This is a genomic window from Citrobacter sp. RHB20-C16 (genome assembly GCF_013890155.1).
GTDB lineage: Bacteria > Pseudomonadota > Gammaproteobacteria > Enterobacterales > Enterobacteriaceae > Citrobacter_A > Citrobacter_A amalonaticus.
In genome coordinates this window covers 2,010,464-2,125,806 of record NZ_CP057630.1, presented here as the reverse complement: position 1 = coordinate 2,125,806, position 115,343 = coordinate 2,010,464, and the positions used below count along the sequence as shown (strand labels likewise).

Here is a 115,343-nt window from a genome sequence, read left to right as displayed (position 1 = left end):
GCATAGCTGCCCATGATCGCGGCCCCTTCCATCGACAGATCATCAGAGAAAATGACGCCGTCAAAACCTAACTCCTGACGCAGAACTGTTTTCAGCCAGTGCGGAGAGCCGCTCGCCGGACGCGGATCAACGTCGCTGTAAATGACGTGCGCCGGCATGATAGCGTCCAGCTTGTTTTCGGTAATCAGCGTGCGGAACACGGACATATCTTTCGCCCGAATTTCCGCTTCCGGACGCGGATCGGTCGGCGTCTCTTTATGCGAATCGGCGGTTACCGCGCCATGACCGGGGAAATGTTTGCCGGTGGTTTTCATTCCTGCCGCGTGCATACCGTCAATAAAACGGGTCGCCATCGCCAGCGCTTTGATCGGGTCAGCATGATAGGAACGTTCGCCAATCGCGGCGCTGATATGCCCGACATCCAGTACCGGCGCAAAGCTGATATCAATATCCATCGCGATCATTTCACTGGCCATCAGCCATCCGGCCTCTTCCGCCAGTTTACCGCCTGTTTCCAGCCCGTGCAGCGCCGCAAAAGACTGTGCGGCGGGCAGTCGGGTGAATCCTTCCCGGAAACGCTGTACGCGCCCGCCTTCTTGATCGACGGCCACTACCAGATGGTTGCGCGACGCCGCACGGATCTGGCGCACCAGTTCACGTAACTGTTCCGGGTCGTGGTAATTGCGCGTAAACAGAATCAAACCGCCCACCAGCGGATGGGCCAGAATCTCACGCTCTTCCGCATCCAGCTCAAACCCTTCGACATTCAACATTACTGGACCCACACTGCTCTCCTTAATCCTTCGTTGCCAGCTGCCGCCAGGTTGCATCGGCCAGACTGATAAATTGTCGTTCGCCGGTCTGTTGCCAGCGGTATTCAAACCAACCGGCCTTCAGCATCAGTATCCACGGATACCAGCGTCTGACCTGTTGCCATAATTTGTGCCCGTCTATGCGTGCGCTAACGGCATACGCATCGACCAGTTGCCGGTGTTGCTCAACATCGTCCACCCACACCGCCGCCAGTTCAAGAGCGATATCACCGTCTCCGGCATATTCCCAGTCGATCAGCCGTAGCCCTGCCGGGCCATGAACGATGTTGGCGGCGTGGACATCCATATGCAGCGGCGCGAGGCGTAGCGGACGAGGCTCCCCTCGCTTGCGCAGGCGTTTTAACCCTCTGAGCCAGCGCGGTGTTCGCCGTGCCGGATCGCTTCCCCGCCAGTATTGTTCCAGCAGCGGTAGCAGACAGATACGCCAGCCAAAGCAGGGCTGCTGATGAAGATAATACAGTAGGCTCGCCAGTTCGTCGGCTCCCGGCAGTCCGGATTTTATCTCACCCGGAACATAGTCCACCGCCATCCAGCCGTTCAGGTAAAAACGCGGCTTCGGCGCAAGGCTTTCAGGAAGCCGCGATAAAGCATGATACTGGCGTAAAAAATGCGCTTGCGGCGCATCGGGATCGTGATGGCGGCGAAGAACCAGCCGCTGGGTTGGACTTTCAATAATCACACTCCCACCGCTAAGACCGCTCTGGCCTTCAGCGACGGGACGATAGTGCGGAAAGTAGCGCGACAACACCGCGTCGCGCTCTGGGATATTATTGCTGCTGAACGGCACCTTTACCTGACCAGATTATCTCGCCAGTTTGTACCAGCATTAGTTGCATTTGCAGTGATGGCGCGTTGACGTTACCCGAGGCGCTGGAATAAAGCACATAGTGCGCGCCAACGTTACGGGCAATACCAATCGCTTTGCTACGCGTTCCCAGACTGTCCTGCGGCGACAGCCCTAACTGCTGTTTTGCCATCGACAACTGTTGCGCAGAGACCAGGGTAAATTTGCCATTGTTCGCCAACGCATTGCGCAGCGTTTCAGTGGCTTCACCCGCGTTCAGCGAACCGTTAGTACGGTTATTCACGCTATCGACCAGCAGTACGCTCCCCGCCGTCACGCCGTCGGCCTGCAACATTTTGCCCACCATCGGCTGCATCGCGCTATTCCAGTCGTAATGACGTATGCGCGGCGCCGGTGCCGCAGTCTGATCTTCATGTTCAATAGGCCCCGGCTGCCCCGGGATCGTGGGCACCGAAGGGACCCCAGGAGCAGGTTCTTGCGGCTGTGCGGGCTGTTCCGGCGTGGGTTTCACCTCTTCAACCGGAGCAGGTTCACGTTGCACCACACAACCGGACAGGAACATCGCCAGCGCGGCTATCAATGCGTAGCGACTCATTTTTGTCTTCAAGATTCACCCCTTACAAATAAAGATAAAGTCTGACTTTGTGCGCCCCCAGATAATTGGCGCTGCCATACAGCGTGACCGACGAATGCGCCGGAATCGTCACACTGCGCGGCGCTTCCAGAGGATGCATTTCTAACCCCCTGGCGTCATACCAGTAAAAGCGATAATGAACGGTAACGGGTTTTTGCCTTTCGTTATACAGCGTTGAGGATGCAGAGGGCTGAATATCAGACGTGGTCAATGTCGGCGCTTGCGCGGTGATCCCCGCCGCCAGCAGCGTCGACTCCATCACCAGCGACTGTTCATCGCTTACCGGGATCTCAGGATGAGAACGGCACCCGGCAAGTAAGAGCAGACCCAGTGACAGCGCAATGCATCCTCTGGTCATCATGACAGGCCTTTGTGCGCGAGCATAGGACCGAGCGCGCGACCGCCCAGCAGATGCATATGGATGTGATACACCTCCTGACCCCCATGACGATTGGTATTCATGATCAGGCGGTAGCCATCTTCGGCAATGCCTTCCTGCTCGGCAATTTTTGCCGCCACGGTAATCATCCGTCCCAGCGCCTGCTCATGCTCTGCGCTGACGTCATTGACCGTCGGGATCAGAACGTTGGGAATGATCAGGATGTGTGTAGGCGCCTGGGGTGAAATATCCCGGAATGCCGTCACCAGGTCATCCTGGTAAACGATATCGGAAGGGATTTCACGACGAATAATCTTGCTGAATATAGTCTCTTCTGCCACGACGTTTTCCTTTTCTAAAAATTGCCATGCGTGATGTCATGCTACGCTGAGCCACATTGCGAGTATAGAGTATGATCGACTTAAACCTGCTCTTTCAACCTTAACCCACGATTTCTTAAGCAAAAAACCATCACAATGGCGCTCTTATAACCATTTATCCCCTCTCCTGTGCCAAAAAGTAATGAAACAAGATTTCAGAAAGCAAGTTACATCTGTTTACAGTGTAAATATGAATGCGTATATTTCGCATTTGCATTTTCATGCGCATTAAATGGTTAGAAAAATAAAAAGGGGCTCATCGCCACCTTATATGGCCTGAGCCAGAGTTCGTTCACTATTAAGGGCTTTCTGATGTCTTTCACAACACACAACAAGGATGAACAATGCCAGGCTGGCGCAACACCCTCGTTGCTGGCAGCCTGCATCGCGATGGCATTGATGCCATCCATGAGTTTCGCGGCGACCACACCGGAAGAGACCGTCATTGTTGACGGTTCTGCGCCAGCAACCTTTGCGGACAACGACGAACAGGATTACAGCGTCAAATCCACCACCGCCGGAACCAAAATGATGATGACCCAACGCGATATTCCGCAGTCGGTCAGCATCGTCAGCGAACAACGTATGGAAGACCAGCAGTTGCAAACGCTGGGCGACGTGATGGACAGCACGCTGGGGATCAGCAAAAGCCAGGCGGATTCTGACCGCGTCAGTTACTTCTCCCGTGGTTTCCAGATTGATAACTATATGGTTGATGGTATTCCGACCTGGTTCGAATCCCGCTGGAACCTGGGTGACGCCCTCACCGATATGGCGCTCTATGAGCGCGTGGAAGTGGTACGCGGTGCAAACGGTCTGATGACCGGCACCGGCAACCCGTCAGCCTCCATCAATATGATCCGCAAACACGCCACCAGCCGCGAGTTCAAAGGTAACGTCTCGGCGGAATATGGCAGCTGGAATAAACAGCGCTACGTGATGGATCTGCAAAGCCCGCTCACCGATGACGGTAATGTACGCGGCCGCATAGTGGCGGGTTATCAGGACAACGACTCCTGGCTCGATCGCTATCACAACGAGAAAAACTTCTTCTCTGGCATCATTGATGCTGACCTGGGTGAAACCACCAGCCTGGCCGCCGGGTATGAGTACCAAAAGATCAGAGTGGATAGTCCAACCTGGGGTGGCCTGCCGCGCTGGAACACCGATGGCAGCAAAAACAGCTATGACCGCGCCCGTAGCACCGCGCCAGACTGGGCGTATAACGATAAAGAGATCAATAAAGTCTTTGTCACGTTCAAACAGCGTTTTACCGACACCTGGCAGGCGACGATGAATGCCACTCACTCGGAAATCAAGTTCGACAGTAAAACGATGTATGTCGATGCGTATGTGAATAAGGCAGATGGCATGCTGGTCGGTCCTTACAGCAACTATGGACCGGGGTTCGATTACGTGGGCGGTACGGGCTGGAACAGCGGCAAACGTAAAGTCGATGCGCTGGATCTTTTTGCTGACGGCAGCTATGACCTGTTTGGTCGTCAGCATAACCTGATGTTCGGCGGCAGCTACAGCAAACAGAACAACCGCTATTACAGCTCCTGGGCTAACGTCTTCCCGGATGAGATCGGCAGTTTCAATAACTTCAATGGCAATTTCCCGGAAACCGACTGGGCACCGCAATCACTGGCCCAGGACGACACCACGCACATGAAGTCGTTGTACGCCGCAACGCGCGTTTCACTGGCTGATCCGCTGCACTTGATCCTCGGCGCACGCTATACCAACTGGCGTATTGATACCCTGAGCTACAGCATGGAAAAAAACCACACTACGCCCTATGCCGGTCTGGTTTATGACATCAATGATAACTGGTCTACTTACGCCAGTTATACCTCCATCTTCCAGCCTCAGAATAAACGCGATAGCGGCGGGAAATACCTTACGCCCATCACCGGTAACAACTATGAGGTTGGCCTCAAGTCTGACTGGATGAACAGCCGACTGACCACCACCCTCGCCGTGTTCCGCATTGAGCAGGATAACGTTGCCCAGTCGACCGGTTCACCGATTCCGGGTAGCAATGGCGAAATCGCCTATAAAACCGCGAACGGGACCGTCAGTAAAGGGGTTGAGTTCGAAGTTAACGGCGCGATTACCGATAACTGGCAGATGACCTTTGGCGCGACGCGTTACGTCGCAGAAGACAATGAAGGCAACGCCGTTAATCCGAATCTGCCACGTACCAGCGTCAAGCTTTTCACCCGCTACCGTCTGCCGGTGATACCTGATTTGACCGTCGGCGGTGGCGTGAACTGGCAGAACCGCGTCTACACCGATACCGCGACGCCGTACGGTACCTTCCGTGCTGAGCAAGGCAGTTACGCGCTGGTGGATTTGTTCACCCGCTATCAGGTAACCAAAAACTTCTCCGTGCAGGGTAACGTCAATAACCTGTTCGATAAAACCTACGATACCAACGTTGAAGGGTCGATTGTTTATGGTGAGCCACGCAATGTGAGCATCACCGCAAACTATCAGTTCTGATTGTAGCCCGTAAAAAAGGCAGCCATTCGGCTGCCTTAGTTCTCCCCAACTTCTTAGGTCTTAGCTGTTACGGATGTATTCATCCATCTCAGTTTTCAGGTTATCGGATTTCGTACCGAAAATTGCCTGAACACCGGAACCTGCGACCACCACACCAGCGGCACCCAGTTTCTTCAGGCCAGCCTGATCCACTTTCGCCACGTCAGCCACGCTGACACGCAGACGGGTAATGCACGCATCCAGGTTAGTGATGTTTTCTTTACCACCGAATGCCGCAATCAGCGCAGGAGCCATTTCACTGGTCGCGCCCGCTTTCGCGTCATCGGTATTATCTTCACGACCCGGAGTCTTCAGATCCAGCGCTTTGATCAGCACGCGGAAGATGGTGTAGTAAACAATCGCGTAGCCCGCACCGACAATCGGGAACAGCCACAGCTTGCTGCTGTTACCGGACAGCACGATAAAGTCGATCAGACCGTGTGAGAACGACGTACCGTCACGCATACCCAGCAGGATACAGATTGGGAACGCCAGACCCGCCAGAATCGCGTGGATAACGTACAGGATCGGCGCAACGAACATGAAGGAGAATTCGATCGGTTCGGTGATACCGGTCAGGAACGAAGTCAGCGCCGCGGAGATCATGATGCCGCCCACTTTGGCGCGGTTTTCTGGTTTCGCAGAGTGCCAGATAGCGATCGCAGCCGCCGGCAGACCATACATTTTGAACAGGAAGCCGCCAGACAACATGCCCGCCGTCGGATCACCCGCCATGTAGCGAGGGATATCGCCGTGGAAAACCTGACCTGCCGCGTTGGTGTATTCGCCGATCTGCATCTGGAAAGGAACGTTCCAGATATGGTGCAGACCAAACGGTACCAGGCAGCGTTCAATGAAGCCGTAGATACCGAACGCCACAACCGGGTTCTGATACGCAGCCCACTGAGAGAATGTCTGGATTGCCGTACCGATTGGCGGCCAAATGAAGGACAGAACCACACCGGTAAAGATCGCCGCCAGACCAGAGATGATCGGCACGAAACGCTTACCAGCAAAGAAGCCCAGATACTCAGGCAGCTTGATACGGTAGAAGCGGTTAAACATGTATGCTGCAATCGCACCGGAGATAATCCCCCCGAGTACACCCGTATCCGCAAGGTGTTTTGCTGCGATTTCTTCAGCAGGTAAATGCAGAACCAGCGGCGCGACCACGGCCATGGTTTTCACCATGATGCCATAGGCGACAACCGAAGCCAGAGCCGAAACGCCATCGTTGTTGGTAAAGCCAAGCGCGACACCGATAGCGAAAATCAGCGGCATGTTTGCAAAAACAGAACCGCCGGCTTCTGCCATCACGTGCGATACAACGGCTGGCAGCCAGCTGAAGTTTGCGGACCCGACGCCCAGCAGGATACCTGCGATAGGCAATACGGATACCGGCAGCATCAGCGATTTACCGACCTTTTGCAGGTTAGCAAATGCATTCTTAAACATAATTGAGAGTGCTCCTGAGTATTTGTGCTTTCTACGTTCACACGCATTGGCGAGGGGGGAGAACCCCGCCGTGGACAGGGCATCTAAGTGCCCTTTATTTATTACACAGAGTAAAATAAATCGGCGAAATATAGTTTGACGGCTATCACGTTTCAACTCTGGACAGCGCGTTAAGTTGCACATTTTGACAAAAAAGGTATCAGAATGTGTCAGTTCGCTCATTCACCGCCCACTTTGTGGCGGTGAACTTTACTCGCTTTAGTTATTAATTACGAGCTTTAAAAAAACTCAACGACGAGGCTGAATGCAGGCGGGAAGCGTTGATATGGAACAGGCGGGCAAAGTTATCGGTGGTGATCTGCGCCAATTCTTCAACCGCCACACCTTTCAATACGGCCATGTATTCCGCCACATCGCGGACCATCGCAGGCTGATTCTCCTTACCCCGATGCGGTACCGGCGCGAGATACGGAGAGTCCGTCTCCACCAGCAGTCGATCCAACGGCACATATCGCGCAGCGTCACGTAATTGTTCAGCATTACGGAAGGTCACAATGCCGGAAAAGGAGATATAAAAACCCAAATCCAGGAGTTTACCCGCCGTTTCTCTGTCTTCTGTAAAACAGTGTAGTACGCCGCCACAATCCGTCACGTTTTCATGACGAAGAATCGCCAGCGTATCGGCGCGGGCATCGCGCGTGTGGACGATCACCGGTTTGTTCAGTTCACGGCCGATCTGGATATGATGAATGAACGACGCCTGCTGGCGCACTTTTGTTTCGGGAGTATAAAAGTAGTCCAGTCCCGTCTCACCCATCGCCACCACGTCGTCATCAGCCGCCAGATGACGCAGTTCTTCCACATCATACGGTTCGTCCTGATTGAGTGGATGTACGCCGCACGAGAAAACGACGTTATCGCGCTGGCCGACCAGTTCCCGCATGCCGCGGTACCCTGGCAGCGTTGTCGCCACCGCCAGACAGAATTTCACATCGCGCGCAGCGGCTTTCGCCAGCACGTCATCCACATCCTTATGCAGAGATTGATAATCCAGGCCATCGAGATGGCAGTGCGAGTCGACTAAAAACATAATGTCTCTCTTACAGATGGGGAACAGGCAACACAGTGCCTGGTTGCAGGTAATGCTCGATTTGCAGAAGAAGATCGGTTAACACCAGTTCACGGTTTATTCCGGTCACGTTAAGCAGTTGTTCGCGGCAGTGGCAGATGGCATTGAGGATTGCCTGAATACGCGTCTGAGAAAGCTGACCGGCAATCGTGGCGATCAGTTGCCCGGCATCCGCGTTGGTCATCACACTGGCCCCGTGCTGACGTTTAAGCGCATCCATCATTAACGTCGCCAGCCAGTGCAGTCTGACAGGCGCCTGTTCATGGTTAAGCACCGTCAATAATGAGTACCAGTCACCAGCAGGAATGCTGCTCGCCAGCGCCTGACACAACGCGTCACGTTGGGACCAGCTTTCGGACCCCAGGAGCGTCAGCGCCGCCCCCGGAGAACCGGCACTCAGGCGCAGCGCAGTCAATAACGCATCTTGTGACGCTGTCACTTCTCGTGCAAGCCACGATACCGCGTATGATTCACTCGGCGGCGCGAGATGATGTAAACGACACCGGCTGCGCAGCGTTGCCAGTAACCTCGCGGGTTCACGGCTGGCGAGAAAGAACCAGGTTTGCTCGGGCGGTTCTTCCAGCGTTTTGAGCAGCGCATTGGCGGCGGCATCAGTCATCAGCGCCGCATCCGGGATCCAGACCACTTTGGCTCCGCCCAGTCGCGCACGCTCATACAGTTTTTCACTCACTTCACGCACAGCATCAATGCCCAGCGTGCTTTTCCCTTTTTCCGGGAACAGTGAATAGTAGTCCGGATGCGTTCCTGCCTGCATCAACTGGCAACCACGGCAGTGGCCACAGCTTTTATGTCCATCCGGTTGTTGACAAAGCAAGTAGCGGCTCAACGCATAGATCAAAGCATCGTCGCCCATCCCCGGTAGGGCCTGAATCAGTAACGCATGGTGACCCCTTCCCGCCTGATAGCTCGCTACCAGCTTCTCGAAGTCAGGTCGTAACCATGGATACCATTTCATTCTCCCTGCTCCTTCACCCACTCGGTGATGGTGGTACGGATATCGCTCATCACCGTATCCAGCGGCTGCGTCGCATCAATCGTGCGGATACTGGCATCCTGAGCGGCAAGCTCGAGGTAACGAGCGCGAGTACGATTAAAGAAATCAAACGATTCCTGTTCGATGCGGTCCAGTTCGCCACGGGCGCGAGCGCGCTTCAGACCCACCTCTGGCGTGACGTCGAGGTACAGGGTTAAATCCGGGCGGAAATCCCCCAGTACCGCATCACGAAGCGTCGCCAGCATCTGCTGATCGACCCCGCGACCACCACCCTGATACGCCTGCGTGGACAGATCATGACGGTCGCCAATTACCCATTTACCTTCTGCGAGCGCAGGTTTAATGACCGTCTCAACCAACTGCACTCGCGCGGCATAGAACATCAGCACTTCGGCTTTTACGGTAATGGTTTCGTCACCGACCGAACGAATGTCCAGTACCAGGCTACGCAGTTTTTCTGCCAGCTGCGTACCGCCCGGCTCGCGGGTAAAAACCATCTCGCGAATACCGAGTTGTTCAAGCGTCTCAACCACAACATTCTTTGCAGTCGTTTTTCCGGCGCCTTCCAGCCCCTCGATGACGATATACTTACTGCGCATTTTTTTCCTTAAGCACTTTCAGATAGTCCTGCACTGACCGGTTATGGCTGGCAAGATTAGTATTAAAAGTATGACCGCCTTTACCATCGGCCACAAAATAGAGATACGGCGTTTTGGCCGGATGTGCCGCCGCTTTTAGCGAGGCTTCACCCGGCATCGCAATCGGTCCTGGCGGGAGTCCTGTTATCGTGTAGGTATTATAGGCCGTTGGCGTTTCCAGGTCCGCGCGCGAGATCTTGCCATTATAACGCTCCCCCATTCCGTAAATCACCGTTGGATCGGTCTGGAGACGCATCCCGATCCGCAGGCGGTTAATAAAGACAGAGGCGACCTGATCGCGCTCGCTGGCAATGGCCGTCTCTTTTTCAATAATCGAGGCCATCGTCACCAGTTGGTTTTGATCTTTATACGGCAGTCCTTCCGCACGCCCTTCCCAGACGCGCTCAACCGCCTTCACCATTTTCTGATGTGCGCGCTTAAGCAAGGCAACATCCGTGGTATTGGCGGTATACATCCAGGTATCGGGCCAGAACCAACCCTCCAGCCCATCCGTACTTTCAAGGCCCAGCGCTTTTGCAACGGTTTCGTAGCGATCGTCGCTCAGGGTATGCTTGATATACGGCGCATCACGCAGCTGTTTGAGATAGTCGCTTAAGCGCATACCTTCTACCAGCCGCAGTGGGAATTGCGCCTCTTTGCCACTTTCCAGCAGTTGCAGCATCTCGCGGACGCTCATACCCGGCGTTAAACGGTAGGTTCCGGCCTTAAAGTGGGAGAGTTCTGGTTCGACTCGCAGCAACCATTGAAACACGCGCGGGCGGTTAATCACCCGATCCGCATACAGCTGATCGCCCAGGGCCAGACGCCCGGTACCCGGCTTAAGGGTAAAAATGGTCTCTTCTTTGATCAGGATTTTACTGTCCGCCAGATGGCGAACCTTCCACATTCCCGCCCCTGCGGCAATGCCCAATACAACAACCAGTAAAAGGACAACACGAAACATTTTTTTCATGACTAATTCGGATGCTCACACAGTGGGGCCAGAAACTGAAATAATACACGTGAAGACAACGTGTTAGCGCCATAAGCCCGCACAGGTACAATCGGCATCAGCGCATTGCAGACCACCATTTCATCGGCATGTTGCAGCGCTGCTTCGCGGGCATGGGTTTCGACAACCTGAAAAGACGATTGTGCCAGTTTCCGGATACAGAATTGTCGCATAATACCGTTCACTCCCGCCTGATCGAGGCGCGGCGTATAGACCACATTGTCTTTTCGCCAGAATAAATTAGCCGCACAGCATTCCGTAACCCAACCCTCACTGTCAAGAACCAACGCCTCTTCGGCGTCCGTCTGCTCAAGATGAGAACGGATCAGCACTTGTTCGAGCCGGTTCAGGTGCTTGATGCCCGCGAGCAAAGGGTTACACCCCAGACGAACCGGGCTTAAGGCAAGCGTGATCCCCTGTTCGCGCCAGCGGTCATAATGCTGCGGATAGGCAGACACAGAGAGAATGCGGGTGCTGTCACGACACTGCGCGCCGCTGTATCCTCGTCCCCCACTTCCACGGCTGATAATCACCTTCAGTACCGCACGTGGATGGCCCGCGGCCAGCACGGTCATTTCGCGCTCAAGCACATCCCAGTCATCAAAGGCAATCAGCAACGTTGCGCAGGCCGCCTGCAAGCGCCGCAAATGCGCCGCCAGCAGCGATACGGTGCCGTCGAGAATGCACGCAGTGGTAAAGCAGCCATCGCCAAACTGGATGGCGCGATCGCTTGCGGGAAGAGATTCCTGTTCACAGCCATTGATCAAGAACATGGTGGCTCCTTATGCATGGCCCGTTAGTGTCGCAGGATGGTTAGCGCAGGACAAGGGAAGAAAACGCAATAAAAAAGGCCCGACAAGCGGACCTTTTAACCAGGAAGGCAGAACGGCGGTCAGACCTTTTTAAAGATCAATGAACCGTTAGTCCCACCGAAACCGAAGGAGTTACACAGCGTGTACTCCATTCCGCTGACCTGACGCGCTTCGTGAGGAACGAAGTCCAGATCGCAACCTTCATCCGGGTTATCCAGGTTGATGGTTGGCGGAACAGCCTGATCGCGCAGCGCCAGGATAGAGTAAATCGACTCTACCGCGCCCGCTGCACCCAACAGGTGGCCGGTCATGGACTTGGTGGAACTCACCATCACACGGCTTGCCGCATCGCCAAAGACAGATTTAACAGCCTGCGCTTCAGCTTTATCGCCTGCCGGCGTGGACGTCCCATGGGCGTTAACGTAGCCAATCTGGCCAGGTTCAATCGCCGCATCACGCAATGCATTGACCATCGCCAGGGCAGCACCAGCGCCGTTTTCCGGCGGCGACGTCATGTGGTAAGCGTCACTGCTCATCCCGAAGCCAACGACTTCAGCATAAATTTTTGCGCCGCGCGCTTTAGCATGCTCGTACTCTTCCAGTACCACCATGCCTGCACCGTCGCCCAGAACAAAGCCATCTCGCTCTTTGTCCCACGGGCGGCTTGCCGCTTGCGGGTTATCGTTACGGGTAGACAACGCACGTGCTGCGCCAAAGCCGCCTACGCCCAGTGGCGTACTGGCTTTTTCAGCACCGCCCGCGACCATCGCGTCCGCATCGCCGTATGCAATGATACGCGCGGCATGACCGATGTTATGTACGCCTGAGGTGCAGGCGGTCGCGATAGAGATGCTTGGCCCACGCAGGCCATACATGATGGTCAGGTGACCCGCCACCATGTTAACAATCGTCGACGGAACGAAGAATGGGCTGATTTTACGCGGTCCACCGTTCACCAGAGAACTGTGGTTTTCTTCAATCAGTCCGAGACCGCCGATACCGGAGCCAATAGCGGCACCAATACGGGATGCGTTCTCTTCCGTTACTTCAAGGCCAGAATCCTGCATGGCCTGAACGCCAGCGACAATTCCATATTGAATGAAGGCATCCATCTTGCGCTGTTCTTTGCGCGAGATAATGTCATCACAGTTAAAATCCTTTACTAAGCCAGCAAATTTCGTTGCATAGGCGCTAGTATCGAAATGGTCGATCAGGCTGATGCCACTCTGACCGGCAAGGAGAGCTTTCCAAGTAGACTCTACGGTATTGCCGACAGGAGACAACATGCCCAGTCCGGTCACAACTACACGACGCTTAGACACGGTTGTCCTCCAGGGAGGGATAATTGATTCAAGTGGGACAAAAAGATAAAACTCAGGCGGTCGAATGACCGCCTGGAGATGTTCACTTACGCCTGGTGGCCGTTGATGTAATCAATGGCAGCCTGAACGGTGGTGATTTTCTCAGCTTCTTCGTCCGGAATCTCAGTATCAAACTCTTCTTCCAGAGCCATTACCAGCTCAACGGTGTCAAGAGAATCTGCGCCCAGGTCTTCAACGAAAGAAGCATTGTTGGTAACTTCTTCCTGCTTAACGCCCAGCTGTTCGCCGATAATTTTCTTAACGCGTTCTTCGATAGTGCTCATACTCTTAAATTTCCTATCAAAACTCGCTTTCGCGATGGTTTTCGTAGTGTATAAAATGTTGAAAAATTTGCAACTAAATCCCGGCAGGTCTTACCACGATTTTACGTTATTTTGAGGCCAAGACCTATAATAACGCAAATATTTTTCTACGCTTTATCCTTCAAATTGTCTCTGTGTTGGCTGCATCCTCAAACTCTGGTCACATAGTCATCTATGCTCGCCGGCTTTTCGGTCTTGCCGCCTTGATACAATTTGGATGATTTTGCGTATCTCGTGGTTAAACCATATACATCCCGCCGTTGACGTGCAAAGTCTCACCCGTGATGTAACCTGCTTCGTCAGAGGCTAAAAATGCAACCGCACTGGCGATCTCTTTCGGATCGCCAAGACGACCTGCAGGAACTGCCGCCAACGTACCCGCACGCTGCTCATCAGTCAGCGCACGCGTCATGTCCGTTTCAATAAAGCCCGGAGCAACAACGTTCACTGTAATACCGCGGGACGCAACTTCGCGTGCCAGCGATTTACTGAAGCCGATCAGACCCGCTTTCGCCGCAGCGTAGTTTGTCTGACCCGCATTTCCCATGGTACCAACCACAGAACCGACAGTGATAATACGTCCATGACGCTTTTTCATCATAGCGCGCATTACCGCTTTTGACAGGCGGAAAACAGATGAAAGATTGGTTTCGAGAATATCGTTCCACTCATCATCTTTCATTCGCATCAGCAGGTTATCACGTGTGATACCGGCATTATTGACCAGGATATCCACTTCACCAAATTCTGCGCGAATTTTTTCCAGAACAGATTCGATAGATGCTGGATCAGTCACATTCAACATCAGACCTTTACCTTTAGCACCTAAGTAATCGCTGATGGCCTGAGCGCCACTTTCGCTGGTCGCGGTACCGATAACGGTCGCGCCACGGGCAACAAGCGTCTCTGCAATTGCGCGGCCAATGCCACGACTTGCACCGGTAACCAGCGCGATTTTTCCTTCAAAACTCATGGTGTTCCTCTTTTATTGCGCAAGTGCCGCCGACATTGCCGCCGGTTCGTTCAGAGCCGAGGCAGTCAGGGTATCAACAATACGTTTCGTCAGGCCCGTAAGCACTTTACCTGGTCCCACTTCATACAGGTGCTCGACACCCTGAGACGCCATTAATTCAACGCTCTTCGTCCACTGTACCGGACTGTACAACTGGCGCACCAACGCATCGCGAATGGCGTCTGCGTCAGTTTCACATTTCACGTCCACGTTGTTGATAACCGGTACAGATGGCGCGTTAAAGGTAATTTTCGCTAATTCCGCTGCCAGTTTTTCCGCTGCTGGCTTCATCAGCGCACAGTGAGACGGTACGCTCACCGGTAACGGCAGCGCACGTTTTGCACCGGCGGCTTTACAGGCGGCACCAGCACGCTCAACGGCTTCTTTATGCCCGGCGATAACGACCTGTCCCGGTGAGTTATAGTTCACCGGCGAGACCACCTGGCCTTCTGCGGCTTCTTCGCACGCTTTTGCAATGGACGCATCATCGAGACCGATGATAGCAGACATACCGCCTGTGCCTTCCGGAACGGCTTCCTGCATGAATTTACCACGCAGCTCAACCAGACGCACTGCGTCAGCAAAATTAATGACACCGGCGCAAACCAGCGCAGAGTATTCACCAAGGCTATGACCCGCCATCAGCACAGGCGCTTTACCGCCCTGCTGTTGCCAGACGCGATACAGCGCAACGGACGCGGCTAACAGCGCAGGCTGCGTCTGCCAGGTCTTGTTCAGTTCTTCAGCCGGCCCCTGTTGAGTCAGCGCCCACAGGTCATAGCCCAGCGCCGCAGAAGCGTCGGCAAACGTCTCTTCGACGATGGGATAGCTTGCCGCCATATCGGCTAACATCCCAACGGTCTGGGAACCCTGTCCAGGGAACACAAATGCGAATTGCGTCATGTTTAAATCCTTATACTAGAAACGAACCAGCGCGGAGCCCCAGGTGAATCCACCGCCAAAGGCTTCAAGCAACACAAGCTGACCTTCTTTGATACGTCCGTCACGCACGGCTTCATCCAGCGCGCAAGGAACGGAGGCCGCAGACGTGTTGCCGTGTCTGTCCAGAGTCACCACCACATTGTCCATCGACATGCCCAGTTTTTTGGCCGTCGCGCTGATGATACGTAGGTTAGCCTGATGCGGAACCAGCCAGTCAAGTTCTGAACGATCCAGGTTATTGGCCGCCAGTGTCTCGTCGACAATGTGTGCAAGTTCGGTAACAGCCACTTTGAACACTTCGTTGCCTGCCATCGTCAAATGAATCGAATTTTCCGGATTCACGCGATCGGCATTCGGCAGCGTCAGCAGTTCGCCATAGCGACCATCAGCATGCAGATGGGTAGAGATGATGCCCGGCTTGTCAGAGGCGCTCAGTACCACGGCACCGGCACCATCGCCAAAAATAATGATTGTGCCACGATCGGTTGGATCGCAGGTGCGGGCCAGAACATCGGAACCAACCACCAGCGCGTATTTGACCGCACCCGTTTTAACGTACATGTCGGCGACGCTTAATGCGTAAGTAAAGCCGGCACAGGCTGCGGCGACGTCAAACGCCGGGCAGCCTTTGATGCCCAGCATGTTCTGAATCTGGCATGCTGCGCTGGGGAATGCATGTGTCGCTGAGGTGGTCGCTACCACAATCAAGCCAATCTGTTCTTTATCAATGCCCGCCATTTCCAGCGCGCGTTGAGCCGCCGTAAAACCCATCGTTGAGACGGTTTCATTCGGCGCAGCAATATGGCGTTCACGAATACCTGTACGGGTGACAATCCACTCGTCAGACGTATCGACCATTTTTTCCAGATCGGCGTTAGTCCGCACCTGTTCAGGCAGATAGCTGCCAGTACCAATAATCTTTGTATACATGTACGCTCAGTCACTTTTTGGTTATATACCGCGCATCACAACGGCTAAGATGCTGGGGCTCTCACGCCACACCGTAATCAGTGTGGCTGCGATGTGTCGCCATTACCAGCATCCAGCATTGTAAATCCAGCTGGGTATACAGATTCCAGGCGAGCGGCAATTCGCTGAGGAACTTGTCGCTGCACCGCCTGCACTGCCTGTTCAATCGCGACGGTAAACGCTCGCTGATTGGCCGCACCATGACTTTTTATCACCGTGCCGCGCAATCCTAACAGACAGGCGCCATTATACTGGTCGGGGTTGAGGTGACTGAATCGCCTCGCCAGGCTTTTTTGTAACCAACGTTTTAATATCAGCAGCCACCACGACCGTTTTTTACCCTCACCCTGAGATTTCAGCAGTGAAAGGAACATTCTGACAACACCTTCCATCGTCTTTAATGTGACATTGCCTGTAAAACCGTCACATACCAGCACATCCGTTTTCCCCGTCAATAACTCATTGGCTTCAAGATAGCCGATGTAATTGATGGAAGGGATCGTTTTTAGCACCACAGAGGCATCCCGAATGCTGTCGAGCCCCTTGGTTTCTTCTTCACCAATGTTGAGCAAGGCCACACGAGGGTTGTTAATACCGACCACTTCTTCCGCAAGCACCGAGCCCATAATGGCAAATTGCACCAGCATCTTGCTGTCGCAATCGACGTTCGCCCCCAGATCGAGGACCACCGTCTTCCCTTTCTGCTGATGCGGCAAAACCGTCACCAGCGCAGGACGCTCAATACCGTCGAGCGGTTTGAGCAATAATTTTGCAAGTCCCATCAGCGCACCGGTATTTCCGGCGCTGATGCAGGCTTGTGCTCGCCCTTCCTTCACGAGTTCCAGCGCCACACGCATTGAGCTCCCGCGACTGGCGCGGATTGCCTGCGAAGGCCGGGCATCACTGGCGATAACTGACTGTGCAGGGATAATCTGCAGACGCGAACGTTGTTCAAAGTCAGCTTTAGCAAGTAATGGCGTGATAGTATCGGGATCCCCGACTAAAAGAAGTGTGAGTTGTGAATTAGAATTCAGTGCCTGCAATGCTGCAGGCACTGTCACGGAAGGGCCAAAATCACCCCCCATGACATCTAACGCCAGGGTTAGACGTGTCAAAGTCGTTTCGCCGCCTGGTTTGGTATTTCCCCGCAGCAACGGGGAATTTCCTCACTAAGCTTCATCACACGGTTTCTCTTCGTCTCTTACGCGAAAGAGGCATTAACAGCCTGCCTGCTACGTAAAATTCGTTGAGTAACGCGTGATTACTTAGCGATTACCTTGCGGCCACGGTAGTAACCGTCGGCGGTGATGTGGTGACGCAGGTGTTTTTCACCAGAAGTTTTGTCTACAGACAGGCTGGTGACTGCGGTCAGAGCGTCATGAGAACGACGCATGCCACGTTTGGAACGGGTTGGTTTATTCTGTTGTACGGCCATGGACCTTACTCCTCAATTACTTACGCTTTAAGCTGGCTAATACGGCAAATGGGTTTGGTTTTTGCGCTTCATCAGGCAGTTCACCAAAGACCATGTCCGCCTCGGACACTTCACAGTGTTCAGAATCATGCACCGGAACTACCGGCAAGGAGAGGATAATTTCATCTTCCACCATTGCAAGCAGATCGATTTCACCGAATTCGTTAACCTCAATCGGCTCATACGCTTCCGGGAGTGCTTCAGCCTGTTCGTCGGAACGAACCGGACTGAAACAATACATTGTGTGAACATGATGAGGAAACGGCTTCCCGCAACGCTGACATGCGAGCGTTACCGAAACCTTCGCATCACCGGTAATCACGGCAAGACGTTGGTTATCGATAGCAAACGACATGGCGCATTCCACATCACTGTCCACACTGACTACAGAATCGGCGACGCGCTCTACCAGATCAGAAGTATAGATACCTTCATAATCGAGGCGTTTTTGAGCCGTACGAACCGGATCAAGAGTCAGGGGTAATTTTACCTTTTGCATAGGGCGCGCATATTAACTTTGTAACGTCATATAGTCAAAGAAAAAGGCAGCCTGCGGTTGCCTTTTGCCAATAATTCGCACACATTGCGGTTTACAGACTTATTTTCGCTCAGGTGACGCCACAACGGCACGCCTGAAGGACGAAGAGCATAGTTTAAAATGGCTCTCATCAATACGCTATATCTGGTGGAAAAAATATGCCTAATCTCATTCTTGCCTCCACATCTCCCTGGCGCCGCGCCCTGCTGGAAAAACTGGCGATGCCCTTTGAATGCGCGGCCCCTGAGGTTGACGAAACGCCGATGCCCGGAGAGAGTCCTCGCCACTTAGTCAACCGACTGGCGCAAGAGAAAGCGCAATCGCTGGCTCACCGCTTTCCGTCTCATCTTATTATTGGTTCCGATCAGGTATGCGTACTGGATGGCGAAATCGCCGGTAAGCCCTTAACAGAAGAGAAAGCCTGCCAACAGTTAGCCAAAGCCAGCGGCAATATCATTACGTTCTATACCGGTCTGGCGCTGTATAACTCCGCGACGGGACATTTACAGACCGAGGTGGAACCCTTTGACGTTCACTTCCGCCATCTCAGTGAAGCGGAAATTGAAGACTACGTGCGTAAAGAACGCCCGCTGCACTGCGCAGGGAGTTTTAAAAGCGAAGGTCTGGGGATTGCGCTCTTTGAGCGCTTAGAGGGGCGAGACCCAAACACGCTGATTGGTTTACCGCTGATCGCACTGTGCCAGATGTTACGTCGGGAAGAGATGAACCCGCTGAAAACCTGATGAATAGCACTATCCAGTAGGCGGGAGAATACAACGCCTTCAGGCGTAAACCTGCCGGATGGCGACGTAAACGTCTTATCTGGCAGGTTTAGCGCGATAATAGAGCAATGCGCATCAGGCCGGCTTACGTAACACCTGTAAACAGCGCTTCAGTTGGTCGTCCATCGGCGCTTCAATGCGCAGCACCTCACCCGTACCCGGGTGGGTAAATTTCAGTGCTGCTGCATGCAGGAACAGACGCGACAATCCGGTCCCTGCCAGTTGCTTATCGAAGTCGCGGTCACCGTAGCGATCGTCAAAAGCAATCGGATGACCCGCGTACTGAGTGTGCACGCGAATCTGGTGTGTGCGGCCCGTCACCGGGCTACAGCGAACCAGCGTGGCGAACGCGTAACGTTCTTCCACCTTAAAACGCGTTTCCGACGGTTTGCCTTCCTGATTCACCCGCACAATACGCTCGCCGCTTTGCAGAATGTTCTTCAATAACGGTGCCTGTACCGTTTTGACATGCGACTGCCATTGCCCGCGCACCAGGGCGAGATAATCTTTTTGCATCCCCTTCTCGCGCAGTTGCTCATGTAGCGAACGCAGTGCTGAACGTTTCTTCGCGACCAACAGCACGCCCGACGTATCGCGGTCAAGACGGTGTACCAGCTCAAGAAAACGCGCCTCAGGACGCAGCGCACGTAACCCTTCAATCACGCCAAAGCTTAACCCGCTGCCGCCATGCACCGCGGTTCCCGACGGCTTGTTCAGCACCAGAATATGGTCGTCTTCATAAAGGATAACGTCCGCCAGCGCCGCCACTTTTTGCAGATGCGGCGAAACGGCCTCTTCTTCACGCTCCGCCACGCGAACCGGCGGAATGCGCACTTCATCACCCGCTTCCAGTTTGTATTCGGGTTTGATGCGTTTTTTATTCACCCGCACTTCGCCTTTACGCAAAATGCGATAAATCATACTTTTCGGCACACCTTTGAGCTGTGTGCGCAAAAAATTATCAATGCGTTGCCCCGCTTCGTCAGCAGTAATAGCAACAATTCTTACGGATGGAGTCTCTGTTTTCATGGGGGCCGATTCTAAATAGCCACAAGGATTAGCGCCACTCATTTTTCTATGCTTATATTTATCTTTATCCTTCGTCACTCACGTGTTTCATGACTGATTTGGTGGTTATTAAACCAATCACCGCGCATAAGTGAAAAAACTGTGAGTAAGCGGGTGATAAATGGTAAAAGTCATCTTGCTATAACAAGGTTAGCAGTGGAATAATGTCACCGCTTCCGTGCTGAATCTTGTTAAAACAAGGAATTTTACGGAAAGACCCAATTTTGTCCGGACGATCATCCACGCAGCAATGGCGTAAGACGTATTGATCTTTCAGACAGTTAGCGGGCTGCGGGTTGCAGTCCTTACCGGTAGATCGGATCTTCTCTGGAGAGTAATACCCAGGCGGTTCCCCTGATAATTGCGCTGCGTTTCCGTATGAAATGCAGGCAACCGACACTCTGCGCCTCTTTGAGCTGACGATAACCGTGAGGTTGGCGACGCGAATAGACACGAGGCCATCGGTTCACACCCGGAAAGGCAATACTCTGCCCGCAGCTTAGTCGTCAATGTAAGAATAATGAGTAAGTTACGATGAAAAGAATGTTAATCAACGCAACTCAGCAGGAAGAGTTGCGTGTTGCCCTTGTAGATGGGCAGCGTCTGTACGACCTGGATATTGAAAGTCCTGGACATGAACAGAAAAAAGCGAACATCTATAAAGGCAAAATTACCCGTATTGAACCGAGTCTGGAAGCGGCTTTTGTTGATTACGGCGCTGAACGTCACGGTTTCCTCCCGTTAAAAGAAATTGCCCGCGAATATTTCCCCGCTAATTACAACGCTCATGGTCGTCCAAACATCAAAGATGTGCTGCGCGAAGGCCAGGAAGTTATTGTTCAGATTGATAAAGAAGAACGTGGCAACAAAGGCGCTGCCCTGACCACTTTTATCAGCCTGGCGGGCAGCTATCTGGTTCTGATGCCAAACAACCCGCGTGCGGGGGGTATCTCTCGTCGCATCGAAGGCGACGACCGTACCGAGCTGAAAGAAGCGCTGGCAAGCCTTGAACTGCCTGATGGCATGGGCCTTATTGTACGTACTGCGGGCGTAGGCAAATCTGCCGAAGCGCTACAGTGGGACTTAAGCTTCCGTCTGAAACACTGGGAAGCCATTCAGAAAGCCGCGGAAAGCCGCCCTGCTCCGTTCCTGATCCATCAGGAGAGCAACGTGATTGTTCGCGCCTTCCGCGACTATCTGCGTCAGGATATCGGTGAAATCCTTATCGATAACCCGAAAGTGCTCGAACTGGCGCGCCAGCATATTGCGGCGTTAGGTCGTCCGGATTTCAGCAGCAAAATCAAACTTTACACCGGTGAAATCCCGCTGTTCAGCCACTATCAGATCGAGTCGCAGATTGAATCCGCGTTCCAGCGTGAAGTGCGTCTGCCTTCCGGCGGCTCTATCGTTATCGACAGCACCGAAGCGTTAACCGCCATCGACATTAACTCCGCTCGCGCAACCCGCGGCGGCGATATTGAAGAAACGGCGTTCAACACTAACCTGGAAGCGGCCGATGAGATCGCCCGTCAGTTGCGCCTGCGTGACCTCGGCGGCCTGATCGTTATCGACTTCATTGATATGACCCCGGTACGCCATCAGCGTGCGGTGGAAAACCGTCTGCGTGAAGCGGTCCGCCAGGATCGTGCGCGTATCCAGATCAGCCATATTTCACGCTTCGGTCTGCTGGAAATGTCCCGTCAGCGCCTGAGCCCGTCGCTGGGCGAGTCCAGCCATCACGTCTGCCCACGCTGTAGCGGTACCGGCACCGTGCGTGATAACGAGTCGCTGTCCCTGTCTATTCTGCGTCTGATTGAAGAAGAAGCGCTGAAAGAGAATACTCAGGAAGTCCACGCGATTGTCCCAGTGCCAATTGCCTCCTATCTGCTCAACGAAAAACGTACTGCCGTTAATGCGATTGAAACCCGACAGGATGGCGTGCGTTGCGTGATCGTACCTAACGATCAAATGGAAACGCCGCACTACTCCGTACTGCGCGTGCGTAAAGGTGAAGAGACGCCGACTCTAAGCTACATGCTGCCGAAGCTGCATGAAGAAGCGATGGCGTTACCGTCTGAAGAAGAGTTCGCCGAGCGTAAACGTCCTGAGCAGCCCGCTCTTGCCACCTTCGCGATGCCAGAAGTTCCGCCTGCGCCAACGCCTGCCGAACCGCCAGTGAAAGCCGCTGCGCCGAAGGCCGCCGTTGCGCCAGCCGCTCCGGCAGAGCCGGGGCTGCTGAGCCGTTTCTTTGGCGCACTGAAATCGCTGTTCAGCGGTAGTGAAGAAGTGAAACCTGCCGAGCAGCCTGCGCCGAAAGCCGCGGAGAAGCCGGAGCGTCAGCAGGATCGCCGTAAACGCCAGAACAACCGTCGTGACCGTAACGATCGCAACGAACGTCGTGACAACCGCGATAACCGTGGCGAACGTTCAGAAAATGGCGAGAACCGCGACGAGAATCGCCGTAACCGCCGTAATGCGCAGCAGAATGCCGAAAACCGTGATAACCGTCAGCAAGCGACCGACGTAGCGGATAAAGCAAAGTCTGGTGATGAGCAGCAGCAGCCACGTCGCGAACGTAACCGCCGTCGCAGTGATGATAAACGTCAGGCTCAGCAGGAAGTAAAAGCGCTGAATCTTGATGAGCAGCAGACTCCAGAGACCGAACAAGAAGAGCGCGTTCGTCAGGCTCAGCCGCGCCGTAAACAGCGTCAGCTGAACCAGAAAGTTCGTTACCACGACCAGGCGTCGGAAGTGGCAGAGGTAGAAACCGCCACCACGGAAGAGAACGTTGTCGCACCAGTTGCAGCACAGACTGCGCCAGCGCAAAGCACTGAACTGGTGAAAGTGCCGCTGCCTGTCGTGACAGAAGCAACCCCAGAGCAGGATGACAATGGTGAAGCACGTGATAACGCCGGTATGCCGCGTCGTTCGCGTCGTTCCCCACGTCATCTGCGTGTGAGCGGCCAGCGTCGTCGTCGTTATCGTGACGAACGTTACCCACTGCAGTCGCCGATGCCGCTGACTGTCGCCTGCGCCTCGCCAGAAATGGCGTCCGGCAAAGTGTGGATCCGCTACCCGGTAGCCCGTCCTCAGGATGCGCAGCCAGAAGCACAGGAAATCGAACAGGTACAGGCCCAGCCTGTTGTGACCGAACCGCAAGCCGTGGCAGCCGCTGTTGAAGCTGTTGCCGCAGTCGAACCCGCCGTTGAAACTGTCGTTGAAACGGTAGCAGAAGCACAGGTTCAGGCTGAAGCCGTGGTTGAAACGACGCATCCGGAAGTCATTGCCGCCCCGGTGGTTGAACAGCCGCAGGTGATTGCCGACGCCGATGTGCCGGTCGCCGAAGAGGTTGCCGCTCAGGCAGAACCTGTCGCTGAAACGCAGGAAACTGCTCCGGTCGTTGAAGAGACACCAGACGTGGTTACGGTCGAGCCTGAAACAGTGACTGCCGTGCCTGAAGTGGTTGCGGCTGAACCTGTCGCCGTTGAGCCTGAAGTGGTTGCGGAGCCTGAAGTCATTGCAGAACCGGTTGCAGCGCCAGTGATCGTTGAAGCACCAACAGCGCCTGCGCCAGTATCCGAACCCGTTGTCGTTGCACCGGTCGCAGAAGCCGCAACGCCAGTCGTGGCAGAACCTGTTGCTGAGCACAGCCACGCAACCGCACCGATGACCCGTGCGCCAGCGCCGGAATATGTGCCTGAAGCGCCACGCCACAGTGACTGGCAGCGCCCTGCTTTCGCCTTTGATGGTAAAGGCGCCGCAGGTGGTCACACTGCCTCGCACAGTGCCTCTGCTGGACCGACTCGTCCTCAGCCTGTCGAGTAAAATCGATAGCGTAAAAAGCCGACCTCAGGGTCGGCTTTTTTATTCCCCTTCAGGTCGGCGCATTCCCGCCAGTTCCGGCATCACCTTTTTCATCAACTCCAGAAACTTACGCAGGCGAGTGGGATAATAACGCGCCCAGGGATAGACCAGGTGTACTGGCAAAGGTGCGGCCTGCCAGTCAGGAACCAGCTCGACGAGTCGTCCCTGCGCGATATCCTCGGTCACCGTCCAGCTTGACACCACCACCACGCCTAACCCCGCCAGCGCTGCATTGCGCGCTACGTAGATACTGTCGGTACTCAGTCGCGGCGTGATCGGAAAGGTCACCGGTTCCCGACTGTGCTGATGGCTAAGTGAGACGTTGTGTTGATAGAAGGTGTTGACGGCAATCCAGGGCAGCGACGATAGCTGTTCTGGCACCGCGATCGTTGCAAATTGCGCCAGCAGCGCCGGTGAAGCGACCACGCTACGCGGCACTTCCGCTAGCAGCACCGAAACCGTTGCCGGATCGACCTCCGCGCCCACGCGGATCGCGCAGTCGATATTGTCGCTGAGAAAATCGACCGTTTTATCGTTGAGCATCCACTCCACCGACAGATTGGGGTAGCGCGCTAAAAAGTGCAGTAACGGCGTGAGGAGCTGCTGCTGACCAAAAGCATGCGGAGCCCGCACCCGCAATGTCCCGACGGGCTCATCTTCCGTGACGTTGAGTCCGTCCTCCAGTGCCAGCCAGGCGTCAATGATATGTTTGGCGTGCTGGTATCCGCGCTCGCCGTCGTCCGTTAGCTTCATGGCGTGCGTGGTACGTAAGACCAGTTTTACCCCCAGCATCGCCTCCAGCGACTGCAACCGCCGACTGATTGTCGCCTGGGTCGTGTTCAACTGACGAGCGGCAGCTGACAACGATCCGGCCTCCACGATGCGCACAAACGTTCGCATCAGTTCCACCCTGTCTATACGCTCATTCTTTTTCATTCATTCGATGCTCATACGCTTTACGTATAATCGTTTTACCACTTCGCTGACTACCAGACTACCGCCATTCAGAGAAAAATAGCCTCACACCTGTGATTGAGGATTTTGAAATGCACACACCGTCTCGTTGGCTGATCTTTGTTCTGGCGCTGGGCGCAGGCTTCAGCGTTGCCGCCATCTACTATGCACAACCGTTGTTACCGCTAATGGGGGCCGATTTGGCGCTCAGCATCACCGGCATGGGACTGGTGCCCACGTTAACGCAGGCCGGTTATGCGTTGGGGATCCTGTTCTTATTGCCGCTCGGCGACCGTTACGATCGGCGCTGGCTCATTCTGATGAAAAGCGCCGCGCTCGCCCTGTTGCTGCTGGCCTGTAGCGTCACAGGCCAGGTGCATTCTCTGCTGACCGTAAGCCTGTTGCTGGGGATGGCAGCGACGATGGCGCAGGATATCGTCCCGGCGGCGGCGATTCTCGCCCCAGAGGGCAAACAGGGAAAAACGGTCGGGACAGTGATGACCGGCCTGCTGCTGGGCATTTTATTGTCACGCACCGTGAGTGGTCTGGTCGGAGAAGCCTTTGGCTGGCGGGCAATGTATCAACTCGCCGCGCTCAGTATTGCCCTTGTCGGCGTATTGCTGTGGAAAGTCCTGCCCGCATTTACAGCCCATTCCACGCTGAGTTATCCCGCACTGATGGTGAGCCTGGCGCAGTTATGGCGTCGCTACCCGGCACTACGTCGTGCCGCCCTGGCGCAAGGTTTTCTGTCCGTCGCGTTCAGTGCGTTCTGGTCAACGCTGGCCGTGATGCTGGCAGAAAACTATCAGATGGGCAGCGCCGCCGCGGGGGCATTTGGTATCGCCGGGGCTGCCGGAGCGCTGGCTGCGCCGTTGGCCGGTCATCTGGCAGATAAGATAGGTGCAGAAAAAGTGACGCAACTGGGGGCATTGCTGGTGACCGTTTCTTTTGCGCTGATGTTCCTGTTACCCGCGTTGCCCGTGCACGCACAGTGGTTGCTGATTGCGCTCTCCGCCATCGGCTTTGACCTGGGACTGCAATCGAGCCTGGTGGCGCACCAGAATCTGGTCTATAGCCTCGAACCGCAGGCCAGGGGGCGTCTGAATGCACTGCTGTTCAGCGTCATCTTCATTGGCATGGCGCTGGGCTCGGTGCTCGGCAGTCAGGTGTATGCGCTGGCAAACTGGCAAGGCGTCGTCACGCTGGCCACCCTCAGTGGCACCATTGCGCTGATCATCAGACTGGCGGGAAAGCGTTCCTCTGCCCCTCTGAGGGTTAGCGTGTAACCGACAAAAAAATGCCCGCTCCGGGGTGAGAGGGAGCGGGCAGATAAAACATACCCAGTTTCATGATATGTTTCAAATCGGTATTAGCGGTTGAGCTGGAATAGCGACATCCCCTGCATATCGGTAAAGGCTTTATAAGAGGCCTGGAGCGCCGCCTGCTGCATGACGTACGATGAAATGGCCGCGTTCCAGTCCACATCCACCAGATTACTCATCTGCTGCGTTTGTCCTAGTGCGCGATCGGTGCCCAGCGAGTCCAGACTCTCCAGTTCCTTCAGTTGCGTCCCCAGTTCCGCACGCACGCTCAGTACATTATTAAGCGAGTTTTTCAGGCCACGGTTGGTTTTATCAATCACCGCTTTTGCCTGTTCTTTCAACGTCGCATCGTCACCCACAGGGGAATTCAATGAGGCAATCGCCGAATCCAGCATTTTGAACAGGTTGGTTTCGGACGTCCCGTTGTTCGGTTCCGGAACCGCATTACTGGTGATCTTGTCGAAAATTTTGTTGCCGGTGTGGCCGATGGTCATCGAACGGGAGGCATCCACCTGCTGAGTGATATTCTCCGTACCGCCGTTGTAGGTACCGTCAGCCTGAGCAAACGGAGCCGTTTCCGTTTTATAACCGGCAAAAATATAGCGACCGTTACCGTCGGTACTGTTTGCCAGGTTCATCAACTGATCGCGGATACCCTGTAAGTCCGTCGCCAGCGAGGCGCGGTCATCATCACTCAGCGTTCCGTTACCGGCGCTGACGATTTTTTCTTGTGCGCTTTGTATCGCCGTCGTCACCTGGTTTAACACGTTCTCTTCCAGCGAAACCTTCTGCGTGGCGAAAGTCCTCGCCAGGGCGAACTGGCTGTTCTCCGACTGCGCCTGTGACAACACCACGGCCTGGGATGCGGCGATAGGATCGTCAGACGGATTAATTACCCGCTTCCCCGTCGACATCTGCTCACCGTATTTCATCCACTCCGCCTGGGAATTGGTGATACCGCGCATGTTCTGCTGGTACATCATTTGGGTACTGATACGCATCGTTTCCTGCTCCCTTAGCGAATACTCAGCAGTGCATCAAACAGAGAGTTGGCGGTTTGCAACACCTGGGCATTGGCCAGGTAATACTGCTGGAAGCGTTGCAGGTTGCCGTACTCTTCGTCAAGGTTAACGCCGGAAATGGACTGTTGCTGATTGCTCAACTGCGTCACCACGTTGCCCTGGGTGGTGCTGCTGGTTTTCAGCGTTGCGGTTTTGCTGCCCACGTTGCTGACCAGCGTAGCGTAGGCGTCGTTAAACGATTTTGAACCACCTACCGTTGTGCTGTCCTTTTGCAAATCCAGCAACGCCTGACCGTTACGGTTGTCGCTTTCACCGGCCGTTGCGTCCTTCGCCATCGCAATTTGCGATTCGTTGGTCACCAGAACGCCCATATTGATGATGGCGTCGCTGACCGGCTTGACGATGAAGCTGTCATTTTTAGCAGGGCCAACATCGATGTTAATCTCCAGGCCATCAAAGGTCAGTTTGCCCGCGTTTTCGGTCGCTTCAAAAGAGGTGTTATCCGCAAGACGCGTCACCTGCCATTTCGCTCCGTCATAAACCACTTTATAGTCAGTCGCCTGAACCTCTGAGGCGGTCTTAACGGTCGCGCTGATGCTGCCGGTATTCTTGCTATTTCCATACACAGCCGGGTCGCCGATGCTGAAGAAATCGACATTATTTTTGCCGTTCGCATCATACCCTTCACGGTGCTGCTGGTTAAACGCATCGGCGAACGCCAGCGCCAGTTGTCCCAGCGTGTTGCGCGTCTGATCCAGATCCTGGGAACGGAAGGTCAGCAGACCACCGAGCGAACCGGTCGTGATCAGTTTTTCCGGAATTTCGATGTTGCCCGCGATGGAATCGACATAGGCAACGGTGATTCGTGAAGGGTCGGACTGCGACTGTACCGCCGCTAGCTGACGGGCATTACTTCCCTGCACCAGTGAATAGCCGTTCGCCATCGTGATGTTATAGGTGCCGCCGTCCTGAACGCTGACTTCCACGCCGACAATTTTGTTCAGCTCACTGACCAACTGGTCGCGCTGATCAAGCAGGTTATTCGGCGATGCCCCGGCACCCACACCGGTCAGACGCGAGATCTGGTCGTTCAGGCTGGCAATCTGCTTACTGTAGTTGTTGATCTGATCGACGCTGGAACCAATCGCGATATTGACCTGCTTGTCCTGATCGCGCAGATACTGGTCGGTCGTTTTAAACTGGTTAACCAGCCCATTGGCTTTGCCAATCAGCGTCTGGCGCGCCGCCGGGTCTTCGGCGTTACTCACCAGCGTTTGCAGGCTGGTGAAAAAATCCTGCATGGACGAGGAGACAGAGCTGGTTTTGCTGGCCAGCAGGTTGTCGATTTTGGACATCTGCTCATAACGGGTCGTCAACCCGCTACTCTGGTTCTGCGCCGCGCGCAGTTGATTGGTGATGAACGAATCATATTCACGCTGTACACCGGAAACATAAACACCATTGCCCACCCAACCGCCGGCACCCAGCGTGCTATTGGCTTGCGCCATAATGGTCGTCTGACGGGTATAGCCCGCAACGTTATAGCTGGAAATGTTGTTACTGGCAGTATTCAGCGCCGCCTGAGCCGCGCTCAGCCCGCTCATGGCGTTATTAATCAAGCTGGACATGGAAGTTCCTTTTAATCCTTCAGTTACAGATTATTATCGGCAGCAGGTCACAGGACTTGAGCCATTTAGAAGAGATTGTCGAGATTCGTGTTGTAGGCGTTGCTCACCTTCTCGCTCATCGACTTCAGCTGTTGGATCATACTGGTCAATTTACGTGCATAGTTCGGGTCGGTGGCATAACCGGCGCTTTGCAGTGCCTGCGCGCCCTGTTCCGCGGTAACCGCCGTGGTCACCGCCGCATAGCGTGGATTGCGGGTCAGCAGACCGACGTAATCTGACAACGCTTCAAGGTACGAGCTGTACACGCGGAATTTGGCCTTCACCTTTTTCGCTTCGCCGTTTTCATATTCGGTCGTGGTGATTTCCGTCACCGGCCCCTTCCAGTTACCCGAGGCCTTCACGCCAAACAGGTTGAAACTCGGCTCGCCGTTTTCCCGGCGAATTTGCCGCTGCCCCCAGCCTGACTCCAGCGCCGCCTGCGCCAGAATCAGGTGATGCGGTACGCCGCTCTGCTCACTGGCCAGACGGGCCGGCAGCGACAGTTGCGCCAGGAAGTCTTTGCTGTCGCCGGAGAGCGGTTCGTCATTGCTCTGCGGTGTTTTCGGCATCGCTTTACGCACCAGTTGCGTCAGCGCCTGGTTCTGGTAACTGGTCACCGTTTCCAGCGGGAACTTCATCGGCACCTGCGGCGTTTCTTCCGTAGGCTGCGCCTGCCCCTGCGTCATCTGTTTGACCATCATTTCCGCCAGCCCCAGACCTTTTCCGGCGGTCATCTGCTGCGCAATCTGCTGGTCATACATGCTGGTATACAGACGCGTTTGATCGCTGCTGAAGACGCCATCTTTTGGCAGGGCTTCACGCATGCTTTTCAGCATCATCTGGACGAACATGCCTTCCACCTGGCGGGCCACCGGGCGGATATTCGCCGCCGGATCCTGACCGGCTTTCGCCTTCAATTCATTCAGCGATTGCGCATCCCAGGCGGCGCTGGCCATCAGTTTGCTGTCGCTAATCATCAGATGATTTCCAGTTTCGCGCGTAAGCAACCGGCGCTCTGCATCGACTGCAGAATTGACATCAGATCCATCGGCGTCGCCCCCAGCGCATTCAGCGCACGGACCACGTTGTTCAGATTGGCGCTGGAACGAACGCTTTGCAGCGAACCGCCGCTCTGACGCAGATCGATTTGCGTTTGCGGTGTCACTACCGTCTGCCCCCCGCCAAACGGCGTATCCGGTTGACTGACATTAGCCTGACGGTTAACGGTCACGGAGAGATTCCCCTGCGCTACAGCACAGCTATCCAGCGTCACTTCGCGGTTCATCACCACCGAACCGGTACGTGAGTTGATCACCACTTTTGCATCCTGTGGCGTCACGTTCACTTCCATGTTCTGAATATCCGCCAGGAAGCGCACCTGAGAGCTGTTGCCGCTCGGTACGCGGACCTGAATCGTGCGCGCATCCAGTGCGGTGGCGCTGCCAAAGCCGCGTGACCGGTTGATGGTGTCAGCAATCTGCTGCGCCATGGTGAAGTCTTCATTATTCAGTTGCAGGTTTAGCGTATTACCCGCGCCGAACTGGCTGGGCAACTCGCGCTCGATTGTCGCCCCGTTGGTGATCCGTCCGCCGTTAAGCTGGTTCACCTGCACGCTGCTGCCGCCCGCAGACGCCCCGGCGCCGCCAACTAAAATGTTGCCCTGCGCCAGCGCATACACCTGGCTGTCGACCCCTTTCAACGGCGTCATCAGCAGCGTCCCCCCGCGCAGACTTTTCGCGTTCCCCAGCGAAGACACCACCACGTCGATGGTTTGTCCCTGACGACCAAAGGCCGGGAAGGAGGCGGTTACCATGACCGCCGCGACGTTTTTCAACTGCATGTTCGTCCCGGTCGGCACGGTAATACCCAACTGCGAGAGCATGTTGTTCAGGGTCTGGGTGGTAAATGGCGTCTGGGTGGTCTGGTCACCGGTCCCGTCCAACCCCACCACCAGGCCGTAGCCAATGAGCGAGTTTTCGCGCACGCCCTGCACGCTGGTCAGATCGCGGATACGATCGGCATGCGCCAGCGTGGCGACGAGGACCAGAACCAGTCCAACTACAGATTTCAACATGGGAGACCTCGCTTACATCGGCGACAGGTTAAGGAAGAAACGCTGGAGCCAGCCCATATTTTGCGCTTCGTTGATGTAGCCGTTTCCGACATATTCAATACGTGCATCCGCCACCTGAGTTGACGGAACGGAGTTGCTGCCGCTGATGGTGCGCGGATTCACAACCCCGGAGAAGCGGATGAACTCAGTGCCCTGGTTGATGGCGATCTGTTTCTCACCCACGACATGTAAATTGCCGTTAACCAGCACCTGATCGACGGTCACGGTCAGCGTGCCGCTAAAGGTATTGCTGGCGTTGGCCCCGCCCTTACCGTTAAAGGTATTACCGCCGGACGCCTCGACATCCGCTCGCGCATTGCCGAATAATCCTTGCAGATAGCGTGGTACGGTATCAAAGCCAAAGTTGGTTTTGCCGTCACGGCTGGCGTTGGCAGAAGAGCTTTTACTGGCGCTGACGTTTTCCTGCAGCACAATGGTCAGCGTATCGCCGATGTTGCGCGGACGACGGTCTTCAAACAGTGGCTGATAGCCATAGTTGATTGGCTGCGCGGACTGAAAAATCGAACCATTTGCCACCGGCGTCGGGCCAGGAACAGGCTGCGCCGTGGTCGCGCCCTGGACGAGCGGAGTGGAAGGAATCCAGGCACATCCTGACAGTGAAACCACCAGCAGGGCCATGATCGGGTAAGCGTGCGCAGCGTTTTTTTGCATTGCCTTTATCTTCTGAATCAGGGTGCCGGTGAGACAGAAGCCTCACCGGACAACACCTTAGAGTTGCGTCAGTTTTTGCAGCATCTGATCGGTCGTTGAGACCGCTTTGCTGTTGATTTCGTAAGCGCGTTGAACCTGAATCATATTGACCAGCTCTTCCGCGACGTTGACGTTTGAGGTCTCGACATAGCCCTGGTACAACAGGCCCGCCCCGTTCAGACCCGGCGTGCTTTCATTCGGCGCGCCGGAAGATTGGGTCTCGGTATACAGGTTTTCACCAATGCTCTCCAGACCGGTATCGTTCATGAACGTGGTCAGATTAAGCTGCCCCACCTGCACGGGCGCCGCCTGTCCCTGTTGGGTCACGCTCACCACGCCGTCACGCCCGATGGTGATGCTCAGGGCGTTAGCCGGAATGGTAATCGCTGGCTGAACCTGGAAGCCGCCAGCCGTCACCAGTTGACCATTTTGATCGACCTGGAATGATCCATCGCGGGTATATGCAGAAGTACCATCCGGCAGCAGAACCTGAAAGAACCCCTGACCTTTGATGGCGACATCTTTACTGTTGTTGGTTTGCGACAGGTTGCCCTGGCTGTGCAGACGCTCGGTCGCCACCGGACGCACACCGGTACCGATTTGCAGACCGGACGGCAGCGTGGTCTGCTCAGAAGACTGAGCGCCAGGCTGACGAATGGTCTGATAAAGCAGATCTTCAAACACCGCGCGCTGACGCTTAAAACCATTGGTGCTGACGTTTGCCAGGTTGTTGGCAATCACATCCATGTTGGTTTGCTGCGCGTCCAGGCCGGTTTTGGCGATCCATAATGAACTGATCATAAAGTGTCCTGTATTAAGTCATCGACAGCAGTTGGTTAGCGCGACCAGCGTTGTCATCCACGCTGCTGATAACCTTCATCTGCATTTCAAAACGGCGGGCGCTGGCAATCATGTCGCTCATCGCTGACACCGCATTGACGTTGCTCCCCTCCAGTACTCCCGACATCACGCGAATGGTCGGATCGGCCTGCAGCACCGGGCCACGGGTTGCCTGTGCGGCGGCGGTCAGACGGAACATCCCGTCGTCACCACGCTGTACTTCATTCCCCTCAGCCTTCACCAGTTTCAGACGTCCCACCGGCGCGATGGTGTTTGCCGGATCGCCGGGATTCAGCGCTGAGATGGTGCCGTCCGCCGCGATGGTGATTTCCGACCCTTCCGGCACCGCAATCGGCCCGGCTTCACCAATCACCGGGTGACCCTGAATGGTCAACTGTCCGGTCGGATCCACCTGAATGCTGCCGTTACGGGTATAGCCTTCGCTGCCGTTCGCGGTCTGTACCGCCAGCCAGCCATCCTGCTGTAACGCCACGTCCAGCGGACGCGAGGTGTAATCCATCTGGCCAGGCGTCATATCAGCCCCCGGCGTGGACGCCGTGACCAGCGTACGCGTCGGCAATGACAGCCCTTCGACGGGGACGGCGCGCAGCGCATTGAGCTGTGCACGGAATCCCGGTGTCGAGGCGTTGGCCAGGTTGCTGGCCGTCACCGCCTGTTGGTTCAGCGTCTGACTGGCCGCCCCCATCGCGGTATAGATTGCGTGATCCATTACGTTATCCCGTCAGGCGCTTAGCGCAGGTTAACCAGCGTGTTGAGGATCTGGTCCTGGGTCTTGATGGTCTGCGCGTTCGACTGATAGTTACGCTGGGCGACGATCATGTTCACCAGTTCTTTACTCAGATCCACGTTCGAAGACTCCAGCGCGCCGTTGGTCAGCTTACCGAAGTTACCCGTTCCCGCCGTTCCCAGCAGTTCCACACCTGACGCCTGCGTGGCGGCCCAGACGTTATCGCCCTGAGAGGACAGACCTTCGTTGTTAGCGAAGTTCGCCAGCACGATCTGCCCCAGCACCTGCTTCTGTTCGTTGGAATAGTTTCCGACGACGGTGCCATCGTCGTTAATCTGATAGCTGACCAAATCGCCCGGCTTGTAGCCGTTCTGCGTGGTGGCGATAACGGCGTTAGTCCCGGTGTTCTGCTGCATGGAGTTTTGCAGGCTGAGGGTGAAGGTCGCAGGAACCGCGCCATTGACTGTACCGGTAGTAATGGAGAATGACGGTGTGGCATTTGCCGCGCCAAGCGTCCAGGTTGGTTCAGTGGCAGGTGGAACAGGCGCAACTTCAGTATATTCTTTTACGTTATCCAGACCGCCGTTCTTGTCGAATGTCATCTGCGCGGACTTCACCAACGGCGAGTTGGCGACGCTGGAATCCTGCGTCCAGATATCCCATGTGTTATCACCCGTTTTAACGTAAAACAGGTTGATGTCATGTTGATTACCCTGGCTGTCGAACACCGTCACGGGTGCACGTTTGTTGTAGCTGTCAGCATCGGTTGGTTTGAAAGGTGTGTTCGCCGGAATCTTGTCCGTCGAGTTCAGGTTGATCTGCATTGCCGCCGTGTCGGTGCTTTTCGCCCCCATCAGGGTATTCGGGATGGTGATCGGACCCGGGTTTGCCCCTTGCTGAATGGTCGGCGGCGTACCCGTTGCCGGATAGCCGGTCAGTTGCATGCCCTGCATGTTGACCAGGTTACGGTTTTCATCCAGTTTGAACTGGCCGTTACGGCTGTAGAAAACTGAGCCATTGCTGTCGACCAGACGGAAAAAACCGTTCTGGCTGATAGCGACATCCAGACCGCGACCGGTGTTGGTGGTCGTACCATCAGTAAAGTCCTGAGTAATGCCAGCGACTTTTACGCCCAGACCGACTTTAGAACCGGCAAACATATCCGCAAAAGACGCCGCACCGGATTTAAAACCATAGGTCGCGGAGTTGGCGATGTTGTTACCAATGACATCGAGGTTGGTGGCTGCGGCATTCAGGCCGCTAACCGCTTGTGAAAAAGCCATGATGACTCCTGATTAGTGTAAAGGCTTAGATTATCTGCCGTACTTCGTCGAGGGTGGTGGTTCCGTAAGTGCCCAGATCCAGGGTGTTACCGCCATTGCTGCGAATCACCCCTTGTACCAGCGCAAACTGCAAGGGCTGCGCCACCAGTTGCGTCGAGCCGTTGCTGGCGTGAATCGCCACGTTATACGAGCCGTTCACCGCCGTGGTGCCATCCGTCAGAGTGCCGTCCCAGGTAAAGGTATGAACACCCGCCTTCAGCGCGCCAATCTCAATTGTGCGCACCACTTTGCCGTCTTTGTCGGTAATGGTGGCGGTGACTTTGTCAGCCGGCTGTTGCAGCTCAACGCCAAACGGCGTGGTGGTGGTGGTGGCTCCCTCTTCGGTGCCTTTGCCCGCCAGAACGGTGGTACCCGGGATCATCACACCATGACCAATCAGCGTACTGGCCTGTAGTGACTGGTTGTTGTCGATCTGTCCGGAGATCGACCCCAGGGTCGTATTCAGTTTCTCAATACCGCTGACGGTACTGATCTGCGCGAGCTGTGTGGTCAGCTCGTTGTTCTGCATCGGGTTGGTCGGGTCCTGGTTTTTCAGTTGCGCCACCAGCAGCGTCAGAAAGCTGCTTTGCAGATCGGCGGCATTGCTGCCCGACAGGGAACTCCCGTTGCTGCTGCTTTTCACACCGGTGTTTGTCGGATCGTTAACGTTTACCGCAATTGACATGGCTGCCTCCTTTTACTGGCCCAGTGTCAGCGTTTTAAGCATCATGCTTTTAACGGTGTTGAGGACTTCGACGTTCGCCTGATAGCTGCGGGAAGCTGACATGGTATTAACCATCTCACCGACCACATCGACGTTAGGCATCTTCACGTAGCCATTGGCATCGGCCAGCGGGTTACCGGGTTCATAGACCAGTTTGTCCGGCGCCTGGCTCTCAATGACGTCCGACACTTTCACGCCCCCCGTTACTGCACCGGGAGCGGCATCCACCTGGAAGACCACCTGCTTTGCGCGATACGGTTGACCATCCGGTCCCGTGACGCTGTCGGCGTTGGCCAGATTACTGGCGGCCACGTTAAGGCGCTTGGACTGCGCCGTTAATGCCGAACCGGCAATATCAAAAATATTCAGCAGCGCCACGGATTAGTTCCCCCCCTGTAGCACGTTCATCATGCCTTTAATCTGCCCACTCAAGGCAGTCAGGCTCATCTGGTACTTCAGGCTGTTATCCGCAAACTGCGTGCGCTCCCGGTCCATATCGACGGTATTGCCGTCGAGTGAAGGCTGGTCGGGAATGCGGTAGAGCAAATCCGTAGACGGTGCGGTGATGGCCTGGGCGGGAATATGCTGTGCGGAGGTTAATGCCAGCGACACACCGCTGGTTTCTTGCCGTCCGCGCACCATGACTTTTTTTAACTCACTGGCAAAATCCATGTCGCGCGCCTGATACCCCGGCGTATCGGCGTTCGCAATGTTAGCGGCCAACACCTCTTGCCGTTGGGCGCGCAGATTCAGCGCTTCCTGTTGAAAACGTAAGGCGGCGTCGAGCTTATCGAGCATATCTCCTCCGCAGATGACAAAATTCAGCCGACAGCTTAAATCCCATTACGCGCGCGTTATCGCTGGAATAAACGCAAAATGGGTCGCTATTTATTGCGTTGATGGTTGCGTCACACGGGTAGAATCCTGTCATTGCGAAAACGGCGGGAGGTGACGATGCAAACGTTAAAACGTGGATTAGCCATGCTGGCGCTGCTGTTCAGTCCCCTGACGCTGGCCCAGGATTTGAATGCGCAGTTGAACGACTGGTTCGGACAGCGTCTGGCCGGATTCAGCGATGATGTGGTCGTGACCGTGCGAACGCCCCCCAACCTGTTGCCGCATTGCGACACACCGGCGTTCAGCATGACCGGGGCAAAACTGTGGGGAAACGTGAATGTGCTGGCACGTTGCGCCAATGAAAAACGTTATCTGCAGGTCAACGTGCAGGCGACGGGAAACTACGTAGTCGCAGCCGCGTCCGTTGCGCGTGGCGGCACGCTTGGCCCGGCCAGCGTCACACTAAAACGCGGTCGCCTTGATCAGCTCCCCCCCCGTACCGTGCTGGATATCAGCCAGGTTCAGGATGCGGTGAGCTTGCGCGATCTCGCGCCGGGACAGGCCATCCAGCTCAATATGTTGCGCCAGGCGTGGCGCATTAAAGCCGGACAGCGCGTGCAGGTCGTTGCCAATGGCGATGGATTTAGCGTCAATGCGGAAGGAAAAGCGCTGAACAATGCGGCGGTCGCGCAGAACGCACGAGTGAGAATGTTATCGGGTCAGATTGTCAGTGGCATAGTCGATCCTGATGGGAATATTCTTATTAACCTATAATGAGTTAAAGATTTTGTTGCGGCTGCCGATAGTGATTACACATTCGATGATAGCTGGCCGCTACAGCATAACCCCTCGATGAGGATGATAAAAATGAGCATTGACCGTACCTCACCTTTGAAACCCGTTAGCACCGTTCAGGCGCGTGAAAATACGGATACACCGGTCCTCAAAGCGCGTCAGGAAAAAACCTCGACGGCAACCAGCACCAGCGTGACGTTAAGCGATGCTCAGGCAAAACTGATGCAGCCCGGCGTGAACGATATCAATATGGAACGTGTTGAAGCACTGAAAACCGCTATTCGTAACGGTGAGCTGAAGATGGACACGGGGAAAATCGCCGACTCGCTGATCCGCGAGACGCAGAGCTATCTCCAGAGTGAGTAACTGACCGTATGACGCGCTTGTCAGAAATACTCGATCAGATGACGGCTGTCCTGAATGACCTGAAAACGGTAATGGATGCCGAACAGCAACAACTTTCCGTTGGCCACATTAACGGTAGCCAGCTGCAGCGTATTACAGAAGAAAAGAGTTCTCTGCTGGCGACCCTGGATTATCTGGAACAGCATCGACGGCTGGAACAAGACCCGCAGCATAGCGCGAATGATGACGTCGCCGAGCGCTGGAAAGCGATTACCGATAAAACGCAGCACTTACGCGATCTGAACCAGCACAACGGCTGGCTGCTGGAAGATCAGATTCAGCGCAATCAACAGGCGCTTGAGGTTTTAAAGCCCTATCAGGAACCGTCGCTGTACGGCGCGAACGGTCAACCCTCTTCTGCCTCTCGCGGCGGGAAAAAATTCTCTATTTGATGATTACCGGATGGCGGCGTTTCGCCTTATTCAGCCTACAGCGTTTTGTAGGCCGAATAAGCAAAGCGCCATCAGGCATCGTGATTACACCGTCCGGCGCGCAAACTCTTTCACTTTAAAGCCCATCACCGCCAGTGCGGCAAAGTAGGCGGCAATGCCGGCCACAACCACCGCCATCAGGCGAAGCAGACGCCACGGCATAGTCCCCAGCGACCACTCCGGCATAATATGCAACATGCCAACCAGCACGGCTGACATCACCAGTACGGCGATAACGAGGCGAATCAGAAACCCCATCCACCCCGGTTGCGGGGTGAAAATGTTCTGCTTACGCAGTTGCCAGTACAGCAGTCCCGCGTTCAGACAGGCGGCAAGCCCAATCGACAGCGACAGCCCGGCGTGCTTCAACGGTCCAATAAACGCAAGGTTCATCAACTGGGTCATGATAAGCGTCACAATGGCGATCTTAACCGGCGTTTTGATGTTCTGCCGCGAATAAAAGCCCGGTGCCAGCACTTTCACCACAATCAGCCCCATCAGCCCTACGGAATAAGCAATCAACGCACGCTGCGTCATCAGCGCATCGAAGGCCGTGAATTTACCGTACTGGAATAATGACGTAATCAAGGGGCCAGACAGGATCCCAATCGCCACCGCACTCGGCAGCGCCAGCAAAAAGCACAGACGCAATCCCCAGTCCATCAGGCGGCAATATTCGTCATGGTCGCCTTTTGCAAAGCTCTTCGACAGTGAAGGCAGCAGAATGGTCCCCAGCGCCACGCCCAGTACCCCCGACGGAAACTCCATCAGGCGGTCCGCATAGTACATCCACGAAACGGAACCAGACGCGAGAAAAGAGGCGAAAATGGTGTTAATGATCAGTGAGATCTGGCTGACGGAGACGCCGAGTATCGCCGGGCCCATTTGCTTCACAACCCGCATCGCCCCCGCATCGCGGAAGTTAATCCGCGGCAGCACCAGCATGCCGATTTTCTTCAGATGCGGAAGCTGATACACCAGTTGCAGCACGCCGCCAACGGTTACCGCCCATGCCAGCGCCAGCACCGGTGGATTAAAATACGGCGCGGCGAACAGCGCGAAACCGATCATGCTGATGTTCAAAAACGTGGGGGCAAACGCCGGAATGGAGAAGCGGTTCCAGGTATTGAGGATTGCTCCGACCAGCGACGCCAGCGAGATCAGTAAGATGTACGGAAAGGTGATTTGCAGCAGTTTGGTGGTTAACGCGAATTTATCGGCGGTGTCGGCAAACCCCGGCGCCGTCACCATAATCACCCACGGGGCGGCCAGCATCCCGGCAACGGTGACCACAGCAAGCGCCAGCGTCAGCAGTCCCGACACGTAAGAGACAAACACGCGAGTGGCGTCTTCGCCCTGCTTGCTTTTATATTCCGCCAGAATAGGGACAAAGGCCTGAGAAAAAGCGCCCTCCGCAAATATGCGGCGTAGCAGGTTAGGTAATTTGAATGCCACAAAAAAGGCATCGGTTGCCATCCCGGCACCAAAGATTCTGGCGACAATCGCATCACGTGCAAAACCCAGCACACGTGAAAACATCGTCATTGAGCTGACGGCGGCCAGCGATTTTAATAGGTTCATAGCTTTTTTATTCCAGACCCTACGGCAAAACGCCTGCAGTGCAGGCGTTGGAAGAGGCGCTTAGTCTACCTGGATTATGGTGAATTACTACCGCCAGATGTTACAGGTGATTATTCGCTCATCGCCTCGCGCCAGAGCTTTTCCACCACGCGCTGGGCAAGGATCGCCTGCTCGCCCGCGGTTTCCGGAACCGTCTGATTTTGTACACATTCCACAAAATGGCGTGCGCACCCCACGAATCCACGCTGTTCAAGCGTGGTTTGCCAGCCAGGAACCGGTTTGTGCAAGACACCCTGCCCGCGCTCTTCACGCCACTCGCGCATATCCGTCACGTCAATCAGCCCGCCATCGGTCACCGCCTGTACGCTCTCTCGCTGACTGCCCGCCCGGCGATGCATACTGGTGGTGATTTGCAACTGACTGGTCGCGAAATGGTGCTCTGCATACAGCATCTCGCCCGTGTCGTTGGTTTGTAGCGTCCCGCTGCTGAGCTGGGCGTTGCCGCCCGCCAGCCACAGTGCGGTGTCAACGACATGCAAATAATCATCCAGCAGCGTGAACCGCAGATCGTGAGGCCCCACGCTGTCGCTACGGTGTTTATCCATCCGCAGAGACGCCGCCGTCCCCAGTTCCGTCTTCAGCTCTCGGTACCGTGGCGCAAAGCGACGATTGAAACCGACCATCAGCGTCAGATTTTTCTTCGCCGCTAACGCCACCAGCCGCTCAGCATCACGTAAATTTTCCGCCAGCGGCTTATCAACGCAGACATGAACGCCGGCATTGAGTAATTCACTGACGACGGCGTAATGGGTTGCCGTGCTGGAGTGGACAAACACCGCGTCGCAGCCCGCGGCAAGATCGGTCAGCGAACCGGCATACGGAATGCGCCAGGCTGCGCAGATTTTCTCCGCTTTTTCACGCGACGGCGACCAGGCGGCCTGTAGCGTCCAGTCGCTGGCGGCGCCAAGCACGGGTAACCAGGCCTTCTGGGCGATGCCCCCAAGCCCCACCACCCCGATACGTAATGTTGTCACGTTATTCTCCCAGATGTTCCAGTAGCGACTCGAGGCGCTGTTTCAGCGCGGCGACTTCGCTTTCCAGCACCTCGACGCGGGCCTGTAGATCTCCCGTCACCGCCTGTGGCTCATCGGCCAGGGCAACCGGCTCCTGCACGGCGCCACAGAACAGATGCATATAACGGCTTTCACGCTTACCCGGTTCGCGCGCCAGACGGACGACATAAGGGCCGTCTTCCCGCGTTGCCAGGCGTTCCAGCGTTGCCTCGACTTCCGCCATATCGCTGAACTCATACATTCGCGAGGCGCGACTGCGCAATTCGCCCGGCGTCTGCGCACCGCGTAGCAGCAGTGTCGTAACCAGCGCCACCTCCGCGGAGCTCAATTTCAGGTTGCCAAACTCCGAGTTACAGAAACGCTGCTCATACTTGGTGACGCGGCTACCAAAGCCGCTGACCGTGCGCAGAAAATGGCGCTTCACCAGATTGTCGAGGTGCTCCTGCACCTCGTGCTCCGCCATATTCATCACCGGTTCACGGTTGGTTTTCTGATTGCAGGCGGTGACCACGCCATTTACGGAGAGCGGATATTGCTCAGGCGTCGTGACCTGTTTTTCGAGCAGACAGCCAATCACACGGGCTTCAGCGGCAGTTAATGCATATTTCATAGGGTGTCCTCACCGACCTGCGGTCCATTCTGATGTCGTTAACGCCGTCAGCACGTGGTCGCGCCATTGCCCGTCAATCAACAGATAATCTTTTGCGTAGCCTTCTTTTTCAAAGCCAAGTCGCGCCAGTAAATCACCGCTGCGTTTATTGTGCGGCATGTAATTCGCCATAATGCGATGAATATGTTGCGTGCGTTGCATATAACGAATCGCGGCGGTCAGCGCTTCAAACATCAGCCCCTGCCCCTGCCATTTCTGCGCAATGGAATACCCCAGATAGCAGGCATGGAAAGACCCCCGCACCACGTTAGAAAAATTCGCTACCCCAATGACCTCTTTTTCATCCGGGTCCAGCAGCGCAAAGTAATAGGCGGAACCTTGCTTATGAAATTCGGCAATCATGCTCAGCCGCGCCTGCCAGCCGGAGGGATAGCAGTGGCTTTCATCACGAATCGGTTCCCAGGGTTTTAAGAAATGACGATTTTCCGCGTAATAATCTGCCAGACGCCAGGCATCACGCTCATGCACTAAACGCACGACCAGGCGGTCGGTGGTTAAGCGCACTTTTGGCACGTTACTGCGATAGCCAAACATATTTATTCCTACTCCTTCCTGAATCGCCGTTACACCCTGATTGACTTACTATACCTGTGCAAAACCACCCTGTGAAAAGTGCAATTTGCCATTTTTTGAATTATTCCGCCATTTTGATGAAAGCTCTCTATCAAGATGGACTTTTGATAAAAAAATATTGTCCCGGCGAGGGTGGGCAAAAAGGCAGCAAAGCCGCAGAATAGGAGATACTTCGCTTTATCTACTCTCAATCATTCGAATGCCGCAAATTCCGCGCAACTCGAAGAATGACGAGTGTTTCCCGGGAGGGGAAATGTCGCGTGTCTCGCAGGCCAGGAACCTGGGTAAAACTTTCCTGCTCATCGATAATATGCTGGTCGTGTTGGGCTTTTTCGTCGTGTTCCCGCTGATCTCAATTCGCTTCGTCGACCAAATGGGCTGGGCCGCCGTGATGGTCGGCATTGCGCTGGGTCTGCGTCAGTTTATTCAACAGGGACTGGGCATTTTTGGCGGCGCGATTGCCGACCGTTTTGGCGCGAAACCGATGATCGTCACCGGCATGCTGATGCGCGCCGCCGGGTTTGCCACCATGGGGATCGCCCATGAACCCTGGCTTTTGTGGTTCTCCTGTTTCCTGTCCGGTCTCGGCGGCACGCTGTTCGATCCGCCGCGCTCGGCATTGGTGGTGAAGCTGATTCGCCCGCATCAGCGGGGTCGCTTCTTCTCAATATTGATGATGCAGGACAGCGCAGGGGCGGTTATCGGCGCGCTGTTAGGCAGTTGGTTGTTGCAGTATGACTTCCGTCTGGTTTGCGCGACCGGGGCAATATTGTTCGTGCTCTGCGCCGCCTTTAACGCCTGGCTGCTGCCCGCGTGGAAACTCTCTACTGTGCGTATTCCGGTACGGGAAGGAATGAGTCGGGTGCTCAGTGATAAACGCTTCGTCACCTATGTGCTGACGCTGGCGGGCTATTACATGCTGGCGGTGCAGGTCATGCTGATGCTACCCATTATGGTCAATGACATCGCCGGTTCACCTTCCGCGGTGAAATGGATGTATGCCATTGAAGCCTGCCTTTCGCTGACGCTGCTCTACCCCATTGCGCGCTGGAGTGAGAAACGGTTTCGTCTTGAGCATCGCCTGATGGCGGGCCTGCTGCTGATGTCACTGAGCATGTTACCCGTGGGGTTGGTGAGTGACTTGCAGCAGTTGTTCACGCTGATTTGCACTTTCTATATCGGTTCGATTATTGCTGAACCCGCCCGTGAAACGCTCAGCGCCTCGCTGTCGGATGCCCGTGCGCGCGGTAGCTATATGGGCTTTAGCCGTCTGGGGTTAGCCATAGGTGGTGCCATCGGGTATATCGGCGGCGGCTGGCTGTTTGATATGGGGAAACTGCTCCAGCAACCCGAGTTACCCTGGATGATGCTGGGGATCATTGGCTTCATCACTTTCCTGGCGCTGGGCTGGCAGTTTAGCCATAAACGCACGCCGCGCGGCATGCTGGAACCCGGCGCCTGATTTGATACCTGTGCGTGTCTCCTCCATACTGAAAGGGAACTGACAGTCAAATGGAGGAGAAACGTGAAGCTTTATATTTACGATCACTGCCCTTTCTGCATCAAAGCCCGCATGATTTTTGGCCTCAAAAACATCCCCGTCGAACTGATTGTCCTGGCCAACGACGATGACGAAACCCCAACCCGAATGATTGGCCAGAAAATGGTGCCCATTCTGCAAAAAGACGACAGCCGCTATCTACCGGAAAGCATGGACATCGTCCATTACGTCGATCAACTGGATGGCAAACCGCTGCTCACCGGCAAGAAAAATCCTGCTATTGACGAGTGGCTGCGCAAAGTGAACAGCTACGCCAATCACCTGCTGCTGCCGCGTTTTGCAAAATCTGCGTTTGATGAGTTTTCCACCCCTTCGGCACGCAAATACTTTACTGAGAAAAAAGAGGCGATGATTGGCAGTTTTGCCGACCATCTTGCCCATTCCGCTGGCCTGACCAAAAAAATCAGTGAGGATTTACGCACACTGGATAAGCGCATTGTGCAACCCAATGGAGTAAACGGTGAGCTTTCCGAAGACGACATCCAGTTATTTCCCCTGTTGCGTAATCTGACGCTGGTGGCCGGTATCAACTGGCCGACACGGGTTGCTGACTATCGCGACAATATGGCGAAACAGACGCAGATCAATCTGTTATCATCAATGGCGATTTAACGTTTACCGGCGGTGGCTGAGTCATACAGGCTGCCGCTTTTTTCAGTTTTTTCTACTGGCGAAGTTCGCGCTGGTGACACATGCTGCGTTATGTCAGGATTAAGACGATCGCATCGTGTAGAGGAACCCCATGAAGAAGATTTTTTTTGCTGCCGCGTTGATAGTTGGCGGCCTGTTGACCGGCTGTAATCAGCTCACACAGTACACCGTAAGCGAACAAGAAATTAATCAGGCGCTCGAAAAACGCAACAACTTTGCCAAAGATATCGGGCTTCCGGGCGTTGCCGATGCGCATATCGTCCTCAATAACCTCTCCAGCCAGATCGGTCGTGAAGAGCCGAACAAAGTGACGCTGACCGGCGATGCAAAGCTGGATATGAATTCGCTGTTTGGCAGTCAGAAAGCAACCATTAAGCTAAAACTGAAAGCGCTGCCAGTCTTTAATAAAGAAAAAGGGGCCATCTTCCTGCAGGAAATGGAAGTGGTGGATGCCACCGTGACGCCGGAAAAAATGCAGTCAGTGCTGCAAACTCTGATGCCTTATCTCAATCAGTCACTGCGTAATTACTTTAACCAGCAGCCAGCGTATGTCCTGCGCGAAGACAGCAGCAAAGGCGAAGCGCTGGCGAAAAAGTACGCCAAAGGCATTGAGGTGAAGCCGGGCGAAATCATCATCCCGTTCACCGATTAAATGACAAAGGCGCTGCGGCGCCTTTTTTTACGTGCAAACGAAAACGTTTCCCCTTATCCTTTGTTTCCGGCAAAAATGACATCCCCCAGCCGGAGCATATTGATGACAGCACCCTCCCAGGTTTTAAAGATCCGCCGCCCAGATGACTGGCACCTTCACCTTCGCGACGGCGAAATGTTAAAAACGGTCGTGCCGTATACCAGCGATGTTTATGCACGTGCGATTGTGATGCCTAACCTGGCGCCGCCGATCACCACGGTAGATGCGGCAATTGCCTACCGCCAGCGCATCCTTGATGCGGTCCCTGCCGGACATTCCTTCACGCCGCTGATGACCTGCTATTTAACGGACACGTTGGATCCCGCTGAACTGGAACGCGGCTTTCGCGAAGGCGTGTTCACCGCTGCCAAACTCTATCCGGCAAACGCCACTACCAACTCCAGTCACGGGGTCACCTCCATTGATGCGATCATGCCAGTACTTGAACGCATGGAAAAACTCGGGATGCCGCTGCTGGTGCATGGCGAAGTCACCCACGCCGATATCGATATTTTTGACCGTGAAGCGCGCTTTATTGAGACGGTGATGGAGCCTCTGCGCCAGCGCCTGCCTGGGCTGAAAGTGGTCTTTGAGCACATCACTACCAAAGATGCGGCGGAGTATGTCCGTGACGGTAACGAATTATTGGCTGCGACGATTACACCGCAGCACCTGATGTTTAACCGTAACCACATGCTGGTTGGCGGTATTCGCCCACACCTCTACTGCCTGCCAATTCTGAAACGCAATGTCCACCAGCACGCTCTGCGCGAGCTGGTAGCCAGTGGCTTTGAGCGTGCCTTCCTCGGCACCGATTCGGCCCCACATGCCCGTCATCGTAAGGAATCGAGCTGTGGCTGCGCGGGATGTTTTAACGCGCCAACGGCACTGGCGAGTTACGCGAGCGTGTTTGAAGAGATGAATGCCCTGGCGCACTTTGAAGCGTTTTGTTCACTGAACGGTCCGCGATTCTACGGCCTGCCGGTCAATGACACTTTCGTTGAACTGGTACGTGAAGAGCAGCAGGTACCGGAGAGCATCGCGCTGACCGACGATACGCTGGTGCCGTTCCTCGGGGGCGAAACGGTACGCTGGACGATTAAAAAGTAAAAAAAATCGATGCCGCCTGTTGTAACCTGTCCAGGATAACTGTATAAATAACCAGTATATTCAACAGGGGGCCATTATGCGTATTGAAGTCACCATTGCTAAAACTTCACCTTTACCTGCCGGTGCTATTGACGCCCTGGCAGGTGAACTCTCCCGCCGTATTACTCACCACTTTCCCGATAACGACGGTAACGTGACCGTTCGTTATGCCGCTGCGAATAATTTGTCCGTGATTGGCGCGACGAAAGAAGATAAAGAACGGATCAGCGAAATTCTTCAGGAAACCTGGGAAAGCGCTGACGACTGGTTCATTAAAGAATAAAAATGCTATGCCGTAGTCTCTTTGCCGGGTCGCCCCGGCTTTTTTCTCTCATCTTTAAGGCAATCTTTTTTGCGGCATCATTTAGTATTCTCCGTTGCCTTCGGAATTGATTATATTTTCACCAGTCACTCAAAATTATTGCACAACATACTTAAAAAGAATGAACAAGATGGTGATTAATTACTCACAAATTCTTAATTTGCAGAAATTTATGCTCCCCCCTCTTTAAAATCTCAGTGAATACCCTTATTTATTGATATACTGAAGTTGCTTCAGATAAAAACGCATTGAACCTCGAAAACCGTTGTCTTGTAACACGAATTAGGGGGCATGATGGAAAAGAATAATGAAGTCATTCAGACTCATCCGCTTGTGGGATGGGACATCAGCACCGTAGATAGCTATGACGCGCTGATGCTGCGTTTGCACTACCAGACTCCAAATCGTCCCGAAACCGATGGTACAGAGGTCGGTCAAACGCTCTGGTTAACCACCGATGTTGCCAGACAATTTATTTCGATATTAGAAGCCGGCATAGCCAAAATCGAATCCGGCGATTACCAGGCCAACGAATACCGTCGGCATTAACGAGACGGACATTCTCACTTAAAAAGGCACCTTCGGGGTGCCTTTGCTATTTCTGGGTTGTATTACGCATTTCACTTATTTACTCTGCATCAAACGCGACAGCAGAGAGAAACTGATGAAATACGACTTAATCATTATAGGCAGCGGGTCCGTTGGGGCAGCCGCAGGTTATTATGCCACTCGCGCCGGGTTAAACGTTCTGATGACCGACGCGCATATGCCACCGCATCAACAGGGTAGTCATCACGGCGACACCCGGTTGATCCGCCACGCCTATGGCGAAGGTGAAAAATACGTTCCGCTGGTGCTGCGTGCGCAGGCGCTATGGGACGAACTCTCCACGCAAAATGAAGAGCCGATTTTCGTCCGCTCCGGCGTTATCAATCTTGGCCCCGCCGGTTCGCCCTTCCTGGCAAACGTCGCGCACAGCGCAAAACAGTGGCAACTGAACGTTGAGCAACTGGATGCCGCCGCCATCATGGCGCGCTGGCCGGAAATCCGCGTACCTGCAGACTACACCGGCCTGTTCGAAGCTGATTCCGGTTTTTTACGCAGTGAACTGGCGATCAAAACCTGGATTCGTCTGGCAGAAGAAGCAGGATGCGCTCAGCTCTTCAACTGCCCGGTCACAGCCATTCACCATGATGATGACGGCGGGGTCACTGTGGAAACCGCTGACGGCGAGTACAGCGCGAAGAAAGCGCTGGTGAGCGCCGGTACCTGGGTTCAGGCTTTGCTCCCCGAGCTTCCCATCCAGCCGGTACGAAAAGTGTTTGCCTGGTACCAGGCCGATGGCCGCTATAGCATCAAGAATAAGTTTCCTGCCTTCACCGGTGAGCTGCCCAACGGCGATCAATACTACGGCTTCCCGGCGGAGAACGACGAACTGAAAATCGGTAAGCACAACGGCGGGCAACTTATCCACGCCGAAGCTGAACGCAAACCGTTTGCCAGCGTCGCCAGCGATGGATCTGAAGCATTCCCGTTCCTGCGCAATATCCTTCCGGGAGTGGGTTGCTGTCTGCACGGTGCGGCCTGCACCTACGACAACTCGCCGGATGAAGACTTTATCATCGACACGCTGCCCGGCCATGGCAACACGCTGATCGTGACCGGGCTGAGTGGTCACGGCTTTAAATTTGCCTCCGTATTGGGTGAAATTGCCGCTGACTTTGCCCAGGAAAAGCCATCCGCTTTTGACCTGACGCCGTTCAGACTCTCCCGATTTACGGCATAATCGTTAAATGGCCTCGTAATGAGGCCTTTTTAATGGTGATTACAATATGCGTCGTCTGTTTCTTTATCTGGTCAACAATATTCGCGAGCATTTTATGCTCTACGTTATTTTATGGTCGCTGCTGGCGATTCTTGATGTTATTTATATCCTGTGTTACTGAGCCATCGGCATTGACAAATACTGACAAAAACTGAAAGTTATCTAATTTTTGTTTTGTTTTTTTGAATGACAAAACCCATCCCCTACCCCCCCACAAACCGTCATAAATCGGTCATTTCTGACGAATCCGTTGAATCAAAATCTACACTTAATACAAAATTATTGAATCAACGTTAAATCTCTCTCCCGGTGTTATTTTTTAGTTGCATTTATGTCTCTGTCAGGCCATTTTCATTCAATCCTGAAATATGAAATGGAATTTTTATGCAATTTTCAAATACGCCTCAACGGTATGGTTTTATTTCCGCCATGCTTCACTGGCTAACCGCGTTGGTGGTCTACGGGATGTTTGCACTCGGTCTCTGGATGGTGACGTTGAGCTATTACGACGGCTGGTATCACCAGGGACCGGAATTGCACAAAAGCATCGGGATCCTGCTGATGATGGGCCTGGTCGTTCGGGTCATCTGGCGTCTGATCTCGCCACCGCCGAAAGCGCTGAAAAGCTATTCGGCCCTGACCCGTGCTGGCGCAGCGTTGGGCCACCTCGCGCTATATCTGCTGCTGTTTAGCATTGTCATCAGCGGTTATCTGATCTCGACGGCGGACGGTAAACCGATCAGCGTTTTCGGCTGGTTTGATGTCCCGGCCACCTTCGCGGATGCTGGCGTTCAGGCCGATCTCGCCGGAAGCGTACACCTGTGGCTGGCCTGGACCGTCGTTATTCTTTCCATTCTGCATGGCCTGATGGCCTTTAAACACCACTTTATCGATAAAGACGACACCCTGAATCGCATGTTGGGTAAGTCGTCATCTGACTATGGAGCTCAAAAATGAAAAAAAGCCTGCTGGGTTTAACTCTCGCCTCTCTGCTGTTCACCACCGGTTCTGCCATCGCGGCGGATTATAAAATTGACAAAGAAGGACAACATGCCTTTGTTAATTTCCGTATTCAGCACCTGGGATACAGCTGGTTGTACGGCACGTTCAAAGACTTCGACGGAACCTTTACCTTTGATGAAAAGGATCCCGCCGCCGATAAAGTGAATGTGACGATCAACACCAACAGCGTGGATACCAATCACGCCGAGCGTGATAAACACCTTCGCAGCGCTGATTTCCTCAATGTCGCGAAATTCCCGCAGGCGACCTTCACCTCCACCAACGTGAAAAAAGACGGTGACGAACTGGATATCACCGGGAATCTGACGCTAAACGGCGTAACAAAGCCGGTGACGCTGGAAGCGAAGATGATCGGTCAGGGTGACGATCCGTGGGGGGGTAAACGCGCAGGCTTCGAAGCCGAAGGTAAAATCAAGCTGAAGGATTTCAACATCACCACCGATCTGGGGCCTGCCTCGCAGGAAGTGGAGTTGATTATCTCAGTTGAAGGCGTACAGCAGAAGTAAACGAGGAATGATGCCGGATGGCGATGTTGTCGCCGCCATCCGGCCACACCATTACTCGGCAGGATCCGGAATACCCAGTTTCGTATTCAGTCGTCCACGCGACTTGTTGAAGATTTTATTGCCGTTCTCGCGTCCTGCGCGCAGGCGACGTTGCTCTTCTTCAGGTAATGCGCTCTCTTCGCAACAGATCTCGCTACAGCAGCCGTTGTACTTTTGCGCACATGCCGGGCACTGAATAAACAGCAGATGGCAGCCGTCATTTTTACAGTTGGTGTGGCTGTCGCACGGCGCACCACATTGATGACAATGCGCAATCACCTCATCTGAAATACGCTCACCCATGCGCTCATCAAACACAAAGTTTTTGCCGATGAAACGTACCGGTAACCCCTGCTCGCGGGCCTTGCGTGCATATTCAATGATACCGCCTTCAATGTGCCACACTTTACTGAAGCCATTGTGCTTCATCCAGGCGCTGGCTTTTTCGCAGCGAATACCACCGGTACAATACATCACTATCTTTTTATCTTTGTGTTCCTGCATCATTTCGACCGCTTTGGGTAACTGCTCGCGGAACGTGTCGGCCGGGATTTCCAGCGCGTTCTCAAAATGGCCCACTTCGTATTCGTAGTGGTTACGCATATCAATGAACAGCGCATCCGGGTCGTCGAGCATCGCGTTCACTTCCGCGGCCTTTAGATAGTCACCGACATCGCTGGCATCAAAACTCGGGTCCTCAATGCCATCCGCCACAATCCGCTCACGCACTTTCATCCGCAGCACCCAGAAGGATTTCCCGTCATCTTCCAGCGCAATGTTCAGACGCACGCCGTCAAGTGCCGGATCAAAGGCGTACAGCTGCTGGCGGAACGTCTCCACCTGACTTTGCGGTACGCTGATTTGGGCGTTAATCCCTTCATGTGCCAGATAGATGCGACCGAAAACATTCAGCGCGGTTAACTTTTGATACAACGCATCGCGTGTGGCCTGCGGGTCTGCGATGGTAAAATATTTGTAGAACGAAATGGTCGTGCGCGGCTCAGTTTCAGCCAGCATCCGGGCTTTGAGGGCATCATTGGAAATACGGTTATGTAACACTGGCATGGTGTACGGGTCCTGCGGCAGGTGAAATCAGAATCGGCGGCATCATATAGCAATCCGCGCCAATTTACATCCATACATTTTGCGCTACATTTCTTTCTTCAAACTAAAAAATTAACAACATTTGCTGAATTTATCGCCATTCCGGAGCCACAAATTTTTTCTGACGGCGAAAAAATGCAACAATACAGATAATTGCCCGTTTTAAGGTATACAACAGGAAAGACATGACGAATTTACCTAAGTTCTCCGCAGCACTACTGCATCCACGGTATTGGTTAACCTGGCTCGGTATTGGCGCACTTTGGTTGGTCGTGCAGTTGCCCTATCCGATACTCTATCGCCTTGGTCATATGATCGGTCACCTGGCGTATCGTCTGATGAAGCGGCGGACGAAAATTGCATATCGTAACCTCGAGCTCTGTTTCCCTGAAATGAGTGAGCGTGACCGCCATGCGATGGTGGTTAAAAATTTTGAATCCGTCGGTATGGGCCTGCTGGAAACCGGGATGGCCTGGTTCTGGTCCGATCGTCGCATTGCCCGCTGGACCGAAGTGATCGGCATGGAGCATATTCGTGACGTTCAGGCTCAGCAGCGCGGTATTTTGCTGGTGGGGCTGCACTTTTTAACCCTGGAACTCGGTGCGCGTCAGTTCGGTTTGCAGGAACCCGGCATCGGCGTTTATCGCCCGAATGATAATCCCTTGATCGACTGGCTCCAGACCTGGGGTCGTATGCGCTCAAACAAATCCATGCTCGATCGCAAGGATCTGAAAGGGATGATTAAGGCGCTGAAGAAAGGCGAAGTGGTCTGGTATGCGCCGGACCACGATTATGGCCCGCGCGCCAGCGTGTTCGTCCCGCTTTTTGCCGTTGAACAAGCAGCCACCACCTCCGGCACCTGGATGTTGGCGCGAATGTCTAATGCCTGCCTGGTGCCGTTTGTACCGCGTCGCAAGCCCGATGGCAAAGGCTACCAGCTGATTATGTTACCGCCAGAATGTTCACCGCCGCTGGATGACGCAGAGACCACCGCCGCCTGGATGAACAAGATTGTTGAGAAGTGCATCATGATGGCGCCAGAACAGTACATGTGGCTACATCGCCGCTTCAAAACACGTCCTGCTGGCGTACCTTCCCGTTATTAAATCCTGCATAGCAGCCCCTTTTGGGCTGCTTTCTCACCGTTTTTAGCGATAAAAGCTCCCCACATTGCGACCCTCTGCATCCAGGCGCATAATGAATATGCTTAATTTATATTCGTTTTTTGCCCGATCGCGCCAACAGCGCATCACACGCGGATCGCTATGTCACCCTCTGATACTCCCATAAACTGGAAACGTAATCTCACTGTCACCTGGCTCGGCTGTTTCTTAACCGGCGCCGCATTTAGTCTGGTGATGCCATTTTTACCACTTTATGTCGAACAACTCGGCGTAACGGGCCACAGTGCGCTCAACATGTGGTCCGGACTGGTCTTTAGTATTACGTTTCTTTTCTCTGCGATCGCCTCTCCCTTCTGGGGCGGGCTTGCCGACCGTAAAGGCAGAAAGATTATGCTGCTGCGCTCTGCGCTGGGGATGGCAATAGTGATGCTGCTAATGGGCCTTGCGCAGAATATCTGGCAGTTTCTGGTGCTGCGCGCGCTGCTCGGGTTGCTGGGCGGATTCATTCCCAACGCCAACGCTCTCATCGCCACCCAGGTCCCACGCAATAAAAGCGGTTGGGCGCTGGGTACGCTCTCTACCGGCGGCGTCAGCGGTGCATTACTCGGCCCGTTAGCGGGCGGCCTGCTCGCCGACCAGTACGGCCTGCGCCCGGTTTTCTTCATCACCGCGACGGTACTGCTGATCTGTTTCTTACTGACGCTGTTTTTTATTCGCGAAAACTTCAAACCCATCAGCAAGAAAGAGATGCTGCGCGTCCGGGAAGTGGTTGCTACACTTAAAAACCCGAAACTGGTGCTGAGCCTGTTCGTCACCACGCTGATCATTCAGGTCGCGACCGGTTCCATTGCACCGATTTTGACCCTCTATGTGCGGGAGCTGGCGGGTAACGTCAGCAATATTGCGTTTATTAGCGGGATGATTGCCTCCGTACCTGGCGTCGCAGCATTGCTCAGCGCGCCGAGATTAGGCAAGCTGGGCGACCGTATCGGACCGGAGAAAATCCTCATTGCGGCGCTAATCTTCTCCGTTCTGCTGCTGATCCCGATGTCTTTTGTGCAGACCCCGTGGCAACTGGCGGTACTGCGCTTTTTACTGGGCGCTGCCGACGGCGCGCTGCTGCCGGCGGTACAAACGCTGCTGGTCTATAACTCCACAAACCAAATCGCCGGGCGCATCTTTAGTTATAACCAGTCGTTCCGCGATATCGGCAACGTCACCGGCCCGCTCATGGGAGCAGCGATTTCCGCTAACTACGGCTTCCGTGCCGTCTTCCTGGTCACTGCCGGGGTGGTATTGTTTAACGCCATTTATTCCTGGAACAGCCTGCGCCGTCGTGCTCTCACGCGAACAGCGGGATGATTTTTCAGCATTCATACTTGCATAACCGGAGAATCAGCTATTCTTTCCCTGATTACCTCATCAAATCAAAGGGAGACTCAGATGACCATGTATGCAACGCTGGAAGAAGCCATTGACTCAGCCCGTGAAGAATTTATGGCGGACCATCCTGAGCTTGAACAGGACGAAGCCAATGTACAGCAGTTCAACGTGCAGAAGTACGTGCTACAGGATGGCGACATCATGTGGCAGGTCGAGTTTTTTGCCGATGAAGGCGAAGAAGGCGAGTGCCTGCCGATGCTCAGTGGCGAGGCCGCGCAAAGTGTCTTTGACGGCGACTATGATGAGATAGAGATCCGCCAGGAGTGGCTGGAAGAGAATACACTGCATGAATGGGATGAAGGCGAATTTCAGCTTGAGCCCCCGCTGGATACCGAAGAGGGTCAAACCGCAGCCGATGAATGGGATGAACGGTAATTACTCGTAAGGGCCGTGATGCATGTCCAGCGGCAACAGCAGCGTGTCAAACACCAGCGAGAACGGCAGATCGAGGATAGTGACATAACGCCATGCTGAATCCCGGACATCCCACTGCACTCCCGGATAGTACTGGTTGCCATGCCCCTGTCCGGGGATTGTCCGGCTGATAATGCTGCCGCACCCGCTTAACAGCATCACCATGATGCCCACCGCTACGATTCGCACGTGATACCTCATTAATCGTTTTCTTCAGTATAAAAAAATACCGGCGCAAGCCGGTATTTTTCAGATGATTTCGCCGGGTGGCGCTTACGGCGTCTTCAGCGTCTGTGGGTTCAGGGTGATACCCTGATAATAACTCACCCACGATGAATACTTCTCTGGCGAATTCCAGACACGATAGTGCAAACGCGCCATCGTCACCGGATCGCTTAGCAGTACCAGACGACGGTCGCGATTCAGTTTTTCCGGGGTCTCGTTCAGCGCCTGCTCAACGTGACGATCGCGGGCAATCTCCAGTACCTGGCTTGCACGGTGACGTGCCGTCGCCATCGCAGTGGCCAGCGCGTTAAACGATGGGTTAAACACCGCGTGCATGAAGCCATCGTCAAGCGAGCGGTTGCGGTTCATCACCAGATACTTGTCGGTATCCACCAGCACCTGCGGCGGCGAATATTCTTCCGGGATCAGGAACAGCTTCCAGCGTTTGGTACGCAAACCGACCGTTGAACGGCTGGAGATCACCGAAACAAACGGTGACAGGATCAGCGAGAAGACAATCGGTGCCAGCCAGAACAGGAAACGCAGATCCAGCCACGCCATACCGACCGCCCATACCAGACCCAGCAGCAGTTGCGAACCATGACGCATAAACGCTTCGCCCCACGGCGTAGAGTCATCGTCACGCTGCGGCGAGTTCCACACCACTTCCCAGCCCAGGAAGGCGCTCACCACGAAGACGGTGTGGAACAACATACGCACCGGCGCCAGCAAGACGGAGAACAACACTTCCAGCAGCAGCGACAGCGTTACGCGAATAAAACCACCGTACTCTTTGGTGCCTTTACACCAGATGAGCAGAATACTCAGCAACTTCGGCAGGAACAGCAGCACCATTGTCGAGGCAAACAGGGCTATCGCCAGTTCAGGACGCCACTGCGGCCAGACCGGAAACAGCTGGCGCGGTTGCAGGAAGTATTGCGGCTCGGTAAGCGCATGGACTACCTGCAATGCGGTCGACAGCGCGAGGAACATAAACCACAACGGCGCGGAGAGATAAGACATCACCCCGGTCAGGAACACGGCGCGGTGAACCGGGTGCATCCCTTTTACAAGGAACAGACGGAAGTTCATCAGGTTGCCATGACACCAGCGACGGTCACGCTTCAGCTCATCCAGCAGGTTCGGCGGCAGTTCTTCATAGGAACCGGGCAGATCGTAAGCAATCCACACGCCCCACCCGGCTCGACGCATCAACGCCGCTTCCACAAAGTCGTGCGACAGGATAGAACCGGCGAAAGAGCCTTCACCCGGCAGCGGTGCCAGCGCACAGTGCTCAATGAACGGCTTCACGCGGATGATGGCGTTGTGCCCCCAGTAATGGGACTCCCCCAACTGCCAGAAGTGTAAACCGGCGGTGAACAGCGGCCCGTATACGCGCGTCGCAAACTGCTGACAGCGCGCATACAAGGTGTCCATGCCGGACGCCTTCGGCGATGACTGAATGATCCCGGCGTTCGGGTTCGCTTCCATCAGACGCACCAGACCACTCAGACACTCACCGGTCATCACCGAGTCAGCATCCAGCACCACCATGTAACTGTACTGGCTGCCCCAGCGACGGCAGAAGTCATCAATGTTACCGCTTTTACGCTTCACACGACGGCGACGACGGCGATAGAAAATCTGTCCTTCGCCCTGCACTTCTGCAATCAGCTCCATCCACGCCTTTTGTTCAGCAACGCAGATATCGGGGTTGTAGCTGTCGCTAAGAATATAGACATCGAAATGTTCGCCGTTGCCGGTCGCTTTTACTGATTCCCATGTCGCGCGCAGGCCAGCAAAAACACGATCAACGTCTTCATTACAGATAGGCATAATCAGCGCGGTACGGTGCTGCGGATTCAGCGGTTCGTCACCGACCGTTGACGCCGAAATACTGTACTTATCGCGACCAATCAGCAGTTGCAGGAAGCCCATCAACGCGGTCCAGAACCCGGCGGAAACCCAGCAGAACAGCACCGCAAAGAGGATCAAAATACCGGTTTGCAGCATGTACGGCAGCAACTGCATGAAGGAGACCCACAGGTCCTGCCCAACCATATCCGCCGGATTGATCAGCGCCCAGCCCTGATACGGCAGAATCGTCTTCATGTACCAGGTCGCGACGACCGTCTGCGCCAGCGTCAGCAGCAGCAGCGTATAGCGACGAAGGGTGCCAACGGTACGCCACTTCTGCTCGCTTTCCTGTTCTTCTTTCGTCAGACGCGCGAGATAGCGCGGCGTAACGTCACGTCCACGCAGACGATCCCAGAAACGCCCAACCGGGTTGGTGCGCCAGGGATCGGGAAACATCGAAGAACGTTTGGCTTTAGGCATTGCCTGAAGCTGATCGCGCCCTTCGTCATCTTTGATCAACTGCCCTTCGCCCAGCGAGTCTGGCCAGGCTTGTTGCAGACGCGCTTTGACAGAACCCTGCGGTGAATCGTCTTCTCGCGAGTAACGGCGATGCTCGGCATCCAGCGCTTCATGCACTGCGCGGATGTCAGTTGTCGGCAATGCCGCTTTCTCGATCTCCGAGAGCGGCATGGCGTCAATGTACTCAGTTGTCTTATTCATTGGCAGGTAACTGGTAGCTCCAGGTTTCACTCAACGTCTGATCGGCATTGACTAATGCCGCGCGCATTTCAGTGGTTTTCTTCACATCTTTCACTTTCACGCGCATCGTCATACGCCAACCTTTGGTGATCGGGTTGTAACGGACTGTTGTTTCCACGATCTCGCCGTTGTCGCCAATGCTGGTTTGCGCGGTGACCGGGGTATCCTGCGGCAGTTTTTTCATGTCCGTGCCGGTGAAGTCCACCACGAAGGCGATCGTGCCGTCAGGCTGGCGAATGAGATTAGACTGTTTGACATCGCCGGTTGAACGACGCGTCTGCTGCACCCAGGCGTTATCCGGCGCATGAAGTTTGTCTTCATCGCGGCTGAACGTCAGGGTGTATTTAAAGTTCATCTCTTTGCCAGGCTCAGGCAGTTGATCCGGCGTCCAGTAAGCGACGATGTTATCGTTGGTTTCGTCATTGGTCGGGATTTCAACCAGTTCAATCTTACCCTTGCCCCACTCGCCTTTCGGTGTAATCCAGGCGCTTGGGCGCAGATCGTAACGGTCGTCGAGATCTTCAAAGCGAGAGAACTGACGGCCGCGCTGGAGCAGACCAAACCCTTGCGGGTTTTCCATCGCAAAACTGCTCACCGCGAGGTGTTTCGGGTTATTCAGCGGACGCCAGATCCATTCACCGTTGCCGGCATGAATCGACAAACCGTTGGAGTCATGCAGTTCCGGACGATAGTTCGTCGCCGGTGAAGGCTGGTTTGGCCCATACAGGAACATACTGGTTAACGGCGCCACGCCCAGTTTACCCACCTTATCACGCAGGTAGACTTTCGACTGCACATCGACAACGGTGTCACGCCCAGGAATTATCACAAAACGATAGGCCCCGGTCGCACGCGGAGAGTCCAGTAAGGCATAAATCGTCAGGCGCTTGTCAGTTGGTTTTGGACGTTCGATCCAGAACTCACGGAAGCGGGGAAATTCTTCACCTGAAGGCAGCGCGGTATCAATAGCCAGACCGCGCGCAGAAAGGCCATACACCTGACCGGCCCCCAGGACGCGGAAGTAGCTTGCGCCAAGCATGCTGACGATTTCATCGTTTTTGTCTTTGCTGTTGATCGGGTACAACACTTTGAAACCCGCAAAGCCGAGATCTTTTACCGTGTCTTTATCATGCTGAACGTCGCCGAAATTGAAGTAGTCCGGGCTGTATTTGATTCTTTTAACCGTAGTTGCCGTGACTTCATTGATTTTGACCGGCGTGTCGAAGTACATACCCTGGTGGTAGAACTCGAGCTTGAATGGGGTCTTAAGATTACTCCAGTATGCTTTGTCGCGATTAAACTGGATCTGCTGATAGTCCGCATATTTCATGTCGCGGAAAACGGAGGGCAAGTTACTTTTTGGCGCCTCATAGCCTTTACCGGCTAAGGATTGAGCTTGCTTTGCAACATCATCGATGGAGAAGGCCCAGGCCGACGACGTGTACAGCGTTAACATAACTGCCGCACCCAACCAACGCATTTTCATCATTTGTGGTTTATGTTTCATAATTAGTAAGCACTTCCCCCTTTGTGTGCTTATATCGATCCGATCTATTTTAATGGATAATCAGGCATTAGGACAACTGAATCCCTGCATTGTTCAGCACGCTGGCTCATGGTTTAGACGCCTCGCCGGGCCCTTTTTCACTTTGCGTGCTTATCCTGGAGACAGGTCGTTGTACTTGGTGTAGGGTTGCCACCGACTGTAACGAGTAAACGCCTTACCGATAAGACGATTAGTCTGAGAATCTGAGAATACGAAAACCTTTATGAATCCCGTACCCGCACAGCGTGAATATTTTCTTGACTCCATCCGCGCCTGGCTGATGTTGTTGGGTATTCCCTTCCATATCTCATTGATCTATTCCGGCCATACCTGGCATGTGAACAGCGCCGAGCCCTCATGGTGGCTGACTCTGTTTAACGATTTTATCCATTCATTCCGGATGCAGGTCTTTTTCGTTATTTCCGGTTATTTTTCGTACATGTTATTCCTGCGTTATCCATTGAAACGCTGGTGGAAAGTACGCGTTGAGCGCGTAGGCATTCCGATGCTTACGGCTATTCCCCTGCTGACATTGCCGCAATTTATTATGCTGCAATACGTCAAAGGAAAAGCCGACAGTTGGCAAACGCTCTCACTGTATGAAAAATACAACACGCTGGCCTGGGAATTAATTTCTCATCTGTGGTTTTTACTGGTTCTGGTGGTATTAACAACCGTCAGTCTGTGGATATTTACCCGGATGCGAAAAAACCTGGAGAAAGCGGAAAAAAAACGGCTGGCCGCCGTGTCGATGGGCAAACTGACGCTCATCTTTTTCTTACTGGGTATAGGTTATGCGGTGATACGGCGGACGCTGTTCATTGTTTACCCACCCATTCTTAGCGACGGCTTGTTTAATTTCGTGGTGATGCAAACGCTTTTTTATGTGCCTTTCTTTATGCTGGGTGCGCTGGCCTTTATCTCACCTGAGCTTAAAGCGCTTTTCACCACCCCTTCCCGGGGATGTACGCTGGCGGCGGCTTTCGCTTTCATCGCCTATTTGCTGAATCAGCGCTACGGCAGTGGCGATGCATGGATGTACGAAACGGAATATGTCATCACCATGGTGCTAGGATTATGGATGGTCAATGTGGTGTTTTCTCTCGGCCACTGTTTACTCAATTTCCAGTCAGCCCGCGTCACCTATTTTGTGAATGCGTCACTGTTTATTTATCTGGTACACCATCCGTTAACACTGTTTTTCGGCGCCTATATTACGCCACATATTACCTCGAATCTGTTGGGCTTTATCTGCGGGCTGATCTTTGTGGTTGGCATCGCACTGGTATTGTATGAGATTCATTTGCGCATTCCGCTGCTTAAATTCCTGTTCTCCGGCAAACCGCCGGTCAGACAGGAACAAAGCAAAAAAGTGACCGGCTAATACCTGCGACCACGTTAAAGCAGCCACTCGACAGGCAATAGCGTCGCCAGTCGCACCAGAACCCGCTTCCAGAATCCTGTGGCGGGTTCTTTTTTTAACACCAGTTCTTCGTCCTGCTGCCGATCCACCCAGTTAATTCGCCCCCAGCGATCGAGGCGTAATTGCCAGGCCGCATCGCGTTGACTCTCAATGAACCGGTTATGGATAAGCGTCGCCAGCGTCTCGCTTTCAATCACAAATCCCATTTCCGTATTCAGCAACGTGGAACGGGGATCAAAATTCAGTGAACCAATAAACACCTTACGCCCGTCAATACTGAACGTTTTGGCATGCAGGCTGGAACCGGAGTTCCCCGTAAGCCCCCTGTCGTGCAGTACCACCTGACGTTCACGCGTCGGCTTCAGTTCATAGAGCTCGACACCATAACGCAGTAGTTTCTTCCGCCAGCGCGCATAACCGGCATGTACCACCGCGACATCATTGGCGACTAATGAATTGGTGAGAATCGCAATTTTGACGCCTTTACGCACCAGTTTCAGCAACTGCGCGACGCCTGCACGGGTCGGGACAAAATAGGCAGAAATAATGTCAATCCGCTCCGTCGGCGAACCCATCACGTCAAACAGTCGTTGTGGCAGTAAAGAGTGGCGCTGCGCTTTCCCCTGGCCTTTTAAGGGATCGTCACTTAACAGCCGGGTCTTCGCCCAGATAAGCGGTAGCGTTCCGCGATCGAGATGGGTCATAAACGGGCTGGTTTTCAGTTTATGCTGATATCGACGGGTGATGGGATCGTTGTACCAGGCGTCGGGTAGCTCAATGCGTTCGGTGATCTCTTGCTCGGAAAGTGCCAGTACCGATTTCAACGTCGAAACCGACGCGCAATGCCAGTAGCGTTCAAAATCCTCAGCAACCTCCCTGACGACGGGTCCGATGGCCATCACGTCCAGATCGGAGAACAGCGGCTCCTCGCCCGCGCCAAAATAGGCATCGCCAATGTTTCGCCCGCCCACCAGGGTGACAACACCGTCTGCGGTATAGCTTTTGTTATGCATCCGTCGGTTTAGCCTGGCGAAATCGGTCAGATAACCCAGCATCCGTAGCATGCGAAAAGAGAAAGGATTAAACAGGCGAACTTCAATGTTGGGATGGGCATCGAGCAGTTGCAGAGTGTCATCCAGCCCTGGCGTGTTGTTGTCATCAAGCAACAGGCGCACATGGACACCACGTTTCGCCGCCGCCAGAAGAACAGCGAACAGCAGTCGCCCGGACATGTCGTCTTCCCAGATATAGTACTGAACATCCAGCGTGCGCTCCGCCATTTCCGCCAGCCGGTAACGGGCGGCAAAGGCGTCCAGACTGTTATCGAGCGCAAGAATGCCGCACTCTCCGGGGTGATTGTCGCACAGAGGACGCGTGGCGCGGGCGAGGCGAGTCAGCTCATTCATCGCCTTGTTGGGTAAGTAGACGCTGGTAGAGTCGGGTTGTTTCGTCATCATAACAGACAAAGTATATCTGCTCAGGCAAAGCGCGGCGGGTAATAAATTCCGAAACGGTTTTCAGCGCAATTTCAGCGGCGGCGGCTCGTGGATAGCCGTAAACTCCGGTACTGATTGCCGGAAAGGCAATGGACGTGTAGCCATTGGCCAGCGCCAGATTCAGGCTATTAACGTACGCATCCTGTAGCAGTTGCGCTTCGTTATGCTCGCCGCCACGCCAGACCGGGCCGACGGTATGAATGACCGCTTTAGCGGGGAGGTTTCCGGCAAGCGTGATCACCGCATGGCCCGTCGGGCACTCGCCCTGCTGCTGTCTGACTTTCATGCAGGCTTCCAGTAAGGCGGGGCCCGCAGCGCGATGGATTGCCCCATCAACACCTCCGCCCCCCATCAGCGAGGCGTTAGCGGCATTGACGATGACATCAACCGCGACCGTGGTGATATCCCCCTGGATAACATGAATACGCGATTCCATAGAACCTCCTTGCGTCACTCTATTCTGTAAGTGTACAGCAGGGGATACCCTGAAATCGCTTTTTTCGTCTGTTTGTCCGAATGACCTGTTTAGCGGTAGCTGATGTCCATCACCGCCAGTTTTTTCTTCTCATCCAGATAGTGCAAGTTAACTGCGGCGATCTGCTTGAAGTGTTGTGGTGCTTTTAGCAGTTCCTGGGGTGAGTAATAGCGGGTTTGCGTGCGCCCCGTGTTATAGCACGACATTGCAAGGCGCTGTTGCTCCAGACTCACATTGCAGGGCGGTTCTACGATTTGACCGGTGAAATGAATCACCCCGCCCTGTCCTCCCGCATCCGCCATTGCGGTAAAAGAAAACAGGGTAAGAAGCGCGAGCAGCGGAAGGCTTGTTTTACGCGTGACAGATAACAGCATGATGCTTTCCTCAATGAGTATTCATCCTTGAGGGGTGATGTATTCCCTGACGGCGACAGGCCCGGGAGTCACGCATTCCGCGTCACTCTATTCATAGTTCAGCCACCTCGCTTCTGCCAGCATCGACGCATTAATTGTCAGTCAGTTATGACGATTTCACAGAGGGCGGCCACTGTTGCGATAAATGCAGAGACTGGCCGTCAGAAACCGTAACCACGATTTTGACGGTGTCTTGTGCAGAGATATTTAAACTGAGTCTGGTCAAATCAATGGCCTGATTAGCGGGCAGAGACAGGGTCTTTTTCTGTCGTGACTGACTTTGCCCCGCCACACCGTCACGAAGGGCTAAAATCTGCACCTGGCACACACAGGGTTGTGTCAGGGTGACCTGCGGCGTAATCGTGTAAATGTCTCCTTGCTGGGTGGTTGCAAACGTTATCTGATTAGAGAGCGCCGCAAGGAGTAATAAGGTGTTCATGATGTCCTCCCGAAAAAAAACAGGGCTTTCGCCCTGTTTATCGTCAGCACATAAACTGAATTAGTACTGATTAGCGGTGGCGTTGTTGCCAAAACCAACCTGATGCACAAGAACGCTGGAATCGGACGCAGTCTGGTTCACCAGCGCGGCGTTATGTCCACCATACTGGCTCACAGTAATGTCCGAATTTTTGCCGTTCCACTGATCGATGGTGGCGTTGTTTTTGAAGCCGTTTTGAGTCAGATCGATGGTGCTGTTATCTGAGCCCTGGCCCACGTCGGCGCCGTTACCAAAGCCATTCTGATGAATGGTCGTATCAGATTTACGAGCGTCGCTTTGCAGCGCAAGCGCGGCGTTGTTGACCCCTGACTGATAAATGCTCAGGGTCGATTCCGGGCCGGAACTGCTCCCGCCGCCGCCACCACCGCCGCCGCCCCATTGCGGAACAGAACCAGCCAGAGCACTGCCAGAAACCACGATTGCTGCAAATGCTGCCACTTGTAAAAGTTTCATGGTAAACCCCCATCGGATTGATTTAAGCGTCGTCAATGGATTAGCGTTGAATAACGCGAATTGCCATTTGCGACTGTCTCTGCACTACAACTGCTGTTTTTTGCGTACCATACTGAGTAATATTTGCTTTATTTCCAGAACCTTTCTGGATAATCATCGCAGTATTACCGTAATTACTTTGCGATATACTGGCATCATTGGAATGACCCGACTGAGCAACATACGCAAAATTATAAGCTCCTGATTGGTCAACTTTGGCCCGGTTACTTCCACCTTCTTGTGAAACTACCGACAAAAGTTTAGAGCCCTCCTGGCGTATCTTTGCACTATTATTCGTGCCCACTTGACCAATAATGGCTGCCTGATTAAATGAAGACTTACTTAATTCATTTACCGCAAAGTTATATTCGGAATGCGCTAAATCATAACTTGTTGCGGAAGCAATTCCAGGCGCACCCAGTACTGTTAACATCATAAATAACAATTTGTTTTTCATGTTGTCACCCTGGACCTGGTCGCACATCGAGAAAATAACATTCTCATCAATTTACCTGTTAACGCTAAACGTAATTTGTTAACGTCGCGTTACGATGAAGAGTATGTCTGCGGAAACATTTTAAATAACTCACCCGCCAGTGGTATTTTTATATTTTCGCTCACACCAAAGTACTAAACAGGGCAGGAATAGCCTGTTATTTGCGCTTATTTTATTTTCTTCACAATTATCTGTCGTGCTTTTTCTCGCCGTCAGTCAGCAGGCTGTAAAGTGGACTTTCCAGACTATGTTGTACGTTCAAAGAAGAGAGAGATGAGCAAGTCGTGACAAGCCTCGTTTTTTTCGTCATCAAAATGCGCGACGCCGGCGAATGTCATCACTGAGCAATTCCCACACCGATGAAGTACCAGAGCGAATTGTGTTTATTAATTTAAATTCAATTAATTAATATAATTTGTATGATTTTTTAAATCTGTGCAATAACGGCTGGATGTACAACTTTACTATCAAATCTAAACTTAAAAAAAGCCTTAAGATAACAAATTAATATATATTTTTACATTCTGTTACATGTTTAACACTTGCTTTAAGATTTGTAATGGCTAGATTGAAATCAGTTGTAGTTCATTTGTATTAATATTTGCCCCGTTCGGGCTGATTCTTATTTTACTACACACAGCAGTGCAACATCTGTCAGTACTTCTGGTGCCTCATTTCTGCAGGCAACTGTCAGATGTGCGACTAAAAAAGTGGGGTTTCATCATGTTTAATGAATTCCATAGTATTCATGGTCATACATTATTGTTGATCACCAAACCATCCCTGCAAGCTACAGCATTATTGCAGCATTTAAAACAATCTCTGGCCCTCACCGGAAAACTGCATAATATTCAGCGTTCTCTGGATGATATCTCCTCCAGCTGCATTGTTTTAGTCGATATGATGGAAGCGGATAAAAAGCTCATCCATTACTGGCAGGATAACTTAAGTCGGAAAAACAATAATTTAAAGACGTTATTGTTGAACACGCCTGATGATTATCCCTACCGGGATATTGAAAACTGGCCGCATATCAATGGCGTTTTTTACGTAGCGGATGACGAAGAGCGTGTCGTAAACGGTTTGCAAGGGATCCTGCGGGGAGAATGTTACTTCTCACAGAAACTGGCCAGTTATCTGATCACTCACTCAGGTAATTATCGCTACAACAGCAGTGAGTCAGCCCTCCTGACTCATCGCGAAAAAGAGATCCTGAATAAGCTGCGTATCGGCGCCTCCAATATCGAAATCGCACGTTCGCTGTTTATCAGTGAAAACACGGTCAAAACGCATCTTTATAATCTTTTCAAAAAGATAGCTGTCAAAAACCGTACCCAGGCGGTTTCGTGGGCAAATGATAACCTCAGGCGATAACGCCATGAAACGCTATTTAACCTGGCTTGCAGCGGCGCAGTTGCTGTTCGCTGCCAGCACGACGCAGGCTGTAGAAGTTGAAGTTCCTGGGCTCTTAACTGACCACACGGTTTCGTCTATTGGCCACGATTTTTATCGTGCGTTTAGCGACAAATGGGAAAGTGATTATCCAGGCAATTTGACCATCAATGAGCGACCCAGTGCACGTTGGGGAAGTTGGATCACAATAACGGTTAATCAGGACGTTATATTCCAGACTTTTTTATTTCCAACGAAAAGAGACTTCGAAAAAACTGTTGTCTTCGCGCTGGCACAAACTGAGGATGCCTTAAACCGACGGCAAATAGATAAAACACTATTGAGCACCGGCGATTTAACGCATGACGAATTCTAAAAAGTGATTTTTGTCCGGAGGCTGTAATGCGTGTCAAACATGCAGTAGTAGTACTCATGCTTATTTCGCCATTAAGTTGGGCCGGAAATATGACCTTCCAGTTCCGTAACCCTAACTTTGGTGGAAACCCCAATAACGGTTCTTTTTTACTGAATAGCGCCCAGGCGCAAAACTCTTATAAAGATCCCAGTTATAACGACGATTACGGAATTGAAACTCCCTCCGCGTTGGATAACTTCACTCAGGCCATTCAGTCACAAATATTAGGTGGGCTGTTGACCAATATTAACACGGGGAAACCCGGCAGGATGGTGACCAATGATTTCATTGTGGACATTGCTAACCGGGATGGTCAGTTGCAGCTAAACGTCACGGACAGGAAAACGGGCAAAACATCGACGATCGAAGTGTCGGGTTTACAGTCGCAATCTACCGATTTCTAAGTACCGCCACGTAAGGACAATCATCATGCAGCGCTTACTTGTATTCGTCGCCGTCATTTTACTGAGCGGATGCTTAACCGCCCCGCCAAAAGAAGCCGCTAAACCGACCTTAATGCCCCGTGCGCAAAGTTATAAGGATTTAACGCATTTACCGATTCCAACGGGTAAAATTTTTGTCTCTGTGTATAACATTCAGGATGAAACCGGGCAGTTTAAACCCTACCCGGCCAGTAACTTCTCAACAGCCGTCCCACAAAGCGCCACTGCGATGCTGGTCACCGCGCTGAAAGATTCCCGCTGGTTTGTTCCACTGGAGCGCCAGGGACTGCAAAACTTGCTGAATGAACGTAAGATCATTCGTGCCGCTCAGGAAAATGGGACTGTCGCCATCAACAACCGAATCCCGCTACAGTCGCTGACGGCGGCAAACATCATGGTTGAAGGGTCGATTATCGGCTACGAAAGTAACGTGAAATCCGGCGGCGTCGGTGCGCGTTACTTCGGTATCGGCGCAGACACGCAATACCAGCTTGACCAGATTGCGGTGAACCTGCGCGTAGTCAACGTCAGCACCGGTGAGATCCTCTCCTCGGTCAACACCAGTAAAACCATTCTGTCTTATGAAGTGCAGGCTGGGGTGTTCCGCTTTATCGATTATCAGAGACTGTTGGAAGGTGAAATTGGCTACACCTCCAACGAACCGGTGATGTTGTGCCTGATGTCCGCCATTGAGACGGGCGTCATCTTCCTCATCAACGATGGTATCGATCGTGGGTTGTGGGATTTGCAGAATAAAGCCGATCGCCAGAACGACATTCTGGTGAAATATCGTCATATGTCGGTACCGCCGGAATCCTGATGATCAGGATAAAAAAAAGCGTGAGGATTTCCTCACGCTTTTTTATTTTCCGCAACGGTTCGCGTACTGTGTCTTTCTCGCCGGGCCGCCAGCCACAGTCCACTATTTTTCATGGCATAGCCAAAGAGCAAACCGACCGCCAGTGAAGGCAAGACCAGTTTCCAGTCTCCCTGCCCGGCAAACGTGGCGCATGCACCGATAAATGTGCCTGGCACAAATGACAGTAAAACTTGCTTTGCCTGGATACACATCAGGAAGGCCACCACGCCGGTAATCACATAACCCACCAGTTCGAGATGCGGCGTCAACGCGCTACCGTAAATAATGACCAACGCCCACACCACGCCGCTCAACAGCGTGGAGGCCGAAATGGCCAACCCCTTTAACCCACCCTGCGGACAGGCGAAATAGGCGGTACAGCCTAAAAAGCCAGCCCAACTGAGTAAGCCAAGAGACACGGCCACCCATCCCCAGATACCGGAGAGAATGCCCGTTGTGATTGCAATGGAAAGAAGTATGTTCATGCCGCGCATGATAGCAGAAAACGACAATATGAATGAGATCACGCACACAAATTATGCAATGATTGAATCAAGTTGCATACAAAAGTGATGCATATCACAATTATTCATCAGTCTCTTCTTCCAGTTCATCCCACATCGCGCCAATGGCATCGCGTGTTAACGGCGCCATCGTTCGCCAGAAAGGGGTTGCGGCGTGCGCTTCCACTTTACCGAGGAAGGTATCACACCACGGAATGATGTAGTCCGCGAACAGAGTTTCCTGCGCCTCGCTTTCATCCTCCGCAGACTGATCTTCCAGCCAGGAGGCGGCCAGCAGCAACGTACCAATATGATCGGCTGGCGTTTCGCCAAGCGGCATACCCCGTGCAGAAAGGAAGGAGCGCACTTCTGATTCTGTCGCCCCTTCTACCCACGCGCTGCGATACGGTGGCACCGCGCACTCCGCACCGACAAACAGCGCGTTGTAATCCGCCGCCAACGGGGTCATATCACAGCTTTTCTGCAGACGCGCTAACAGTTCATCTTGCTCAAGCGGCCAGCTCGCCTGGAGTTTACCCTCGCGAATCAGGGTAAAAAGCGGAACCAGCAAAGGATCCTGCGGTTGACGGTAATACAGCGATCCCAGTACGCGGCACAGGATTGAAAACTCGTTCATCAAAATATTCCAGCTCGTGGTAGTTAAAGTTCAGCAAATTCAGGAATCGGCGCCATTCCGCGTGATTCCAGGAAATTGAGTAATCGTTTCGGGGTCACGTTCAAAATACGATCTTCCGGGAAATTCACTTCTTCGATAATTTTCAGACACTCACCGAAATCGCCCATTGTAAAGGCGGTATGAGAATCTGAGCCCAACGCCACCCAGCCGCCAGCATCGCGTACCGCTGCCGCTACCGCGCGACAGTTTGCTTCACTGCCTTTGCGTGAATGAAGGAAGGAAGAGTTGTTAATCTCCAGTGCAACATTGTATTTTGCCGCAGCCTCAGCAATTGCCGTGATATCAACGGGATACTTCGGGTTTCCAGGGTGGCTAATGATATGCACAACGCCGCTCGCCATGGTGGCGATCATCGCCTGCGTATTAGTGGCTTCATCGTGGGGGGCGAACACCGGCTCATGGAAGCCCGCGATGATCAGATCCAGTGAGGTGAGCATCGGCCCGGTACAGTCGATTTCACCTTCGATATTTTTGATATTTGCCTCAATGCCTCGCAGGATCCCGACCCCATCCACCACGCGCGGCCAGATACGCATATTGATGAAATGCCAGTGGTGTGGAGCATCCGCCATGTCCGGACCGTGATCGGTAATTGCGAACAGTTTCAGTCCCTGACGCTTCGCCTGGGCGATGTAATCGCTCAGAGTACTATAAGCATGGGTGCTGGCGACGGTATGCATATGCAGGTCAACGGGATACATGTCTCTCTCCTGTGGTCATTTTTCGACAAGGATAGCAGGAATCGCCTGCGTTTATTAGTCGAAACCCGGCAGATGCCGGGTTTCCCTTAGTAACCGCGCTGACGGTCGACCTGCCCGGTCACCGCTTCGCCGTTTTCCAGATGCGAAATCGTGCGGGAAATATAGGCGACGGCTTCAGCAGGACGCGTGACTGCCGCAATGTGCGGCGTCATCGCCACACGCGGATGTTTCCACAGCGGACTATCCACAGGCAGCGGTTCACGGCTGAAGACATCCAGCATCGCCCCTTTGAGTTTATTACTGTTCAGTGCGGCGAGCAGATCATCTTCATTAACGTGCACGCCACGCGCGAGATTCAGCAGATACGCCCCATCCTGCAGTTGGTCAAGCAGTTTGCCATTGATAATGCCGACCGTTTCCGCCGTATTGGGCAGCAGATTTATCAACACGCGAGTCTGGCTAAGGAATGCGCCTAACTCTTCAGTGCCAGCGAAACTCTCAACGCCTGGCCAGGTTTTACGACTGCGACTCCAGCAGCGCAGCGGGAAACCCCAGGCCTGCAAACTTTCAGCCACTTTCGCGCCCAGTACGCCAGCCCCCATAATTCCCACGGTAAACGCCTCGCGCGTATATTCCGGCAGCGGTCGCCATTGGCTCTCGTTTTTCAGCGCCTGGTAATCATCAAAACGGCGGAACCAGTGCAGCACCTGACTGACCGCGTATTCCTGCATCTGCAAGCCCATACCGGTATCTTCGAGACGAAAGAGAGGAATGGCAGGATCCAGCATCGTGGGATGGGCTTTCAGTTTGCTCAGGATCGAATCTACACCCGCCCCAAGTGCGAACACCGCCTTAAGTTTACGCCCTTCCAACATTTCTACCGGTGGATGCCAGACCAGCGCATAATCTGCCGGATCGGTATCGCCCTGCTTCCACTCCCGGACTCTGGCACCCGGAATAGCTTTTTCCAGGGCAGCGATCCACCAGGGGGTATCAAACGTAGGGTGATAGAAAATGATATCCATATTGACTCCTGCGGGTTGTTGTGCGGAATTTTTCGCACTTATTATCATCGTTTTCAAAGGGATCATCAGCATAGCAAATTCGCTGGCGCTGGCAAAAAAAGCAGTTTTCGCCTAATTAACCTACAGGTTGCTTGAAGTTTGTATAAACGCACGATTTTTTGGAAAAGTTGATTGACGCAGGCGGCGTATTTCCCTAAATTAGCGCCCGTTCCAGTCGTTGAGGAACAACAATATGGTGAGGTGTCCGAGTGGCTGAAGGAGCACGCCTGGAAAGTGTGTATACGGCAACGTATCGGGGGTTCGAATCCCCCCCTCACCGCCATATTTCAGATAAGAGCCGGTACTTATGTATCGGCTCTTTTCTTTTATATTCCCCAATGGGGGGGATGAGAATCCCCGACCAGGGGTCGACAACGGGCGCAGCCCGTTGGACGGAATGGCCGCAGGCCATGACGCCCGCAGGGCGAGCGAAGCGAGTCAATCCCCCCCTCACCGCCATATTTCAGATGAGAGCCGGTACTTATGTATCGGCTCTTTTCTTTTATATTCCCCAATGGGGGGATGAGAATCCCCGACCGGGGGTCGACAACGGGCGCAGCCCGTTGGACGGAATGGCCGCAGGCCATGACGCCCGCAGGGCGAGCGAAGCGAGTCAATCCCCCCCTCACCGCCATATTTCAGATGAGAGCCGGTACTTATGTATCGGCTCTTTTCTTTTATATTCCCCAATGGGGGGATGAGAATCCCCGACCGGGGGTCGACAACGGGCGCAGCCCGTTGGACGGAATGGCCGCAGGCCATGACGCCCGCAGGGCGAGCGAAGCGAGTCAATCCCCCCCTCACCGCCATATTTCAGATGAGAGCCGGTACTTATGTATCGGCTCTTTTCTTTTATATTCCCCAATGGGGGGGATGAGAATCCCCGACCGGGGGTCGACAACGGGCGCAGCCCGTTGGACGGAATGGCCGCAGGCCATGACGCCCGCAGGGCGAGCGAAGCGAGTCAATCCCCCCCTCACCGCCATATTTCAGATGAGAGCCGGTACTTATGTATCGGCTCTTTTCTTTTATATTCCCCAATGGGGGGATGAGAATCCCCGACCGGGGGTCGACAACGAACGAAGCCAGTCAATCCCCCTCACCACCCTATGTGACATTCGCCTAAAAAAAAAGCCCGGTTTTCCCGGGCTCTGAGCGCAAAGATTGCTAACTTAACTGTACGCATTCAGCGTTCGTTGGCAGAGCGCCGAGCGAACGCAATCATCTTTATTGAAGCGAACAATCCCTATCATTTCATCTTCTTTAAAGCGGGCCAGCGCGTCACTGAGCCCTGACTGAACATGAGGGGGTAAATCGCACTGGGTAATGTCCCCGTTGACGATAACCGTCACATTCTCCCCGAGGCGCGTTAAGAACATCTTCATTTGCGCAGCAGTGACGTTCTGAGCCTCGTCAAGAATGACCACTGCATTTTCAAATGTACGTCCGCGCATGTAGGCGAACGGCGCGATTTCCACCTTACCGATTTCAGGTCGCAGGCAATACTGCATAAAAGATGCCCCGAGTCGTTTAACCAGCACGTCATAAACCGGCCGGAAATAGGGAGCAAACTTCTCCGATACATCTCCAGGTAAGAAGCCGAGATCTTCATCAGCCTGCAGAACTGGACGGGTGACAATGATCCTGTCTACATCTTTATGTATCAGGGCCTCTGCTGCTTTTGCCGCACTGATCCAGGTTTTACCACACCCGGCTTCGCCCGTAGCGAAAATCAGTTGTTTACTCTCGATAGCATTCAGGTAGTGCGATTGAGCCTCATTGCGCGCCATGATTGGCGTGGCGTCGCGACTGTCGCGCGCCATGCCAATCGCTTCTACGCCACTCATCTGCACAAGCGAGGTGACCGATTCTTCTTCACGCTGTTTATGACTGCGTGAGTCCCGTCTCAGCACACGTTTTGCTTCACGACGAGCTTTGATCACTGCTTTTTGTCTTCCCATGGATAGCACCTTGAGTTGTTGGTATTCATCACACGCGCCGTTGGCAGCGCGATTATGCGCACGAACATCTGCGGGTTGGCTTCCTTGTAAGCCATTGCTTGCCTTTCGAATAGACGCCACACACGGCTACGCGCACCGAATATGGCGTCAGTAACACGAAGAAGAGGGGAAAATGAGAGAAATTTAGCGGTGACGAGATGGCTACCGGAGGAGAGACTTCCGCGTAATAGGCTGCAAAAACTGTCAGAAACGTGTCCACGAGAGGACTTTACCATTCGCGATCTCCATAGTGAATAACCATCACTGCCGGGAACTACCGCTATTACGTATAATTACATCAGAACTTAGCAATAACGCAACAATATTTTTACCTGATGTTAACTAAATTCTCATTTCTGTTGGCAACAGTCTCTTACGGAGATATTACAAAATTATTTCAAAAAACGGATCATATAAAAAAAGAATATTTTCAGCCGCGTGAGACGCAACATACCCCGCCCACAGACGGGGTATCACTGTCAGGCTTCAAGCAGAGACTGGCCCAGATAGCGATCGGCCTGCTTGATTCCCGGTAGCGCGAAGAAATAGCCGCCGCCAATCGGCTTAACGTACTCTTCCAGCGCTTCGCCGTTTAGCCGCTTCTGCACGGTCAGGAACCCTTTTTCCAGGTCGTGTTGATAGCAGACAAACAGCAATCCCATATCAAGCTGTCCGGATGGCGTCACGCCAAGGGAGTAGCTGTATCCACGACGCATCATCAGGCTCGACTGCGTCTGCGCCGTGCGTGGATTCGCCAGACGAATGTGGCTGTCCAGCGCAATGACGTTGCCGTCCGGGTCGCTGGCGTAATCCGGCACATCATGTTCGTGCTGCATCCCCAACGGAGCGCCGGTGTGCTTATCGCGGCCAAAAATGGTTTGCTGCTCTTTGAGCGGCGTGCGATCCCAGAATTCGACGCGAAACTGAATCAGACGAACAGCCTGATAAGATCCGCCAATGGCCCACGCCGGTTCCCCCTGCTCCGCCGTCACCCACACCACGTCCTGCATCAGCTTTACATCGCTGCTGTCCGGATTCGCCGTACCGTCTTTAAAGCCCAGTAAATTGACCGGAGTCTCTTTACCCTTACTGCGCGCCGCATGGTCGGATATAAACCCTTCTCGCTTCCAGCGAACGCTCAGCAAATCCGGCGTATGTTTGATGATATCGCGCAGGGCATGGATCACCGTGTCCTGGGTGTTAGCGCAAATCTGTAGCAACACATCGCCATGGCATAACGCCGCATCCAGAGAGTCATTCGGGAAACGGGTCATTTTCTGCAACGTCTTTGGCATCTGCGCCTGTAGGCCAAAGCGCGTATCGAACAGCGAATGCCCCACCGACAGCGTCATGGTCAGGTTATCCGGCGCGATGAAGGCGCCGAGGATCCCGGAGTCCATTGGTGGCATACGCGGGTTCGGCGTTTCCGGTGCCGGGCCGCCAGTGGTCAGGAAAGCAATACGTTTCGTCAGCAGGCGAAACAACCGTTCGAGCTCACCTTTATCCGATGCCAGAACGTCAAATGCCACCAGCATCATTGAAGCCTGCTGCGGCGTCAAAATACCCGCCTGATGGGGACCGTAAAAAGGCTGAGTCTCGCTACGAGCATCCGGCGACAAGGTTCCCGGCGCGCTTTGCGGCTTTTGCGCATGGGCGACCGGACAACCGCCGGCCAACGCCAGCGCGCCGCCGAGCGCGCCCATTCCTTTCAACAAACGTCTGCGTGACGGTTCGCTCACGCCGTTTTTATTATCATGCTGCATGGTGCTTAATCCAGACCCAGTACACCGCGTAATTGCGCGAGATCTTCCGCCAGCGTCGTAATCGGGCCTTTCAGCGCGTTGCGATCTGCATCGGTCAGTTTATCGTAAGTCTCAAAACCGTCTTTGGTGCGATATTTCGCGAGGATGGTATCCACTTTTTTGAAGTTCGCATCCACTTTTGCTAACAGCTCGCTGTTCTCTTTTTGCAGTTGCGGACGCAGCAGGTTTACGATCTTCTGCGCTCCGTCAACGTTCGCCTGGAAATCCCACAGATCGGTATGGCTGTAGCGATCTTCCTCGCCGCTGATTTTACTGGCCGCCACTTCTTCAATCAGTCCTGCTGCACCGCCAACCACTTTTGACGGTGGGAATGCCAGTTCACTGATGCGTTTTTGCAGATCCAGAACGTCGGTATTTAACTGATCGGCGTAGTTCTCCATCCCTTTGACCGAGTTATCGCCAAACAGCGCTTTTTCCAGACGGTGGAAGCCGGTAAATTTCGGGTCGGCGGCTTTCTGTTCGTAATCGTCTTCACGGGCATCGATGCTGCCGTCAAGATCGGAGAACAGCTCAGCAATCGGCTCGATACGTTCGTAATGCTGACGAGTTGGCGCATACAGTGACTTCGCTTTCTCCAGATCGCCCGCCTTAATGGCATCGGTGAAGGCTTTAGTTCCCGCCACCAGTTGCGCGGTCTCTTCGGTCACATAGGCTTTATAGTTGGTGATAGCGCCACCCAGACTCAGTAAAGCGTCACTCTGCGCGGCATCGGCCGTCGCGCTGCCCTTAACAATCAACTTCCCTTTCGGGTTAGTCAGCAGGCCACAGGTCATGTCATATTCGCCCGGTTGCAGATTGGCAGTCATCTTCTGGCTGAATCCCGGCGCGATGTTTTCGCGTTCTTCAACCACCATCACCCCCTTCAGGATCTCCCATTCCAGCGCTTTCTGACTGTGGTTTTGAATGATGAACTGGGTTTTGCCGGCATTAACCGTAATGCTCATCGGCTCACATTGTTTATCCGTTACCGTGACGTTAACCTGCGGAATATCCGCAGCATGGGCAGTAAAAGCAGAAGCAAACAGTGCAGCCATGCCAAGCTGCAGCGCACTACGGCGAAAGTGATTCGTCATGACCATCCCTTTAAATAAGTATGTTGTAACTACATAAGAGTTTGCGTCGCGAAGCGTCAAGGCGCTGCGCGGGACGCGGTTGTGCCTGTGCGCGGCGGCAATGCAAACACCACCAGCGCCGGTATCAGATAGATAAACCAGACCGCAACTTCACTGACGCTCGGAGCTTCCTGGTAGCCAAAAATGCCTTCCATCAAAGTGCCAAACAGCGAGTGCGTCGAAAGAATAGCGCTCATATCAAATGCCACGTCCTGGAAGTGATTCCACAATCCCGCTTCGTGGAAGGCGCGAATCGCGCCTGCAGCAAGACCGGCTGCCACCAGCAAAATGAACAGGCTGGTCCACTTAAAGAAAGCGCCCAGGTTCAGACGGATACCGCCCCAGTAGAGTAAGAAACCGAGAACAATCGCAGTCGCCAGCCCCATCATGGCCCCCACCGGCGGCCAGATCCCGACATCCTGTTGAAAGGCCGCCAGCAGGAAAAAAACGGATTCCAGCCCTTCACGCGCCACGGCGAAAAAGACCATCATGATCAGTGCCCAGCCGTGGTGATTACCGCGCTGTAATGCGCTGTCGACCGCCTGCTCCAGTTGGACTTTGACGTTGCGCGAAACCTTACGCATCCAGAACACCATCCAGGTGAGGATCACCACAGCAATCACCGCGACGATACCCTCAAACAGTTCCTGCTCCTTCTGCGGAAACTCACCGGTGGTCTCGTTGATGAAGATCCCAAGGCCCAGACACAGCGCCGCCGCCAGAAATACACCAATCCACATCACGCCAATCCAACGGCCTCGTTGGGTACGCTTCAGATAACTGGCTATCAGGCTGACTATCAGCGCGGCTTCCAGCCCTTCACGCAACATAATTAGAAACGGAACAAACATGCCAGACACCCTTAAACGTTATTCTTAGTCAACTGATGCAAAGAAAGGTAAATTACAGTGATAGTGATTATCATTACGGCAAGAGAAAACTCAAGCAGAATGTAATGATAATGATGTCAGAATGTAAACACTTAGCGGGTTAATGATTGTGGCAGGAAGCGATAGCTGAAAAAGACAAAAAAGCCCGCACGAAGCGGGCCTGATTAGTCAGTGAACTGAGACGTTAGCCTTCCTGCAAACGCGATGGCGGTGCGGAATGATAGTGCGCGTCAGCCTCAGCAAAGCGTTTGATCATCGCCGATGATGGCGCTTTACCCAACAGACTGAAGACGACGATACCGACGCTGCCGAAGATAAAGCCCGGAATGATTTCGTACAGATCCAGCCAACCGAAATGTTTCCAGACGATCACCGTCACGGCACCGATAATCATCCCGGCCAGTGCGCCGTTGCGAGTCATACGCGACCACATCACCGAGAACAGTACCACCGGACCAAACGCGGCGCCGAAACCAGCCCAGGCATAGCTCACCAGACCCAGGACCCGGTTATCCGGGTTCGCCGCCAGGGCAATCGCCACCAGCGCGACCACCAGCACCATAATGCGCCCTACCCAAACCAGCTCCTGTTGGCTGGCACCTTTGCGCAGGAACGCTTTGTACAGATCTTCGGTAATGGCGCTGGAACATACCAGCAACTGACAGCTCAGCGTTGACATTACCGCCGCGAGAATCGCAGACAGCAGGATACCGGCAATCCACGGGTTAAACAGGATTTGCGCCAGTTCGATGAACACGCGCTCCGCGTTCTGATTCACCGACCCCGCCAGCGCCGGATTGTTGTTGAAGTAAGCGATGCCGAAGAAACCGACCGCGACCGCACCTGCCAGACAGAGGATCATCCAGGCCATGCTGATACGGCGGGCATGAACGATGCTGTGGTGGGAATCCGCCGCCATAAAACGTGCCAGAATGTGTGGCTGACCAAAGTAGCCCAGGCCCCAGCCCATCAGGGAAATGATGGCGACGAAATTCAGCCCTTTGAGCATATCAACGTTCTCAATGCTCTTCTGTTTAATGACTTCCAGCGAATCGCCAAAGCCCCCAACGCTGATGATGACAATCACCGGCGTCAGGATCAGCGCAAAAATCATCAGACTGGCTTGTACGGTATCCGTCCAGCTTACCGCGAGGAATCCGCCAATAAAGGTATAGAGGATGGTGGCCGCCGCGCCTGCCCACAGTGCGGTTTCGTAGCTCATGCCAAAGGTGCTTTCAAACAGACGCGCCCCTGCCACGATGCCGGATGCACAATAAATAGTGAAGAACAGCAGAATCACCAGCGCGGAGATAATGCGCAGAACCCGGCTCTTGTCTTCAAAGCGCCCGGTGAAGTAGTCCGGCAGCGTCAGGGCGTTATTATTATGTTCGGTGTGCACGCGAAGGCGCCCGGCCACCAGCTTCCAGTTGATCCACGCCCCTAACGTCAGGCCGATGGCAATCCAGCTTTCTGAAATCCCGGAAATGAAAATCGCGCCCGGTAAGCCCATCAGCAGCCAGCCGCTCATATCTGACGCGCCCGCAGATAATGCGGTGACAAATGGCCCGAGACTGCGGCCCCCCAAAATATAATCATCAAAGTTCTTGGTTGAACGCCAGGCGATAAAACCAATCAGTATCATGCCAAAAATATAGACACAGAACGTCACCAGCATCGGTGTGCTAATTGCCATAAAATCTCCAGACTCTTCTGTTTTATTGCTCTGCCGGAACGTGGCAAAGCCTGTTGTATTTCCCGGGCGACCGTATCCTGCCGGAAGCGCGGTTTATTCACAATCTATTTAACACATCATTTACATCAAATTTAAATGCAGATGAACACTATTTTCTGGCAGGTTGCACTCTCTCACATTTTTCGCGGTTGCACCTTTTAAAAGTGTTAACTGCCGCAGAGAAAAAGATAGCGTTATTATTTTTCCCAACGTCATACATCTTTCTTTTATTAACATTTCATTCATTTTTAAGCTTGTTATACAGGTCACATTTAACGTGGTTGCACAAAGTTGCAACATAGTAGATATTTCTCGATAACGATAAGCAGTACCTCACCGAACAACAGGAGCAGATGGCATGGGAACCACCACGATGGGGGTTAAACTGGATGACGCAACGCGCGAGCGCATTAAGTCAGCGGCAACGCGAATTGATCGCACCCCGCACTGGTTGATTAAGCAGGCAATCTTTAATTACCTGGAAAAACTGGAAAACGATGACACGCTGCCAGAAATTCCTGCGCTATTGGCTGGAGCCGCCAACGAAGGCGATGAATCCACGGTGCCGCAGGAAGAGATCCATCAACCTTTCCTGGAATTTGCCGAGCAGATCCTCCCACAGTCGGTCTCGCGTTCCGCCATTACCGCCGCGTATCGTCGCTCTGAAACTGACGCGGTCTCGATGCTGATGGAACAGGCGCGTCTGCCGCAGCCGGTAGCCGAACAGGCCCATAAGCTGGCTTACCAACTGGCGGATAAACTGCGTAATCAGAAAACAGCCAGCGGCCGTGCCGGTATGGTGCAAGGCTTGCTGCAGGAGTTTTCTCTCTCTTCGCAGGAAGGGGTGGCGCTGATGTGTCTGGCGGAAGCGCTGCTGCGTATTCCGGATAAAGCCACGCGCGATGCCTTAATCCGCGACAAAATCAGCAACGGTAACTGGCAGTCGCACATTGGTCGTAGTCCGTCGTTGTTCGTCAACGCGGCGACCTGGGGTCTGCTGTTCACCGGTCGTCTGGTCTCCACCCATAACGAAGCCAGCCTTTCGCGCTCCCTGAACCGCATTATCGGTAAGAGCGGTGAGCCGCTGATCCGTAAAGGCGTCGATATGGCGATGCGTCTGATGGGCGAACAGTTCGTGACCGGAGAAACCATTGCCGAAGCGCTGGCGAATGCCCGTAAGCTGGAAGAAAAAGGCTTCCGCTACTCTTACGATATGCTGGGTGAAGCCGCGCTGACCGCAGCCGATGCGCAGGCCTATATGGTCTCCTATCAGCAGGCAATTCATGCAATTGGTAAAGCGTCGAACGGACGCGGGATTTATGAAGGTCCGGGGATCTCTATCAAGCTCTCCGCCCTGCACCCGCGTTACAGCCGTGCCCAGTACGATAGAGTGATGGAAGAGCTCTATCCGCGCCTGAAGTCGTTGACGCTGCTGGCGCGCCAGTATGATATCGGCATCAATATCGATGCCGAAGAGGCCGACCGTCTGGAGATCTCCCTCGATCTGCTGGAAAAACTGTGTTTTGAACCTGAACTGGCTGGCTGGAACGGTATTGGTTTCGTCATTCAGGCGTACCAGAAACGTTGCCCGTTCGTCATCGATTACCTGATCGATCTGGCCACCCGCAGCCGTCGCCGCCTGATGATCCGCCTGGTCAAAGGCGCCTACTGGGATAGCGAGATCAAACGCGCCCAGATGGACGGTCTGGAAGGCTACCCGGTTTACACGCGCAAGGTCTACACCGATGTCTCTTATCTCGCCTGCGCGAAAAAGCTGCTCGCCGTACCGAATTTGATCTACCCGCAATTTGCAACCCACAACGCCCATACGCTGGCAGCCATTTACCAGTTGGCCGGGCAGAACTACTATCCAGGTCAGTATGAGTTCCAGTGCCTGCACGGAATGGGTGAGCCGCTGTACGAACAGGTCACCGGTAAAGTGACGGATGGCAAACTTAACCGTCCGTGCCGCATTTATGCACCGGTTGGCACCCATGAAACGCTGCTGGCGTACCTGGTGCGTCGTCTGCTGGAAAACGGGGCGAACACCTCCTTTGTTAACCGTATCGCGGATACCACGCTGCCGCTGGACGAACTGGTGGCCGATCCGGTCGAGGCCGTTGAAAAACTGGCGCAGCAGGAAGGTCAGACCGGTCTGCCGCATCCGAAAATTCCGCTGCCGCGCGATTTGTACGGCAAAGGGCGCGAAAACTCTGCCGGTCTGGATCTTTCCAACGAACATCGTCTGGCCTCACTCTCCTCTGCCCTGCTCAACAGCGCGCTGCAAAAATGGCGAGCGTTGCCGATGCTCGAGACACCGGTTGCAGAGGGCGAAATGAGCCCGGTGGTCAACCCGGCAGAACCGAAAGACATCGTCGGTTATGTCCGTGAAGCCAGTGAAACTGAAGTCGAACAGGCGCTGCAAAGCGCGGTGAACAATGCTCCTATCTGGTTTGCGACGCCGCCGCATGAACGTGCCGCCATCCTCCATCGCGCTGCCGTGTTGATGGAAGGCCAGATGCAACAGCTGATCGGCATTCTGGTGCGTGAAGCCGGTAAGAGCTTCGCCAACGCCATTGCCGAAGTGCGTGAAGCAGTAGACTTCCTGCATTATTACGCCGGTCAGGTGCGTGACGATTTTGATAATGAGACCCACCGCCCGCTCGGTCCGGTTGTTTGCATCAGCCCGTGGAACTTCCCGCTGGCCATTTTCAGCGGACAAATCGCCGCCGCGCTGGCTGCAGGCAACAGCGTACTGGCAAAACCCGCGGAACAGACGCCGCTTATCGCAGCCCAGGGCATTGCCATCTTGCTGGAAGCTGGCGTACCGCCGGGCGTGGTGCAACTGCTGCCTGGCCGGGGTGAAACGGTGGGCGCGCAATTGACCGCCGACAGCCGCGTGCGCGGCGTGATGTTTACCGGTTCTACCGAAGTGGCGACGCTGCTGCAACGTAACATCGCGACGCGTCTGGATGCACAGGGACGTCCGATTCCCCTGATCGCCGAAACGGGCGGCATGAACGCGATGATCGTTGACTCGTCTGCCCTCACCGAACAGGTGGTGGTCGACGTACTGTCCTCGGCATTTGACAGCGCCGGACAGCGCTGCTCCGCGCTGCGCATACTCTGTCTACAGGATGATATCGCCGACCACACGCTGAAAATGCTGCGTGGCGCGATGGCCGAATGCCGGATGGGCAACCCGGGGCGTCTGACCACCGATATCGGTCCGGTGATCGACAGTGAAGCCAAATCCAATATTGAACAGCATATTCAGGCTATGCGGGCGAAAGGTCGTCCGGTATTCCAGGCGGCGCGTGAAAACAGTGAAGATGTCCGTGAATGGCAAAGCGGTACATTCGTTGCGCCAACGCTGATCGAACTGGAAAGCATTGACGAGCTGCAAAAAGAGGTCTTTGGTCCGGTTCTGCACGTTGTACGCTACAACCGTAACAACCTGGACGCGCTGATTGACCAAATCAACGCCTCCGGCTACGGTCTGACGCTGGGCGTCCACACCCGTATTGATGAAACCATTGCCCAGGTCACCGGTTCGGCGCACGTAGGCAACCTGTACGTTAACCGGAATATGGTGGGGGCGGTCGTCGGCGTACAGCCGTTCGGCGGCGAAGGACTCTCTGGGACCGGCCCAAAAGCCGGTGGGCCGCTCTATCTCTACCGTCTGCTGGCAAATCGTCCGGAAAATGCGCTGGCCATCACTCTGGCGCGTCAGGATGCGGACTATCCGGTAGACGCCCAGTTGAAAGCCGCGCTGATCCAGCCGCTGGAAGCGCTCAGCGAGTGGGCGGCCGATCGCCCTGTGTTACGTCAACTTTGCCAACAGTTTGGCGAACTGGCGCAGGCCGGTACGCAGCGTCTGCTGCCTGGCCCTACCGGGGAGCGTAACACCTGGACGCTGTTACCGCGTGAGCGCGTACTGTGTATCGCGGATGATGAACAGGATGCGCTGGTGCAACTTGCCGCCGTCACTTCGGTCGGGAGTCAGATTTTGTGGACTGACGATGCTTTCCACCGTGACCTGGCGAAACGCCTGCCGGCAGCGGTTTCTGCCCGCATTGCGTTTGCGAAAACCGACAGCCTGACAACGCAGCCTTTTGATGCGGTGATCTTCCACGGCGATTCCGATCAGCTTCGTGCCCTGTGTGAAGCGGTAGCAGCCCGTGAAGGCGCGATTGTCTCGGTACAAGGTTTCGCCCGTGGTGAAAGCAATATTCTGCTGGAGCGACTGTACGTCGAGCGTTCGTTAAGCGTGAACACGGCAGCCGCCGGAGGTAACGCAAGCCTGATGACAATTGGCTAAGGCTGTGGTTAATTAAGGCTCCGGAAACGGGGCCTTTTTTTATGGAGCCAGAGGGAATGATGAAACGAATACTACTCACCTGCGCTGCGCTGCTGCTCAGCGGTCAGGCGCTGGCCGATGACTGCGCAAATGCCAGCACGCAAGCGGAAATGAATACCTGTGCCGTCACCCAGTATCAGACGGCAGACAAAGAACTGAATGAAACGTATCAGAATGCGCTGAAACGCGCAGCCCCGCCACAGCAGGAACTGCTGAAAAAGGCACAGACCGCGTGGATCGCCATGCGCGATGCCGACTGCGCGCTTATCAGCTCCGGCACCGAGGGGGGAAGTGCTCAGGTGATGATCGCCAATCAGTGTCTGGCGGATAAAACCGCCGAGCGTGAAGCGTTTCTCGCCTCGCTGCTACAGTGCGAAGAAGGCGATATGAGCTGCCCACTGCCGCCTGCCAATTAACGAACGCGAATTCCCTCAATAATCATGCGTTGAACGTTTTCAACCGTCTGATTAAAAAAGGTTTCGTCACGCAGCGTTGCGCCCGTCACCGCCTCAACCTGAGGCGCAAAATCGGCGTAATGCTGTGTTGAAGCCCAAATCATGAAGATCAGATGATGCGGGTCGATCGGCGCCAGTTTGCCGCTCTTCACCCAACCGGCAATCAGGGCGGACTTTTCATCAATCAGCGTTTTCAGATCGCCGGTCAATTCATCCATCAACAGCGGCGCACCGGCCAGCATCTCCATGCAAAAAAGACGCGAGGCCTGCGGGTAATCACGGGACACTTCCAGCTTCAGCCGGATGTACTCTTTAATGGCAGCCAATGGCGCAAAATCTTCCCGAAACGCTTTTAAGGGCGCCAGCCAGATATCCAGAATTTGACGTAGCACGGCGACATACAGCGCCTCTTTTGACGGGTAGTAATAAAGAAGATTGGTTTTGGAGACGCCGGCCTGCTCGGCAATGTGTTCAATACGAGTGCCGTGAAAACCATATTGCGAAAACGTATTTAATGCGGCTGTCAGAATCGCTTCGCGTTTCGCGCTGACCGCCTGCGAGCGTTTACCTGTTTTTTTCTCAGCACGTTCGGCCATGCCCTTCCCTTGTTCGGTGAATCTGTCAGTGGCGCATAGTCTGCGTGGCGTTTCCTTTCAGTGCAACCTGACGGGCAAAAAAAACCGCCGGAGTATCCGGCGGCGGTGGCGTCATCACGCAGTTAGGGGAGGCTGAACATGATGATCGACAAGTGCGGCAATGCTAGCTGTTACGGCTACCACCACTGCTCTTGCCCCCTTTTTTACCTGCTTCAGAGGCACGCTGCGGGTCATTTTTAAAATTCCCCCCGCTGTGCTGACCACCTTTCTTACCTGCTTCTGATGCTCTTTCGCGGTCTTCGGCAAAATTACCGGAACCGCCTCGATGGTTTGCCATTACTGACCTCCGTCATTGATTAGACATCATATTGCATAGGTACTGAGGAGTGACTCCTCACGCCACGGATGGCGGATGCCATTCACCTCGCGACGTGAAACTAAGCTTAGGCAATACAGAGCGTTCGGCCCGCCGCTGGTAATATCCTGCAACAGCTTAAGTCCGTGTTGAGAAATAATTGCCTCAGTTTATCAATAAGCCTTTCTTATGATTAGCAAAATTTAGCGGCGAGAAAATGTATCATTTTGCTACAAAACAGGCTGTCCTAAAATTTGTTATAAATCAAAGAAATGGTCGTGATATTTGCACTCTCAGCGCCACGTCATATCTTTAAAGAGGGTAGCGAATCGCTACAGACACGGTTAATACGAGGAGTAGTACAAATGGCTAAAGTTCTGGTGCTTTATTATTCCATGTACGGACACATCGAAACGATGGCGCACGCGGTAGCGGAAGGGGCAAACAAAGTGGACGGCGCAGAGGTCGTGATTAAGCGTGTACCGGAAACCATGCCAGCTGAAATTTTTGCCAAAGCCGGAGGCAAGACGCAAAACGCGCCCGTCGCCACCCCGCAAGAACTGGCGGATTACGACGCCATTATTTTTGGTACGCCAACGCGCTTTGGCAATATGTCAGGCCAGATGCGTACCTTCCTCGATCAGACGGGCGGATTGTGGGCGTCCGGCGCGCTGTATGGCAAACTCGCCAGCGTTTTCAGTTCTACCGGGACAGGCGGCGGTCAGGAACAAACGATTACGTCTACATGGACTACACTTGCCCATCATGGGATGGTGATTGTGCCCATCGGCTACGCCGCACAGGAACTGTTCGATGTTTCGCAAGTTCGCGGTGGTACGCCTTATGGCGCAACGACCATTGCCGGGGGTGACGGTTCACGCCAGCCCAGTCAGGAAGAGCTCTCTATCGCACGTTATCAGGGCGAATACGTTGCCGGTCTGGCAGTGAAGCTCAACGGCTAATCTTCAACGGGAGGATAAGAATGCCAACTCAAGAAGCGAAGGCTCATCACGTCGGTGAGTGGGCAAGTCTGCGCAATACATCGCCGGAAATAGCCGAAGCCATATTTGAAGTTGCCGGATATGACGAAAAGCTGGCAGAAAAAATTTGGGAAGAAGGCAGCGATGAAGTGCTCATCAAAGCCTTTGATAAGACAGATAAAGACGCGCTCTTCTGGGGCGAACAGACCATCGAACGTAAAAACGTTTAAGCCGTTAAATCCCCCGCTTACGCGGGGGAACCTCATTTATTTCGCCGCCTCATTCAGCAGCGCGTCAAACTTGTCGATCGGACAGAAACCGTTCGCATCAATCGGGCATCCTTTCAACTCCAGGGTCACGCGTTGCGCCGGGGCTTTCAGCGTCAGCACATCCGCATTACGCAGCTGCTCTGAACTCTGATACACATACTCAATTTTCATCAGATCGCGGTTGGCCTTCGTGTCATGCCAGCGCTGGAAGACAATTTTGCCGCCAATCGGCGTACGTTCGTTTTGATCATGTAACTGATAGGGTTTGAATTCCAGTGCGGTAAGCAGTGAGGCGATGTTTGAGTCATGCCCCACCAGCACGGTAATTTTCGGCGCTTTCGCCTGTTCGGTCACCAGCGCTTTGTCGATGTATTTCACCAGCGGTTTCGCCACGTTACGTGCGACCTCCGCAGAGGTAAACAGGCTGTCCTGATAGCCATTTTTCAGTTTCGACAACACCTTCCATTGCTGATCGGATTTAATTTCGCCCCAGGCCACCTGATCCATCGGGAATCCTTCGTAGTATTGCAGCGTGAAGGCGTCCACCAGCGAGTTCCCCACTTTCAGCGGTCCGGAGACACCGGGCTCCTGCTCATAGTTCGCGCTAAAGGTATCTTTAGCGTCAGTCAGCGAACACTGCTGTTTTTCCTTGCATGATGGCGAGTCTTTGTAGTTGATCATCTGTTCCAGCAACTTGTAGCTGTCATCAAGTTGCATCTGGCCGCGCTCTTTTTCCATCGCCTGTACGGCTTTCTCGCGGAAAGCCGCCGAATCATCGGTGATCACCGGGTTAAAGGTGGGGTCCATGGTGCCCATTTTTTCCTGGTGATGCACCGGAACATCGCAGCCAGGGAACGCGCCGGTGATAAAGAACTGGGCGGTCGCGACCGTACGCTGCAGACTGTTGGCATAGGTATAGACCGTATCCGGTGCCGGGCACTCGCCGGATTTCACCATCCCCTGCTCTGCCAGCCATTCACGCATGTAATGGCCCATATACACTTCCAGCACGCCACCTTTGGTGGTGAGCTGTCCGCCCGGCACATCCCATTCAGGCCATTTATTCGGAGTGGACTGCTCCAGCACGCTGCCATTGTTCGCCAGCGGCGCACGTAAGTTATGTCGACTCATCATCAATACTTGCTGTAGCTGATAGCCTTCCGGCGCCGTTTGTGCCTGCGCGGCAGAAGACACCATCACAACCCCTGCCACAGCGGCGGCAATTAACGATTTGTTCATCCCTACGACCTCGTGTTGTTATTCGTCATTCATAAGTGTGACAGATATATGACACATTTTTGGGAACGAGACCGCAAAAACGGGGATTCAGCGCATCATATTGATGCCAAATATCATTTGCAGCTTGCGGATCCCGGAGGGCGTGAAGGTGACCTGGCGGCTTCCCGGTGCTGTTTTGATCCACCGCTGCCCGGTAAGCCAGGTCAGTAGCGCCGCGCCAAGTACACCACCCAGATGATAACGTCGCTCGCTCCAGTCCAGACAGCCGCAGCTAAATTTGCGTCGCGACACGCTGGCCTGTACGACAATGCCCAGATCCGCCAGTTTCTCCTCACCCAGAGGCGTCAGGGTTTCGCCATCTGCCGTCAGCCACTGTCGGGAAACCAGCGTATCAAACAGTCTCACCGCCACTTCTCCGGCCAGATGGTCATAACAGGTCCGCGCCTGACGCAAACTCAAAGGCGTAGTGATTTTCCGCGATGCCGTTGATGTCCAGGCGACGCCCATCAGGCGCTCCAGCAGTTCCGCAATGTCTGCGCTTGCAAGGCGAAAATAGCGGTGCCGCCCCTGGGCGAGAGAAACCACGAACCGCTGCTCGCACAGACGGGCCAGGTGCGCACTGGCGGTAGACGGCGAGATATCCGCCACCGCGCTCAGTTCCGTCGCCGTCCATGCCCGGCCATCCATCAGCGCACACAGCATCCGGGATCACGATTTGTCCGCCATCACCGCCGCCGTCAGCGCCATTCGTGATTCGAGTTCGCCGTCTTCTTCATTTACGACTATTGACGTCATACTGACCTCTCAGCCTCGGGGAGGGGTTAACCATGGCACGATTTTGTCATTAAGTCACAGCACGGAGCATCATTTCGATACTTAGCCCCATCAGACAAAACAGAAAGCAACGTTTAAAGACAACGGGTGAGATGACCCGTCGGATACGAGTGCCTGCCCACTGGCCGAGCAGCGCCGGAACGATGGCGAATGCCGATAAGCTCAGCGACTGCACGGGGAGCGCGTCGTGCCACCACAGACCCAGTGCTAACGCCAGCGTGGAAAAGGTAAAAGAGATACCGAGCGCCTGAACCAGTTCATCCTTCTCAAAGCCCAGCGACTGGATCCACGGCACCGCCGGCATCACAAAGACGCCCGTTCCGCCGGTCAACAAGCCGGTAGCGAATCCGACAACCAGTGAGAGCGGTTTTTCACGCCGCGGTGCGATCGCAATTCGTTTTCCCGCCAGGGTCCAGAGCGCATACACCATCAGCGCCAGCCCGAGCGCAAACTGTGTGCGGGAAGTCTCGCCACCGGTGATCCAGACGCTGGCCAACAGTGTGGCAATCACCACCGTTAGCAGCATAGGCCAGAGTCGCTTCAGCAACATCCGGGTATTTCCACCGCCGCCAAACTGAAACAGATTGCTGATAAGCGAAGGTAACAACAGCATAGCCGCCGCCGCAACCGGAGAGATCAGCGAGCCGAGGATCCCCATTGCCACAGTAGGCAGCCCCATGCCGGTGACGCCTTTCACCATCCCCGCAAGAACAAAGGTTAAGGCAATCATCACAACCTGGTCGGGGTCGAATGCAAAAAGAAGGGTCATGCTTCAGCGTCCTGTAAGGAGAAGATGACCTATCCTGAATGCTTGCGACGATGCTTGCTTCGTCAGCGAACGAAATGTGGTTTCCGCTATTCAGAGATAATGACTTCATGGCGGATGTTACGCGCGCAGTAGGCTGTCCCGTCTTTGAGATACAGTTCCTGAAAACGGCTGTTATCCATCGGTTGTTGCAGTCGCGTACGCTCGGTATCGACAAACTCTTTTTGCACGCGGTAATGCACCGCATCCTGTGTTTCGAACGCGATAAACTCGCGGGTGGCATAGGGCTTATGTTTCAGTTTGACATAGACGATGTACTGCACCGTGCTGAACGTAAGCCCGGTTCGCACGGCAATCTCCTTCATGGTCAGCGGTTCATCGGATTCATACAATGCCTGAACCTGTTGAATTCTCTTCTGGCTATACGTCGATACACGCAAACTGAGTTTCAGCCGGTAAGCCATATTGCGCACCACCGTCACATTGGTGCACAGCATCTGCGCAATGTGTTGCGTCGAGAGGACGCCCGCGTTTTCACGCAGGAGAGCCAGGCTCTCGTCGTTCCAGATAAATGCCATCAGCGGTATCCCTCCACCGAAAACTTATTGCCCCGCGAGACGGGCGAACGTGGCGGCTAATTCCGCCGGTTTACGCATTCCCTGATGCCACTCCAGCACCCGGCCTTGTGGATCAATCAGGACCGAGGTCGGTGTGCCGATGACCTGGTATCGTTCCTGAGTGATTTTCATCTGATCGCGAAGGACCGGATACGACACCTGGTGCTTCGCCAGTAGCGCATCCAGGTTGACCGTACCCGGATCGGTATTCACCGCCACCACTACCACGCTATCGCCCCATTTCTGGCTGAGCGTTTCCAGCGAATCCATCTCCGCCAGACAACCACCGCAGCCTGCCGACCAGAAATTGAGGTAGATGGATTTTCCCTGCCAGCGATCCAGTCCGGACTCCTGGCCTTGTAAATCGAAGGCCGCCAGCGCCGGAGCCGTTTCGCCGACAGCCAGCTTTTCCTCTTTACAGCCACTGAGCAATACCGCCAGTGAGAGAATGAAAACGTTAAGCCAGCGCATGTTGCATCGCCTCCTCTCCCAGATACTTTCCGTGTTGCAGACGCAAAATGCGATCGGCAAACTGCCCAAGCGCCGGGTTATGCGTCACCATGACTATCGTGCGCCCCTGGCGGTGCAAATCAGTAAGCAAATCCAACACCCGCTGTTCATTCTCTTCATCGAGGTTGCCTGTCGGTTCATCCGCGAAAATGACCGGCGGCTCATTCACCAGCGCCCGCGCAATACAGACACGCTGCTGCTCCCCACCGGAAAGCTGGCTGGGTAAATGGGTGACGCGGTGCCCAAGGCCGACCTGTTCCAGTACTTTTCTGGCTGCTGCCTCGTCCACCACGCTGTGGTAGTGCTGCGCCAGCATGATATTTTCCAGCGCGGTTAAAAAGGGAATGAGATGGAATTGCTGGAACACCAGGCCAATCTTCTCGGCGCGAAAACGACGCCGTCCCTCTTCATCCAGCGCGGCGGCGTCCGTACCCTCAAGAAACACCTGACCTTCCGTTGCGGTATCCAGACAGGTGAGGATGTTCATCAGCGTCGTTTTCCCGGAGCCGGAGGCCCCCATGATGGCGACAAACTCCCCTTGCGTAATTCGCAGGTTAATATCATCCAGGGCGGTAACGTCGCCAAACCGTTTATAGAGGTGACGTGTTTCGATCGCCACCTGTGGAATCTGCGTCACGGACATGGCGCTACTCTCCTTTCAGCACGTTAGCGGGTTCGACGCTGACCGCACGCCGTACCGGAACAATCGCCGCCAGAATGGCGACCAGTAAAGACAATACGAGGGTGATGGGCAGCACCGGCAGACGCAGCGAGATCGCCGCGTTGAATACCGTCAGTCCCAACAGTTGCGCCAGCAAATACCCCAACAACCAGCCGCACACTACGGCCGCAAGGGCGATAATGCAGGTTTCCAGCAAGATTTGCCGTACGATGTCGCCATTGCTGGCACCCAGCGCTTTTTGCAGAGCGAACTCGCGGGCACGCTCGCCGACTATCGCCATCAGGGTGGTATTCACGCACAGGGAAGAGAGCGCCAGAATCACCAGCGATACCAGTCCCATCAGCCCTTTGATCTTATCCAGCACCTGTCCTTCTGAAGCGGAGACTTTACGCACCGGGCGAATCTCCAGATCCGGATACTGGCTTTGCAACCGGCTGGCATAGCGATCAACCTGGCCAACATCATTACTGACGCTCAACAGGCCGTGGCTGATTTTCCCCGGCTGATGCAGCCAGGCTTGCGCCACGTCGAGGCTGACGATCAGCATGTTGTCCGTGGCGTCACCGGCTTCGACAATGCCTTTAATCTGCAGGTTTTTCCGCTGGTTATGATCGACTAGCGTGACGTTATCGCCGGGCTGAACGTTGAGGCGCTCCGCCAGCTTGATGCCAATCATCGCGTTGCGATCGTCGAAGCTGACGCCAATCCAGCTCCCCTGAACCTGCCAGTAAGGCACCAGTTTTTGCAACGATTCAAACCAGACGCCGACGATCACCACTTTTTCCAATTCGGTACGCGCCATGCCGTATAACCACGGACTGGCACCGTGAACCAGCCCCGCTGGCGCATCATCCAGAAGGGTCTGTAGCTCCCGCTGTGGCATACTCGCGCCGTGCCCCGGACCGATGTAGAAGTTGGCGCCGAAGGTGCGTAACTCTTCACTCATTTTAGTATTGATGTCGAACCATACCGCGCTCAGCGCCGTCACGATGGTCGCCCCCACCATCAGCGCGGCAAAAACCACGCTGACCCGCTGAAAACGCAGGCGCAGCGCCCGCCACACCAGCAGCCAGAGCATTGTCCGTTTAGCGGCCATACAGCACCTCCACGGGATACAGTCGCGCAATGCGCCGCGCCGGGAACCAGGTTCCGATCAGGGCAATCAACATCGCAACCACCAGTACACACGGCACCACAATCCACGCGAATTCAAGCGGTGCGTCGAACAGCATCACGCCAATCGCTTTCGCCAGCCCCCATCCGGCAACGCATCCCAGCGCCCCGCCAGCCAGCCCACTGGAAGCGGCTTCGAGGTAGAACAGCAGCATGATCTGCCACTGACGCGCGCCAAGCGCCTTCATCAGACCGATCTCTTTGGCGCGTTCCATAATGGTGCTGGTCATCAGCGAGGCGATCCCCATTGCCGATGCCGCCAGCGCGGCAATCGTCACCACCGCCATCAGCAACTGAATTTTGTCAATCACCACCCCTTCAGAGGCGGCGACTTGCCAGACCGGGCGCACCTCCGCCCCGGAGATCGCCTCCTCCAGTTGGTGGGCGATAGAAGAAACATAAGCAGTGCAGTACCAGAGGTCGTACTCTTCCGCATTAAGCGCATCCAGATTTTCCCGCGCGCGACGTGAAAGCTCATTTTCCGGTACCGTCAGCGCCGAAACACGAATGGCCTGCACCTTGCCGGGCAACCCCAATAGCGTCTGCGCTATCGCGAGCGGCATCACCAGTTGGTTATCTTCCTCGCCGCCGCTGGAGAGGATCCCGCTGACGGTGACAGGCACTGTTGTATCCGCGTTGTTTAATACCAGCGTATCACCCGCTTTCCATCCTGTTTGTCGCGCCAGCGCATGCCCCACGAGCGTTTGCGGTGGACTGTTCTCGCCTTCCTGCGGCCAGTCGCCGGTCACCTGCCAGAACGGGCTAACCGTTTTCTGTCCGGTTTCATATCCCTCTTCATCCGGAATATCGACCGGTTGGCTGAAGAACGTCCCGAGAATGCGCACCGCGTTATCGTTCACGGTGACTTCACCGCCCAGCATCGGCGCAAAACCGACAATGTTATTGCGCCAGAAAATATCTTTGATATTCGGCAATTCAGCTTCATCAAGGAAATCCTGCCCAGAGAGCGGATTACTGCTTTCGCTAAACAGCGCAGGCAATGCCGCTTGTCCGGCAGGCTCAATCAGGATGTTTGCGCCGTAGGATTTGAGCTCCCTCGACATTTTGTCACCGATATCGATCGACACCGCCAGCAGCGCCGAGATCAGGCTGGCTGCAAGAAAGACCGTGATAATCGCCAGCCCTTTACGCCGCAGGTTGCGTCCCCAGGATTGTCGTAACATTCGCCACAGCATCGTTACTCCTCCCTCAGTTCAGCAGGAACAAACTGTTCCGGCGTTTGACGAAAACGGTCATAGTTCTCTTCGGAGGAAAAGAACCAGGTCTTACCGCCGTAGCTGTACTTGAAGTCCGCCGAGGTATTGGTCAGCGTTGAACCATCAACCGGATCGGTCACCTGAATGGTCATCACCGTCGAGAAGTAGTTCACGCCAGCGGCCAGTTCTTTACCGGGGATCACTAACTCTTTTTCATCGTTGTGCCAGTTTTCAATCGGTACCGGATTGCAACCGCCGGGTTTGCCAATGGAAGGGATAAAAATATGTACCCCACAGGCGACGCAAATGACCTGATTGCCTTCCATCACATAGCCCTGATCGCCGCACAATAGACAGGCATCAAACACCACGCCAAAGCGCAGTTTGTCGGGATAACGGTTGATGATGAAAAAGCGCACGGCTTTGCCATCGTCAGCCACCCAGACAAAGCGATGCAACTTACCGTCCCGCAGTTGTTCAACCGGCAGATGAATACTGCCGTCGCTGGCGAGCGTTACCGGGATGGCTTGCGAAAGCTGCGGCGGCTGAGACGCGACGTTGTCCCACCACAGTTGCCCGGCAATCACCACCACGGCACAGCCGAGGGTGACCAGCCAAAGCCGTAGCGCATTACGCCGCTGCGCCAGCGCCAGGCGATGTGCAATCGGTTCTTCTGTTGCCCGCGTCTGACGATGGGCGCTCAGCAACGACGGCAGCCAGCACAGCGCCAGGAGCAGCAGTAATCCCACCGCCATCCAGTTATAGGCTGGCGCATTATTGGTCACTTTCGCCACAAAGCTCAGCAGCGATTTCGCCAGCGGCAGTACCTGTAGCTTCATCAACAGCAACAGCAAATTACCGCTTAACGGCAGCCACAGCATGACCAGCAGAATGAGGGTGAATGGCCAGTACAGCACGCGGATTCGGCGCAGCAGCATGGCGCAAAGCACGCCAGCCAGACAAAGGATCGCGAAGGCGAGCACCACTGCCGTCAAATTCAGCAGCAGTTCAGTATTCAGGACATGCGTGCTGGTTAAGCCACCGAGATTCGGATCGAGCGCCCAGTGACGCGCTGCGCCAAAGACCAGAATCCCTTGCCACAAATAGCGCACACGGTTTCCCGCCCACCAGAAGCTGAGCACAAACAGCAACGTGACCATCACTTCCGTTCCGACCAGTAACAGCTGTACCGGTTGTGAACCGCGCAGCGTCAGTCCTGCCAGCACGCCGGCCGCCAGACCAATAAGCAGCGTCCAGCCCAGAGGGCGTAAGGAAGGGGGATCGTTTCGACTCCAGAGAACGCCGGAGAGTAACGCGATGCAGAAAAAGACCTGTAACGTGGTGACGAAAAAGTAACTCATGACATCGACTCAGAACAGCGGATTGACTCGGCCGGGATGAGTTAGCATCCCGGCGCATCGGTTTTCTTAGTTCAGACCGACGTATTTAAATTCGTAGCTCACATCAAACGGTTTCCACCAGCGACCGACACCAGTGTCACTGTCGGTGTGACGGTGCATCCCCGCTTTTGACGGCGGTTCAATGTGGTAAGTCACTTTGTAGTTGCCCACGCCCATCATCTTGACGTTCGCGCCATAGTGAGGGCCATCGCTGGCGACCATCGGCATAAACGTTCCTTCCTGTTTTTCACCGGTATCGCTGTTGACCAGGGTGTAGCTGATGGTCAGATAGGGGATCCACTCTCCTGCGCCAAAGCCGTTTTTGCTGCCTTCGACCGCGTGAATATCCGCCTCAAGGTGAATATCGGCTTTGGCTGCCGGTAAGCCCATGCCGCGCGGCTCCATATCAATCGGCTGCAGATAAACGGCGGCCAGCTCCATTTCATTCATCACGACAGGCTCGCCTGCCGGGTACTCTTTAAAGGCGAACGCTGCCGGTGCGGTGAAAATTCCGGCCATCACTGCGCTGGCAATCAGGGTTTTCTTCATGGTCATCAGACATATCCTCTCGTCTAAAATCACAACTACAGAGTGTTTTTTATTGTTTCCCCAGGAACGGCGCTTTTTCGCCGCATAACCCACAGCGCAACCAGCGCAGCGAGCAGCAATACGGCCTGCGGTAACAGCGTTTCCACATAGGGATAAATCCCCAGCCAGCTGATTTCCGGGAAACCGTTAATCAACGTTGGCTGGAACAGTTTGCCTTCCACCAGCTCCAGTACACCTTTGCCCGCAAACACGAAGGCCATCAGGTACATGAAACTGCCGGTAAACATAAAGAAGGGTTTCAGCGGCAAACGCACCACCGAATAACGCATGACCAGCCACGCCGCCAGTAACACGACACAGCCAATAACAAAGCCCGCGCCAATCGCCATGTGTCCGGCGACATCTTTGGCATCGCCGATCAGGGCGTAGTAGAACAGAACCGTTTCGGCGCCTTCGCGATAGACCGCGAGGAAACTAGTCAGCCACAGCCCCACCAGCGACCCTGTCGTCAGTGAGTGGGACAGCTTGCCTTCCAGCCAGGCCTTCCAGTGTCGGGCTTCCACTTTGGACAGCAGCCAGTAGCTCATGAAGAACAGCATCACGACCGCAATCAACATCGTGATGCCTTCCAGCAGTTCCCGACTGGCGCCCGAGTTGGTGAACAGCAACTGGAAAATCACTGCGGTGATTACGCTGGCGACCAGGGCTACGATCACTGACTGGCGAATCAGCGGCAGCTTATCCTGATGATTGTTTTTCACCATGTAGGCGACAATCGCCGCCACGATCAGCAGGGCTTCCAACCCTTCACGGACGATGATCATCAGGCTGTAAAGCAGCAGACTCCATTGCGTCTCTTCTCCTTCGCCAAGCATCGTCACCGCTTTTTGCAGATCCTGCTCGAGCGCGCTCGCTTCTGACTGGAGTCTTTCTGCCGGTTGACCAGCCTTCATCAAGCTGACCAGACGGGTGAAGTAGGCTTCCAGCGTGGTTTTGAACGCCGAATCACGGGAGCCGATTTTGTTTTCCATGCCGCTGGCTTCGAAGCGATCGAAATAGCTGTCCTGAACATCCAGAATGGCATTCTGCGTCTCGCCGCGTTGATACCGCGCAATAGCGTCCTGAATGCTCTGATTGATTCCGCCCGCCACTTCACCCCAGTTTGTCCGCGTACTCTCCTCCGCCGCCGGACCGTTGTCTGCGGTTTGTGGGGCTGCAATCAGCTGATCGTCGCGGGTTGTCGGTAAGCCTGGCAGAATATCCTCAATATCCTGTAAGAGCGTGGTGACCTGATAAGAGACGTCGTTGAGGCGATCGGGTTGAGCGGCAAGTGCAATCAGCGCGGAAAACTGTTGGTTGATGGCTGCGGCATCTTTGGCTGAGCGATTCTGCCTGACCGACATTTCCATCTCAGAGTTTTTGAATCCCTGATAGTGCGCCTGCTGGACATGCTGACTGGCCGTAGCGTAGTTCCCGGCCTGATAGTCATTCACCGCCTGGGCCAGCAGATCGTCGATAATACGGACGCTCTCTTGCCAGTGAACAGCGATATCCGTTCGGGTGAGCGCGCTGTGCTGCTCTTCCGCCACCAGTCGGTGTCCGCCGTCCAGCACCGGTTCGACTTCTCGTAGCGATGCCTTCAGCCAGTCGATTTTCGACTGCACATCAGCGAGCGGTTTTTTCTCGCCAATCATCCGCCGGATTTCACCGAAGGCGCTCTCCATTTCGTAACTTTTACTGGCGGAGATGTTGATGCGGATGGGGCCTTCGAGATTTTCAAACACCTCAAAGTAGGCCATTTGTACCGTGCGGCGCGCCTCATCGGTGCGCTGTTGAGAATAAAGTTCTGCTGTTTTATCAAGGCGTTGCTCAATATCCTCAATAAACGGAGCATAGTTTGTCGCGGCCCATACGCTAACGCTTATGAGCAGACTGAAGAGAGTTACCAGCAGTGAGAGGCAAAACTTACGCACGATACGCACCAAATAACACAAATGATAATTATTATCATTATCGATTTTTGCTGGCGTTGTACATGACCTGGATCATAAAAATGTCAACGGGTGACAAGTTATGTAAATTTATTTCATTGATATGTGATGGAGGGCGAAATCTGACGGCGGGTAATATACGCCCCCGACCGTCAGGAATTAAATGTTACGTTGCGTAAATCCGTAAAAAATGAGTGATACTGCGCCTACAGGCTTAAAGTAAATTATCCGCAGGTACACTTGATTCAGCGATACAACATCTCCGGGTCTTGTTTCAGTCGCTGCAAAAATGGGCCATAACCCTGCTCACTGATCCAGTAGTTAATACTCTTTTCAACGCCCATTGACGTCAGCGTCGCACCAGAAATACCATCAACGGTATATTCATTATACTTCCCTGATTTCTCCTGAACTATTTTCAACGCCGGCGTTCCATTATCATCAGCCACCTTTTTCCCCGGCCATTGTTGACGCCAGCTTTCATCTTTCACTCTGGCCCCCAGAAATGGCGTCTCCCGCTGCTGATAATAATACAGATTGTTCACCGTACGACCGTCCAATCCCAAAGAGAGAAATGCATGCATCATCGATTTCGCTCCTTTGCCCGAAACAGGAATGATAACCTGCTGAATCTTATTATACTTATCTTTTACCAGATAAACTTCCGCCAGCGAACAGCGTTGACGAATCTGTGCAGGGTCCTGCTCCGGAGCGAGTTTTTTACATCCTTGTGCGGCCGTTTTATCCGTCACCCACTCGCCGGAATCGAGATTCACCGTGCGCACGATAATCGCACGATGATATAAACTCTCAATCGATTTTTTATCCTGAGCATCCGTCTTAAGTAAGCCCGCAGCCTGTAAAACAGCAGTTTTTTTTTCTTCTTCCGTCGGCGCCGTCATTTCCCCCTGAAACAACATAAACCAGGCGATCGCAATCAGAAAAATAAGAACACAAAGCACCATCATTGATGCAATAATAACTTTACCCTTGCGCATTTATTTATAATCCCTGTAAGCATTAACATCGTTATATCGCTACATGATATGCCATTACTCCTTGTCATTTGCAATGATAAAAACCGCGAAAATATAGATTCACCCCGTTTACTTTCTGCCTTAAATATTTAAATCACATGGTGTTACGGCTATTTTATGGTGTAAAAAAACCGGGTTTCCCCGGTTTTGACTCAACTGATTTTCGCCCACCCTAGCCGCAGGCGCATCCCCCAGTAGCTGGTCCAGCCGCTGGTCGTAGAAACCACCTGCCCTTTTGACAACACAATCAGCGTGGGGGTGACGCTGATATCCCAACTGCGGGAAAGTGCGCCATTAGCATCGTTGACCACGGGAAAAGAGATCCCTTTACGCGCCAGCCAGCGCGCAATCGTCTGTTCATCTCCCGAACGCAGCGCGATGGTCAGCACCTTCTCCCCTTGTGCCTGCAAGCGGGCAACGTCCGGTGTGGTATAGCGGCAAACGCCACACCAGGTGGCCCAAAAATAGATCAGTAGCGGCTCTTCCTCACTTAATGCCGCCAGCGTTACCCGTTCGCCATCCAGCGTGTAAAGCGGTGTACTGTCGAAAGCCGTTGGTGCCTGTGGCGCGCGCCAGGCATCCATTAGCCACATTCCACCAGCCAACAGGAGCAAAAAAAACACACCTTCGCGCAGCCATCGCCGCAACTTACTGACCATTTGCCACCGCCAGTTTTTCTTTAACGACTTCTTCAAGCACCTCCCAGGAGACGGCCCCCGGGATCAGCTCATCACCAACGATCGTCGCGGGTGTTCCCTGAACGCCGACGAGTCGCGCCAGTTGCAGATTGGTACGTAGCGTTTCATTGCTTTTTTCATCCAGTATGACCGGGCTGGCCGCCGATTTTTCCTGCGCCTGTTTAATGCTGACGTCAGTGTGGTATCCCTTCTTTTGCATCAGCTTTTCATGCAGCGCGAGGAACTGATGTGGATGCTCACGCCAGGTGGTGAGCGCCGTCCGCGCAGAGAGCACCGAGCTTTCGCCTTTAAACGGCAGCGGTTTGATAATCACCGCCACGTCAGGGTATTTCGCCACCAGTTTTTCCAGCAGCGGATCAAGCTGTTTGCAGTACGGACAGTTGTAGTCGGTAAAATTCACCAGCGTCAGTTTTGCCTGTTTTGCGCCAAATCGCGGACTGGCCGGATCGTTAAACAACGCCTCCTGAATGAGGGCTTCGATCTGTTTTTCTTGCTCCGGGGTAAACGGCGCGGCATCTTTGGCATGGCTGAACGCGCTGAACAGGGTAAATAACAGGATGATCAGGGATTTCAAGGCATTTCTCCTTTCGCTTTAGCCAGTGTTTCTAACAGACCGTCGCGCGTTAATAACGTCGGCAGCGCCTGACCTTTCGGTAAGCCGGGACCATAGATTTGGTTATACGGTACGGCAACCTGGCCGCGTGATTTCAGAAACGCCGTAATGTCATCAGACGGCAGCGTCCAGTCGCCGCGCAGGGCCACGACATCCGGTTGCTGTAGCGCCGCCTGCACCGCGTCGGTGTTCAGCACGTTATATTTATTGACCTTGCAGGTAATGCACCAGTCGGCGGTCACATCGATAAATACGCGCTTATTTTGCGCAAGCGCGTCGGTGATCGCCTGCTCGCTAAGCGGCTGCCAGCGGACACTCTCTTTCGCCGCACTGTGGGAGGTAAAACCCAGATGAGGCAGAAGTAGCGTTGCCAGCCAGAGGGCCGAACCGAGCATCATTAAGCCGAGCAAGCGTCGCAGTCCGTTCATCCAGCGTCCCGGTCGCGGCAGACGAAGCGCCAGACCCGGACGCAGGGCGACCAGCAACCACGGCAGACTCATCCCAACGCCGAGGGCGAAGAAAAGCCCCCACAGCACGGGCAGCGATGCCGTCAGCGCCACCGCCACGGCTGTACCGAGAAACGGTGCGCTGCACGGTGTCGCCAGCAGCGTGGCAAACGCGCCCTGCCAGAAATGTCCCACCAGGCCGTTACCACCGTAAGTCGCCAGTCGGGTGGTCATTGATGACGGCAGGCGAAATTCAAACAGGCCGAACAGACTGGCGCTGAAGGTCAGCATCACCAGCACCATCGCGCCAATAAACCACGGATTCTGGAACTGGATACCCCAACCGAGCGCCTGATTGCTCAGTCTTAGCACGGTCATCAGTAATGCCAGCGCCATGAAGGAGATCAAAATCCCCCCGACCGACGCGAGGAACTGCCGTCGTATCTGGTGGCGGTTTTTCTCCTCAACGAGCAAAATCGAACCCAGCTTCATCCCCAGCACCGGCAATACGCAAGGCATCAGATTAAGGATCACGCCTCCCATCAGCGCCATAAGAACCACCTGCCAGAGCGGGAGTCTGGCGGATTCTGTCACCGGCGCATCACCCACGATAAGCTGGCTCTCCTGCGCCACACCGTTATCCGCCAGCACCAGCGTGAGCGATTTACCGCGTAAATTCGGCGCCCCTTCCCCCCAGCTATCGTGAACCGGCACCGTCGCGTGCAGTCTGTCGCCATCGACCCGGATCAGCGGTTTAGCAAAATCCGTGTCCTCTACGCTATCGAGGAACAGCTCGGGTGCGGTCCAGCCACCGCGGCGCTGCGCCTCGATCACCAACTCGCCGTCACGCGCACCAGCGATCAGGGTTTGAGTCAGCCCCTGCGCCAGGGGCACACGTCCCATCGCCTGAGCATAATCATGCGCAAATCCGGCATCCTGTTGAGAGGCCGTAAGCGAAAACGGGTAGTCGGTCAGCAGACACACGTTGCTACAGGTAGAGAGCGTCAGCACACCGGCAATGCGGTCGGGAGTGTGTCCCCGGACGGCCAGCGGAAACGTGACCTGTTTGTGATAGCCCTGGGTGGTCATACCGGCGACGTCAAAACGGTCCGGTGTCGGCCAGAACCAGTCCACCACGGGCATCTCTCCTTGCCAGGCAATGGCAGGTGCAACGCCGCCTTCCCCCGGCGAACGCCAGTATGTCTTCCAGCCGTTTTCCAGTTTGACGTCGATCAGCAGACGGGTTTCCCCCTGTGCTGACGTATCGGCACGCAGTCGTACGCTGGCATGATCGTTCTGCGGGGAACGCAGCCAGCCGCTCTCTGCCGCCCACGATGCGGGCAGCCAGAGTAATAACAGGCAGATCAGTCCCTGCCTGAAGGCATACATCATAATTTTTCTCCATGAATGATTAACTTACTGTACGAAACAGCCGGTCTGTCATTCGCGGAAAACGCAGAATCTGAGATGGACCCGAAGTCTGGGGGGAGAAATAACGCGTTGTGGGAAGAACGGTAAGCGTACGGTCCTGAACGGCGTTAACAAGGCAAGGAGTAAACAGAGCGCGAGGATCGCGCCTTCAAAAACGACCGGAGGCGCGGCAAGCAGCGATTTCGCACTGAGCTCGCACGGAGTCACGGGAGATGCTTCCTCTGTCACGGACGTCGGCGACGCCGTCGCCGTCGCCGCGATCGCGGTGGTCTCCATCTGCAACGCATGCAGGCCCGCCATGCGCTGCGCGGTACAGACCATCACCACGACACATGCCAGGCAGAGGAACCACCATCCCATCCGTTGACGTTTCGCCATCACACCCTCACTCATTGACGCGAGTTATCTTAACGGCTGGCGTGTTTTACGCAACCTTTGGGCTGTAAAGATATGTTGTTTCGCTGGTTGGCATTCATCCTCGACAGGATTACCCTACACTTATCGATGACACCTTTTAAGGGATCCCTTTAGCCTGTATTGATTAACCCGAGAGAACGCTATGGAATTAAAGGATTATTACGCCATCATGGGCGTGAAACCGACGGACGATCTCAAGACTATCAAGACCGCTTACCGCCGACTGGCCCGCAAATATCATCCCGATGTCAGTAAAGAACCCGATGCTGAAGCCCGCTTTAAAGAGGTCGCTGAAGCCTGGGAAGTGCTGAGTGATGAGCAGCGACGCGCGGAGTACGATCAGCTCTGGCAACACCGCAATGACCCGCAATTCAACCGTCAGTTCCAGCAGGGAGAGAACCAGAGTTACAACGCCGAAGACTTCGACGATATCTTCTCCTCTATTTTTGGTCAGCACGCGCGTCAGTCTCGCCAGCGCCATGCCAGCCGTGGACATGATATTGAAATTGAAGTCGCGGTTTTTCTTGAAGAAACACTCGCTGAACACAACCGGACCATTAGCTATAACCTGCCGGTCTACAATGCGTTTGGCATGATTGAACGTGAAATTCCAAAAACCCTGAATGTGAAAATTCCGGCGGGTGTCGGCAATGGTCAGCGTATTCGTCTGAAAGGCCAGGGGACGCCGGGTGAAAACGGTGGACCGAATGGCGATTTATGGCTGGTAATCCACATCGCGCCACATCCCCTGTTTGATATCGTTAACCAGGATCTGGAAATTGTGGTCCCGCTCGCCCCATGGGAAGCCGCGCTGGGCGCAAAGATTGCCGTCCCCACGCTGAAAGAGAGCATTCTGGTCACCATTCCCCCCGGCAGCCAGGCCGGACAACGTTTACGCATCAAAGGTAAAGGTCTGGTCAGTAAAAAACAGACCGGTGATTTGTATGTCGTGCTGAAGATCGTGATGCCGCCTAAACCGGATGAACGTGCGACTGCGCTGTGGCAGCAACTGGCAGAGGCACAGTCAGGATTTGATCCGCGCAAAGATTGGGGGAAAGCATAATGGCTAACGTCACCATCACTTTTACGGTTACCGAATTTTGCCTGCGCACCGGCGTGACGGAGGAAGACCTGAACGAGATCGTGGGTCTGGGCGTCATCGAACCTTACACCGAAACGGCGGACAGCTGGCAGTTCGACGATCATGCCGCCACTGTGGTACAGCGCGCCCTGCGGTTACGTGAAGAACTGGCGCTTGACTGGCCGGGGATCGCCGTGGCGCTCACGCTACTGGAAGAGAACGCACGTTTACGACAAGAAAACCGCCTGCTACGACAGCGGCTCGCGCGTTTTATTACTCATCTATAAATATTGGGCAGCGTAAGCTGCCCAATTATCAGGCAATGATATAAATCAACGCTGGCTCAACGGGATAGCCGTACGATAGTAGCATTCAAAATGCCACTTTATGGACGTCAGAAGGCAATGAGCGAAAAAAGCAGAAAGCGCTGGCAACGCCGCCCCGGAACAACGGGCGGTAAACTGCCATGGAACGACTGGCGTAATGCCTCTACCTGGCGCAAAGCTACGCAGTGGCTGCTGATGGCGATCAATATTTATATTGGCGTGACGTTTTACTACTGGGTGCGTTATTACGAAACCGGCGGCACCAGTCTGTACGTTTCCCGACCTGGCGGCATTGAAGGCTGGCTGCCCATCGCAGGCCTGATGAACCTGCGCTATACGCTGGAAACCGGCATCCTTCCCCCTGTTCACGCCGCCGCCATGCTGCTGCTGGCCGCGTTTATGCTGGTAAGTCTGTTGCTCAAAAAGTCGTTCTGCTCGTGGCTGTGCCCGGTAGGTACGTTGTCTGAACTCATCGCCGATGTGGGTAAGAGATTGTTTGGTCGCAATTTTACGTTGCGCCGTTGGCTGGATATCCCTCTGCGCAGCCTGAAATATCTGCTGCTGGCCTTTTTTCTCTACATTTCGCTGTCGATGCCAGCGCAGGGCATTCAGTATTTTTTAATGTCGGCCTACGGGATTATTATCGATGTGAAGATGCTCGATTTCTTTCGCAATATCGGCACGATCACCCTGCTGAGCGTCGCCCTTCTGGTGGTCATAAGTCTGTTCATTCGCAACGCGTGGTGCCGTTATCTGTGTCCCTATGGCGCCTTGCTCGGGCTGCTTTCCCTGCTCTCACCATTCAAAATCCGCCGCAATGCGCAAAGCTGTATTGATTGCGGGAAATGTGCCAAAAACTGCCCGTCGCAAATCCCGGTGGATAAGCTGATTCAGGTGCGAACGGTTGAATGCACTGGCTGTATGACCTGTGTGGAATCCTGTCCGGTGGCTTCAACGCTGACATTTTCCCTGCGGACACCAACGGGAAACGCTGAAATACGGCGAGGAACATTATCGGGTATGGCGATGACACTGCTGGTACTCGGCATAATGTTTGCCATTATCGCATTCGCGATGCTAATGGACGTCTGGAACAGCCCAGTGCCGGATCACCTCTACTTCCGGTTGATCCCGGAAGCGAGAATGATTGGTCATTAATGGATACCGGATGGGGCATCTGCCGCCATCCGGATTTGCATCACTCGGCTTTATTATCCTCAGCGATGCCATCCTCAATAAAATCTTTATCGAGTTCTTCGGCATTCCCCGCGTGATCGCGCCCGGAAAGAATGTTCCAGCAGGCGATAAACAGCGCGGCAACGAGTGGACCAATGACGAAACCATTGATACCATAAATCTCCATTCCGCCCACCGTGGTGATAAGAATCAGGTAATCAGGCATTTTGGTATCTTTGCCGACCAGAATGGGGCGCAGAATATTATCCACCAGCCCTACCACCACCACGAAGAAACCGACGATGAAAAAGCCCTGCCACAGTTGCTGCGTCGAAAAAAGATAAATGGCGGCTGGCACCCAGACGATCGCGGAACCCACTGCCGGGATCAGGGACAGAAACGCCATCAGCGCCCCCCACAGAATGCTGCCATCAATCCCCACAATGTAAAACGCAATTCCGCCCAACGTCCCCTGCACGATCGCCACCACAACCGTGCCTTTTACCGTCGCCCGGGAGACCGCCGCAAACTTTGCAAACAGATGTTGCTTAACGAAATTCGACAACGGTAGCGAGTCGAGGATCTGCCGAACCAGAAACGGGCCATCCTTGAGCAGGAAAAAGAGCAGGTAGAGCATGATGCCGAAACTGATCGCGAAACCAAAGGTGCCTTTGCCAATCAGGAAGGCGCTCCCGGCCAGATATTGCCCGCCCTTTAGCACCACATCCGACAGCTTCTGCTGGATTTTTGCGGCGTTATCAAGGGAGTGATCGGCAAGAAACGAACGCGCCCACTCCGGCATATGCGCAAACAAGCTCGCCACCACTTCCGGGAACTGAGCGTCGTTATGCTGCAGCTTGGTGTACACCACATTCAGTTCAACGGCGAGTGAGGAGAGGATCAGCATTAACGGGATGAATACGATCAGGCAGATGATACCCAGCGTCAGCAGAGACGCTACCCCGTTACGCTCCCCTAACGCCGAACGCAGCCTATTTTTTACCGGGTAGAAGATAACCGTCAGAATCGCAGCCCATAAAATGGCGGAAAAGTATGGCGACAGCACGTCGAAGAAAGCCCATGTCACCATGGCGAGAAGAAAGAGGAAAAACCCTTTATTCAGTCCGTTAAAACGCATTAGAGGATCCTGTAAACAAAGAAACTCTGTGGACTATAGGACTGATTGCGGATTTTACAAAGCCGACAAGACGAAAACCGCCAGCCAATACTTCACATTCAAAATGTGATAGTGCTTATTGTTTCACCAAAAGGGTTGGCATTTCGCTCAAGGGTTGCTGAATGCGGCACACACGAAGGGAGTGCCGCTGTCTCCCCGTCTTTCTTGAATACACCTGTTTCGCCTCTCTGGACGGACGCCAGGTCAGTTTAGGGAAGCGTCTGCAACCGTCTGCCAGCAGGATGACCTATGGCAGACGTCGCGCGTTACTGATAACGCGCCACCAGGTCCTTAACCATTGCGGCATACGTTTGTTGCTTAAGTTGCACAATCTGCTGTTCCGTCACCGTCTCTACGGATGCCTTCTGTCCAGGCTGCGGGGTTAGTATTTTGGTCTCATAATTAAACGGTGACCAGGTCGCCCAATCGCCACTCGCGACATCCACCAGCGTGAAACGCACCAGATAGCGTAGCGATGTGCTGTCAGGCTGTTTCCCTGCTTTAAAATCCGACCAGACCATGCTTTTGGTCGCGGCATCAAATCTACCGGACTGCAACGTCTCCTGATAAACGATAATCGCTTTCTGATGCCCTTTCGCCGCAATGTAGCGTAGCGCCTGCATCCAGTTGGTATTCTCAGCAACCGCCGCGTCCTGGTTCTCGTCTTTGCTTTTGTCTTTATTACAGATCGCTTTTTTTTGCCTGTCCGGAATGCCGGAAAACGTCGCAACCGTGTAATAGCGGCTCATTTCCTGCTGCATGACCGTCTCTGGCGCCCGATTGCCAGACTGTACCAGAATGACGGGTGAGTTCAGCGGTACGCGAAAATTGTCTTCTGCCAGTGCCGCCTGAATATCGTCTTCAGAGATCGCCAGCGTGGTTTCATTACCAAAAATATCTTTGTCCGTCAGCCAGGAGGGTGACGTCGTATTTCGGCCAGAACTCTCCACCTGCGATGTGGTTTTCTTCGCATCAATGGGGGAATGCGTGACACAACCCAACAAAATAGAGAGGGTTACACATGACAATATTACTGACCTGAAATCCATTTTACCCGGTTCCTTATCTAATCCGATATATTCCTGCATAGCAAAAATAATTATATACCTGAAGGAGCTCACCACAAAACAGGATTTACCCTTTTTCAATCATTCATAAAATAAATATTTATAAATCTTTTATAGATTCCGTTTTTATATTGTTGAGAATATATGCAGATTCGCCTAATGACTCAATCGACACTCACTCCATTATTAAAACCAGAAAAGCATGCCTCTCCTTTCTAAATTATCGCCTACCCCGTTGAATTAGATAAAAATAATCATCCAAAAAATAATGCGATACGGATGTCATATCAAAAAAAGGTGATATTTCACTTTGCCCGAATCACGAAAGTCACTGATAATGCGCCCGTTCGTCTCTTCAAAATGGCGGTATATCCCCTATGCTACATTTATTTTCTGGTCTGGATTTATATACCGGCTTGATGCTTTTACTTGCGCTGGTCTTTGTCCTGTTCTACGAAGCTATAAACGGATTTCACGACACCGCCAATGCGGTCGCGACCGTCATTTATACCCGTGCCATGCAACCCCATCTGGCAGTAATGATGGCGGCGGTTTTCAACTTCTTTGGCGTCCTGCTGGGCGGACTCAGCGTTGCCTATGCCATTGTGCATATGCTACCCACGGATTTACTGCTCAATATGGGGTCGTCACGTGGCCTCGCGATGATTTTTTCCCTGTTACTGGCGGCGATTATCTGGAACCTTGGAACCTGGTATTTCGGGTTACCGGCCTCCAGTTCTCATACCCTAATAGGCGCAATTATTGGGATTGGGCTCACCAACGCACTGATGAACGGGACGTCGGTAGTCGATGCGTTAAACATCCCGGCAGTGGTCAATATCTTTGCGTCGTTGATTGCGTCTCCCGTCGTCGGAATGGTGATCGCAGGCGGCCTGATCTTTCTGCTACGCCGCTACTGGAGCGGCACTAAAAAACGCGATCTCATCCACCGTCTTCCTGAAGAACGGAAAAAGAAAGGCGGTAAAAAGAAACCCCCATTCTGGACGCGTATTTCGCTCATCTCCTCAGCGGCGGGCGTGGCCTTCTCTCACGGCGCGAACGATGGTCAGAAAGGGATCGGCCTGGTGATGCTGGTACTGGTGGGGATTGCGCCTGCCGGTTTCGTGGTGAACATGAGCGCTTCAGGCTACGAAATCACCCGCACGCGTGATGCTGTCAGCAATCTTGAAATCTACTTTCAGCAGCACCCTGACGTGATAAAACAGGTAGTGGATAAGGCTCAACCGCTTACTGTATCGACAGCGAATTCCTCCTCAACCACCGAATTTCATTGCCATCCGGCGAATACGATGGATGCCCTGGGTCGCGTGAAAACACTGTTACCAGCAAACCTGGAGAGTTACGACACATTAAGCGTGCCGCAACGCGGTCAGTTACGACGCATCATGCTGTGTATCTCCGATACGGCAGATAAAGTGGCAAAACTAGCGGATATCAGTCGTAGCGACGTGCATCTGTTGAAAAAACTGAAAACCGACATGCTGAGCACCATTGAATATGCGCCGATCTGGATAATCATGGCGGTCGCGCTGGCGTTGGGCATGGGAACAATGATCGGTTGGCGGCGCGTGGCCACCACAATTGGCGAGAAGATTGGCAAAAAAGGGATGACCTATGCCCAGGGAATGTCCGCACAGATCACGGCGGCGATCTCCATTGGTCTTGCCAGCTATATCGGGATGCCGGTTTCTACTACGCATGTGCTCTCTTCCGCCGTCGCAGGAACGATGATCGTCGACGGCGGCGGATTACAGCGGAAAACCGTCACCAGCATCGCGATGGCCTGGGTATTCACGTTACCAGCGGCGATTTTGCTGTCCGGGTTTCTGTATTGGGCTTCTCTGCTACTTATCTAAGTCAACTGCCGGCTTAGCGAAACGGAATATACCTGAGAATGCCCAGTTCGCCAGACTGGGCATCAATACTTACTGAGGATGAAAGCTAACGGCGGGCTGATTACCGTCAGTGTGATGATAGCCACGAGCAGCCATAAACGCGGTTATCGCTTTTTCCGCATCCGCCAGCACTTCATCCAGCGGCTGATTAGCATCGATATCAACCAGAGGCGCGCCGCCAAAGGTCAGTTGCGGTGTTATCGCGATTTTTCTTGCCAGCGCTTCTCTACGGTGATCGGGTTTACGTACACAAGCAACGTCGAGATCAACATTCAGTTTTATCACTAAATCCGGCTTATGGCTGGCCATCCAGTGAAACGCCGAGCGTTCTTGTTCGGCCATCCAACGCACGAAGCGACTCCCCTCTGTATTGACGGGAAATACAGTACCATCATAAGCGCCGGGGATTTGTATCTGAGGGTAGCGATCGGCTAACACAATGAGGCCCTGCCGACGACACGTCAGCATATGGCGAAACCGCAATAACCGACGCGCAACGAAAAACATAATCACTAATGCAGGTACCACTCCAGGTAATTTTTTTGCAGTTTTAACTTTATTACGTTCGATAACGTTACCTAATGAATTACCCATTAACGGTAATTTAACCACGGCGCGCCCTACATTTCCTGCCTGTTTACCCAGATGAACTTTTTCAGTCGGGCCATATTTCTGCAAACAGATAACAAGATGTTCGCAGACCGTTGTTTTCCCCGAACCATCGCTGCCAATAACGGCTATTAGCGGAGGTTTAATTGATTGCATAAATACACCCTTAAACAAAAATACCCACCATGAATAATTTATTATCCGACTCTCCTTCCGGATATAATTGTTAATACTAAAACGACAATTACCCATTGTCACAACTTTATTGAACAGATATTCTTGGCACACAACCGCCGCCCTCAATTAATTATTTAAACTGGATCTTTCGTGAGTCAATATACTATTCCCACTATACCTCCCCCTTTCGCACGGGTGATTGCTATAGTCGGTTGCGATGGTTCAGGTAAATCAACCCTGGCAGCCAGCCTGACGTCGCATCTCGCCCTACAGTTGCCAACAAAACAGCTTTATCTCGGGCAGTCCTCTGGTCGTATTGGTGAATGGATTGAACATTTGCCTGTTGTCGGGGCGTTGTTGGGGCGTTATCTGCGAAAAAAAGCGGCACACGTACACCAGAGTCCTTCTGCGCCACCAGGAAACATCACGGCGCTGGTGATCTTCCTGCTCTCTTGCTGGAGAGCGTACAAATTCCGCAGCATGCTAATTCAGAGTCGGCAAGGCACGCTGTTCATCGTCGATCGTTATCCCCAGGCGGAAGTGCCCGGTTTTCGCTTCGACGGGCCACAACTGGCCAAAACGGCTGGCGGTAATCGGTGGGTACGACTCCTGAAAGCCCGTGAACTCCAGTTGTACCAGTGGATGGCCTCCTGGCGGCCTCTGCTGTTGATCCGGCTGGATATCGATGAAGAAACCGCCTTCTCACGTAAGCCTGATCATCCCCTTGCCGTGCTCCACGAGAAGATCGCGGTCACGCCGCATCTGACGTTCAACGGAGCACCAATCCTCGAACTGAACGGTCGGGAGTCGGCGGATAAAATTCTTACTGAGTCATTACGCTCAATTCAGACCTCTCTTCGCGATCACAGGATCGGATTTGCGAGTCCTTTTTAAGACGGAACGACATGGACACAGAGAACTTAAGCCCCCAGAACGGGCCATTACCGGAATATATTCCGGGACTGATTGCCGTGGTGGGCTGTGATGGCACCGGTAAATCCACGCTGACGGCGGATTTGGTAAAAAACCTGCAGCAAAAGTGGGTAACTGAACGCCGCTATCTGGGACTTGTTTCCGGAGAAGATGGCGACAAAATCAAACGTCTGCCGCTTATCGGGACATGGCTTGAACGACGACTGGCGACCAAGTCGTCAAAAACGCAGAGCATGAGTACCCGGGCTCCCGCACTTTGGGCGGCGTTAATTATGTACGGGTTCTCGCTACGCCGGATGGCTAACTTACGCAAGGTCCGGCGACTGGCGCAAAGCGGCGTGCTGGTGATTAGCGATCGATACCCTCAGGCCGAAATTTCCGGTTTTCATTATGACGGACCGGGGATTGGCGTCGAACGCGCAACGGGCTGGGTGAAAACCCGCATGGCCAGGCGCGAATCCCGCCTGTATCAGGAAATGGCGTTATATCGTCCTGAACTCATCATTCGTCTTGATATCGATATTGGTACCGCATTTTCCCGTAAGCCCGACCACGACTACAACGAGTTGCGCGACAAAATCGACGTCATGATGAAGCTCACCTACAACGGCTCGAGAATTCTCGATCTGGATTCCAGAGCGCCCTACCGCGAGGTGCTGGAAAAAGCGCTGGCAGCCGCCTCCGTTACAGCCCGGGATTCTCAGCGCAGGCGCGTTTTATCACAACATGCCAGCGTCCTGCCCGAAATCGGGGAGCACCCATAGCAAAAGAATCTCTGGACTCAGGCACGTACGCGTCACTGGCCTGAGATTTTATGCTGGGCGGGTTTGCTCCTGCTGAGTGATCATTAACAGGTCTGGCGGGTTTTTATCCCATGAAAAAGTGGTTTGCTGATGGCGCGTTTCGCACCATCATTCGTAACAGCGCCTATTTAGGCTCCAGCAATGTGGTGAGCGCCCTGCTGGGGTTACTGGCGCTTTCCTGCGCCGGTAAAGGGATGACGCCTGCGATGTTCGGCGTGCTGGTCATTGTTCAGTCGTACACCAAAGCCATTAGCGATTTTGCCAAATTCCAGACCTGGCAACTGGTCGTTCAGTACGGCACACCCGCGCTGGAAAATAATAATCAGCAGCAGTTCCGCGATGTGATCTCTTTTTCCTTTAGCCTGGATATCGCCAGCGGTGCTGCGGCGATCCTTTGCGGGATGGGGTTACTGCCGTTTCTTTCGCATTCATTAGGCCTCGATGCCGACAGCTTTTGGCTGGCAATGCTGTACTGCACGCTGATCCCTTCAATGGCCTCATCAACCCCAACGGGGATTTTGCGGGCGGTAAACCGTTTTGATTTGATTGCCGTACAGCAGGCCACCAAACCTTTCCTGCGCGCGCTGGGCAGCGTTATCGCGTATTTCGGCGATTTTGGGTTTGCCGGTTTTGTGATCACCTGGTACGCCTCCAGCCTGGTCGGCGGCACAATGTACTGGTGGTTTGCCGCGCGCGAACTGCGTAGCCGGAATATTCACGGTGCGCTACGCCCACGACTGTTTGAGTCGGCGCGCCGCCTTGAAGGCGCTTGGAATTTTGTCTGGGCAACCAACTTTGCCCACACGATCTGGTCTGCTCGCAACTCCTGCAGCACGGTATTGGTGGGTGTCGTTCTCGGCCCTGCCGCCGCCGGGCTGTTTAAAATTGCGATGACTTTCTTTGATGCGACAGGAACGCCAGCGCAGCTGCTTGCAAAGAGCTTTTATCCCGAAGTGATGCGCTTAGATCCGCGCAGCAAAAAGCCGTGGCAACTGGGAATGAAATCCGCGTTGCTGGCCGGCGGGATTGGAATCGTCGTAGCACTTGCGGTGGTGATTGTTGGTAAGCCGCTTATTTCGCTGGTTTTTGGCGTCAAATACCTCCAGGCGTATGACCTCATCCAGATTATGCTTGGTGCAATTATCGTCTCAATGTTGGGGTTTCCTCAGGAATCGCTGCTGCTTATGTCCGGCAAACAGCGGGCTTTTCTGACCGCACAGACCCTGGCTTCTATCGCCTACATAGTCCTGCTACCAGGGCTGTCGCATCTCTTTGGCGTAATCGGCGCGGCATTTGCTTATTTCGCCGGACAATGCCTGGATGTGCTGCTTTCCATGATCCCGACATTACACGCCTATCGCCATCGTCAGCGCTTGCCATTTACCGCAGACAAAGAGACTCACTCATGACACACGAAAAATTCTCGCCAGACGTTCTTCAACGCCTCTTTGCGGCGGTGGAAGAAGACGACATCGTTGATCGCCATGCCACGCTACCGGAACATATTCATACCTACTGCACCGAGGACAATATCCGTCGCTGTTATGATTTGTGCCTGCAGTTTTGGGAGGAGGGTTTTACCCGAACGGACTTACTGCATTTGGTACTGAAACAATTACGCGGCGGCGAGCTGTCAGATAACGAACGGATGCAGTACAAATACATTCGCGCGCGTTATAAGCATTTACGTTTCGCACTGCGTCTCTATCGCAAGACCCACCAGGCAGGCCGTTTATTTAGCAAAACCACCGTTTTTCTCGGCCACTTCCAGGACGGGTTTCGTAACGGAAATAAAACGATTATTGCCACCTATGGAAAGCGCTTGCGTCTTTTCCTGAGCCTTCCCGTCTGGTGGGTTGTCCAGTATTCCTTGCACCACAGTCAGCCAGAAACGGCCAACGGATTTACCACCTATTGTCAGGCGCAAATGCGCACGCTACGGGACCTGCTGGCCCAACCGCAACTGACAGGACGTGAATTCCACACTATGCGAAAAATCATCAGTCAGCAGGTTTCTTATTTCGATACGTTACGCTCTCTCGAACCTGACAATCACGATGCTCGCGCCATCTCCCGCTTTCTGGCTGCTATTAACGGTCTGATGGGAGACCGGCATGATGAGATGGTGGCCGATGCAATGGAAATGCGAACACCGTACGACGAGCCCTGCGCACTGAATGGCGATATTCGTGGCCGTATAGAGCAATGGCTCGCCCGTTATCCTCTGTAGATTGCCCGACACTGGGTTCTCCATCCCGACTCAGCGAAATAAAGGATTTGCGATGCTGATACGTCGATTATTGATGATTTCACTTCTGCTCTCGCCATGGCTGGCGTCAGCACATAACTTTGTCGGTGGCCAGCCGGTTAAGCCCATTGTCATTACGGATCGCGGCGAATTACTGCTGGATAATCGCGATACGTTTAGCTACCGAACCTGGAATAGCGGTGAACTGGCAGGAAAGGTGCGCATTGTTCAGTATATTGCCGGGCGAAAATCGGCAAAAAAGAAAAACGCAATGTTGATAAAAGCCGTTAAGGCCGCCCATTTCCCTCTGGACCGCTTTCAACCGACCACCATCGTGAATACCGATGATGTGATCTTTGGTTCTGGTTTCTTTGTCCTTGGCAAGATAGAAAAAAACAAACGTCGCTACCCGTGGGCACAATTTATCATCGACAGCAGCGGACTGGGGCGCAAAACCTGGCAACTCAATGAGATGAGTTCAACCATTCTGGTGCTGGATAAAGAGGGCCGCGTCTCGTGGGCTAAGGATGGTGATCTGACGCCGAAAGAGGTGCATCAGGTCATCGCGATGGTACAAAAGATGGTTAACGAATCGCCAGGCCTGTGATGAAATTAATTGAACACTACATCATGACCGGCATTTGTCGACTGGTGGTGACACTTGTGGGCTTTCTGATTTTTATTTTCGCCTGCTATTGCGCACAGCGCTACCTGACCGAAGCGGCCAACGGGACATTAGCCCTCGGCGTTGTGCTGAATGTTGTCTTCTATAAAGTTTTGATTGCGCTGGAGATGTTGCTTCCGGTCGGTCTGTATGTTTCCGTCGGCGTCACCCTTGGCCAGATGTATACCGATTCGGAAATGACGGCGATAGCCGCCGCTGGTGCCACGCCTTCACGTCTTTATCGCGCCGTGATGTTCCTCGCCATTCCATTGAGTATTCTGGTGTTGCTCCTGTCTCTGTACGGCAGACCCTGGGCTTACGCGCAAATTTATCAGTTAGAACAACAGTCGCAGTCAGAGCTGGATGTCCGTCACCTGCAGGCAAGAAAGTTTAACGTCAACAACAATGGACGGATGATCCTCGCCCGTCAGATTGACCCCGACGCAGCTCATTTGAATGATGCGCTGATTTACACCGCCTCTGCCAGTAAAACCAGTATCTTCAGGGCCAACAGCGTGGACGTTGTTGATCCCTCCTCCACGACGCCCTCAGTGATGTTGCACTCCGGTACCGGCTATGTCCTGGATCATCAGGGCAGTGATGATAACGAGCAAATTTTCCGCAATCTCAAACTGAATATGAAACCGTTCGACCAGAATGACGAGGTCAAACGCAAGGCGAAATCCATACAGACGCTCGCTCGTTCCTCTGCACCGGCGGATACCGCTGAACTGCAATGGCGGGAAAGTCGCGGAGTCTGCGCGTTGTTCATGGGGCTGCTGGCAGTCCCGTTAAGCCGCGTCAGGCCGCGCCAGGGACGGTTTTCCACACTGCTCCCGCTCACGCTCTTATTCGTCATCATTTTTTATGGCGGTAATATATGCCGTACGCTGGTCGCCAACGGTGCGTTGCCCGTCACGCCGGGACTGTGGCTGGTCCCCCTGCTCATGCTGTCAGGTCTGGTGATTCTGTTGATTCGCGACGGCACGCTGCGATGGAAAACGTATAAATGAAAATCTTCAGTCGCTATATCATACGCAATCTCTTTTTAGGATTTGCGGCGGCTGCAGGGTTACTGCTTCCCCTGTTTACCACCTTTAATCTGATCGGCGAACTCGATGATGTGAGTCCAGACGGATACCGCTGGACGCAGGCGGTGATGGTCGTGTTGATGACATTGCCGAGGACCCTTATCGATCTTGGTCCGTTTATCGCTTTGCTCGGTGGTATTATCGGATTGGGACAGTTGTCGAAAAGCGGGGAATTAACCGCCATACGCACCACGGGATGCTCAATTTTCAAAATCGCCATAGTGACGCTAAGCGCGGGACTGATGCTAATCGTTGCCCTCGGCGTCATTGACGAATGGATTGCCTCACCGATGCAACAACAGGCGTTGCAGATTAAAACGCGCTACAGCAATCACGATACGGCAGGAAACATTCTGTGGGCCCGGCGCGGCAATGTGTTTGTGACGGTAAAATCGCTGGATGCGCATCGCCAACCAGAAGGCATTGAGCTCTTTTACTACCGGGCGGACCACTCTCTGCAACGGTATATCTATGCGCGGACCGCCACCATTTCAGATAACGGCGTCTGGCGGCTTGAGGGCGTCAATCAAAAAGCGTGGGCCAACGGTAAGGAGACAACCGAGACGAAAGAGAACGTCGTGTGGTCATCTTTGTTCGGGGACATGAGTCTTGAGGAACTCACCCTGCCCAGCAGCAGTTTTTCAGTTAAACAACTCAGTCATTATATTTCCTACCTGAAGAGTACAGGTCAACCCAGTCTCGAATTTACGCTGGCGTTGTGGCTAAAGCTGGGACATCCGCTTTTAATCCTGGCGATGATTTTACTGGCGATCCCTTTCACCTTTAGCACCCCCCGCGCTCCCGGACTCGGGAGTCGACTGGCCGTCGGTGTGATCGTTGGTCTACTTACTTACGTCTGTGACCAGATCATCGTCAACCTGGGACTGCTCTATTCCCTGAACGTGCAAATGGCTTTGTTGAATAAATCGAACTTTTGCTGAGTTGAAGGATCAGATCACGTATCTTCCCGACAACGCAGACCGTTCCGTGGCAAAGCAAAAGTTCAAAATCACCAACTGGCCCACCTACAATAAAGCCCTCATCAACCGTGGCTCCATAACTTTCTGGCTGGATGATGAAGCTATTCAGGCCTGGTATGAGTCAGCAACACCTTCTTCACGAGGCAGACCTCAGCGCTATTCTGACCTTGCCATCACGACTGTGCTGGTCATTAAACGCGTATTCAGGCTGACCCTGCGCGCTGCGCAGGGTTTTATTGATTCCATTTTTACACTGATGAATGTTCCGTTGCGCTGCCCGGATTACAGCTGTGTCAGTAGGCGGGCAAAGTCGGTTAATGTCAGTTTCAAAACGCCCACCCGGGGTGAAATCGCACACCTGGTAATTGATTCCACCGGGCTGAAGGTCTTCGGTGAAGGCGAGTGGAAAGTCAAAAAGCATGGCCAGGAACGCCGCCGTATCTGGCGTAAGCTGCATCTCGCCGTTGACAGTAAAACACATGAAATCATCTGCGCTGACCTGTCGCTGAACAATGTGACGGACTCAGAAGCCTTCCCGGGTCTTATCCGGCAGACTCACAGAAAAATCAGGGCAGCATCGGCAGACGGCGCTTACGACACCCGGCTCTGTCACGATGAACTGCGGCGTAAGAAAATCAGCGCGCTTATCCCACCCCGAAAAGGTGCGGGTTACTGGCCCGGTGAATATGCAGACCGTAACCGTGCAGTGGCTAATCAGCGAATGACCGGGAGTAATGCGCGGTGGAAATGGACAACAGATTACAACCGTCGCTCGATAGCGGAAACGGCGATGTACCGGGTAAAACAGCTGTTCGGGGGTTCACTGACGCTGCGTGACTACGATGGTCAGGTTGCGGAGGCTATGGCCCTGGTACGAGCGCTGAACAAAATGACGAAAGCAGGTATGCCTGAAAGCGTGCGTATTACCTGAAAACACAACCCGCTACGGGGGAGACTTACCCGAAATCTGATTTATTCAACAAAGCCCGTGCAAATGACAACGCTGGCACCGCCAATATTGCTCCTGGCGGTGGCATTAATACTGGTTTATCGATTCGATCGCCAACCCTGATATCGCAACATTCATCAGACGGCGTGATGGACAGGAGTAAGACATCGCAGCAGATATTCTCAGGAACAATATCTGCTGCGCAGAGCAGATTATTTTTTCAGCTGTGCAAATGCCTGAATAATCGCGTCAATCTGCTCGTAGGTATGCGCGGCATTAACACTGCAACGCAGCAACGTAATCCCGGCGGGGGCAGCCGGTGGCAAAATGAGATTCACATAAACGCCAGCGGCGATCAGTTCTCGCCAGATACGCAGTCCCTCTTCTTTTGCGCCAATAATCACCGGCACCACAGGGCTGATGTGCGAACTCAGCTCATAGCCCAGTTTCTCAAGCCCTTCATACAGTCGCGCTGCGTTATCCCACAGCTTTTGGCGCAGCTCCGGTTGTGTTGCGATCGTTTTCAACGCAGAGCGGACGGTTGCAATGCTCGATGGCGATGGGGATGCGGTAAAAATGTAGGGACG

Annotated in this window: 116 protein-coding genes, 1 tRNA gene, 2 other RNA genes and 2 pseudogenes (2 of these 121 running past the window's edge); 44 read left to right on the top strand and 77 right to left on the bottom strand. The window is 53.9% G+C overall.

Annotated elements, in window-relative coordinates:
- The 5 genes in view from nagZ to hinT are tightly spaced (at most 22 nt apart) and all read right to left on the bottom strand, a layout consistent with a single transcriptional unit that may run on beyond the window.
- Positions 1-785 carry the 5' portion of a beta-N-acetylhexosaminidase gene (nagZ, locus tag HVX64_RS10195; RefSeq protein WP_043000971.1) on the bottom strand. Its footprint begins 241 nt before the window's first position, so only the first 785 of its 1,026 coding nucleotides appear in the window; the start codon lies at positions 783-785; the stop codon falls past the left edge of the window.
- A gap of 10 nt (positions 786-795) precedes the next feature.
- The gene (gene thiK, locus HVX64_RS10190) at positions 796-1,620 is read right to left on the bottom strand and encodes a thiamine kinase (protein ID WP_044257986.1); all 825 of its coding nucleotides are present in this window, start codon (positions 1,618-1,620) and stop codon (positions 796-798) included.
- The gene (gene lpoB, locus HVX64_RS10185; RefSeq protein WP_043000973.1) at positions 1,601-2,233 is read right to left on the bottom strand and encodes a penicillin-binding protein activator LpoB; all 633 of its coding nucleotides are present in this window, start codon (positions 2,231-2,233) and stop codon (positions 1,601-1,603) included. Before lpoB ends, thiK begins: the two co-directional genes overlap by 20 nt.
- Positions 2,234-2,255: 22 nt before the next feature.
- Entirely contained in the window at positions 2,256-2,630 is a 375-nt protein-coding gene (locus HVX64_RS10180) for a YcfL family protein (protein ID WP_043000974.1), read from the bottom strand.
- A complete protein-coding gene (gene hinT / locus HVX64_RS10175; protein ID WP_043000975.1) occupies positions 2,630-2,992 on the bottom strand; it encodes a purine nucleoside phosphoramidase in 363 nt (120 codons plus the stop codon). Before hinT ends, HVX64_RS10180 begins: the two co-directional genes overlap by 1 nt.
- A gap of 351 nt (positions 2,993-3,343) precedes the next feature.
- Here hinT and fhuE point away from each other — a divergent pair, with 351 nt between their 5' ends.
- Entirely contained in the window at positions 3,344-5,539 is a 2,196-nt protein-coding gene (gene fhuE, locus HVX64_RS10170) for a ferric-rhodotorulic acid/ferric-coprogen receptor FhuE (RefSeq protein ID WP_181825398.1), read from the top strand.
- A gap of 60 nt (positions 5,540-5,599) precedes the next feature.
- Here the strand turns inward: fhuE and ptsG are convergent, their stop codons facing one another.
- The 14 genes from ptsG to yceD form a co-directional block, all read right to left on the bottom strand.
- Positions 5,600-7,033 (bottom strand): PTS glucose transporter subunit IIBC, encoded by a 1,434-nt coding sequence (gene ptsG / locus HVX64_RS10165; protein ID WP_042319612.1) that lies wholly within the window; start codon positions 7,031-7,033, stop codon positions 5,600-5,602.
- A gap of 265 nt (positions 7,034-7,298) precedes the next feature.
- Positions 7,299-8,123: a metal-dependent hydrolase gene (locus HVX64_RS10160; RefSeq protein ID WP_099433462.1), complete on the bottom strand. Its 825-nt coding sequence runs from the start codon at positions 8,121-8,123 to the stop codon at positions 7,299-7,301.
- A 10-nt stretch (positions 8,124-8,133) separates the two neighbouring features.
- Entirely contained in the window at positions 8,134-9,138 is a 1,005-nt protein-coding gene (gene holB / locus HVX64_RS10155; protein WP_044257994.1) for a DNA polymerase III subunit delta', read from the bottom strand.
- Positions 9,135-9,776, bottom strand: coding sequence for a dTMP kinase (tmk, locus tag HVX64_RS10150; protein ID WP_043000980.1), 642 nt, complete (start codon positions 9,774-9,776; stop codon positions 9,135-9,137). The genes holB and tmk overlap by 4 nt, the downstream gene beginning before the upstream one ends.
- On the bottom strand, positions 9,766-10,788 hold the full coding sequence (gene yceG, locus HVX64_RS10145) for a cell division protein YceG (RefSeq protein ID WP_044257997.1): 1,023 nt from the start codon (positions 10,786-10,788) through the stop codon (positions 9,766-9,768). Before yceG ends, tmk begins: the two co-directional genes overlap by 11 nt.
- 2 nt (positions 10,789-10,790) lie before the next feature.
- The gene (pabC, locus tag HVX64_RS10140; RefSeq protein WP_044258002.1) at positions 10,791-11,600 is read right to left on the bottom strand and encodes an aminodeoxychorismate lyase; all 810 of its coding nucleotides are present in this window, start codon (positions 11,598-11,600) and stop codon (positions 10,791-10,793) included.
- Between the two features lie 119 nt (positions 11,601-11,719).
- Positions 11,720-12,961, bottom strand: a complete 1,242-nt coding sequence (gene fabF / locus HVX64_RS10135; RefSeq protein WP_043000983.1) for a beta-ketoacyl-ACP synthase II — start codon at positions 12,959-12,961, stop codon at positions 11,720-11,722.
- Positions 12,962-13,047: 86 nt separating this feature from the next.
- Positions 13,048-13,284, bottom strand: a complete 237-nt coding sequence (gene acpP, locus HVX64_RS10130) for an acyl carrier protein (protein WP_000103754.1) — start codon at positions 13,282-13,284, stop codon at positions 13,048-13,050.
- Positions 13,285-13,561: 277 nt separating this feature from the next.
- On the bottom strand, positions 13,562-14,296 hold the full coding sequence (fabG, locus tag HVX64_RS10125; protein ID WP_042319622.1) for a 3-oxoacyl-ACP reductase FabG: 735 nt from the start codon (positions 14,294-14,296) through the stop codon (positions 13,562-13,564).
- Between the two features lie 12 nt (positions 14,297-14,308).
- Positions 14,309-15,238, bottom strand: coding sequence for an ACP S-malonyltransferase (gene fabD, locus HVX64_RS10120; RefSeq protein WP_043000984.1), 930 nt, complete (start codon positions 15,236-15,238; stop codon positions 14,309-14,311).
- A 15-nt stretch (positions 15,239-15,253) separates the two neighbouring features.
- Positions 15,254-16,207 carry a beta-ketoacyl-ACP synthase III gene (gene fabH / locus HVX64_RS10115; RefSeq protein WP_043000985.1) on the bottom strand — a complete coding sequence of 318 codons (954 nt, stop codon included), beginning with the start codon at positions 16,205-16,207 and terminating at the stop codon, positions 15,254-15,256.
- Positions 16,208-16,284: 77 nt separating this feature from the next.
- Positions 16,285-17,361 carry a phosphate acyltransferase PlsX gene (plsX, locus tag HVX64_RS10110; RefSeq protein WP_046402096.1) on the bottom strand — a complete coding sequence of 359 codons (1,077 nt, stop codon included), beginning with the start codon at positions 17,359-17,361 and terminating at the stop codon, positions 16,285-16,287.
- 146 nt (positions 17,362-17,507) lie between these two features.
- Positions 17,508-17,681 carry a 50S ribosomal protein L32 gene (gene rpmF, locus HVX64_RS10105; protein ID WP_000290727.1) on the bottom strand — a complete coding sequence of 58 codons (174 nt, stop codon included), beginning with the start codon at positions 17,679-17,681 and terminating at the stop codon, positions 17,508-17,510.
- Positions 17,682-17,697: 16 nt separating this feature from the next.
- Positions 17,698-18,219, bottom strand: a complete 522-nt coding sequence (yceD, locus tag HVX64_RS10100; protein ID WP_044258005.1) for a 23S rRNA accumulation protein YceD — start codon at positions 18,217-18,219, stop codon at positions 17,698-17,700.
- A 197-nt stretch (positions 18,220-18,416) separates the two neighbouring features.
- Between yceD and HVX64_RS10095 the strand changes: the two genes are divergently transcribed.
- Complete coding sequence (locus HVX64_RS10095) at positions 18,417-19,001, top strand: nucleoside triphosphate pyrophosphatase (RefSeq protein WP_043000988.1); 585 nt, start codon at positions 18,417-18,419, stop codon at positions 18,999-19,001.
- 114 nt (positions 19,002-19,115) lie between these two features.
- Here HVX64_RS10095 and rluC read toward each other — a convergent pair whose 3' ends face one another.
- Positions 19,116-20,069 (bottom strand): 23S rRNA pseudouridine(955/2504/2580) synthase RluC, encoded by a 954-nt coding sequence (rluC, locus tag HVX64_RS10090; RefSeq protein WP_043000989.1) that lies wholly within the window; start codon positions 20,067-20,069, stop codon positions 19,116-19,118.
- A gap of 573 nt (positions 20,070-20,642) precedes the next feature.
- Here rluC and rne point away from each other — a divergent pair.
- Entirely contained in the window at positions 20,643-23,933 is a 3,291-nt protein-coding gene (gene rne, locus HVX64_RS10085; protein WP_044258006.1) for a ribonuclease E, read from the top strand.
- Between the two features lie 39 nt (positions 23,934-23,972).
- Here rne and HVX64_RS10080 read toward each other — a convergent pair whose 3' ends face one another.
- Positions 23,973-24,908, bottom strand: coding sequence for a LysR family transcriptional regulator (locus tag HVX64_RS10080; protein WP_044258009.1), 936 nt, complete (start codon positions 24,906-24,908; stop codon positions 23,973-23,975).
- 110 nt (positions 24,909-25,018) lie between these two features.
- Between HVX64_RS10080 and HVX64_RS10075 the strand changes: the two genes are divergently transcribed.
- On the top strand, positions 25,019-26,212 hold the full coding sequence (locus HVX64_RS10075; protein WP_044258011.1) for an MFS transporter: 1,194 nt from the start codon (positions 25,019-25,021) through the stop codon (positions 26,210-26,212).
- An 83-nt stretch (positions 26,213-26,295) separates the two neighbouring features.
- Here HVX64_RS10075 and flgL read toward each other — a convergent pair whose 3' ends face one another.
- From flgL to flgB, 11 genes are all read right to left on the bottom strand, one after another.
- The gene (gene flgL, locus HVX64_RS10070) at positions 26,296-27,249 is read right to left on the bottom strand and encodes a flagellar hook-associated protein FlgL (protein WP_043000994.1); all 954 of its coding nucleotides are present in this window, start codon (positions 27,247-27,249) and stop codon (positions 26,296-26,298) included.
- Between the two features lie 14 nt (positions 27,250-27,263).
- Positions 27,264-28,898 (bottom strand): flagellar hook-associated protein FlgK, encoded by a 1,635-nt coding sequence (gene flgK, locus HVX64_RS10065; RefSeq protein WP_044258013.1) that lies wholly within the window; start codon positions 28,896-28,898, stop codon positions 27,264-27,266.
- A gap of 65 nt (positions 28,899-28,963) precedes the next feature.
- Positions 28,964-29,914, bottom strand: a complete 951-nt coding sequence (gene flgJ, locus HVX64_RS10060) for a flagellar assembly peptidoglycan hydrolase FlgJ (protein ID WP_044258015.1) — start codon at positions 29,912-29,914, stop codon at positions 28,964-28,966.
- Positions 29,914-31,011 carry a flagellar basal body P-ring protein FlgI gene (locus HVX64_RS10055; RefSeq protein WP_043000997.1) on the bottom strand — a complete coding sequence of 366 codons (1,098 nt, stop codon included), beginning with the start codon at positions 31,009-31,011 and terminating at the stop codon, positions 29,914-29,916. The genes flgJ and HVX64_RS10055 overlap by 1 nt, the downstream gene beginning before the upstream one ends.
- A gap of 12 nt (positions 31,012-31,023) precedes the next feature.
- Positions 31,024-31,722: a flagellar basal body L-ring protein FlgH gene (gene flgH, locus HVX64_RS10050; RefSeq protein ID WP_042319652.1), complete on the bottom strand. Its 699-nt coding sequence runs from the start codon at positions 31,720-31,722 to the stop codon at positions 31,024-31,026.
- Between the two features lie 57 nt (positions 31,723-31,779).
- Entirely contained in the window at positions 31,780-32,562 is a 783-nt protein-coding gene (gene flgG / locus HVX64_RS10045) for a flagellar basal-body rod protein FlgG (protein ID WP_042319653.1), read from the bottom strand.
- Between the two features lie 13 nt (positions 32,563-32,575).
- Positions 32,576-33,331: a flagellar basal-body rod protein FlgF gene (gene flgF / locus HVX64_RS10040; RefSeq protein ID WP_044258017.1), complete on the bottom strand. Its 756-nt coding sequence runs from the start codon at positions 33,329-33,331 to the stop codon at positions 32,576-32,578.
- Positions 33,332-33,351: 20 nt separating this feature from the next.
- The gene (gene flgE, locus HVX64_RS10035; protein WP_044258019.1) at positions 33,352-34,632 is read right to left on the bottom strand and encodes a flagellar hook protein FlgE; all 1,281 of its coding nucleotides are present in this window, start codon (positions 34,630-34,632) and stop codon (positions 33,352-33,354) included.
- A gap of 25 nt (positions 34,633-34,657) precedes the next feature.
- Complete coding sequence (gene flgD, locus HVX64_RS10030; RefSeq protein WP_043001000.1) at positions 34,658-35,356, bottom strand: flagellar hook assembly protein FlgD; 699 nt, start codon at positions 35,354-35,356, stop codon at positions 34,658-34,660.
- Positions 35,357-35,368: 12 nt separating this feature from the next.
- On the bottom strand, positions 35,369-35,773 hold the full coding sequence (flgC, locus tag HVX64_RS10025; protein ID WP_043001001.1) for a flagellar basal body rod protein FlgC: 405 nt from the start codon (positions 35,771-35,773) through the stop codon (positions 35,369-35,371).
- A 3-nt stretch (positions 35,774-35,776) separates the two neighbouring features.
- Complete coding sequence (gene flgB, locus HVX64_RS10020) at positions 35,777-36,193, bottom strand: flagellar basal body rod protein FlgB (protein ID WP_042319669.1); 417 nt, start codon at positions 36,191-36,193, stop codon at positions 35,777-35,779.
- Positions 36,194-36,349: 156 nt separating this feature from the next.
- Here flgB and flgA point away from each other — a divergent pair, with 156 nt between their 5' ends.
- The 3 genes from flgA to flgN all read left to right on the top strand — a co-directional run bounded on the left by flgA (position 36,350) and on the right by flgN (position 37,824).
- Positions 36,350-37,006, top strand: coding sequence for a flagellar basal body P-ring formation chaperone FlgA (flgA, locus tag HVX64_RS10015; RefSeq protein WP_043001002.1), 657 nt, complete (start codon positions 36,350-36,352; stop codon positions 37,004-37,006).
- Between the two features lie 93 nt (positions 37,007-37,099).
- Positions 37,100-37,393: a flagellar biosynthesis anti-sigma factor FlgM gene (gene flgM, locus HVX64_RS10010; protein ID WP_043001003.1), complete on the top strand. Its 294-nt coding sequence runs from the start codon at positions 37,100-37,102 to the stop codon at positions 37,391-37,393.
- Positions 37,394-37,401: 8 nt separating this feature from the next.
- A complete protein-coding gene (flgN, locus tag HVX64_RS10005) occupies positions 37,402-37,824 on the top strand; it encodes a flagella biosynthesis chaperone FlgN (RefSeq protein WP_044258021.1) in 423 nt (140 codons plus the stop codon).
- Between the two features lie 84 nt (positions 37,825-37,908).
- Here the strand turns inward: flgN and murJ are convergent, their stop codons facing one another.
- The 4 genes from murJ to rimJ all read right to left on the bottom strand — a co-directional run bounded on the left by murJ (position 37,909) and on the right by rimJ (position 41,721).
- Positions 37,909-39,444 (bottom strand): murein biosynthesis integral membrane protein MurJ, encoded by a 1,536-nt coding sequence (gene murJ, locus HVX64_RS10000; protein ID WP_044258023.1) that lies wholly within the window; start codon positions 39,442-39,444, stop codon positions 37,909-37,911.
- Positions 39,445-39,554: 110 nt separating this feature from the next.
- Positions 39,555-40,478: a Gfo/Idh/MocA family oxidoreductase gene (locus HVX64_RS09995; protein ID WP_044258025.1), complete on the bottom strand. Its 924-nt coding sequence runs from the start codon at positions 40,476-40,478 to the stop codon at positions 39,555-39,557.
- Position 40,479: 1 nt separating this feature from the next.
- Positions 40,480-41,127, bottom strand: a complete 648-nt coding sequence (locus HVX64_RS09990; RefSeq protein ID WP_043001007.1) for a YceH family protein — start codon at positions 41,125-41,127, stop codon at positions 40,480-40,482.
- A 9-nt stretch (positions 41,128-41,136) separates the two neighbouring features.
- A complete protein-coding gene (gene rimJ, locus HVX64_RS09985; protein WP_043001008.1) occupies positions 41,137-41,721 on the bottom strand; it encodes a ribosomal protein S5-alanine N-acetyltransferase in 585 nt (194 codons plus the stop codon).
- 292 nt (positions 41,722-42,013) lie between these two features.
- Here rimJ and mdtH point away from each other — a divergent pair, with 292 nt between their 5' ends.
- From mdtH to HVX64_RS09935, 10 genes are all read left to right on the top strand, one after another.
- Positions 42,014-43,222 (top strand): multidrug efflux MFS transporter MdtH, encoded by a 1,209-nt coding sequence (gene mdtH / locus HVX64_RS09980; protein WP_044258032.1) that lies wholly within the window; start codon positions 42,014-42,016, stop codon positions 43,220-43,222.
- 63 nt (positions 43,223-43,285) lie between these two features.
- Positions 43,286-43,933 (top strand): glutaredoxin 2, encoded by a 648-nt coding sequence (gene grxB / locus HVX64_RS09975; RefSeq protein WP_043001010.1) that lies wholly within the window; start codon positions 43,286-43,288, stop codon positions 43,931-43,933.
- Between the two features lie 130 nt (positions 43,934-44,063).
- Positions 44,064-44,624 carry a lipoprotein gene (locus tag HVX64_RS09970; RefSeq protein WP_043001011.1) on the top strand — a complete coding sequence of 187 codons (561 nt, stop codon included), beginning with the start codon at positions 44,064-44,066 and terminating at the stop codon, positions 44,622-44,624.
- Positions 44,625-44,726: 102 nt separating this feature from the next.
- A complete protein-coding gene (gene pyrC / locus HVX64_RS09965) occupies positions 44,727-45,773 on the top strand; it encodes a dihydroorotase (RefSeq protein WP_043001012.1) in 1,047 nt (348 codons plus the stop codon).
- Between the two features lie 76 nt (positions 45,774-45,849).
- Positions 45,850-46,095 (top strand): DNA damage-inducible protein I, encoded by a 246-nt coding sequence (dinI, locus tag HVX64_RS09960; RefSeq protein WP_042319691.1) that lies wholly within the window; start codon positions 45,850-45,852, stop codon positions 46,093-46,095.
- Positions 46,096-46,428: 333 nt separating this feature from the next.
- Complete coding sequence (gene bssS, locus HVX64_RS09955) at positions 46,429-46,683, top strand: biofilm formation regulator BssS (protein ID WP_043001951.1); 255 nt, start codon at positions 46,429-46,431, stop codon at positions 46,681-46,683.
- Positions 46,684-46,798: 115 nt separating this feature from the next.
- A complete protein-coding gene (gene solA / locus HVX64_RS09950) occupies positions 46,799-47,920 on the top strand; it encodes an N-methyl-L-tryptophan oxidase (RefSeq protein ID WP_044258034.1) in 1,122 nt (373 codons plus the stop codon).
- Positions 47,921-47,966: 46 nt separating this feature from the next.
- Positions 47,967-48,080 (top strand): YceO family protein, encoded by a 114-nt coding sequence (locus HVX64_RS09945; RefSeq protein WP_044258036.1) that lies wholly within the window; start codon positions 47,967-47,969, stop codon positions 48,078-48,080.
- A gap of 263 nt (positions 48,081-48,343) precedes the next feature.
- Complete coding sequence (locus HVX64_RS09940; protein ID WP_044258037.1) at positions 48,344-48,916, top strand: cytochrome b; 573 nt, start codon at positions 48,344-48,346, stop codon at positions 48,914-48,916.
- The gene (locus HVX64_RS09935; protein ID WP_044258038.1) at positions 48,913-49,488 is read left to right on the top strand and encodes a YceI family protein; all 576 of its coding nucleotides are present in this window, start codon (positions 48,913-48,915) and stop codon (positions 49,486-49,488) included. Before HVX64_RS09940 ends, HVX64_RS09935 begins: the two co-directional genes overlap by 4 nt.
- A 51-nt stretch (positions 49,489-49,539) precedes the next feature.
- On the opposite strand, the gene HVX64_RS09930 is transcribed toward HVX64_RS09935, so the two are convergent.
- Positions 49,540-50,592, bottom strand: coding sequence for a rhodanese-related sulfurtransferase (locus HVX64_RS09930; protein WP_044258040.1), 1,053 nt, complete (start codon positions 50,590-50,592; stop codon positions 49,540-49,542).
- Positions 50,593-50,816: 224 nt separating this feature from the next.
- Between HVX64_RS09930 and HVX64_RS09925 the strand changes: the two genes are divergently transcribed.
- From HVX64_RS09925 to HVX64_RS09915, 3 genes are all read left to right on the top strand, one after another.
- Entirely contained in the window at positions 50,817-51,737 is a 921-nt protein-coding gene (locus tag HVX64_RS09925) for a Kdo(2)-lipid IV(A) acyltransferase (RefSeq protein WP_044258041.1), read from the top strand.
- 159 nt (positions 51,738-51,896) lie between these two features.
- The gene (gene mdtG, locus HVX64_RS09920; protein WP_044258042.1) at positions 51,897-53,117 is read left to right on the top strand and encodes a multidrug efflux MFS transporter MdtG; all 1,221 of its coding nucleotides are present in this window, start codon (positions 51,897-51,899) and stop codon (positions 53,115-53,117) included.
- An 81-nt stretch (positions 53,118-53,198) separates the two neighbouring features.
- Positions 53,199-53,573 carry a MysB family protein gene (locus HVX64_RS09915; RefSeq protein WP_043001020.1) on the top strand — a complete coding sequence of 125 codons (375 nt, stop codon included), beginning with the start codon at positions 53,199-53,201 and terminating at the stop codon, positions 53,571-53,573.
- On the opposite strand, the gene HVX64_RS09910 is transcribed toward HVX64_RS09915, so the two are convergent.
- The 3 genes from HVX64_RS09910 to mdoG form a co-directional block, all read right to left on the bottom strand.
- The gene (locus tag HVX64_RS09910; RefSeq protein ID WP_043001952.1) at positions 53,574-53,801 is read right to left on the bottom strand and encodes a YceK/YidQ family lipoprotein; all 228 of its coding nucleotides are present in this window, start codon (positions 53,799-53,801) and stop codon (positions 53,574-53,576) included.
- An 84-nt stretch (positions 53,802-53,885) separates the two neighbouring features.
- Positions 53,886-56,414, bottom strand: a complete 2,529-nt coding sequence (gene mdoH / locus HVX64_RS09905; RefSeq protein WP_043001021.1) for a glucans biosynthesis glucosyltransferase MdoH — start codon at positions 56,412-56,414, stop codon at positions 53,886-53,888.
- Positions 56,407-57,942, bottom strand: a complete 1,536-nt coding sequence (gene mdoG, locus HVX64_RS09900; protein ID WP_080343312.1) for a glucans biosynthesis protein MdoG — start codon at positions 57,940-57,942, stop codon at positions 56,407-56,409. The genes mdoH and mdoG overlap by 8 nt, the downstream gene beginning before the upstream one ends.
- Before the next feature lie 280 nt (positions 57,943-58,222).
- On the opposite strand from mdoG, the gene mdoC reads away from it, so the two are divergent.
- Positions 58,223-59,383, top strand: coding sequence for a glucans biosynthesis protein MdoC (gene mdoC, locus HVX64_RS09895; protein WP_044258043.1), 1,161 nt, complete (start codon positions 58,223-58,225; stop codon positions 59,381-59,383).
- 14 nt (positions 59,384-59,397) lie between these two features.
- On the opposite strand, the gene HVX64_RS09890 is transcribed toward mdoC, so the two are convergent.
- From HVX64_RS09890 to csgB, 6 genes are all read right to left on the bottom strand, one after another.
- On the bottom strand, positions 59,398-60,879 hold the full coding sequence (locus HVX64_RS09890; protein ID WP_044258044.1) for a phospholipase D family protein: 1,482 nt from the start codon (positions 60,877-60,879) through the stop codon (positions 59,398-59,400).
- Positions 60,821-61,354 carry an O-acetyl-ADP-ribose deacetylase gene (ymdB, locus tag HVX64_RS09885; RefSeq protein ID WP_044258045.1) on the bottom strand — a complete coding sequence of 178 codons (534 nt, stop codon included), beginning with the start codon at positions 61,352-61,354 and terminating at the stop codon, positions 60,821-60,823. The genes HVX64_RS09890 and ymdB overlap by 59 nt, the downstream gene beginning before the upstream one ends.
- An 89-nt stretch (positions 61,355-61,443) precedes the next feature.
- The gene (locus HVX64_RS09880; protein WP_044258046.1) at positions 61,444-61,767 is read right to left on the bottom strand and encodes a type 1 fimbrial protein; all 324 of its coding nucleotides are present in this window, start codon (positions 61,765-61,767) and stop codon (positions 61,444-61,446) included.
- Positions 61,768-61,912: 145 nt separating this feature from the next.
- The gene (gene csgC / locus HVX64_RS09875) at positions 61,913-62,245 is read right to left on the bottom strand and encodes a curli assembly chaperone CsgC (protein ID WP_043001026.1); all 333 of its coding nucleotides are present in this window, start codon (positions 62,243-62,245) and stop codon (positions 61,913-61,915) included.
- Between the two features lie 60 nt (positions 62,246-62,305).
- Positions 62,306-62,758 carry a curli major subunit CsgA gene (gene csgA, locus HVX64_RS09870; RefSeq protein WP_044258048.1) on the bottom strand — a complete coding sequence of 151 codons (453 nt, stop codon included), beginning with the start codon at positions 62,756-62,758 and terminating at the stop codon, positions 62,306-62,308.
- Positions 62,759-62,798: 40 nt separating this feature from the next.
- On the bottom strand, positions 62,799-63,254 hold the full coding sequence (gene csgB / locus HVX64_RS09865; protein WP_043001954.1) for a curli minor subunit CsgB: 456 nt from the start codon (positions 63,252-63,254) through the stop codon (positions 62,799-62,801).
- Positions 63,255-64,016: 762 nt separating this feature from the next.
- Between csgB and csgD the strand changes: the two genes are divergently transcribed.
- From csgD to csgG, 4 genes are read left to right on the top strand one after another with little or no spacing between them, the layout of a single operon-like run.
- Positions 64,017-64,667, top strand: a complete 651-nt coding sequence (gene csgD, locus HVX64_RS09860; protein ID WP_044258049.1) for a biofilm master transcriptional regulator CsgD — start codon at positions 64,017-64,019, stop codon at positions 64,665-64,667.
- Between the two features lie 4 nt (positions 64,668-64,671).
- Entirely contained in the window at positions 64,672-65,061 is a 390-nt protein-coding gene (csgE, locus tag HVX64_RS09855; RefSeq protein ID WP_043001029.1) for a curli production assembly/transport protein CsgE, read from the top strand.
- Positions 65,062-65,087: 26 nt separating this feature from the next.
- Complete coding sequence (csgF, locus tag HVX64_RS09850) at positions 65,088-65,504, top strand: curli production assembly/transport protein CsgF (RefSeq protein WP_044258050.1); 417 nt, start codon at positions 65,088-65,090, stop codon at positions 65,502-65,504.
- A 25-nt stretch (positions 65,505-65,529) separates the two neighbouring features.
- Positions 65,530-66,363 carry a curli production assembly/transport protein CsgG gene (csgG, locus tag HVX64_RS09845; RefSeq protein ID WP_044258051.1) on the top strand — a complete coding sequence of 278 codons (834 nt, stop codon included), beginning with the start codon at positions 65,530-65,532 and terminating at the stop codon, positions 66,361-66,363.
- Between the two features lie 32 nt (positions 66,364-66,395).
- On the opposite strand, the gene HVX64_RS09840 is transcribed toward csgG, so the two are convergent.
- The 4 genes from HVX64_RS09840 to ghrA all read right to left on the bottom strand — a co-directional run bounded on the left by HVX64_RS09840 (position 66,396) and on the right by ghrA (position 69,328).
- Positions 66,396-66,887 carry a DUF1097 domain-containing protein gene (locus HVX64_RS09840; RefSeq protein WP_043001032.1) on the bottom strand — a complete coding sequence of 164 codons (492 nt, stop codon included), beginning with the start codon at positions 66,885-66,887 and terminating at the stop codon, positions 66,396-66,398.
- A 100-nt stretch (positions 66,888-66,987) separates the two neighbouring features.
- The gene (locus HVX64_RS09835; RefSeq protein WP_043001033.1) at positions 66,988-67,542 is read right to left on the bottom strand and encodes a molecular chaperone; all 555 of its coding nucleotides are present in this window, start codon (positions 67,540-67,542) and stop codon (positions 66,988-66,990) included.
- A 23-nt stretch (positions 67,543-67,565) separates the two neighbouring features.
- Complete coding sequence (locus HVX64_RS09830; protein ID WP_043001034.1) at positions 67,566-68,303, bottom strand: phosphatase; 738 nt, start codon at positions 68,301-68,303, stop codon at positions 67,566-67,568.
- 86 nt (positions 68,304-68,389) lie between these two features.
- Positions 68,390-69,328, bottom strand: a complete 939-nt coding sequence (gene ghrA / locus HVX64_RS09825) for a glyoxylate/hydroxypyruvate reductase GhrA (RefSeq protein WP_044258052.1) — start codon at positions 69,326-69,328, stop codon at positions 68,390-68,392.
- 234 nt (positions 69,329-69,562) lie between these two features.
- Here ghrA and HVX64_RS09820 point away from each other — a divergent pair.
- The 3 genes from HVX64_RS09820 to HVX64_RS09810 all read left to right on the top strand — a co-directional run bounded on the left by HVX64_RS09820 (position 69,563) and on the right by HVX64_RS09810 (position 70,352).
- Positions 69,563-69,650 (top strand) — tRNA-Ser (locus HVX64_RS09820).
- 43 nt (positions 69,651-69,693) lie between these two features.
- Positions 69,694-69,826, top strand: a non-coding RNA gene (locus HVX64_RS09815) — RtT sRNA.
- A 393-nt stretch (positions 69,827-70,219) separates the two neighbouring features.
- A non-coding RNA gene (locus HVX64_RS09810) (RtT sRNA) lies at positions 70,220-70,352 on the top strand.
- Between the two features lie 187 nt (positions 70,353-70,539).
- Here the strand turns inward: HVX64_RS09810 and phoH are convergent.
- From phoH to putP, 5 genes are all read right to left on the bottom strand, one after another.
- A complete protein-coding gene (gene phoH, locus HVX64_RS09805; protein WP_043001036.1) occupies positions 70,540-71,328 on the bottom strand; it encodes a phosphate starvation-inducible protein PhoH in 789 nt (262 codons plus the stop codon).
- Between the two features lie 518 nt (positions 71,329-71,846).
- The gene (gene efeB / locus HVX64_RS09800) at positions 71,847-73,130 is read right to left on the bottom strand and encodes an iron uptake transporter deferrochelatase/peroxidase subunit (protein ID WP_043001038.1); all 1,284 of its coding nucleotides are present in this window, start codon (positions 73,128-73,130) and stop codon (positions 71,847-71,849) included.
- Positions 73,131-73,135: 5 nt separating this feature from the next.
- Positions 73,136-74,263 carry an iron uptake system protein EfeO gene (gene efeO, locus HVX64_RS09795; protein WP_043001039.1) on the bottom strand — a complete coding sequence of 376 codons (1,128 nt, stop codon included), beginning with the start codon at positions 74,261-74,263 and terminating at the stop codon, positions 73,136-73,138.
- Positions 74,264-74,319: 56 nt separating this feature from the next.
- Complete coding sequence (efeU, locus tag HVX64_RS09790) at positions 74,320-75,153, bottom strand: iron uptake transporter permease EfeU (RefSeq protein ID WP_043001040.1); 834 nt, start codon at positions 75,151-75,153, stop codon at positions 74,320-74,322.
- A 223-nt stretch (positions 75,154-75,376) separates the two neighbouring features.
- Positions 75,377-76,885, bottom strand: a complete 1,509-nt coding sequence (gene putP, locus HVX64_RS09785; protein ID WP_044258054.1) for a sodium/proline symporter PutP — start codon at positions 76,883-76,885, stop codon at positions 75,377-75,379.
- Between the two features lie 397 nt (positions 76,886-77,282).
- Between putP and putA the strand changes: the two genes are divergently transcribed.
- Positions 77,283-81,245 (top strand): trifunctional transcriptional regulator/proline dehydrogenase/L-glutamate gamma-semialdehyde dehydrogenase, encoded by a 3,963-nt coding sequence (gene putA / locus HVX64_RS09780; RefSeq protein WP_044258055.1) that lies wholly within the window; start codon positions 77,283-77,285, stop codon positions 81,243-81,245.
- Between the two features lie 59 nt (positions 81,246-81,304).
- Complete coding sequence (locus HVX64_RS09775) at positions 81,305-81,700, top strand: lysozyme inhibitor LprI family protein (RefSeq protein WP_043001955.1); 396 nt, start codon at positions 81,305-81,307, stop codon at positions 81,698-81,700.
- Here the strand turns inward: HVX64_RS09775 and rutR are convergent.
- A complete protein-coding gene (rutR, locus tag HVX64_RS09770; protein WP_044258058.1) occupies positions 81,697-82,335 on the bottom strand; it encodes an HTH-type transcriptional regulator RutR in 639 nt (212 codons plus the stop codon). The genes HVX64_RS09775 and rutR overlap by 4 nt on opposite strands.
- Before the next feature lie 163 nt (positions 82,336-82,498).
- Complete coding sequence (locus HVX64_RS09765) at positions 82,499-82,672, bottom strand: general stress protein (protein WP_043001044.1); 174 nt, start codon at positions 82,670-82,672, stop codon at positions 82,499-82,501.
- A 383-nt stretch (positions 82,673-83,055) separates the two neighbouring features.
- On the opposite strand from HVX64_RS09765, the gene wrbA reads away from it, so the two are divergent.
- Together wrbA and HVX64_RS09755 are read left to right on the top strand one after the other, a co-directional pair.
- Complete coding sequence (gene wrbA, locus HVX64_RS09760; RefSeq protein WP_043001045.1) at positions 83,056-83,652, top strand: NAD(P)H:quinone oxidoreductase; 597 nt, start codon at positions 83,056-83,058, stop codon at positions 83,650-83,652.
- 20 nt (positions 83,653-83,672) lie between these two features.
- Positions 83,673-83,900: a YccJ family protein gene (locus tag HVX64_RS09755; protein ID WP_042319758.1), complete on the top strand. Its 228-nt coding sequence runs from the start codon at positions 83,673-83,675 to the stop codon at positions 83,898-83,900.
- A gap of 36 nt (positions 83,901-83,936) precedes the next feature.
- Here HVX64_RS09755 and agp read toward each other — a convergent pair whose 3' ends face one another.
- The 16 genes and pseudogenes from agp to HVX64_RS09675 all read right to left on the bottom strand — a co-directional run bounded on the left by agp (position 83,937) and on the right by HVX64_RS09675 (position 99,520).
- Positions 83,937-85,178 (bottom strand): bifunctional glucose-1-phosphatase/inositol phosphatase, encoded by a 1,242-nt coding sequence (gene agp / locus HVX64_RS09750; protein ID WP_043001046.1) that lies wholly within the window; start codon positions 85,176-85,178, stop codon positions 83,937-83,939.
- An 87-nt stretch (positions 85,179-85,265) separates the two neighbouring features.
- A pseudogene (locus HVX64_RS09745) lies at positions 85,266-85,973 on the bottom strand (winged helix-turn-helix domain-containing protein).
- 49 nt (positions 85,974-86,022) lie between these two features.
- Positions 86,023-86,781 carry a sulfite exporter TauE/SafE family protein gene (locus HVX64_RS09740; protein ID WP_044258064.1) on the bottom strand — a complete coding sequence of 253 codons (759 nt, stop codon included), beginning with the start codon at positions 86,779-86,781 and terminating at the stop codon, positions 86,023-86,025.
- Between the two features lie 86 nt (positions 86,782-86,867).
- Positions 86,868-87,356, bottom strand: a complete 489-nt coding sequence (locus HVX64_RS09735) for a MarR family transcriptional regulator (protein ID WP_044258065.1) — start codon at positions 87,354-87,356, stop codon at positions 86,868-86,870.
- A gap of 24 nt (positions 87,357-87,380) precedes the next feature.
- A complete protein-coding gene (locus tag HVX64_RS09730) occupies positions 87,381-87,866 on the bottom strand; it encodes a TlpA disulfide reductase family protein (RefSeq protein ID WP_043001050.1) in 486 nt (161 codons plus the stop codon).
- Positions 87,853-88,548 (bottom strand): ABC transporter ATP-binding protein, encoded by a 696-nt coding sequence (locus tag HVX64_RS09725; RefSeq protein WP_043001051.1) that lies wholly within the window; start codon positions 88,546-88,548, stop codon positions 87,853-87,855. The genes HVX64_RS09730 and HVX64_RS09725 overlap by 14 nt, the downstream gene beginning before the upstream one ends.
- Positions 88,549-88,552: 4 nt before the next feature.
- On the bottom strand, positions 88,553-89,683 hold the full coding sequence (locus tag HVX64_RS09720; protein WP_044258067.1) for an FtsX-like permease family protein: 1,131 nt from the start codon (positions 89,681-89,683) through the stop codon (positions 88,553-88,555).
- Entirely contained in the window at positions 89,673-90,956 is a 1,284-nt protein-coding gene (locus tag HVX64_RS09715; RefSeq protein ID WP_044258069.1) for an ABC transporter permease, read from the bottom strand. Before HVX64_RS09715 ends, HVX64_RS09720 begins: the two co-directional genes overlap by 11 nt.
- A gap of 2 nt (positions 90,957-90,958) precedes the next feature.
- A complete protein-coding gene (locus HVX64_RS09710) occupies positions 90,959-92,338 on the bottom strand; it encodes a Fe-S-containing protein (protein WP_044258071.1) in 1,380 nt (459 codons plus the stop codon).
- Between the two features lie 66 nt (positions 92,339-92,404).
- Complete coding sequence (locus HVX64_RS09705) at positions 92,405-92,932, bottom strand: iron transporter (protein WP_042319779.1); 528 nt, start codon at positions 92,930-92,932, stop codon at positions 92,405-92,407.
- Between the two features lie 29 nt (positions 92,933-92,961).
- Entirely contained in the window at positions 92,962-94,899 is a 1,938-nt protein-coding gene (locus tag HVX64_RS09700) for an FTR1 family protein (RefSeq protein ID WP_054177336.1), read from the bottom strand.
- Between the two features lie 263 nt (positions 94,900-95,162).
- A complete protein-coding gene (gene nqrC, locus HVX64_RS09695) occupies positions 95,163-95,915 on the bottom strand; it encodes an NADH:ubiquinone reductase (Na(+)-transporting) subunit C (RefSeq protein WP_044258072.1) in 753 nt (250 codons plus the stop codon).
- Positions 95,916-96,106: 191 nt separating this feature from the next.
- The gene (locus HVX64_RS09690; RefSeq protein WP_044258074.1) at positions 96,107-96,613 is read right to left on the bottom strand and encodes a protein disulfide oxidoreductase; all 507 of its coding nucleotides are present in this window, start codon (positions 96,611-96,613) and stop codon (positions 96,107-96,109) included.
- Positions 96,603-97,226 carry a DsbA family protein gene (locus HVX64_RS09685; protein ID WP_044258076.1) on the bottom strand — a complete coding sequence of 208 codons (624 nt, stop codon included), beginning with the start codon at positions 97,224-97,226 and terminating at the stop codon, positions 96,603-96,605. The genes HVX64_RS09690 and HVX64_RS09685 overlap by 11 nt, the downstream gene beginning before the upstream one ends.
- A complete protein-coding gene (locus HVX64_RS09680) occupies positions 97,223-99,103 on the bottom strand; it encodes a protein-disulfide reductase DsbD domain-containing protein (protein ID WP_044258077.1) in 1,881 nt (626 codons plus the stop codon). Before HVX64_RS09680 ends, HVX64_RS09685 begins: the two co-directional genes overlap by 4 nt.
- A 48-nt stretch (positions 99,104-99,151) precedes the next feature.
- The gene (locus tag HVX64_RS09675; protein ID WP_044258136.1) at positions 99,152-99,520 is read right to left on the bottom strand and encodes a copper resistance protein; all 369 of its coding nucleotides are present in this window, start codon (positions 99,518-99,520) and stop codon (positions 99,152-99,154) included.
- Between the two features lie 181 nt (positions 99,521-99,701).
- Here HVX64_RS09675 and cbpA point away from each other — a divergent pair, with 181 nt between their 5' ends.
- The 3 genes from cbpA to HVX64_RS09660 all read left to right on the top strand — a co-directional run bounded on the left by cbpA (position 99,702) and on the right by HVX64_RS09660 (position 102,124).
- The gene (gene cbpA / locus HVX64_RS09670) at positions 99,702-100,622 is read left to right on the top strand and encodes a curved DNA-binding protein (RefSeq protein ID WP_044258080.1); all 921 of its coding nucleotides are present in this window, start codon (positions 99,702-99,704) and stop codon (positions 100,620-100,622) included.
- Entirely contained in the window at positions 100,622-100,927 is a 306-nt protein-coding gene (gene cbpM / locus HVX64_RS09665; protein WP_044258082.1) for a chaperone modulator CbpM, read from the top strand. Before cbpA ends, cbpM begins: the two co-directional genes overlap by 1 nt.
- A 117-nt stretch (positions 100,928-101,044) precedes the next feature.
- Entirely contained in the window at positions 101,045-102,124 is a 1,080-nt protein-coding gene (locus HVX64_RS09660; RefSeq protein ID WP_044258084.1) for a 4Fe-4S binding protein, read from the top strand.
- 40 nt (positions 102,125-102,164) lie between these two features.
- On the opposite strand, the gene HVX64_RS09655 is transcribed toward HVX64_RS09660, so the two are convergent.
- Both HVX64_RS09655 and HVX64_RS09650 read right to left on the bottom strand, forming a co-directional pair.
- Entirely contained in the window at positions 102,165-103,280 is a 1,116-nt protein-coding gene (locus HVX64_RS09655) for an AI-2E family transporter (RefSeq protein WP_044258086.1), read from the bottom strand.
- 305 nt (positions 103,281-103,585) lie between these two features.
- Entirely contained in the window at positions 103,586-104,368 is a 783-nt protein-coding gene (locus tag HVX64_RS09650) for a hypothetical protein (protein ID WP_044258137.1), read from the bottom strand.
- Between the two features lie 395 nt (positions 104,369-104,763).
- Here HVX64_RS09650 and pitA point away from each other — a divergent pair, with 395 nt between their 5' ends.
- On the top strand, positions 104,764-106,263 hold the full coding sequence (gene pitA, locus HVX64_RS09645; protein WP_181825397.1) for an inorganic phosphate transporter PitA: 1,500 nt from the start codon (positions 104,764-104,766) through the stop codon (positions 106,261-106,263).
- 69 nt (positions 106,264-106,332) lie between these two features.
- On the opposite strand, the gene HVX64_RS09640 is transcribed toward pitA, so the two are convergent.
- Positions 106,333-107,067 (bottom strand): dTMP kinase, encoded by a 735-nt coding sequence (locus HVX64_RS09640; RefSeq protein ID WP_044258092.1) that lies wholly within the window; start codon positions 107,065-107,067, stop codon positions 106,333-106,335.
- A 171-nt stretch (positions 107,068-107,238) separates the two neighbouring features.
- Here HVX64_RS09640 and HVX64_RS09635 point away from each other — a divergent pair, with 171 nt between their 5' ends.
- From HVX64_RS09635 to HVX64_RS09600, 8 genes and pseudogenes are all read left to right on the top strand, one after another.
- Complete coding sequence (locus HVX64_RS09635) at positions 107,239-107,982, top strand: hypothetical protein (RefSeq protein ID WP_044258095.1); 744 nt, start codon at positions 107,239-107,241, stop codon at positions 107,980-107,982.
- A gap of 11 nt (positions 107,983-107,993) precedes the next feature.
- Positions 107,994-108,785, top strand: a complete 792-nt coding sequence (locus HVX64_RS09630; protein WP_044258098.1) for a hypothetical protein — start codon at positions 107,994-107,996, stop codon at positions 108,783-108,785.
- Positions 108,786-108,895: 110 nt separating this feature from the next.
- Positions 108,896-110,233, top strand: coding sequence for a lipopolysaccharide biosynthesis protein (locus tag HVX64_RS09625; RefSeq protein WP_044258100.1), 1,338 nt, complete (start codon positions 108,896-108,898; stop codon positions 110,231-110,233).
- Positions 110,230-111,054 carry a hypothetical protein gene (locus tag HVX64_RS09620; RefSeq protein WP_044258101.1) on the top strand — a complete coding sequence of 275 codons (825 nt, stop codon included), beginning with the start codon at positions 110,230-110,232 and terminating at the stop codon, positions 111,052-111,054. The genes HVX64_RS09625 and HVX64_RS09620 overlap by 4 nt, the downstream gene beginning before the upstream one ends.
- Positions 111,055-111,106: 52 nt before the next feature.
- On the top strand, positions 111,107-111,679 hold the full coding sequence (locus HVX64_RS09615) for a YtfJ family protein (RefSeq protein WP_043001067.1): 573 nt from the start codon (positions 111,107-111,109) through the stop codon (positions 111,677-111,679).
- Positions 111,679-112,749: an LPS export ABC transporter permease LptF gene (gene lptF / locus HVX64_RS09610; protein ID WP_054177318.1), complete on the top strand. Its 1,071-nt coding sequence runs from the start codon at positions 111,679-111,681 to the stop codon at positions 112,747-112,749. The genes HVX64_RS09615 and lptF overlap by 1 nt, the downstream gene beginning before the upstream one ends.
- Positions 112,746-113,729 (top strand): annotated as a pseudogene (gene lptG / locus HVX64_RS09605) (LPS export ABC transporter permease LptG); the annotation flags it as partial. The gene lptF and the pseudogene lptG, both read left to right, overlap by 4 nt.
- Positions 113,730-113,814: 85 nt before the next feature.
- Complete coding sequence (locus tag HVX64_RS09600) at positions 113,815-114,738, top strand: IS5-like element IS903B family transposase (protein WP_346010953.1); 924 nt, start codon at positions 113,815-113,817, stop codon at positions 114,736-114,738.
- Between the two features lie 230 nt (positions 114,739-114,968).
- Here HVX64_RS09600 and HVX64_RS09595 read toward each other — a convergent pair whose 3' ends face one another.
- Positions 114,969-115,343: the 3' end of an aminotransferase class I/II-fold pyridoxal phosphate-dependent enzyme gene (locus tag HVX64_RS09595; protein ID WP_156595356.1), read on the bottom strand. Its footprint extends 798 nt past the window's final position; the window shows 375 of its 1,173 coding nt (coding positions 799-1,173); its start codon lies beyond the right edge, outside the window — the gene reads right to left on this strand; the stop codon is at positions 114,969-114,971.

Coding starts and splice junctions, on each gene's coding strand:
- lpoB (WP_043000973.1), bottom strand. CDS start 2,233: ATGAGTCGCTACGCATTGATAGCCGCGCTGGCGATGTTCCTGTCCGGT.
- HVX64_RS10180 (WP_043000974.1), bottom strand. CDS start 2,630: ATGACCAGAGGATGCATTGCGCTGTCACTGGGTCTGCTCTTACTTGCC.
- fhuE (WP_181825398.1), top strand. CDS start 3,344: ATGTCTTTCACAACACACAACAAGGATGAACAATGCCAGGCTGGCGCA.
- ptsG (WP_042319612.1), bottom strand. CDS start 7,033: ATGTTTAAGAATGCATTTGCTAACCTGCAAAAGGTCGGTAAATCGCTG.
- HVX64_RS10160 (WP_099433462.1), bottom strand. CDS start 8,123: ATGTTTTTAGTCGACTCGCACTGCCATCTCGATGGCCTGGATTATCAA.
- holB (WP_044257994.1), bottom strand. CDS start 9,138: ATGAAATGGTATCCATGGTTACGACCTGACTTCGAGAAGCTGGTAGCG.
- tmk (WP_043000980.1), bottom strand. CDS start 9,776: ATGCGCAGTAAGTATATCGTCATCGAGGGGCTGGAAGGCGCCGGAAAA.
- yceG (WP_044257997.1), bottom strand. CDS start 10,788: ATGAAAAAAATGTTTCGTGTTGTCCTTTTACTGGTTGTTGTATTGGGC.
- pabC (WP_044258002.1), bottom strand. CDS start 11,600: ATGTTCTTGATCAATGGCTGTGAACAGGAATCTCTTCCCGCAAGCGAT.
- acpP (WP_000103754.1), bottom strand. CDS start 13,284: ATGAGCACTATCGAAGAACGCGTTAAGAAAATTATCGGCGAACAGCTG.
- fabG (WP_042319622.1), bottom strand. CDS start 14,296: ATGAGTTTTGAAGGAAAAATCGCGCTGGTTACCGGTGCAAGTCGTGGC.
- fabD (WP_043000984.1), bottom strand. CDS start 15,238: ATGACGCAATTCGCATTTGTGTTCCCTGGACAGGGTTCCCAGACCGTT.
- fabH (WP_043000985.1), bottom strand. CDS start 16,207: ATGTATACAAAGATTATTGGTACTGGCAGCTATCTGCCTGAACAGGTG.
- rpmF (WP_000290727.1), bottom strand. CDS start 17,681: ATGGCCGTACAACAGAATAAACCAACCCGTTCCAAACGTGGCATGCGT.
- yceD (WP_044258005.1), bottom strand. CDS start 18,219: ATGCAAAAGGTAAAATTACCCCTGACTCTTGATCCGGTTCGTACGGCT.
- HVX64_RS10095 (WP_043000988.1), top strand. CDS start 18,417: ATGCCTAATCTCATTCTTGCCTCCACATCTCCCTGGCGCCGCGCCCTG.
- rluC (WP_043000989.1), bottom strand. CDS start 20,069: ATGAAAACAGAGACTCCATCCGTAAGAATTGTTGCTATTACTGCTGAC.
- rne (WP_044258006.1), top strand. CDS start 20,643: ATGAAAAGAATGTTAATCAACGCAACTCAGCAGGAAGAGTTGCGTGTT.
- HVX64_RS10080 (WP_044258009.1), bottom strand. CDS start 24,908: ATGAAAAAGAATGAGCGTATAGACAGGGTGGAACTGATGCGAACGTTT.
- HVX64_RS10075 (WP_044258011.1), top strand. CDS start 25,019: ATGCACACACCGTCTCGTTGGCTGATCTTTGTTCTGGCGCTGGGCGCA.
- flgL (WP_043000994.1), bottom strand. CDS start 27,249: ATGCGTATCAGTACCCAAATGATGTACCAGCAGAACATGCGCGGTATC.
- flgK (WP_044258013.1), bottom strand. CDS start 28,898: ATGTCCAGCTTGATTAATAACGCCATGAGCGGGCTGAGCGCGGCTCAG.
- flgJ (WP_044258015.1), bottom strand. CDS start 29,914: ATGATTAGCGACAGCAAACTGATGGCCAGCGCCGCCTGGGATGCGCAA.
- HVX64_RS10055 (WP_043000997.1), bottom strand. CDS start 31,011: ATGTTGAAATCTGTAGTTGGACTGGTTCTGGTCCTCGTCGCCACGCTG.
- flgH (WP_042319652.1), bottom strand. CDS start 31,722: ATGCAAAAAAACGCTGCGCACGCTTACCCGATCATGGCCCTGCTGGTG.
- flgG (WP_042319653.1), bottom strand. CDS start 32,562: ATGATCAGTTCATTATGGATCGCCAAAACCGGCCTGGACGCGCAGCAA.
- flgF (WP_044258017.1), bottom strand. CDS start 33,331: ATGGATCACGCAATCTATACCGCGATGGGGGCGGCCAGTCAGACGCTG.
- flgE (WP_044258019.1), bottom strand. CDS start 34,632: ATGGCTTTTTCACAAGCGGTTAGCGGCCTGAATGCCGCAGCCACCAAC.
- flgD (WP_043001000.1), bottom strand. CDS start 35,356: ATGTCAATTGCGGTAAACGTTAACGATCCGACAAACACCGGTGTGAAA.
- flgB (WP_042319669.1), bottom strand. CDS start 36,193: ATGCTCGATAAGCTCGACGCCGCCTTACGTTTTCAACAGGAAGCGCTG.
- flgA (WP_043001002.1), top strand. CDS start 36,350: ATGCAAACGTTAAAACGTGGATTAGCCATGCTGGCGCTGCTGTTCAGT.
- flgM (WP_043001003.1), top strand. CDS start 37,100: ATGAGCATTGACCGTACCTCACCTTTGAAACCCGTTAGCACCGTTCAG.
- flgN (WP_044258021.1), top strand. CDS start 37,402: ATGACGCGCTTGTCAGAAATACTCGATCAGATGACGGCTGTCCTGAAT.
- murJ (WP_044258023.1), bottom strand. CDS start 39,444: ATGAACCTATTAAAATCGCTGGCCGCCGTCAGCTCAATGACGATGTTT.
- HVX64_RS09990 (WP_043001007.1), bottom strand. CDS start 41,127: ATGAAATATGCATTAACTGCCGCTGAAGCCCGTGTGATTGGCTGTCTG.
- rimJ (WP_043001008.1), bottom strand. CDS start 41,721: ATGTTTGGCTATCGCAGTAACGTGCCAAAAGTGCGCTTAACCACCGAC.
- mdtH (WP_044258032.1), top strand. CDS start 42,014: ATGTCGCGTGTCTCGCAGGCCAGGAACCTGGGTAAAACTTTCCTGCTC.
- HVX64_RS09970 (WP_043001011.1), top strand. CDS start 44,064: ATGAAGAAGATTTTTTTTGCTGCCGCGTTGATAGTTGGCGGCCTGTTG.
- pyrC (WP_043001012.1), top strand. CDS start 44,727: ATGACAGCACCCTCCCAGGTTTTAAAGATCCGCCGCCCAGATGACTGG.
- dinI (WP_042319691.1), top strand. CDS start 45,850: ATGCGTATTGAAGTCACCATTGCTAAAACTTCACCTTTACCTGCCGGT.
- bssS (WP_043001951.1), top strand. CDS start 46,429: ATGGAAAAGAATAATGAAGTCATTCAGACTCATCCGCTTGTGGGATGG.
- solA (WP_044258034.1), top strand. CDS start 46,799: ATGAAATACGACTTAATCATTATAGGCAGCGGGTCCGTTGGGGCAGCC.
- HVX64_RS09945 (WP_044258036.1), top strand. CDS start 47,967: ATGCGTCGTCTGTTTCTTTATCTGGTCAACAATATTCGCGAGCATTTT.
- HVX64_RS09940 (WP_044258037.1), top strand. CDS start 48,344: ATGCAATTTTCAAATACGCCTCAACGGTATGGTTTTATTTCCGCCATG.
- HVX64_RS09935 (WP_044258038.1), top strand. CDS start 48,913: ATGAAAAAAAGCCTGCTGGGTTTAACTCTCGCCTCTCTGCTGTTCACC.
- HVX64_RS09930 (WP_044258040.1), bottom strand. CDS start 50,592: ATGCCAGTGTTACATAACCGTATTTCCAATGATGCCCTCAAAGCCCGG.
- HVX64_RS09925 (WP_044258041.1), top strand. CDS start 50,817: ATGACGAATTTACCTAAGTTCTCCGCAGCACTACTGCATCCACGGTAT.
- mdtG (WP_044258042.1), top strand. CDS start 51,897: ATGTCACCCTCTGATACTCCCATAAACTGGAAACGTAATCTCACTGTC.
- HVX64_RS09915 (WP_043001020.1), top strand. CDS start 53,199: ATGACCATGTATGCAACGCTGGAAGAAGCCATTGACTCAGCCCGTGAA.
- mdoH (WP_043001021.1), bottom strand. CDS start 56,414: ATGAATAAGACAACTGAGTACATTGACGCCATGCCGCTCTCGGAGATC.
- mdoG (WP_080343312.1), bottom strand. CDS start 57,942: ATGATGAAAATGCGTTGGTTGGGTGCGGCAGTTATGTTAACGCTGTAC.
- mdoC (WP_044258043.1), top strand. CDS start 58,223: ATGAATCCCGTACCCGCACAGCGTGAATATTTTCTTGACTCCATCCGC.
- HVX64_RS09890 (WP_044258044.1), bottom strand. CDS start 60,879: ATGATGACGAAACAACCCGACTCTACCAGCGTCTACTTACCCAACAAG.
- ymdB (WP_044258045.1), bottom strand. CDS start 61,354: ATGGAATCGCGTATTCATGTTATCCAGGGGGATATCACCACGGTCGCG.
- HVX64_RS09880 (WP_044258046.1), bottom strand. CDS start 61,767: ATGCTGTTATCTGTCACGCGTAAAACAAGCCTTCCGCTGCTCGCGCTT.
- csgC (WP_043001026.1), bottom strand. CDS start 62,245: ATGAACACCTTATTACTCCTTGCGGCGCTCTCTAATCAGATAACGTTT.
- csgA (WP_044258048.1), bottom strand. CDS start 62,758: ATGAAACTTTTACAAGTGGCAGCATTTGCAGCAATCGTGGTTTCTGGC.
- csgB (WP_043001954.1), bottom strand. CDS start 63,254: ATGAAAAACAAATTGTTATTTATGATGTTAACAGTACTGGGTGCGCCT.
- csgD (WP_044258049.1), top strand. CDS start 64,017: ATGTTTAATGAATTCCATAGTATTCATGGTCATACATTATTGTTGATC.
- csgE (WP_043001029.1), top strand. CDS start 64,672: ATGAAACGCTATTTAACCTGGCTTGCAGCGGCGCAGTTGCTGTTCGCT.
- csgF (WP_044258050.1), top strand. CDS start 65,088: ATGCGTGTCAAACATGCAGTAGTAGTACTCATGCTTATTTCGCCATTA.
- csgG (WP_044258051.1), top strand. CDS start 65,530: ATGCAGCGCTTACTTGTATTCGTCGCCGTCATTTTACTGAGCGGATGC.
- HVX64_RS09840 (WP_043001032.1), bottom strand. CDS start 66,887: ATGAACATACTTCTTTCCATTGCAATCACAACGGGCATTCTCTCCGGT.
- HVX64_RS09835 (WP_043001033.1), bottom strand. CDS start 67,542: ATGAACGAGTTTTCAATCCTGTGCCGCGTACTGGGATCGCTGTATTAC.
- HVX64_RS09830 (WP_043001034.1), bottom strand. CDS start 68,303: ATGTATCCCGTTGACCTGCATATGCATACCGTCGCCAGCACCCATGCT.
- ghrA (WP_044258052.1), bottom strand. CDS start 69,328: ATGGATATCATTTTCTATCACCCTACGTTTGATACCCCCTGGTGGATC.
- phoH (WP_043001036.1), bottom strand. CDS start 71,328: ATGGGAAGACAAAAAGCAGTGATCAAAGCTCGTCGTGAAGCAAAACGT.
- efeB (WP_043001038.1), bottom strand. CDS start 73,130: ATGCAGCATGATAATAAAAACGGCGTGAGCGAACCGTCACGCAGACGT.
- efeO (WP_043001039.1), bottom strand. CDS start 74,263: ATGACGAATCACTTTCGCCGTAGTGCGCTGCAGCTTGGCATGGCTGCA.
- efeU (WP_043001040.1), bottom strand. CDS start 75,153: ATGTTTGTTCCGTTTCTAATTATGTTGCGTGAAGGGCTGGAAGCCGCG.
- putP (WP_044258054.1), bottom strand. CDS start 76,885: ATGGCAATTAGCACACCGATGCTGGTGACGTTCTGTGTCTATATTTTT.
- putA (WP_044258055.1), top strand. CDS start 77,283: ATGGGAACCACCACGATGGGGGTTAAACTGGATGACGCAACGCGCGAG.
- HVX64_RS09775 (WP_043001955.1), top strand. CDS start 81,305: ATGAAACGAATACTACTCACCTGCGCTGCGCTGCTGCTCAGCGGTCAG.
- rutR (WP_044258058.1), bottom strand. CDS start 82,335: ATGGCCGAACGTGCTGAGAAAAAAACAGGTAAACGCTCGCAGGCGGTC.
- HVX64_RS09765 (WP_043001044.1), bottom strand. CDS start 82,672: ATGGCAAACCATCGAGGCGGTTCCGGTAATTTTGCCGAAGACCGCGAA.
- wrbA (WP_043001045.1), top strand. CDS start 83,056: ATGGCTAAAGTTCTGGTGCTTTATTATTCCATGTACGGACACATCGAA.
- HVX64_RS09755 (WP_042319758.1), top strand. CDS start 83,673: ATGCCAACTCAAGAAGCGAAGGCTCATCACGTCGGTGAGTGGGCAAGT.
- agp (WP_043001046.1), bottom strand. CDS start 85,178: ATGAACAAATCGTTAATTGCCGCCGCTGTGGCAGGGGTTGTGATGGTG.
- HVX64_RS09740 (WP_044258064.1), bottom strand. CDS start 86,781: ATGACCCTTCTTTTTGCATTCGACCCCGACCAGGTTGTGATGATTGCC.
- HVX64_RS09735 (WP_044258065.1), bottom strand. CDS start 87,356: ATGGCATTTATCTGGAACGACGAGAGCCTGGCTCTCCTGCGTGAAAAC.
- HVX64_RS09730 (WP_043001050.1), bottom strand. CDS start 87,866: ATGCGCTGGCTTAACGTTTTCATTCTCTCACTGGCGGTATTGCTCAGT.
- HVX64_RS09725 (WP_043001051.1), bottom strand. CDS start 88,548: ATGTCCGTGACGCAGATTCCACAGGTGGCGATCGAAACACGTCACCTC.
- HVX64_RS09720 (WP_044258067.1), bottom strand. CDS start 89,683: ATGGCCGCTAAACGGACAATGCTCTGGCTGCTGGTGTGGCGGGCGCTG.
- HVX64_RS09715 (WP_044258069.1), bottom strand. CDS start 90,956: ATGCTGTGGCGAATGTTACGACAATCCTGGGGACGCAACCTGCGGCGT.
- HVX64_RS09710 (WP_044258071.1), bottom strand. CDS start 92,338: ATGAGTTACTTTTTCGTCACCACGTTACAGGTCTTTTTCTGCATCGCG.
- HVX64_RS09705 (WP_042319779.1), bottom strand. CDS start 92,932: ATGACCATGAAGAAAACCCTGATTGCCAGCGCAGTGATGGCCGGAATT.
- nqrC (WP_044258072.1), bottom strand. CDS start 95,915: ATGCGCAAGGGTAAAGTTATTATTGCATCAATGATGGTGCTTTGTGTT.
- HVX64_RS09690 (WP_044258074.1), bottom strand. CDS start 96,613: ATGGTCAGTAAGTTGCGGCGATGGCTGCGCGAAGGTGTGTTTTTTTTG.
- HVX64_RS09680 (WP_044258077.1), bottom strand. CDS start 99,103: ATGATGTATGCCTTCAGGCAGGGACTGATCTGCCTGTTATTACTCTGG.
- HVX64_RS09675 (WP_044258136.1), bottom strand. CDS start 99,520: ATGGCGAAACGTCAACGGATGGGATGGTGGTTCCTCTGCCTGGCATGT.
- cbpA (WP_044258080.1), top strand. CDS start 99,702: ATGGAATTAAAGGATTATTACGCCATCATGGGCGTGAAACCGACGGAC.
- cbpM (WP_044258082.1), top strand. CDS start 100,622: ATGGCTAACGTCACCATCACTTTTACGGTTACCGAATTTTGCCTGCGC.
- HVX64_RS09660 (WP_044258084.1), top strand. CDS start 101,045: ATGAGCGAAAAAAGCAGAAAGCGCTGGCAACGCCGCCCCGGAACAACG.
- HVX64_RS09655 (WP_044258086.1), bottom strand. CDS start 103,280: ATGCGTTTTAACGGACTGAATAAAGGGTTTTTCCTCTTTCTTCTCGCC.
- HVX64_RS09650 (WP_044258137.1), bottom strand. CDS start 104,368: ATGGATTTCAGGTCAGTAATATTGTCATGTGTAACCCTCTCTATTTTG.
- pitA (WP_181825397.1), top strand. CDS start 104,764: ATGCTACATTTATTTTCTGGTCTGGATTTATATACCGGCTTGATGCTT.
- HVX64_RS09640 (WP_044258092.1), bottom strand. CDS start 107,067: ATGCAATCAATTAAACCTCCGCTAATAGCCGTTATTGGCAGCGATGGT.
- HVX64_RS09630 (WP_044258098.1), top strand. CDS start 107,994: ATGGACACAGAGAACTTAAGCCCCCAGAACGGGCCATTACCGGAATAT.
- HVX64_RS09625 (WP_044258100.1), top strand. CDS start 108,896: ATGAAAAAGTGGTTTGCTGATGGCGCGTTTCGCACCATCATTCGTAAC.
- HVX64_RS09620 (WP_044258101.1), top strand. CDS start 110,230: ATGACACACGAAAAATTCTCGCCAGACGTTCTTCAACGCCTCTTTGCG.
- HVX64_RS09615 (WP_043001067.1), top strand. CDS start 111,107: ATGCTGATACGTCGATTATTGATGATTTCACTTCTGCTCTCGCCATGG.
- lptF (WP_054177318.1), top strand. CDS start 111,679: ATGAAATTAATTGAACACTACATCATGACCGGCATTTGTCGACTGGTG.